Origin of the sequence: Bradyrhizobium oligotrophicum S58 (genome assembly GCF_000344805.1) — a bacterium.
In the GTDB taxonomy this organism is placed as follows: domain Bacteria; phylum Pseudomonadota; class Alphaproteobacteria; order Rhizobiales; family Xanthobacteraceae; genus Bradyrhizobium; species Bradyrhizobium oligotrophicum.
Genome location: NC_020453.1, coordinates 1,660,387 through 1,775,729 on the forward strand (window position 1 = coordinate 1,660,387; position 115,343 = coordinate 1,775,729).

At 65.7% G+C, this 115,343-nt stretch carries 87 protein-coding genes and 1 pseudogene (1 of these 88 running past the window's edge); 55 read left to right on the forward strand and 33 right to left on the reverse strand.

Annotated elements, in window-relative coordinates; translation table 11 throughout:
* Positions 1 to 675, reverse strand: the start of a protein-coding gene (locus S58_RS36205) for an HlyD family type I secretion periplasmic adaptor subunit (protein ID WP_160167586.1). It extends 903 nt beyond the left edge of the window; only the first 675 of its 1,578 coding nucleotides appear in the window; it begins with the start codon at positions 673 to 675; its stop codon lies off the left edge, out of view.
* A gap of 24 nt (positions 676 to 699) precedes the next feature.
* Between S58_RS36205 and S58_RS07100 the strand changes: the two genes are divergently transcribed.
* Positions 700 to 2,826, forward strand: coding sequence for an ATP-binding cassette domain-containing protein (locus tag S58_RS07100; protein ID WP_160167587.1), 2,127 nt, complete (start codon positions 700 to 702; stop codon positions 2,824 to 2,826).
* Positions 2,827 to 3,076: 250 nt separating this feature from the next.
* On the opposite strand, the gene S58_RS07105 is transcribed toward S58_RS07100, so the two are convergent.
* From S58_RS07105 to S58_RS07120, 4 genes are read right to left on the reverse strand one after another with little or no spacing between them, the layout of a single operon-like run.
* Positions 3,077 to 3,928, reverse strand: a complete 852-nt coding sequence (locus S58_RS07105) for an FAD binding domain-containing protein (RefSeq protein ID WP_015664585.1) — start codon at positions 3,926 to 3,928, stop codon at positions 3,077 to 3,079.
* On the reverse strand, positions 3,925 to 6,297 hold the full coding sequence (locus S58_RS07110) for a xanthine dehydrogenase family protein molybdopterin-binding subunit (RefSeq protein ID WP_144058263.1): 2,373 nt from the start codon (positions 6,295 to 6,297) through the stop codon (positions 3,925 to 3,927). The genes S58_RS07105 and S58_RS07110 overlap by 4 nt, the downstream gene beginning before the upstream one ends.
* A complete protein-coding gene (locus tag S58_RS07115) occupies positions 6,294 to 6,785 on the reverse strand; it encodes a (2Fe-2S)-binding protein (RefSeq protein ID WP_015664587.1) in 492 nt (163 codons plus the stop codon). The genes S58_RS07110 and S58_RS07115 overlap by 4 nt, the downstream gene beginning before the upstream one ends.
* Positions 6,786 to 6,795: 10 nt before the next feature.
* Positions 6,796 to 7,512: a hypothetical protein gene (locus S58_RS07120; RefSeq protein ID WP_015664588.1), complete on the reverse strand. Its 717-nt coding sequence runs from the start codon at positions 7,510 to 7,512 to the stop codon at positions 6,796 to 6,798.
* A 127-nt stretch (positions 7,513 to 7,639) separates the two neighbouring features.
* On the opposite strand from S58_RS07120, the gene S58_RS07125 reads away from it, so the two are divergent.
* The gene (locus S58_RS07125) at positions 7,640 to 8,131 is read left to right on the forward strand and encodes a winged helix-turn-helix transcriptional regulator (protein WP_015664589.1); all 492 of its coding nucleotides are present in this window, start codon (positions 7,640 to 7,642) and stop codon (positions 8,129 to 8,131) included.
* Positions 8,132 to 8,223: 92 nt separating this feature from the next.
* Here the strand turns inward: S58_RS07125 and S58_RS07130 are convergent, their stop codons facing one another.
* The 3 genes from S58_RS07130 to S58_RS07140 all read right to left on the reverse strand — a co-directional run bounded on the left by S58_RS07130 (position 8,224) and on the right by S58_RS07140 (position 11,809).
* Positions 8,224 to 9,417 (reverse strand): acetyl-CoA C-acyltransferase, encoded by a 1,194-nt coding sequence (locus tag S58_RS07130; protein WP_015664590.1) that lies wholly within the window; start codon positions 9,415 to 9,417, stop codon positions 8,224 to 8,226.
* Between the two features lie 329 nt (positions 9,418 to 9,746).
* Positions 9,747 to 10,415 (reverse strand): response regulator, encoded by a 669-nt coding sequence (locus tag S58_RS07135; protein WP_015664591.1) that lies wholly within the window; start codon positions 10,413 to 10,415, stop codon positions 9,747 to 9,749.
* Positions 10,412 to 11,809, reverse strand: a complete 1,398-nt coding sequence (locus S58_RS07140) for a HAMP domain-containing sensor histidine kinase (RefSeq protein WP_015664592.1) — start codon at positions 11,807 to 11,809, stop codon at positions 10,412 to 10,414. Before S58_RS07140 ends, S58_RS07135 begins: the two co-directional genes overlap by 4 nt.
* Positions 11,810 to 12,096: 287 nt before the next feature.
* On the opposite strand from S58_RS07140, the gene S58_RS07145 reads away from it, so the two are divergent.
* Complete coding sequence (locus S58_RS07145; RefSeq protein WP_015664593.1) at positions 12,097 to 13,317, forward strand: DUF3047 domain-containing protein; 1,221 nt, start codon at positions 12,097 to 12,099, stop codon at positions 13,315 to 13,317.
* 1,046 nt (positions 13,318 to 14,363) lie between these two features.
* Here S58_RS07145 and S58_RS07150 read toward each other — a convergent pair.
* Positions 14,364 to 14,555: a hypothetical protein gene (locus tag S58_RS07150; RefSeq protein ID WP_015664594.1), complete on the reverse strand. Its 192-nt coding sequence runs from the start codon at positions 14,553 to 14,555 to the stop codon at positions 14,364 to 14,366.
* A gap of 138 nt (positions 14,556 to 14,693) precedes the next feature.
* On the opposite strand from S58_RS07150, the gene S58_RS38935 reads away from it, so the two are divergent.
* From S58_RS38935 to S58_RS07170, 4 genes are all read left to right on the forward strand, one after another.
* Positions 14,694 to 15,260, forward strand: coding sequence for an HPF/RaiA family ribosome-associated protein (locus S58_RS38935; protein ID WP_244440718.1), 567 nt, complete (start codon positions 14,694 to 14,696; stop codon positions 15,258 to 15,260).
* A gap of 50 nt (positions 15,261 to 15,310) precedes the next feature.
* Positions 15,311 to 15,790, forward strand: coding sequence for a cupin domain-containing protein (locus S58_RS07160; protein WP_015664596.1), 480 nt, complete (start codon positions 15,311 to 15,313; stop codon positions 15,788 to 15,790).
* A gap of 294 nt (positions 15,791 to 16,084) precedes the next feature.
* Positions 16,085 to 16,771 (forward strand): Crp/Fnr family transcriptional regulator, encoded by a 687-nt coding sequence (locus tag S58_RS07165; protein ID WP_015664597.1) that lies wholly within the window; start codon positions 16,085 to 16,087, stop codon positions 16,769 to 16,771.
* A 167-nt stretch (positions 16,772 to 16,938) separates the two neighbouring features.
* Complete coding sequence (locus S58_RS07170) at positions 16,939 to 18,045, forward strand: sensor histidine kinase (protein WP_015664598.1); 1,107 nt, start codon at positions 16,939 to 16,941, stop codon at positions 18,043 to 18,045.
* Between the two features lie 126 nt (positions 18,046 to 18,171).
* Here the strand turns inward: S58_RS07170 and S58_RS37340 are convergent.
* From S58_RS37340 to S58_RS07180, 3 genes and pseudogenes are all read right to left on the reverse strand, one after another.
* Positions 18,172 to 18,297 (reverse strand): annotated as a pseudogene (locus tag S58_RS37340) (cytochrome P450); the annotation flags it as partial.
* A gap of 10 nt (positions 18,298 to 18,307) precedes the next feature.
* Positions 18,308 to 18,736, reverse strand: a complete 429-nt coding sequence (locus tag S58_RS07175; RefSeq protein WP_015664600.1) for an SseB family protein — start codon at positions 18,734 to 18,736, stop codon at positions 18,308 to 18,310.
* Positions 18,737 to 18,791: 55 nt separating this feature from the next.
* Positions 18,792 to 20,672, reverse strand: coding sequence for a sigma-54-dependent Fis family transcriptional regulator (locus tag S58_RS07180; protein ID WP_015664601.1), 1,881 nt, complete (start codon positions 20,670 to 20,672; stop codon positions 18,792 to 18,794).
* A gap of 331 nt (positions 20,673 to 21,003) precedes the next feature.
* Here S58_RS07180 and S58_RS07185 point away from each other — a divergent pair, with 331 nt between their 5' ends.
* The 10 genes from S58_RS07185 (at position 21,004) to groEL (ending at position 30,909) form a co-directional block, all read left to right on the forward strand.
* Positions 21,004 to 22,047, forward strand: a complete 1,044-nt coding sequence (locus tag S58_RS07185) for an NAD(P)-dependent alcohol dehydrogenase (RefSeq protein ID WP_015664602.1) — start codon at positions 21,004 to 21,006, stop codon at positions 22,045 to 22,047.
* 15 nt (positions 22,048 to 22,062) lie between these two features.
* A complete protein-coding gene (locus S58_RS07190; RefSeq protein WP_244440719.1) occupies positions 22,063 to 22,476 on the forward strand; it encodes a hypothetical protein in 414 nt (137 codons plus the stop codon).
* A complete protein-coding gene (locus S58_RS07195; protein WP_244440720.1) occupies positions 22,476 to 22,748 on the forward strand; it encodes a hypothetical protein in 273 nt (90 codons plus the stop codon). The genes S58_RS07190 and S58_RS07195 overlap by 1 nt, the downstream gene beginning before the upstream one ends.
* A 168-nt stretch (positions 22,749 to 22,916) precedes the next feature.
* Positions 22,917 to 24,587 carry an aromatic/alkene/methane monooxygenase hydroxylase/oxygenase subunit alpha gene (locus tag S58_RS07200; protein ID WP_015664605.1) on the forward strand — a complete coding sequence of 557 codons (1,671 nt, stop codon included), beginning with the start codon at positions 22,917 to 22,919 and terminating at the stop codon, positions 24,585 to 24,587.
* A 71-nt stretch (positions 24,588 to 24,658) separates the two neighbouring features.
* Complete coding sequence (locus S58_RS07205) at positions 24,659 to 25,723, forward strand: 2Fe-2S iron-sulfur cluster-binding protein (protein ID WP_015664606.1); 1,065 nt, start codon at positions 24,659 to 24,661, stop codon at positions 25,721 to 25,723.
* A gap of 48 nt (positions 25,724 to 25,771) precedes the next feature.
* Entirely contained in the window at positions 25,772 to 26,869 is a 1,098-nt protein-coding gene (locus S58_RS07210; RefSeq protein ID WP_015664607.1) for an aromatic/alkene monooxygenase hydroxylase subunit beta, read from the forward strand.
* Between the two features lie 42 nt (positions 26,870 to 26,911).
* Positions 26,912 to 27,268 carry an MmoB/DmpM family protein gene (locus S58_RS07215; protein ID WP_015664608.1) on the forward strand — a complete coding sequence of 119 codons (357 nt, stop codon included), beginning with the start codon at positions 26,912 to 26,914 and terminating at the stop codon, positions 27,266 to 27,268.
* 104 nt (positions 27,269 to 27,372) lie between these two features.
* Complete coding sequence (locus S58_RS07220; protein WP_015664609.1) at positions 27,373 to 28,410, forward strand: amidohydrolase family protein; 1,038 nt, start codon at positions 27,373 to 27,375, stop codon at positions 28,408 to 28,410.
* A gap of 17 nt (positions 28,411 to 28,427) precedes the next feature.
* The gene (locus tag S58_RS07225) at positions 28,428 to 29,204 is read left to right on the forward strand and encodes a metal-sulfur cluster assembly factor (RefSeq protein ID WP_244440721.1); all 777 of its coding nucleotides are present in this window, start codon (positions 28,428 to 28,430) and stop codon (positions 29,202 to 29,204) included.
* A gap of 76 nt (positions 29,205 to 29,280) precedes the next feature.
* Positions 29,281 to 30,909, forward strand: coding sequence for a molecular chaperone GroEL (gene groEL / locus S58_RS07230; protein ID WP_015664611.1), 1,629 nt, complete (start codon positions 29,281 to 29,283; stop codon positions 30,907 to 30,909).
* A gap of 131 nt (positions 30,910 to 31,040) precedes the next feature.
* Here the strand turns inward: groEL and S58_RS07235 are convergent, their stop codons facing one another.
* The 3 genes from S58_RS07235 to S58_RS07240 all read right to left on the reverse strand — a co-directional run bounded on the left by S58_RS07235 (position 31,041) and on the right by S58_RS07240 (position 36,955).
* A complete protein-coding gene (locus tag S58_RS07235; RefSeq protein WP_015664612.1) occupies positions 31,041 to 32,972 on the reverse strand; it encodes a sigma-54-dependent Fis family transcriptional regulator in 1,932 nt (643 codons plus the stop codon).
* 792 nt (positions 32,973 to 33,764) lie between these two features.
* Complete coding sequence (locus tag S58_RS37345; protein WP_144058264.1) at positions 33,765 to 34,352, reverse strand: hypothetical protein; 588 nt, start codon at positions 34,350 to 34,352, stop codon at positions 33,765 to 33,767.
* Positions 34,353 to 35,212: 860 nt separating this feature from the next.
* Positions 35,213 to 36,955: a winged helix-turn-helix domain-containing protein gene (locus S58_RS07240; protein WP_015664613.1), complete on the reverse strand. Its 1,743-nt coding sequence runs from the start codon at positions 36,953 to 36,955 to the stop codon at positions 35,213 to 35,215.
* Positions 36,956 to 37,831: 876 nt separating this feature from the next.
* On the opposite strand from S58_RS07240, the gene S58_RS07245 reads away from it, so the two are divergent.
* Together S58_RS07245 and S58_RS07250 are read left to right on the forward strand one after the other, a co-directional pair.
* Positions 37,832 to 55,849: a VCBS domain-containing protein gene (locus S58_RS07245; protein WP_015664615.1), complete on the forward strand. Its 18,018-nt coding sequence runs from the start codon at positions 37,832 to 37,834 to the stop codon at positions 55,847 to 55,849.
* A 29-nt stretch (positions 55,850 to 55,878) separates the two neighbouring features.
* The gene (locus S58_RS07250; protein ID WP_015664616.1) at positions 55,879 to 56,694 is read left to right on the forward strand and encodes a sulfotransferase; all 816 of its coding nucleotides are present in this window, start codon (positions 55,879 to 55,881) and stop codon (positions 56,692 to 56,694) included.
* A 1,036-nt stretch (positions 56,695 to 57,730) separates the two neighbouring features.
* Here S58_RS07250 and S58_RS07255 read toward each other — a convergent pair.
* On the reverse strand, positions 57,731 to 57,997 hold the full coding sequence (locus S58_RS07255) for a hypothetical protein (RefSeq protein WP_015664617.1): 267 nt from the start codon (positions 57,995 to 57,997) through the stop codon (positions 57,731 to 57,733).
* A gap of 507 nt (positions 57,998 to 58,504) precedes the next feature.
* Between S58_RS07255 and S58_RS07260 the strand changes: the two genes are divergently transcribed.
* Genes S58_RS07260 through S58_RS07275 form a run of 4 tightly spaced genes read left to right on the forward strand, consistent with a single transcriptional unit; the run spans position 58,505 to position 63,005 of the window.
* Positions 58,505 to 59,836 carry a glycosyl transferase family protein gene (locus tag S58_RS07260; RefSeq protein ID WP_015664618.1) on the forward strand — a complete coding sequence of 444 codons (1,332 nt, stop codon included), beginning with the start codon at positions 58,505 to 58,507 and terminating at the stop codon, positions 59,834 to 59,836.
* 18 nt (positions 59,837 to 59,854) lie between these two features.
* Complete coding sequence (gene wecB / locus S58_RS07265; RefSeq protein WP_015664619.1) at positions 59,855 to 60,976, forward strand: non-hydrolyzing UDP-N-acetylglucosamine 2-epimerase; 1,122 nt, start codon at positions 59,855 to 59,857, stop codon at positions 60,974 to 60,976.
* Between the two features lie 4 nt (positions 60,977 to 60,980).
* Complete coding sequence (locus S58_RS07270; protein ID WP_015664620.1) at positions 60,981 to 62,060, forward strand: HlyD family secretion protein; 1,080 nt, start codon at positions 60,981 to 60,983, stop codon at positions 62,058 to 62,060.
* Positions 62,061 to 62,066: 6 nt separating this feature from the next.
* Positions 62,067 to 63,005, forward strand: a complete 939-nt coding sequence (locus S58_RS07275) for a hypothetical protein (protein ID WP_144058266.1) — start codon at positions 62,067 to 62,069, stop codon at positions 63,003 to 63,005.
* Between the two features lie 83 nt (positions 63,006 to 63,088).
* On the opposite strand, the gene S58_RS07280 is transcribed toward S58_RS07275, so the two are convergent.
* Both S58_RS07280 and S58_RS07285 read right to left on the reverse strand, forming a co-directional pair.
* Complete coding sequence (locus S58_RS07280) at positions 63,089 to 64,273, reverse strand: cytochrome P450 (RefSeq protein ID WP_015664622.1); 1,185 nt, start codon at positions 64,271 to 64,273, stop codon at positions 63,089 to 63,091.
* 376 nt (positions 64,274 to 64,649) lie between these two features.
* The gene (locus S58_RS07285) at positions 64,650 to 65,174 is read right to left on the reverse strand and encodes a ParB/RepB/Spo0J family partition protein (RefSeq protein WP_015664623.1); all 525 of its coding nucleotides are present in this window, start codon (positions 65,172 to 65,174) and stop codon (positions 64,650 to 64,652) included.
* A gap of 287 nt (positions 65,175 to 65,461) precedes the next feature.
* On the opposite strand from S58_RS07285, the gene S58_RS07290 reads away from it, so the two are divergent.
* Both S58_RS07290 and S58_RS07295 read left to right on the forward strand, forming a co-directional pair.
* A complete protein-coding gene (locus S58_RS07290; RefSeq protein WP_015664624.1) occupies positions 65,462 to 66,442 on the forward strand; it encodes a catalase family peroxidase in 981 nt (326 codons plus the stop codon).
* A 141-nt stretch (positions 66,443 to 66,583) separates the two neighbouring features.
* Entirely contained in the window at positions 66,584 to 67,249 is a 666-nt protein-coding gene (locus S58_RS07295) for a histidine phosphatase family protein (RefSeq protein ID WP_015664625.1), read from the forward strand.
* Between the two features lie 57 nt (positions 67,250 to 67,306).
* Here the strand turns inward: S58_RS07295 and S58_RS07300 are convergent, their stop codons facing one another.
* Positions 67,307 to 67,552 carry a hypothetical protein gene (locus S58_RS07300; RefSeq protein WP_042340609.1) on the reverse strand — a complete coding sequence of 82 codons (246 nt, stop codon included), beginning with the start codon at positions 67,550 to 67,552 and terminating at the stop codon, positions 67,307 to 67,309.
* Positions 67,553 to 67,750: 198 nt separating this feature from the next.
* On the opposite strand from S58_RS07300, the gene S58_RS07305 reads away from it, so the two are divergent.
* The 17 genes from S58_RS07305 (at position 67,751) to S58_RS07385 (ending at position 82,107) form a co-directional block, all read left to right on the forward strand.
* Positions 67,751 to 68,368, forward strand: coding sequence for a hypothetical protein (locus tag S58_RS07305; RefSeq protein ID WP_244440722.1), 618 nt, complete (start codon positions 67,751 to 67,753; stop codon positions 68,366 to 68,368).
* 316 nt (positions 68,369 to 68,684) lie between these two features.
* Positions 68,685 to 69,773 (forward strand): gas vesicle protein GvpN, encoded by a 1,089-nt coding sequence (gvpN, locus tag S58_RS07310; protein WP_244440723.1) that lies wholly within the window; start codon positions 68,685 to 68,687, stop codon positions 69,771 to 69,773.
* A gap of 56 nt (positions 69,774 to 69,829) precedes the next feature.
* Positions 69,830 to 70,066 (forward strand): hypothetical protein, encoded by a 237-nt coding sequence (locus S58_RS07315; RefSeq protein ID WP_244440724.1) that lies wholly within the window; start codon positions 69,830 to 69,832, stop codon positions 70,064 to 70,066.
* A 5-nt stretch (positions 70,067 to 70,071) separates the two neighbouring features.
* Complete coding sequence (gvpO, locus tag S58_RS07320; RefSeq protein ID WP_015664630.1) at positions 70,072 to 70,335, forward strand: gas vesicle protein GvpO; 264 nt, start codon at positions 70,072 to 70,074, stop codon at positions 70,333 to 70,335.
* Positions 70,336 to 70,353: 18 nt separating this feature from the next.
* Positions 70,354 to 70,713 (forward strand): gas vesicle protein, encoded by a 360-nt coding sequence (locus tag S58_RS07325; RefSeq protein WP_015664631.1) that lies wholly within the window; start codon positions 70,354 to 70,356, stop codon positions 70,711 to 70,713.
* Positions 70,703 to 71,230, forward strand: a complete 528-nt coding sequence (locus S58_RS07330) for a hypothetical protein (protein ID WP_015664632.1) — start codon at positions 70,703 to 70,705, stop codon at positions 71,228 to 71,230. The genes S58_RS07325 and S58_RS07330 overlap by 11 nt, the downstream gene beginning before the upstream one ends.
* 21 nt (positions 71,231 to 71,251) lie before the next feature.
* Entirely contained in the window at positions 71,252 to 72,028 is a 777-nt protein-coding gene (locus S58_RS07335) for a GvpL/GvpF family gas vesicle protein (RefSeq protein ID WP_015664633.1), read from the forward strand.
* A gap of 62 nt (positions 72,029 to 72,090) precedes the next feature.
* Entirely contained in the window at positions 72,091 to 72,339 is a 249-nt protein-coding gene (locus S58_RS07340; protein WP_015664634.1) for a gas vesicle protein GvpG, read from the forward strand.
* A gap of 19 nt (positions 72,340 to 72,358) precedes the next feature.
* The gene (locus tag S58_RS07345) at positions 72,359 to 74,488 is read left to right on the forward strand and encodes an AAA family ATPase (RefSeq protein ID WP_015664635.1); all 2,130 of its coding nucleotides are present in this window, start codon (positions 72,359 to 72,361) and stop codon (positions 74,486 to 74,488) included.
* Between the two features lie 2 nt (positions 74,489 to 74,490).
* Positions 74,491 to 75,489 carry a GvpL/GvpF family gas vesicle protein gene (locus S58_RS07350; RefSeq protein ID WP_042340611.1) on the forward strand — a complete coding sequence of 333 codons (999 nt, stop codon included), beginning with the start codon at positions 74,491 to 74,493 and terminating at the stop codon, positions 75,487 to 75,489.
* The gene (locus tag S58_RS07355) at positions 75,486 to 76,247 is read left to right on the forward strand and encodes a GvpL/GvpF family gas vesicle protein (protein WP_015664637.1); all 762 of its coding nucleotides are present in this window, start codon (positions 75,486 to 75,488) and stop codon (positions 76,245 to 76,247) included. Before S58_RS07350 ends, S58_RS07355 begins: the two co-directional genes overlap by 4 nt.
* Positions 76,244 to 76,489 (forward strand): gas vesicle protein GvpJ, encoded by a 246-nt coding sequence (gvpJ, locus tag S58_RS07360; RefSeq protein WP_015664638.1) that lies wholly within the window; start codon positions 76,244 to 76,246, stop codon positions 76,487 to 76,489. The genes S58_RS07355 and gvpJ overlap by 4 nt, the downstream gene beginning before the upstream one ends.
* Positions 76,486 to 77,130 carry a GvpL/GvpF family gas vesicle protein gene (locus S58_RS07365; RefSeq protein WP_015664639.1) on the forward strand — a complete coding sequence of 215 codons (645 nt, stop codon included), beginning with the start codon at positions 76,486 to 76,488 and terminating at the stop codon, positions 77,128 to 77,130. Before gvpJ ends, S58_RS07365 begins: the two co-directional genes overlap by 4 nt.
* Complete coding sequence (locus S58_RS07370) at positions 77,127 to 77,486, forward strand: gas vesicle protein K (protein ID WP_015664640.1); 360 nt, start codon at positions 77,127 to 77,129, stop codon at positions 77,484 to 77,486. Before S58_RS07365 ends, S58_RS07370 begins: the two co-directional genes overlap by 4 nt.
* A 498-nt stretch (positions 77,487 to 77,984) precedes the next feature.
* Positions 77,985 to 78,197 (forward strand): gas vesicle structural protein GvpA, encoded by a 213-nt coding sequence (gene gvpA / locus S58_RS07375; RefSeq protein ID WP_009029464.1) that lies wholly within the window; start codon positions 77,985 to 77,987, stop codon positions 78,195 to 78,197.
* Positions 78,198 to 78,372: 175 nt separating this feature from the next.
* On the forward strand, positions 78,373 to 79,728 hold the full coding sequence (locus tag S58_RS07380) for a M15 family metallopeptidase (protein ID WP_015664641.1): 1,356 nt from the start codon (positions 78,373 to 78,375) through the stop codon (positions 79,726 to 79,728).
* Positions 79,729 to 80,577: 849 nt separating this feature from the next.
* Positions 80,578 to 82,107 (forward strand): outer membrane protein, encoded by a 1,530-nt coding sequence (locus S58_RS07385; RefSeq protein WP_015664642.1) that lies wholly within the window; start codon positions 80,578 to 80,580, stop codon positions 82,105 to 82,107.
* A gap of 117 nt (positions 82,108 to 82,224) precedes the next feature.
* Here the strand turns inward: S58_RS07385 and S58_RS07390 are convergent, their stop codons facing one another.
* Positions 82,225 to 84,414 (reverse strand): methyl-accepting chemotaxis protein, encoded by a 2,190-nt coding sequence (locus tag S58_RS07390; RefSeq protein ID WP_015664643.1) that lies wholly within the window; start codon positions 84,412 to 84,414, stop codon positions 82,225 to 82,227.
* A gap of 325 nt (positions 84,415 to 84,739) precedes the next feature.
* Here S58_RS07390 and S58_RS07395 point away from each other — a divergent pair, with 325 nt between their 5' ends.
* The 4 genes from S58_RS07395 (at position 84,740) to S58_RS07410 (ending at position 89,814) form a co-directional block, all read left to right on the forward strand.
* Positions 84,740 to 85,759, forward strand: coding sequence for a helix-turn-helix domain-containing protein (locus S58_RS07395; protein ID WP_015664644.1), 1,020 nt, complete (start codon positions 84,740 to 84,742; stop codon positions 85,757 to 85,759).
* 147 nt (positions 85,760 to 85,906) lie between these two features.
* Positions 85,907 to 87,424: an aldehyde dehydrogenase gene (gene adh / locus S58_RS07400; RefSeq protein WP_015664645.1), complete on the forward strand. Its 1,518-nt coding sequence runs from the start codon at positions 85,907 to 85,909 to the stop codon at positions 87,422 to 87,424.
* Positions 87,425 to 88,004: 580 nt separating this feature from the next.
* Positions 88,005 to 88,526: a PAS domain-containing protein gene (locus S58_RS07405; protein WP_015664646.1), complete on the forward strand. Its 522-nt coding sequence runs from the start codon at positions 88,005 to 88,007 to the stop codon at positions 88,524 to 88,526.
* The gene (locus S58_RS07410; protein WP_015664647.1) at positions 88,501 to 89,814 is read left to right on the forward strand and encodes a methyl-accepting chemotaxis protein; all 1,314 of its coding nucleotides are present in this window, start codon (positions 88,501 to 88,503) and stop codon (positions 89,812 to 89,814) included. The genes S58_RS07405 and S58_RS07410 overlap by 26 nt, the downstream gene beginning before the upstream one ends.
* 66 nt (positions 89,815 to 89,880) lie before the next feature.
* Here S58_RS07410 and S58_RS07415 read toward each other — a convergent pair whose 3' ends face one another.
* The 7 genes from S58_RS07415 to S58_RS07440 all read right to left on the reverse strand — a co-directional run bounded on the left by S58_RS07415 (position 89,881) and on the right by S58_RS07440 (position 96,511).
* Positions 89,881 to 90,219: a Rieske 2Fe-2S domain-containing protein gene (locus tag S58_RS07415; protein ID WP_015664648.1), complete on the reverse strand. Its 339-nt coding sequence runs from the start codon at positions 90,217 to 90,219 to the stop codon at positions 89,881 to 89,883.
* A gap of 118 nt (positions 90,220 to 90,337) precedes the next feature.
* Positions 90,338 to 90,469 (reverse strand): hypothetical protein, encoded by a 132-nt coding sequence (locus S58_RS39295; protein ID WP_015664649.1) that lies wholly within the window; start codon positions 90,467 to 90,469, stop codon positions 90,338 to 90,340.
* Positions 90,470 to 90,630: 161 nt separating this feature from the next.
* On the reverse strand, positions 90,631 to 91,578 hold the full coding sequence (locus tag S58_RS07420) for an ABC transporter substrate-binding protein (RefSeq protein ID WP_015664650.1): 948 nt from the start codon (positions 91,576 to 91,578) through the stop codon (positions 90,631 to 90,633).
* 116 nt (positions 91,579 to 91,694) lie between these two features.
* Positions 91,695 to 92,735 carry an ABC transporter permease subunit gene (locus S58_RS07425; protein WP_015664651.1) on the reverse strand — a complete coding sequence of 347 codons (1,041 nt, stop codon included), beginning with the start codon at positions 92,733 to 92,735 and terminating at the stop codon, positions 91,695 to 91,697.
* Complete coding sequence (locus S58_RS07430; protein ID WP_015664652.1) at positions 92,728 to 94,251, reverse strand: sugar ABC transporter ATP-binding protein; 1,524 nt, start codon at positions 94,249 to 94,251, stop codon at positions 92,728 to 92,730. The genes S58_RS07425 and S58_RS07430 overlap by 8 nt, the downstream gene beginning before the upstream one ends.
* 155 nt (positions 94,252 to 94,406) lie before the next feature.
* A complete protein-coding gene (gene xylB / locus S58_RS07435) occupies positions 94,407 to 95,849 on the reverse strand; it encodes a xylulokinase (RefSeq protein WP_015664653.1) in 1,443 nt (480 codons plus the stop codon).
* Between the two features lie 212 nt (positions 95,850 to 96,061).
* Positions 96,062 to 96,511, reverse strand: a complete 450-nt coding sequence (locus S58_RS07440) for an RICIN domain-containing protein (protein ID WP_015664654.1) — start codon at positions 96,509 to 96,511, stop codon at positions 96,062 to 96,064.
* Positions 96,512 to 96,837: 326 nt separating this feature from the next.
* Between S58_RS07440 and S58_RS07445 the strand changes: the two genes are divergently transcribed.
* The 3 genes from S58_RS07445 (at position 96,838) to S58_RS07455 (ending at position 100,718) form a co-directional block, all read left to right on the forward strand.
* Positions 96,838 to 97,650 (forward strand): SDR family oxidoreductase, encoded by an 813-nt coding sequence (locus S58_RS07445; RefSeq protein ID WP_015664655.1) that lies wholly within the window; start codon positions 96,838 to 96,840, stop codon positions 97,648 to 97,650.
* Positions 97,651 to 97,755: 105 nt separating this feature from the next.
* A complete protein-coding gene (locus S58_RS07450) occupies positions 97,756 to 99,090 on the forward strand; it encodes an acyclic terpene utilization AtuA family protein (protein WP_015664656.1) in 1,335 nt (444 codons plus the stop codon).
* Between the two features lie 77 nt (positions 99,091 to 99,167).
* Positions 99,168 to 100,718 (forward strand): GMC family oxidoreductase, encoded by a 1,551-nt coding sequence (locus tag S58_RS07455; protein WP_015664657.1) that lies wholly within the window; start codon positions 99,168 to 99,170, stop codon positions 100,716 to 100,718.
* A 3-nt stretch (positions 100,719 to 100,721) separates the two neighbouring features.
* On the opposite strand, the gene ggt is transcribed toward S58_RS07455, so the two are convergent.
* Entirely contained in the window at positions 100,722 to 102,401 is a 1,680-nt protein-coding gene (gene ggt / locus S58_RS07460; RefSeq protein WP_015664658.1) for a gamma-glutamyltransferase, read from the reverse strand.
* Positions 102,402 to 102,622: 221 nt separating this feature from the next.
* Between ggt and S58_RS07465 the strand changes: the two genes are divergently transcribed.
* Together S58_RS07465 and S58_RS07470 are read left to right on the forward strand one after the other, a co-directional pair.
* Positions 102,623 to 104,116 carry an amidohydrolase family protein gene (locus S58_RS07465; protein WP_015664659.1) on the forward strand — a complete coding sequence of 498 codons (1,494 nt, stop codon included), beginning with the start codon at positions 102,623 to 102,625 and terminating at the stop codon, positions 104,114 to 104,116.
* Positions 104,113 to 105,042, forward strand: coding sequence for a CobW family GTP-binding protein (locus S58_RS07470; protein WP_015664660.1), 930 nt, complete (start codon positions 104,113 to 104,115; stop codon positions 105,040 to 105,042). The genes S58_RS07465 and S58_RS07470 overlap by 4 nt, the downstream gene beginning before the upstream one ends.
* A gap of 11 nt (positions 105,043 to 105,053) precedes the next feature.
* Here the strand turns inward: S58_RS07470 and S58_RS07475 are convergent, their stop codons facing one another.
* The 3 genes from S58_RS07475 to S58_RS37350 form a co-directional block, all read right to left on the reverse strand.
* Positions 105,054 to 106,208, reverse strand: coding sequence for a GGDEF domain-containing protein (locus S58_RS07475; protein WP_042340613.1), 1,155 nt, complete (start codon positions 106,206 to 106,208; stop codon positions 105,054 to 105,056).
* Positions 106,209 to 106,297: 89 nt separating this feature from the next.
* Complete coding sequence (locus S58_RS07480; RefSeq protein ID WP_015664662.1) at positions 106,298 to 107,416, reverse strand: J domain-containing protein; 1,119 nt, start codon at positions 107,414 to 107,416, stop codon at positions 106,298 to 106,300.
* Positions 107,413 to 107,670: a hypothetical protein gene (locus S58_RS37350; protein ID WP_144058270.1), complete on the reverse strand. Its 258-nt coding sequence runs from the start codon at positions 107,668 to 107,670 to the stop codon at positions 107,413 to 107,415. Before S58_RS37350 ends, S58_RS07480 begins: the two co-directional genes overlap by 4 nt.
* A gap of 247 nt (positions 107,671 to 107,917) precedes the next feature.
* Here S58_RS37350 and S58_RS07485 point away from each other — a divergent pair, with 247 nt between their 5' ends.
* On the forward strand, positions 107,918 to 108,793 hold the full coding sequence (locus S58_RS07485) for a dihydrodipicolinate synthase family protein (protein ID WP_042338927.1): 876 nt from the start codon (positions 107,918 to 107,920) through the stop codon (positions 108,791 to 108,793).
* A gap of 254 nt (positions 108,794 to 109,047) precedes the next feature.
* A complete protein-coding gene (locus S58_RS07490; protein WP_015664664.1) occupies positions 109,048 to 111,378 on the forward strand; it encodes a xanthine dehydrogenase family protein molybdopterin-binding subunit in 2,331 nt (776 codons plus the stop codon).
* Between the two features lie 139 nt (positions 111,379 to 111,517).
* Here S58_RS07490 and S58_RS07495 read toward each other — a convergent pair whose 3' ends face one another.
* On the reverse strand, positions 111,518 to 112,918 hold the full coding sequence (locus tag S58_RS07495; protein ID WP_015664665.1) for a sensor histidine kinase: 1,401 nt from the start codon (positions 112,916 to 112,918) through the stop codon (positions 111,518 to 111,520).
* Positions 112,893 to 113,558, reverse strand: a complete 666-nt coding sequence (locus S58_RS07500; RefSeq protein WP_015664666.1) for a response regulator transcription factor — start codon at positions 113,556 to 113,558, stop codon at positions 112,893 to 112,895. The genes S58_RS07495 and S58_RS07500 overlap by 26 nt, the downstream gene beginning before the upstream one ends.
* Before the next feature lie 118 nt (positions 113,559 to 113,676).
* On the opposite strand from S58_RS07500, the gene S58_RS07505 reads away from it, so the two are divergent.
* Complete coding sequence (locus S58_RS07505) at positions 113,677 to 114,456, forward strand: ABC transporter ATP-binding protein (protein ID WP_015664667.1); 780 nt, start codon at positions 113,677 to 113,679, stop codon at positions 114,454 to 114,456.
* Positions 114,457 to 114,472: 16 nt separating this feature from the next.
* Positions 114,473 to 115,339: an ABC transporter permease gene (locus S58_RS07510; protein ID WP_015664668.1), complete on the forward strand. Its 867-nt coding sequence runs from the start codon at positions 114,473 to 114,475 to the stop codon at positions 115,337 to 115,339.
* Positions 115,340 to 115,343: the final 4 nt, after the last annotated feature.

The window sequence follows — 115,343 nt, forward strand, 5'->3', positions numbered from 1 at the left end:
CGGCGGAAACGACACCTCGCTCGCTCCGGTGGTTTCGGCCTCGAGCCTTTTCAGGCGGATTCGCTTCGCGGCCTGCTCGATCGCAGCCTGCGCCAGCTCTGATTTGAAGAAGCTGTTCTCCACGCGCATCAGCGGCTGGCCCGTGACGACCCGATCGCCCGGCTTGACCATGATTTCGGCGATGATGCCGCCTTCGAGATGCTGCACCTCCTGCTTCATCTGCTGCGTGACGATGCGCCCCGAACCGCGCGTCACCTTGTCGATCTGGACGATCGCCGACCAGAGCAGCGCTGCAAGCGTGCACAACCCGACGATCACAACGAAGCGTCCCTGGGCCTCCGTGGCGATGCGATCGATGCGGCGAGGAAATGCTGCTGGTTGCTCCGTGGCAGAAGTACTCGCATCGATGGCAGGTGAACGCGGCGCCGCCGTTTCAACACCTGCAGGGATCTTATGGGCGCGGAGGGGATGCAATGCCGTCTCGGTCCGGATGAGCTGATTCACATAAACCGAAAGCGGTGCACGAACAATTAAGGCTAATGAATTAGTACGAGAGTCCTTCCGCCTTGCGGGTGCATTGCAGATCCCATGTTCCAGAGCAGCATCAAGTCTGAGCGTCACGCTGCGGTCGTCGACGCGGCGGTCGGGCGCCTTGCAACAATCGGCCTTGCGCAACGACCTGATCCGGAGCGGCTCGACGTGTCGCAGCTTCCGCCGCCGGACCACCTTGCCAGGCTGCTGGCGGAGATCGCCTCGATCTGGGATCGCCAGCGCGGCGATCCGGTACGTGCCGGCGCGAGCGCAACTGATGACATCGACAGTCCTGAGACGCTGATTTCCTTCGCCGCAACCAACGGCATCGACGTCGTGTTCGAAAACCGCCTGGTGGCCTCGCTTTCGGCGGAAGACTTTCCGGCGGTCATGCTGACCAACGAGGGCTTGGGGCGCATGCTGCTCACGCGCCGCGGACGCAAATTCATCGCCCAGCACGGCAGCCGGAACTATTCGATCGACAAGGATGCGCTCGCGGCCGAAGAGGCCGGCACGCTGTTTCTGGTACGGCCGCGCGGCATCGTGCCGCCGGACAATCCGGCAGAGACCGTCGCCGAGCCGGCGTCCTCGGAGACAAGCGATCCGGTTCGCGGAATCCTCGCGTTCATGACCGGCCGGCATCGCAAGATGCTGATCGAGCTTCTGGTCGCGGCGGCATTTTCGAACCTGATGCTGCTGGCGCTGCCGGTCTATTCCGGCTTGGTATTCGATCGGGTGATCCCGCACTCCGCGTTCGACACGCTGTGGGCGATTTCGATCGGCGTCACCTTGGCGTTACTGGCGGACCTCGCCGTTCGCTGGGTTCGCATGAAGATCCAGGACTCGCTGGCGAGTTCGGCCAGTGCCGCCATCCAGGGCTCGGTCATCAGGCGGCTGCTGCAGGCAAAAATGGTCGAGGCGCCGCGCTCGTCCGGTGCGATCACGCTCCGCCTGCGCCATCTCGATGCGATGACGCAGCTGATCCCCCAGCTCGTCACCGGCGTGCTGATCGACGTTCCCTTCCTGCTGATCGTGTTCACGCTGCTCTGGCTGAATGGCGGTGCGGTCGTGCTGGCGCCGTTGCTGGGCATCGGCGCGCTGGCGGCGCTGCATCACTGGACGAGCCTCGGTTCCGAAGCCGAGCAGAAGCGTTCGACCACATTGCTGCAGCTTCAGACCAATCGCCTGAACGAGGCGGTCGAGGTGCTCGAGACGATCAAGTCGACCCGCACCGAGCTCCGCGTCCTGAACCGCTTCGAGCGGATCTTCGACGAATACGCCTATTCGACCCATCTGTCGCGGCTGTATCAGGGGTTCGCGGCCTATGCGAACGTCACGGTCGGGCAGATGATGGTCGCGGTCGTGCTCGTGATCGGCGTCTATCAAGTGTCCGCCGGGGACATGACGATCGGCGGTCTCTCCACCTGCTCGCTCTTGATCGGCCGCGTGATCAGCCCGATCGGACAGCTGATTGCCGTCCTGCATCGCACCTTGCAGAGTCGCGCGCTGCTGAGGTCGCTTGCGAGCGAAACCCGACATCAGAGCGAGACCGCGGGCGATGAAAGCGGTGCGCTGCATAAGCCCGGACAATGCGCGTTGCGGCTGCAGAGCGTTGCCTTCTCCTATCCAGCCCAGAGCACGCGGCAGATCGACAATCTGACCACGACCATTCAGCCCGGCGAGCGCGTGGCCATCGTCGGCCGGTCCGGGTCAGGAAAGTCGACGCTGCTGCGGCTGATCGCCAGGTTTGCCGAGCCCGATCGCGGCTCGATCCTGCTCGACGGGTTCGATGTGCGTCAGTATGAGCCGTCGGAGCTCCGCAAGGCGCTGGGCTATATGGGCCAGGGCCCGGGGATCGTCGAGGACACCCTGATGAGAAACCTGATGCTCGGGCAGCAGGAGATCGATCCGGAACATTTCCATGACGTCATGAAGCTGACCGGCATCTCCGATTTCGCCGCAACGCATCCGCAGGGCTTCGGGATGAATGTCGGCCCGCGCGGCGAGCGGCTGTCCGGCGGCGAGCGCCAGTCGGTGGCGCTGGCCCGGATCCTGCTCTCTGATCCCAAGGTGCTGCTGCTCGACGAGCCGACGGCGTCGATGGACACGATGCTCGAGGCGCGGCTGGTCAGGAACATCGGAAAATTCATCGGCGACCGGACGCTGATCGTCGCCACCCACCGCGCGCCGGTGCTGCAGTTGGTCGATCGCCTGATCTGGCTCGAGGGCGGCAAGGTCATGGCCGACGGGCCGAAGGCCGAGGTGTTGAAGCGCATGTCCGGCGCAGCCGCCTGACGCGCCTCGGTAGAGCGGGGTGGTCCGACGGCGCAACAGCTTGTCAACCCCTTCGCGTCAATCCCGGGCTGCGTCGTCCGGTCGTAAGTACCCCGCGCGAACAACGAGGCGGTTCGTATCGATTCAACGGAGCCCGGCCTGCGCTCACCGGTCGAGGGTCGACCTCCCGCTCAGTTGCCTCCGCCATGCCGAAGTTGCAGACATCGGGCCGTTCGGTATCCTCGCCGATCCCGTTCCCGATGCGCCGACTTCAAGACGCAAGCCCGAGCAGGGCCCGCCCCACCTCGATCCTGATCAGGTTGGCCCGGTAGTCCGCCGAGGCGTATCGGTCCGAAAGGCACTGAGTGGACTCGCTGGCCAATCTGGCGGCTTGCTCGATAGTCTCGCGCGAGAGTGCTTTGCCGATCAGAAAATCGACCGCATCATGACTGGCGAAAGCGCGGTTTGCGGCACCCGTGATGCCCACGGTCGCCGCAGTCACAACCCCCTTCGTCAGGCATATGCCGGCCGCAACACCGACCACGGCAAAGCCGCTCGCTGGATGGCGGATCTTTCGGTAGGCGAAGCGCATGCCTGAGGCCGGCTTGCGGATATGAAGCGCGGTGAGAACTTCGTCCTGCTCGAGGACCGTCGAGAAAATGTCGACGAAGAAGTCCGTCGCCGCCACGCGTCTGGCGTTTGAGCCGGCAATCTCGATCTCCGCCTGCAACGCCACGGCGATCGCCGGCCAGTCCGCCGCGGGATCGGCATTCGCGAGCGAGCCGCCGATCGTACCCCGGTTTCTGACCTGAGGGTCGGCGATCAAACGGGCTGTCTCCCGGAAGATCGGCAGCTCAGCATTCAGCGGCTCGGACGCAAGCAACTCGGCATGCGTCGTCAGTGCGCCGATCCTGATCGTGTCGCCGCTTATCTCGATTCCCCTCAATTCAGCAATGCTGCCGATATCGACCAGGCGGTTTGGTGAGGCCAAGCGGAGCTTGAGCGCTGGAAGAAGCGTGTGGCCGCCGGCGACCAGTTTTGTTCCGTCAGGATCATCCTGCAAGAACCCGATTGCCTCGGTGAGCGAAGCAGCACGAACGTAGTCGAAGGCTGCGGGGATCATCGGGTTGCTCCGTTGCGCGCGTCCCTGACCGCCGCCCAGACGCGAGGAGGCGTCAACGGCATGTCGAGGTGCTTGATGCCAAAGGGGGACAAGGCGTCGAGAACGGCGTGGACCATACAGGGCGGCGCTGCGATTGAGCCGCTTTCGCCGATACCTTTGACGCCGATTGGATTGGTCGGTGACGGCGTCACCTGGAACACAGATCGGATATTCGGCACGTGCTCGGCGCGCGGGACGGCATAGTCGAGCAGTGAGCCGGTCAGGAGCTGTCCGTTGTCGGGATCGTAGCTCACCTCCTCGTAGATCGCCTGCGCGATACCCTGCACGACGCCGCCATGGATCTGACCGGCGGCGAGCAGCGGATTGACCAGGGTGCCGACATCATCGACGGCGACGTAGTCGAGGATATCGACAATTCCGGTTTCCGGATCGACTTCGACGTAAGCGAGGTGAACGCCGGATGGCGACCCCATCCCTGTCGGATCGTAAAACACGGTCTCGTCGAGGCCAGGAGCGACATTGTGCGGAAGCTTGTGACCGAGATATGCCATGCGGGCGACCGCCGCGAAGGTCACGGGCTTGATGTCGGTACCTGGCACGCTGAACACGCCCGCCAAATAAGCAACGTCCTTTTCGTCGACTTCCAGCAGGCCCGCTGCGATTTTTTTCGCCTTGTCCACGACACGCAGGGAAGACACGTGAACGCTGGAGCCGCCGACGGCCATGGACCGCGAATTGAAGGTGCCGTGGCCCGCCTGCACCTGGCGGGTATCACCCTGGACGACGTCGATGTTCTCGATCGGAATCTGCAGCACATCTGCGGCGATCTGGGACAATGATGTGAGGTGCCCGTGTCCCTGGCTCATGGAGCCAGAAAAGATCGTGACGCGGCCGCTGGAGTCGACACTCACACGCGCACTTTCCCAGCCGCCGCGATCGAACCCCATAAGGGACAGGCGCCGCGACGGCGCCATGCCGCACATATGCGTGTAGGCGGCCACGCCTATGCCCCGGTAGGCGCCCTTGGCGCGCAATTCATTCTGCTCCTTGCGTCGGCCCTCATAGTCGAAAGCGGCGAGCGCCTTTTCGAGCAGGCCCTGGTAGTTCCCGCTGTCATACATCACGGCGTGGCTGCCGTAGGGCCGATAGGGGAACTCGGCCTGCTGGATGAAATTCCTGCGCCTCACTTCAACCTGATCGAGATCCAGATGCCGGGCCACCGCGTCTATCGCGCGCTCCGCGATGTATGCGCCCTCCGGGCGGCCGTAACCCCGGTAGGCATCCACCGGGACGGTATTGGTAACAACGACGCGGGAGATCGCTTCGTAATTTTCGATCCTGTAGGTCCCGGTGCCGAAATGGATCGTGTTCGCGGTCGGACCGCCGCTTGCCATGTTGGAAAGATATGCACCGACGTTGCCCAGCGTCTCGACTCTCAGGCCCAGCACGACGCCATCGTTCTTAAACGCGATCTCGAGGTTTTCGGTATGAGCGCGTCCATGGCTGGTTGATTGATGGCTCTCGGAGCGGGTTTCCCACCATTTGACCGGCGCGCCGAGCTCGCGCGCGAGATGGGGGCAGAGCAGATCCTCCGGGTAGAGGTGCATCTTCGCGCCGAAGCCGCCTCCGATGTCCGGCGCGACGATCCGCAGCTGATGTTCAGGGAAGCCGATGGTCTCCGCGATCCAACGTCGGTGCATGTGCGGGACTTGGCTGCCGATATACACGGTCAGCGTGTCATCCGGCTCGGGAGTGGCGACGATCGAGCGGGTCTCCATGCACGTCGGGATCAGACGGTTGTTGATCACGCGCAAGCTGATGACATGATCGGCTTCGCGAGCGGCCTTCTCATAATCGCCGCCGCGGACCTTGTAGATCGTGGTGACGTTGTTGGGGACGTTGTCGTGGAGCTGCGGCGCGTGCTCCTGGATGGCGGCCTCCTCATCGGTGACCGACGGCAGCGCCTCGTACGCGACCTCGATCAGGTCCAGCGCGTCGTAGGCCTCGGCAAGCGTTTCCGCCACGACCACGGCGACACATTCGCCGACAAAGCGCACTCGGTCGGTGGCAACCACCGGCCGGAACGGCACCTTGGTTCCAGGAATGATCCAGTTGGGGACGATCGGCCCCAGTTTGCCAACGAGCTCCCTGCCGGAAACCGCGAGGCGAACGCCGGCTGCGGATCTGGCGGGCTCGAGATTGACGTGCTTGATGTCTGCGTGCGCATGCGGAGATCGCAGCACCGCCATGTACAGCAGGCCCGGCAGCCTCACATCATCGACGTAGCGGCCCTTGCCGGTGAGAAGCTTGAAATCTTCGCGGCGCTTGAGCGGCTGGCCGACGTATCGGTTGAGAGGCATGTCATTCATGCTTTCTGTTCCCTCGAGGCAACCGACCCAACAGCGCGGACGATGTTGTTGTAGCCGGTACAACGGCAAATATTGCCACCCAGTCCCTGCCGGATCTCCGTTTCGCTCGGCTTCACGTGATCTCGGAGGATCTGCCGGGCGCTCATCACCATGCCTGGCGTGCAGAAGCCGCATTGCAGCGCATGATGTTCGTGGAAGGCGGCCTGCATCGGATCGAGGGGGACGGCAGGCGTCGATAGGCCTTCGATCGTGTTGATGGACCGTCCATCGGCCATCACCGCCAGAATGGTGCAGGACTTTACAGCCTGTCCGTCCAGCTCGACGGTGCAGGCACCACATTGCGACGTGTCGCAGCCAACATGCGTGCCCGTCAGGGACAGATCCTCCCTTATGAGGTGGACCAGCAATCTCCGCGCTTCGACGGCGACAGTCTTGCGGGCGCCGTTGATTTCCAAGGTCACAACATGACGTTTTTCAGAACCGGGCATGACACCCTCCTCAGGAAAACCTGATATTGCCGATGTCGATGGCCACAGCGATCATGTCCCGGATCGGAGTGCCGTCGGCGTGTCGGAGATAGGCGCGGCGTCGGGTGGCAATCTTGATACCTTCGAAGTCGCGATAGTCGGACGTGTAGTGCGCGCTTGGAACGCCGCCGCTGACGTCGGCAAAATAATCGAGCCTTGCGATCAGACCGTTGTCGTCGACATGGAACACCTTCTCGCGCGAGTGTGTGGCGATTGACTCCGGAAAAGTGACTTTCAGGCGGCGCCACGTCTGATGGTCTTCAATCCAGGGTTCGATCTCTTCGGCCGTAAAGCCCTGCATCGCGAGTAAAAAGGGGGCATTGAGGTAGTTCCACATCGCATAGCCGCTGAAATAAGCGAGATGGAGATCGTCCCAGGGTGTTGCCGGCGTATGGCCCGCAAATGCATCGCGCGGATTGGCGCGCTGCTTAATGCGCTTGCCATCGTCGGTGTCGATTGCGACCAGGTCAGGACGATACGAGCTGCGCAGGCCCTCGGCCGTGAAGGGCTCGTAGCTGAGCTCTTGTTGGGCGAGATCGGCGGTAACGCGAACCTTCCTCAGCGCGTTCGGCCAGCCCTTGCGGGCCCAGAGGGCGCCGACGATCGACATGTCGCCTTCAATTGTCCGGAAGCGCTTCCAGTGCGCGGCGCCGTGGGCCTTCAGAACCAGATCGAGCAGGTCAGACATGGCGGCATCTCCCGTGACATTTTATAACTCTAATAATAAGAGTTATAAAAACGCAAGCCCTTGGCGGGGAATTGCGCCGGCCATCTAATTACTCTAATAATAATAGTGACTTATGAGGGTGGGCGCGATGCGGTCGAATAGCTTTGAGGGAATGGCGTGCTCGATTGCCGGTGTGCTCGATGCTGTTGGCGACCGCTGGGCCATGTTGATCCTGCGCGATCTCTCGCTGGGGCTGAGCAGATATGAGGAATTGCGGAAGTCGACCGGGATCACGCATGCGACACTGTCGGACCGTCTCCGGCATTTGGAAGAACACGAGTTGATCGAGCGGCGGCAGTATCAGACGGGCCCGGATCGCTACGAATACATTCTCACGCGAAGGGGGTGGGACGTTGTGCTGGTGATTCAGGCGCTTGCCCAGGTCGGCGACAAGTGGGCCGTTGCTGGCGATGCTGGGCCGCCGCTCAGATTCGTCAACAGGAACAGCGGGCGTCCGGTGAAGGTCGCGCTGGTCGACGAAAAGTCAGGGGAGGTGGTGCGGCTCAGAGACGTCCGGCCGCAGGCCGGGCCGGGGGCCGACGATCTGGTGCGTTGGCGATTGAGCAAGTTCACGGCCTGACCGTTCAAAAATGCCGGAGGGGCCGATAGTAAGCTGCTCGGAGGAGGGCTGGCGAGCGGTCTCAGGTGCCGCTCGCCCATCACCCATTCCGGTCAACTGACGTTACGCTCGATGGCGATGGCAGTAGCCTCGCCGCCTCCGATGCAGAGCGAGGCTATCCCCCGTTTGAGATTGTTCGCTTCCATCGCGTGCAGCAACGTCACGATCAGGCGTGCGCCGGTGGCGCCGATCGGGTGCCCCAACGCACAGGCGCCGCCGTTGATGTTGAGCTTCTCGCGCGGGATGCCAAGATCCTTCTGGGCGGCCATGGCGACGACCGCGAACGCTTCGTTGATTTCAAACAGATCGACGTCGCCGACACTCCAGCCCACCTTGTCGAGCAGCTTTCTGATCGCGGGAATCGGGGCGGTGGTGAACCACTGCGGCTCCTGGCTATGCGTGGCGTGGCCCCTGATCACTGCCTTCACCGGCAGGCCGTCGCGATCGGCGAGCGATCGCTTCGTCAGGATCAGCGCGGCAGCGCCGTCCGCATTCGCGGAGGAGGCCGCAGGTGTAATGGTGCCGTTGGCGCGGAACGCAGGTTTGAGGCCGGGAATCTTTCCTGGATCCACCTTGAGCGGATGCTCATCATTGGAGATCACGCGGGAGCCGGCCTTCTCGACGAGCGTGATCGGTGCGATCTCGGCCTTGAAGGCACCGCTCTCGACGGCCTTGCGGGCACGGCTCAGTGTCTCCATCGCATAAGTATCCTGGTCCTTGCGGCTGAATTGGTAGGCCTCCGCGGTCGCCTCGCCGAAATCTCCCATCGAGCGACCGGTTTCATAGGCGTCCTCGAGACCGTCCATCATCATGTGGTCGATGATGCGGTCATGGCCGGCGCGATAGCCGCTGCGCGCCTTCTGAAGGAGATACGGGGCGTTGCTCATGCTCTCCATGCCGCCGGACAGCACGACCTCGGCTGAGCCGGCGGTGATGATGTCATGAGCGAGCATTGTTGCCTTCATGCCTGAGCCGCAGACCTTGTTGACGGTCGTTGCCCCGGTCGCATCCGGCAACTTGGCGCCACGCGCGGCTTGGCGGGCGGGAGCCTGGCCTTGGCCAGCCGGCAGCACATTGCCCATGAAGACCTCGTCGATGCGCTCTGGCGCAAGCTTGGCGCGCTCCAGCGCGGCGCCGATGACATGCGACCCGAGCTTGTGCGCCGAAAAGGGTGAAAGCTCGCCGAGGAAACGTCCGAGAGGGGTGCGGGCGGCGGAAAGGATAACGACAGGATCGGGCACTGCCATAGATAAGTCTCCTCGAATGGCGGTTTATATGACGATGGTCATACAAATTTCACCAGATTGCAATGCCACATGGGAGGCCTTCCAGGCGTTCGAGGAACGCGGGAAGCCGGACTTCTCGAAGGTCAGGGGCTAGCTCGCCTCGGGTCTTCCTGCGGCGCTTCGTCGGTGTTCCGGCGATAGGGGCAGCGTCTGGGGGGATGTTGGTGCCTCGACGTCGCGATCGTCGGACCTGGAGCGTAGGGAGCGCCAACCCCTTGTCCTTCCGTCTCTGAGCTGACGGCGCGGCTACGCAGCCGCTCTCGCCCAGTGTCGTCTCCGGCTGCCGCGCGCTACGCATGATCGACATCGAACCGGGCGTCGGCCATGCTGACGAGGCCCGCGCTGACGGCGAGCCAGACGAGATGGGCGTCGTTGTTGGCGCCGATCTTGCTCTTGATGGCGTAGTGATGATTGCGGATCGTCTTCTGGCTGAGATTGAGCAGGTCGGCGATCGCCTCGCTCGTCATGCCCGAGGCCAGCAGGCGCAGGATCTCGGTTTCGCGCGCGCCGAGGTGCTCGACCACGCTGCGCGATCCGGCCAGCCGATCGGCGGCGACGGCGCGGGCGATGTCATCGCTCAGATAGCGCCCGCCGCTTGCGACGGTCCGCACCGCGCGCAGCAGATCCTCCGGCTTGGTGCTCTTCGTCACGTAGCCCGAGGCGCCGGCCTCGAACGCCTTGAGCGCGAAGGCAGGACCCGCATGCATGCTGAAAACCAGTACCCTTGCGTTGCTGTCCCACTGCCGGATGTGACGCACCGCCTCGAGGCCGCTGGCGCCGGGCAGCGCGATGTCCATGATCGCAATGTCGGGACGGTGATCCTTGTAGGCGCAATAGGCCTGCATCGCGTCGTCGGCCTCGGCGCAGACCTGAAATCCGGCCTGGCGTTCGAGCAGCCGGCGATAGCCTTCGCGGACGACGGGGTGATCGTCGACCAGCAGGATGCGAACCGCCGTCATGGTCCGGCTCCGTAGAGCGCTTGCGCCGGCGCAGGTGTCATCAGCGGCATGACCGCCGACAGGCGAAGGCCGCGGGCGGCCTTGCCGATCGACACGCTGCCACCGCGGGCCGCGACCCGTTCGCGGATGCCGAGGATGCCATGGCCGTGACGCGGATCGACGCTCACCGTGTCGCCCCCGCCGTCGTCCTCCACCGTCAGCGCGATCGTGCCATCGCCGCCACCGTCGCACGCGACGCTCAACGCCACCTCCGTCGGCGAGCCGTGGCGCACCGCATTGGTCAGCCCTTCCTGCGCGATGCGATAGACGTCGATCGCCAGCTGCTTCGGCAAGGCGGCCAGCTCGCCGATCACGTTGAGGCGAAACACGGCGCCGGCCGCGCGCATGTTGTGGTCGCCGACGAGCTGCCGCAGGCTGGCTTCCAGTCCGATTTCCTCGACGTCCTGCGAGCGCAGCCGCACCAGCGCGCTGCGCAGGTTCTCCATCATCTGGTGCTGGATGCGCGCGATGGCGCGGGCATCGTCGGCAAGGTCGGCCCGTCCCGGCGATGCGCCGGCCTCGATGCTCGCCGCCAGGGCAGCGGTGGCCGTCAGGCATTGCCCGAACTCGTCGTGCAGATCGCGCGCCAGCGATCGGCGCTCCTCCTCCTGCACCTGGAACAGACGGGCGGTGAGCGCCGTGCGCGCGGCATTGGTGCGCGCGAGCGCCGCCGAGAGCTCGTTGACGGCGCGCGCGATCAGGTTGAACTCGGCGGTGCGGAAGCCGGGCAGGCGGCAGCCGAGATCGCCCTGCTGCAGCCGGCGCAGTCCATCGATGATGGCGCGCGCCGGGATCAGCGCATGTCCGATCATCATCGCAGCAAACACCGCGATGGCCGCGGCCATCGCCGCCGCGACGCCGGTGACGACCGACACCTGCCGCCATGCCAGCCGTAGCGCAGCCTCCGGTGCGGCCGCGGCGACGATGAAGCCGGCATTCCAGTCGCGCACGGTGAGGTGCCGTCGCACGGGTGTCGGTGGGCCGAACAGGACGTCGAACGCGGCGGCGAACAGCTTCGGCGCCGGCGGTCCCAGCGCCTCGATCTGACTGCACAGCTGTCGCGGCGCCTCGCCGGGCGAATCGAACGTGACGCAATTCCCCGGCGAAACGACGCTCGCGATGGTCAGCGTCTGCCAGTCGGAAATCGGCAGCAGCATCTCGCGGCTCATGCCGTCGCGCCACAGCAGCTTCTGCCAGTAGAGGCTCTCGAGGCGCTGGCCGACCCGCTCCGCGGTCGCCGCAGCGTCGGCGTCGATCGCGTGGTGCGCATCGATCATCACCCACGCCACCGCGGTGCTGAGGCAGACCGCGACCACGGCAAACAGCCGTCCGATGAGGTGCAACAGGAGGTGCATGGCTGCGCTCCATATCCTCTGGTGACGCTCGGTATTGGACGCCTCGATTTGGCGCCGATCTCGGCCACGTTGGCAAGGGCGGCGGTCGCGATCGGGCAAAATGCCCGGTTCCGCTCCGTCGCCCGGCGAGGCATCAGATCACGTCTGCTGGAACGACGGCCAATGGCGACCTCGCTGCCTCGCCCAGGGCACCATGCCCGGCGATGGCGGGCAACGGTCTCAAGCCTTGCCGCGTCCGCCGCGCTAGCCATGCGCAACGGCGCGAAGGAACAGCCTGGGAGGATGATATGTGCGGACTGCTCGACCATGCCGGCTGCGCTCATGGTGCAGACGGATTCAATCGGCGTTACCTGCTGAAGCGGCTGATGGCGCTCGGCCTGACGGCGCCGCTCGCCACGCTCGTGCTCGATCGCAGGGCGATGGCCGCGATCGGCTTTCTCGACCGCGCGGAGCTCGTCGACGGCGTGACGGCGCTCGTCGCCAAGGCCAAGTCGCCCGAGCTTCGGGAGACCCGTGTGTTCGATCTCGTCGGCAGCGAGCTGCCGTGGAAGGACCTCGGCATCACGCTGGCCAAGGGGCAGGAGGTGACGTTCCTGATCGGCGGCCGCGTCTGGCTCGCGCGTGAGCAGGATCTGTGGGTCGAGCCCGGTGTCGCATTTCACGTCCGCACCCGCGGCAGCCGCCCGATGTTCAATCCGATGAGCAACACCGGCACGATGATCGCGGCCGCCGACGGCCCGCTCGAAATGGCGCGCTCGCTGGTCGAGTTCAAGGATGCGAGCGGCGAGCTGGCGGTGCCGAAGGACGACTACGCCAAGGCCGACGCGCACATCTACGGCGTGGCGCTGGTCTGGCGCGGCAGCGCGATCGCCGGCCTGACCAGCCTGCTCGGCCATGGCGACGTCGACGGCATAATCGGCGCCGAGCTGGCGCGGATCAACTCGCCGCGCAAGCTGCCCGCAGGCTGGCACAATTTCTTCATGCTGGGCGGCGGTCCCGTCATCTTCAACGACATCGGCAACGGCGCCATCTCCGTCGAGCCGCTGAAGAACGCCGGCATCCTGCAGCGCCCCGTCGGCATCGAGCTGAAGCCGCAGACGAAGTTGAGTTGGCGCTGGATCGTCGAGGAGCTGCCGTCGCTTCTGCCGGAGAACCAGCTCACCTCGCACGACTATCTGTCGATCGCCGCCGAGTTCGACGACGGCCAGGACCTCACCTATTTCTGGAGTTCGAGCCTGCCGGTCGGCACCGCGTTCCGCTGCCCGATCCCGCGCTGGACACCGCTGGAATCGCACATGGCGGTGCGCAGCGGCCGCGCCGATCTCGGCAAGTGGGTCAGCGACGAGCGCGACATCCACGCCGACTACAAGGAGCATATCGGCGGCAGTGCCAAGTCCGTCGTCAACGTATGGCTGCTCGGCGTCTCGCTGTTCCAGCGCCGCAGCGGCTCGTGCCGCTTCGCCGACATGCAGATCACCCAGCCCGGCGCCGAGCCGCTGAAGCTGTGAGACGTCGTCCGTGTGAAGCACGCTGCGAGGTTGATGTGATCGACGACGGCCGTCGCCGCGCTCTGCACTTGTGCAGGCAAGGCGAGCGGCGGCACGGCCGCCGCGGCAGGCTCGGCTGTGCCGAAGCTTGTCGTCGGCTGTCTCCACGTTGTCATGGCCGGGCTCCGTCGCGCCTGCGCGGCCGAAGCCGCCGCTCTGGCGCGGCGAAGGCCCGGCTATCCACGTCGTTCGAAGTTCCTGGAAAGACGTGGAGGCCCGGGCCTTCGCCGTGCCGACGCTTCTTCGGCCGCACAGGCGCGACGGAGCTCGGGCTTGACGCATAACTAATTGAGAGCCGTCATCGTTGCGGAAGGCCATGATCGTCATGTGCGATTGCCCTGGTATCCCCACGGGGAGCGCCAGATCCGGCGCCTGCGCAGGTCAAGTCCGAGCCGACGGCGCGGCTTCTCAGCCTCGCGGCGCGCTGTCGCGTCCGAGCTTTGCTATCTGGACGCCCTCTTGAAGAGGAGGGCGCAGGGAAGGCTGGGTGCAGGCCGCACCCATGGCCCGCCTGCGAAAAAAATGCAGGCGGCAGGAACCACAGGATTGGCCGAACAACCGGCCTTCCCTGCGCGATGGGCTAACGGCTGCTCCGTGCTCTCCCAGGGGACCGGGCCACACGGCTTGACCGTCCGCCAGGGCTCGTTCGTCCGCACGCGAAACGCGCACTGCGACCCCAAGCGGCCACCGCATCCCACGCTCCACGGTCCATGACGATCGCGAAACGCCCCTCCAGTGAGCGCGGGACGGTCGGAAACATCGTTCTGATTTGCCCGACGACACAAGCGGAGATTTGCCCGACGGAATGCGACAAACTGGCACGACGGGCAGTTTGGGTATGGGTGGGATGCCGACCGGTTGCATCCGACCTGCTCGCCTTCATCTGATGACGTGTCGTCGCGCGCCAAACCGCTTGTCGCATCGTCCCTGTTATCGTCTCTCGTCCGACGAATATCGGCGTTTGGCGGATGTCGCCGAACGAAACGCATTCTCTTTAGGGACTGCCGCTACGGCGTCCAGTTTGCCGGACCCAGCAGGGTTGGAGGAATGAGCGCGCCCGTCATGGTGTGGATGAAGTGAAGTCTCGTGCAGGCCGGGCAGGTCACGGTCTCGAACCGACAGTCTTCCTTCGGCTGTCGCAGGATGGCATCGACCTCGGACCCGGTCTGCGGGCAGCGAAATGTGATCGGACAATCCATCGTCCCATCTCCGGTGCAGACTCGAAAGTTGGGTAGCCGCAAGTTGCGCCTGATTCTCCGGGGTTGACTGAGCAATATTGATCAGCCGCGCGCGTTCGCCTCTGACAGTCTGGTCGCGGGAGACATTGGGAGACGCGCTTGAACGGCCGCTTCGCCCTGCCCGAAAGACCCGAGGCGGATCAAGCGTCGCTTCAGACCGTCGGCTGTATCACGGGGCGTCCATTCGTGGCCGCCGCCCGCGAAGGACGCGTCATGGCGTCGCGTGCGGTGCGGCGACGTCGAAGCTTGGACGACGACCATGCCGGGGAGCTGATTATGACTGCGAATTCCATCTTGCGACCTTTGGCGCTGCACCTCAAGGAGACACGGATGCTGATCGATGTCAGGACCGACGGAAACGTTGAGGCCGGCGAGCAGTTGTCGCAGGACGTGAAGGCGTCGCTTCATGCGGTGCTCCATCGCTATGAGGATCAGGTCAGGCGGATCGACGTGCAGCTCAGCGACGCGGTGAGCCACAAGCCCAGTCACGACGACAAGAGCTGCAAGATCGAGGTGCATCGTGACGGCGGCGAGCCCATCGTCGCGGCGCATCAGGACAGCTTCATGGAGCAGGCCGTGCGTGGCGCGGTCCACAAGCTGAAGCGCGCGCTCGACCACGCCTTCGGCAAGGAGGCGGTGTCCGATCAGCTTCGAGATCATCGCTAGACGGGTGGCGGGACGGTTTGCCGGCAATGCCGCCGGTTGGGAGATCCGTAATGGACATCGGTGCTGATGAGATCAACGACATCGGGCCGCGGCCGCAGGCGTTCGACATCGAGCGGGCGACCCGGGACAATACCAATTATCGGTCGGTCGCCTGGAGCGGGCGCTATCTGCAGGTGACGCTGATGTCGATCCCGGTCGGCGGCGACATCGGGCTGGAGGCGCATCCGGAAACTGATCAGTTCCTGCGGCTCGATGCAGGCCGCGGCCGGGTGCAGATGGGGCCCGCGAAGGACAGGCTGACGTTCGACCAGACGGTGTCGAACGGCTGGTGCGTGCTCGTTCCGGCTGGGACCTGGCACAACATCACCAACATCGGCCCGACGCCGATGCAGGTCTATGCCATCTATGCGCCGGCCCATCACACGCCCGGCAAGGTGCAGGCGACGGCAGCTGCGGCCGCAGCCGACCGTGACGACGCGCCCGCGGCCTGGTCCGTGCAACCCAAACAGGTGGCCGATCACCACGGATGAATGACCGCGAGGATGCGATGAGGACTCATTCGCTCGGCGGGCTCGCGCTGAGGAGATGATCGAACGCGCGGGCTCTTATGCACGTCCGTCTCTCGTTCGAGGCGCTCCGCTGTGAGCCTCCTCTATCGTGTGAGTGGCTGCATCGAATGGAAGGCTTCGCATCGATTGCAGAATGGCGCTCGCGGCGGCCCTGTCCTCGTCGGCAACTCAATCCGAGGGCGATGCGCGGATTGATCTAGCGCAAGACGAGAGGCGATTTCCCACCATAAAATTTCTGTATGTCGATCCAGCGGGATGGGGGCTGTGCCGAGTTCGAACCTCGCCAGATTTGATCCGAAGGCCTTTCTCGACAAGGTTTGCTCGGGCCAGAAGGTCCTGAAGGTACCCAAGGGGCGAAGCGTGTTCTCCCAGGGTGATCCGGCCGACGCCCTGTTCTTTCTCCAACAGGGAAAGATCAAGCTGGCCGTCGTCAACGACGTCGGCAAGGAGGCGGTCATCGGCATCGTCGATGCCGGGCAGTTTTTTGGCGAGGGCTGTCTGACGCGGCAGGCGGTGCACACCGGCGCGGCATTCGCCCTGCAGGATTGCGTGGTCACCGCCATCCCCAAGAAGACGATGATCGCAGCGCTTCGCCTCCACCCTGAGCTTGCGGAGATGTTCATCGCGCTTCTGCTGGCCAGGATCGACCGGTTCGAAGCGGACCTGATCGACCAGCTCCTCCATAGCAGCGAAAAGCGGCTGGCGCGGCTGCTTCTGACGATGGCCAACTACGGCGGCGGCGAAACGCCGCTGCCGGTCATTCCAAGAATCAGCCAGGAAACGCTGGCCGAAATGATCGGCACGACGCGATCGCGCGTCAGTCATTTCATGAACAAGTTCAGAAAGGCGGGCCTGATCGAATATGACGGCGAGATCGTCGTCTATCCGGCGCTGCTGCAAGCCGCCCTGAACGACAACCTGCCGGCGGAGCAGCGGAACTAGCTGCGGGTGTGCAGCGTGCGGGTGGTCTGTTTTGCACAGACGGAACTCTGTCCGCATCGCTAGCTGCCAATAACTCACCGCCGGGCTCTGCGTTTCATTTCGCCGCTTAAAGGCGGGACGCGCGAAGCGTTCGTGACGGGGTGAGTGTTGCGGAGGGAGGGGACCACATGTTCAAGCAGCAGTTTTCCGACGCGTCTGACGCGTGCGCACTTGCCGAAGCCATTGTGGACACGGTCCGGGAGCCGCTGCTCGTCCTCGACCACGATCTCCGCGTGATTGCCGCCAGCCGTTCGTTCTATCTCACCTTCTCCACGACGCCCGAGGATGTGCTGGGACAACTATTCTATGAGGTGGATGACGGCGCCTGGAATATTCCGGCGCTGAAGTCGTGGCTGAGCCAGATCTTCTCCAATACCAGCGCGCTGCATGATTTCGAGGTGGAGCACGTTTTTCCCGCCCTCGGACGCCGGGCGATGCGGCTGAACGCCCGGCAGGTGTCCTACACGGTCGGGTCCCATACGACCATCCTGCTCGGCCTCGAGGACGTCACCAGCGAGCGCGAGATGGCGCGTCAGAACGAGGAGCTGCTGCGTCAGAAGGATATGCTGCTCGAGGAGTTTCAGCACCGTGTCGGCAACAGCCTGGCGATCATCGCCAGCATCATCTCGTTGAAGGCACGGTCCGTCGGCTCCGAGGAAGCGCGACGCCACCTGGACGACGCCCGCGACCGGGTCATCTCGTTCGCGAACATCCAGCAGAGTCTCCACACCTCCGCGCGCAGCGGCGTGATCGCGCTCGGACCGCATTTCGCGAGGCTCTGCCAGGCGATCTCGCAATCGATGATCGCCGACCAGCAGCGGACCAGGATCGAAACCCGCGGCGACGGCCAGGCGACGACGAGCGAAGCCGAAAGTCTCGGGCTGATCGTCACCGAGCTCGTCATCAACTCCCTCAAGCATGCCTTTCCCGAGGACACCGCGAATGGGCTGATCACCGTGACCTATGAGTCCTCCGGAGCCGGCTGGACCCTGTCCGTCTCGGACAATGGAACGGGGAAATTGCAGGGGAACGGCCGGCCAAAGGGGGGCCTGGGCACCGGCATCATCATGGCTCTGGCGAAGCAGCTTGGTGCGGAGGTCACGACGGTGGCCGGCCGGCCCGGCACGACCGTCTCGGTGCGTCACGCCGCTGTGGCGACACGCGACGACTTGACCGGAGCAAGCGTGCCGTCCGCTCCCGCGATCCGATCCAGGGCCGAATCCAAGGCCGGATAGCGGACCTTCAGCCGATCGTGACGTCGTCGCCGATCAGTACGACATAGAGACCATGGTCCTAGCCCACCCGCGACCAGATCAGGTGCACTGAGTCAGCGCGCAGTAGAACGATCCCTCGCGCCGACCCTACTGCAGCCGTACCGGCAGATTGAGCGGGCCACGAAAACCGAAACCGTGCCAGCGTACGCTGGCGGGATCGGGCAGCGTCATGTTGGGGAAACGCTCGAACAGCATCGGCAGCAGGAGCATGCCCCGGCACGCGTCATGTCCCGCCGCCCGCCGACTGCAGCTTCTCGAAAATCGTGCCCTGCATCAGCAGCGCGATCTCGCTGGCGGGCATCGGCTTCTGGCATTCGGACAGGGGATTGAGCCAGAAGTTGGCGTTGGGCAGCATGGCGAACAGATTGCGGGCTGATGCTCCGAGGCAGACCTCGGGCTCTTTCACATAGTCGGAGATGCGCTTCCTGGACGTGAACGCCGGGAGCCATGTCAGGCCCTGGAAGCCGACGGTGGCGACGTTGATCGCTTCGCGGTGGTCGAGCGAGCGCTGTGTCCCGGGTTCGACGGGCGCCTCGGGTGTCAGGACATAGATCTCGGCGTCCAGCAGGGCGCGATAGAATCTGGGCACGATGGCGGGATCCCGGCCGGCGGCCTGCATCAGGGCTTCGAGACTGTTTTCCGGTTCGAACATCGTCGTCCTCCGCTGTGATCGTTCGACTGTGATCGTTCGCGCCGTGTGGCTGATGTCAGCCCGGCTTGCCGCGTAGCGCGCGATAGACGGTGTTGCGCGAGATGCCGAGACGGCGCGCGGTCTTGCTGATGTTGTGGCCGGTTTCGCTGTAGGTGTTCAGCACATGCGCGCGCTGGATCTCATGCAGATCGGCCGGCGCGCGGTCGTCCGCCGTCGCCTTCGTCGGCGCGCGCTCAGGTCTGCCGGGGGCGATGAGGGACGAGACCGCGGCGGCGTCGATCACGGGGCCGGTCTCGTGGAGCGAGAGGCGCGCCAGGACATTGCGCAGCTCGCGGATGTTGCCGTCCCAGTCGCGCTGCGCGAGCCGCGCGATGGCGGCCTCGGACAGCCCGATCGACGGATCGATCTTCTGCATCAGATGGCGGGCGAGCTCGGCGAAGTCGGTGCGCTCGCGCAGCGGCAGCAAGGTCACTTCGAGCGTGTTGAGGCGAAACAAGAGATCGGACCTGAAGCGCCCCCTCGCGATGGCGTCGTCGAGATCGGCGTTGGTGGCCGAGACCAGCAGCACGTCGACCTCGCGCTTGCTGCCGCCGACCGGCCGCACCGTCCAGTCGTCGAGGAAGCGCAGCAGCACCGCCTGCAGCGTCACCGGCATGTCGCCGATCTCGTCGAGGAACAGCGTGCCGCCATCGGCCTCCTTGAACAGGCCCACCGAGCCGCCTTTCCTTGCGCCCGTGAAGGCGCCCTCGGTGTAGCCGAACAGCTCGGCCTCGATCAGGCTGTCGGGAAGGGCGGCGCAGTTGACCGCGACGAAGGATCCTGTGCGACGGCTCGCCGCGTGGGCGTGGCGCGCCATCTGCTCCTTGCCGGTGCCGGTCTCGCCGCGAATGAGAATCGGCATTTTCCGCGCGGCAGCGACCGCGACGCGCTGCACGATGGCCGCGATCCGCGAATCGGCGGAGACGAAGGTTGTCGCAGTCGGCTTCGGCGGCGCCGGCCGCGGTGCCGGCAGGCGATGCGTCATCGGGAATTGGCGGGTGTTCTCGATCGTCGCGACGAACTGGCTGCCGACGTCATCCTCGAGCCGCTGGCGCTCGTTGCGCCGGCCCTCGTCGACGAAGTCGCTGAAGCGCGCGCGGAACACGTCGCCGAAGCGGCGCCCCGCCGAGGCCGGCAGCCCGTGCAGCAGCACGCGCGCGGCGCGGTTGGCGGCGAGGATCTGGCCGTCATTGTCGACCGCGAGCAGCCCGGCGCTGAGCGTGTGCAGATATTCGCCGCGGTTGTGGAAGGCGATCAGGATGTTGCCGCGATGCTGCTCGCGGAACAGGCCGTTCTCGATCTGCGTCGCGGCCATCGCGACCAGCGCCTGGGTGTGGGCCTGGCGCGACATGCAGTCGGAGGATGCGTCGAGGATGCCGGCGACCTCGCCGTCCGGCGCGAAGATCGGCGCCGCCACGCAGGTCAGATTGTTGTAGCGGGCGAAGAAGTGCTCGCGGCCATGCACGACGATCGGCCGCTTGAGATAGGCCGCGGTGCCGAGCCCGTTGGTGCCGCAGATCGTCTCGGTCCAGATCGCGCCGGCGCGGATGCAGGCCGCATCCGATGCGCAGCTGAAGCTGGAGTCCGAGATGATGTCGAGCAGCAGTCCCTCTGCGGTGGCGAACGCGATCATGAAATTGGAGCCGGCGATCTGCTGGTGCAGCGTGTGCATTTCGGCGAGCGCCAGGCCGCGCACCAGCGAGCAGCGCTGCTGCTCCTGCCGCAGCACCGCCGCGTCGACGAATTCGGGCGAGGGCGGACGCAGCGCATCGAGGCCGAGGCCGATGCAGCGCATCCAGCTGTCGTAGATGTCGGCCGACAGCACATCGGCCGGCAGATGGCCGTGATCGTCGAGCTTCATCCACGCGCCGTCGACGCGCCGGCTGGCTGGCAGCATCGTCGTATCCTCCCGCTCTTGGCCGTTTCCCCGTCCATTGCAGCTGCTTGATTGTTAGTTATGTGCTGCTCGGCGGATCATAGAGCAATCGAGCGGAAATCCAAATTCGACCCGTGACGCCGGACGCCGTCTTCGCATCGCGAAAACTGTTCCGTCTCGGAACAGTTGTGCAATCAGCTTTGATCCGCAGCGGACCGAAGCACGGCGCGGGCGCGCGGAAGAACGTCCGGATTATCAGCTTGTTAGCTCGCTGGCATAGCTCTTGCTGAACTCTGGTCAATGGCACGCTGATCAAGTTGCCGTGCAAAACAAAAATATCCGGGGGAGTTCGATGAAGGCTGCTGTTCTCCATGCATTCGATGAAACGCTGACGGCCAAGGAATTCGTCAGATATGAGGAGGTCACCGATCCGAAGATCGCGCGTCCGATGGACGTGATCGTGCGGATCGGCGGCGCCGGCGTCTGCCGCACCGACCTGCACATCGTCGAAGGAATTTGGCGCAGCAAGGTCGACGTCAAGCTTCCCTACATCATGGGTCATGAGAACGCCGGCTGGGTCGAGGCCGTCGGTCCCGGTGTCGAAGGCGTCAAGGTCGGTGACAGCGTGATCTGCCATCCGCTGGTGACCAGCGGCCATTGCCTGGCGTGCCGGCGTGGCAATGACATGCACGCGCTCGACAGCTCCTTTCCCGGCATCAACGCCAATGGCGGCTACGCGCAATATCTGCTCACCGGCCAGCGCGCCCTGATCAAGCTGCCGAAGTCGCTGACGCCAAAGGACGTCGCTCCGTACACAGATGCCGGCCTGACCGCCTATCGTGCGGCCAAGAAGGCGTCGCGTCATCTGCTGCCGGGCGAGTATGCGGTGGTGATCGGGGCCGGCGGCCTCGGCCATATCGGCATCCAGGTTCTCGCAGCACTGTGCGCGGCGGAGATCATCGTCGTCGACCGCTCCGCCGACTCGCTCGAGCTCGCCAGGACATGCGGCGCCCATCATCTGGTGAAAGCCGGCGAGAGCGCGGTCGAAGCCGTGCTGGCCCTGACCGGCGGCCGTGGCGCGGAGGCCGTCATCGACTTCGTCGGCGAGGGCGACGCGATCGCCAAGGGCCTCGCGATGACGGCGAATGCCGGCTCCTATTACATCGTCGGCTATGGCGGCAAGATCGACATCCCGACCATCGACATGATCACGACGGAAAAGACCATCGTCGGCAATCTCGTCGGCACCTATGCCGAGCTGGTCGAGCTGATGGCGCTGGCCGATCGTGGCCTCGTGAACCTGCATACCAGGGAATACAGGCTCAGCGAGGCAAACGAGGCGCTGCATGACCTGCATCATGGCCGCATTCACGGGCGCGCGGTGCTGATTCCGTAGCGCGAGCGCAGCGAGATGCTCGGCGTCGATCCTCATCATCGAACGAGAGTGATCAGTGTGACGAAGTCCAGCGAAGGCGGGCCACAGATCACGGCGGAAGAAGCGGCCCGGCTGCAGCTCGCGCGCGAGCGGATGATTGCGCGGCACAGACTGATCGAGGGCATCATTCGCAACAACGAGCAGCAGCTCAGGAACGAGAGCGCCCGCGGCGGCGCGGAAATCGAGCTGGAATGCGCACGGCGCGACCTCGCGGGGGCGCAGGGCGGCAGCGCCGCCAGGGACGAGTTCGACAGGGTCGTCGATCGTCTCGGCAAGCTACGTGACGAGCACGCGCGGCTGGTCGCCGAGCGCGAGTGGCTCAACCACGCATTATTGGAATTCGACAGCACGCCCACGGATGACGACCACAAGCGGACGGGACACGCATGATGAGCAAGGTCGACATCAGCAGGCTAAACCTCAGGACATCAGGTGCGTCGGCCTCGGCCGTGCCGCCACCTCAGCAAGCTGAACAAGCAGAAGAAGACCGGTCGAAGGACGCGTTCTTCGCGCAGGTCGGCGAGATCGCCGAGGCGATGATCGCGCGGCACGGTCGTGAGTTTGCCACGGGCACGCTGGTGCTGGCGGCGAAGTTCGTCGCGGAAGGCCGGCCATTGGTCAGCCGCGGCACGGAGGCCGGCAGCACCGCCAAGCCGGTCTGAAATGCTGATTCGTTGCGGGAGTGAAAGTCAATTTTCGGAACTCAAAGTTGATGGGCAGACGTGAATTTGCAGGAGACGTCGCGGAAGCAGCCGTTGGTCGCCGCTGCTGCGATCGGATGATCAAGGCCTGAATGCAGAAAACTGGTGCAACGTTCAAAGGAGAAGGAAATGTCTGCAAGTCTGACGCTGAATAAGATTACGGCCCAGAAGGGCATCACGATCGCTGAGGCCGCAAACCGCGTCGCGGATCTCGGCTGGACGCCGAGCTACGTCCAGGAAGCGATGACCTTCCCGACCGACTACAAGATTTCGAAGACTCCGCGCGATCCGATGAAGCAGGTGCTGCGATCGTATTTCCCGATGCAGGAGGAGAAGGACAACCGGGTCTACGGCGCGCTCGACGCGGCGTTGCGCGGCGACATGTTCCGCAACGTTGAGCCGCGCTGGGTCGAGTGGATGAAGCTGTTCCTGGCGATCATCCCGTTCCCGGAGATTTCGGCTGCGCGGTCGATGGCGATGGTCGGCCGGCTCGCGCCGGGCGAGGAGCTGCGCACCGGCTTCACGATGCAGATGGTCGACGAGTTCCGGCACTCGACGATCCAGATGAACCTCAAGAAGTGGTACATGGAGAACTACATCGATCCGGCCGGGTTCGACATCACCGAGGCGGCGTTCGGCAAGTGCTACGCGACGACGATCGGCCGCCAGTTCGCCGAGGGCTTCCTGACCGGCGATGCGATCACCGCAGCCAACGTCTACCTCACGGTGGTCGCCGAGACCGCGTTCACGAACACCTTGTTCGTGGCGATGCCGTCGGAAGCCGCCCGCAATGGCGACTACGCGCTGCCGACCGTGTTCCTGTCGGTGCAGTCGGACGAATCGCGCCACATCGGCAACGGCCACTCGATGCTGATGGCGATGATCAACGATCCGTCGAACCACCAGCTGCTCGAGCGCGACCTGAAATATGCCTTCTGGCAGAACCATGCGATCGTCGACGCGGCGATCGGCACCTTCATCGAATACGGCACCACCAACCGCGACAAGAACAAGGAGTCCTATGCGGAGCTCTGGCACCGCTGGATCTATGAGGACTATTATCGCACCTACATGCTGCCGCTGGAGAAATACGGCATCAAGATCCATCACGACGACGTCGCCGCCGCCTGGGATCGCATCGTCAAGAAGAACTACGTCCACAAGACCGCGCAGTTCTTCGCGGTCGGCTGGTCGGCGAATTTCTGGCGGATCGAAGCCCAGACCGAAAAGGACTTCGAGTGGTTCGAGCACAAATATCCGGGCTGGTACGCCGAGTTCGGCGACTTCTGGAAGTGGTACGCGAAGCTGAGCGTGCCGGGCGAGACCAACATCATCTTCAACAGCGACGTCGGCTACGTCTACCCGCATCGCTGCTGGAGTTGCATGGTGCCTTGCCTGATCCGCGAAGACTTCGTCTGCGACGAGGTCGACGGCAAGATCTACACCTATTGCTCGGAAGGCTGCCGCTGGACCCACAAGGTGGCGTTCGCCGCCGAATATGAAGGCCGCGCGACGCCGGCGATGGGGCGCTTCAGCGGTCGCCGCGAATGGGAAGACTGCTATCACGGCTGGGACATCGCCGACGCGATCAAGGATCTCGGCTTCGTCCGTCCCGACGGCAAGACCCTGACGGCCCAGCCGCACCTGCGGTTCGATGCCAAGGACATGTGGACGCTCGATCACGTGCGCGGCCACCAGCTCGGCAGTCCGCTGCGCGGCTTCCGCGCGCTCTCGCCGATCGAACGCGAGGTCGCGGTCGCCGACTATCGCAAGGGCTTCACGATCAATCCTTGCCACTGACGATGTCGAGGCAGGGAGCCGGTCCGCCGGCTCCCTGCCGCCACCAGGCGCGCGTTTTCGGAGAAGTGTCGATGTCGGTTGATACGGGGGTGATGATGGCGGGTTTGCAGGTTCACAAGGTTCGGTTCGAGCCTGTCGGGATCGAGATGGAGGTCGAGGAAGGCGAGACCGTTCTCGATGCGGCATTCCGTCAGGGCATCTCGCTGATGCATGGCTGCAAGGAAGGCCAGTGCGGGAGCTGCAAGTCGAAGCTCGTCGATGGCGACATCGAGCTGATGAAATACTCGACCTTCGCCCTGCCGGACTACGAGAGCGAGAACGGCCACGTGCTGCTGTGCCGGACGCACGCCTACAGTGATGTCAGCTTCGAGCTGCTCAATTACGACGAGGACCTGCTCAGCCGGTCGATCGCAGTCAAGTCGTTTCGCGGACGCGTGGCCGGCATCACGGCGCTGACGTCGGACATCCGCCTGCTGGAGATCGAGATCGACAGACCGATGAAATTCTGGGCCGGCCAGTATGTCGATTTGACGATCGACGATGGCCGCATCACCCGTGCGTTCTCGATGGCGAACGCGCCGGGCGAGGGCACGCGGCTCAGCTTCATCATCAAGAAGTATCCGAATGGCGCCTTCTCGTCGCAGCTCGACGGCGGGCTCGGCGTCGGCAGCCTCGTGATGGCGAAGGGCCCGTATGGCACCTGCTTTCGGCGCGAACAGCGGCCCGGCCCGATGCTGCTGATCGGCGGCGGCTCCGGAATGTCGCCGCTGTGGTCGATTCTGGCCGATCACATCGCCAGCGGCGAACAGCGGCCGATCCGGTTCTTCTACGGCGCGAGGTCTCGTGCCGATCTGTTCTACCTCGACCAGGTGGCGGCGATCGGCGAGCAGCTTGCGGATTTCAAGTTCGTGCCGGCGCTGTCGCATGCGACGCCTGACGACCATTGGGACGGCGAGACCGGCTTCGTCCATGAGGTCGTCGCGCGCCATCTGCGCGAAGAACAGCTGGCGGGGGCGATCGACGCCTATGCCTGCGGTCCGACGCCGATGATCGATGCCGTGCTGCCGGTCCTGCAGGTCAATGGCGTCGAGCCGGATCACATCTATTTCGACAAGTTTACGCCGGCGGTGCGATGACGGCGTTCGGAAATCGTCGCAACACAAGAGCAAAAGAGGGAGGCCATCATGAATGTGCAAGCAGGCAGCGCCACGGCGGAGCCGTCGGTCGTCAAATCGGGAGCGGCGGGATCCGCAGTCTTTCCCGGCTCCGACAGCCGCAAATACAACTATTTCGAGCCGAAGGGCCGCAAGGCGACCCACTATGAGGACATGACCGTCGACGTCCAGCCCGATCCGGAGCGCTATCTGCTGCAGGACTGGATCATCTCGTTCCCCGACGGCACGCCGACGTACAGCAAGGACTGGACGGCGGCGAAGAGCTCCAACTGGCACAAGTTCCGCGCGGTCGACCAGGAATGGGAGCGCACGCACTATCAGCGGCAGTCGACGATCTGCGGCATGGTGCAGAACACCATCGAGAACGGCCGCAAGTCCGGCGCGCCGGCGCGCTTCGACCCGGCCTGGGTGAAGATCCTGCAGAACCATCTCGGCGCCTTCAAGCACGCCGAGTTCGGGCTGGGCACGTCGACCATGCAGGCGCAGCGCTATGGCTACACCCAGATGGTCAACAACGCGATCCTGACCAACTCGTCCTACAAACTGCGCTTTGCCCAGGACATCACGCTCTATCTGAGCGAGATCGCGCTCGACCTGCCAGGCTTCGACGTCAACGCCGGCAAGACGCATTGGCTCGAGGATCCGATCTGGCAGGGCGTGCGCAAGTCGATCGAGTCGGTGATGGGGTCGAACGACTATCTCGAGCAGTACTTCGCGACCAACGTCGTGTTCGAACCGCTGGTCGGCGAGCTGTTCCGGTCCGGGTTCCTGATGCAGGCCGCGTCGGCGCAGAACGACTTCATCACGCCGGCGGTGGTGTCGGCTGCGGAGGCCGATTACGAGCGCAATCTCGCCAACACGGTCGAGCTGTTCCACATCCTCGGCACCGACCCCACGCATGCGGCGCACAACATCGCGCTGTTCAACAAATGGCTGACCAAGCACGCCGAGCTTGCGCTCGACGCCGCCAACCGGTTGCAGCCGATCTGGTCGCAGCCGCGCGTCAAGGTCGTGACCTTCGGCGACGCGCTCGCGCAGGCCAAGAACCGGATCAGGGGCATTGCCGCGGAGCTTGGCCTGACGGTTCCGGCCGGTCTCACCTCGTAGCCGAACCCCACGCCGATCGATCAAACCGTCAGGAGAGCGACCATGATGCACGAAGCCGACAACATCTTCAAATCGATGAAGGACATCAAGTTCGAGGACACGGTGTCCCATCAATGCGGGGTCACCATGAACGACAGTGTCGAGGCGCGCGCCATCGCCGACGTGATGAGCCGTCACGACCACATCACGGTGACTTACATGCCGGCGATGATCCGGATCGACGGTATCGGCAAGATGGAATTCAAAATGGACGAGATCTCGGAGGAGCTCGGTCGTGAGATGACGCCGCATCTGTTCGAGATCGCGACCTCGACCCACTACGGCCGGATGGTCATGATCGACGACAACACCGTGATGCTGTTCGGCGACATGAACGAAATGATGAAATACATCGTGTGATCAGGCGGCGCAGAACGCCCGGCCGGCTTCTGGCCGGCCGGGCCAATCGGGCGATGCCGTCATGGCGCGCCTCACAACATCCATTTGGGAGCGGGAGACGCGCAATGTACAGGACGGCGACGGGTGAAGAGATATTCGTGATCGACGGCCATACCCATTTCTGGGACGGCAGTCCGGCGAACCAGAAGAACATTCACGGCAAGCAGTTCATCGACTGCTTCTATGCCTATCATTCCAATCTCAGTCCGCCCTCGGAGAAGTGGGAGAAGGAGAAGTTCGAGAAGTACGACGCGAAAACGATGTTCGAGGACCTGTTCGTCTCCGGCTATGACGACATGGCGATCCTGCAGCCGACCTACCTGACCGATTTCTACAAGAACGGCTTCAATACGACCGAACGCAATGCCGCGATGAAGAAGAGCCACCCGGACCGCTTCATTCTCAACGGCGCGTTCGACCCGCGGGACGGCAGCAAGGGCCTGGAGGATCTCCACGCGTTGGCGGAGAAGCACAAGCTCAAGGGCGTCAAGCTGTACACGGCGGAATGGCGCGGCGAATCCAAGGGCTACAAGCTGTCCGACAAGGAATCCTACAAGTATCTAGAAGCGGCGCAGAAGCTCGGCATCAAGAACGTTCACGTCCACAAGGGCCCGACCATCATCCCCTTGAATCGTGACGCGTTCGACGTCGCCGACATCGACGACGTCGCGACGTCGTTCCAGGATCTGAATTTCATCGTCGAGCATTGCGGGCTGCCGCGGCTGGACGACTTCTGCTGGATCGCGACCCAGGAGACCAACGTCTACGCAGGTATCGCCGTGGCGCTGCCGTTCATCCATTCGCGTCCCGGCTATTTCGCTCACGTGATGTCGGAGCTGCTGTTCTGGCTCGGGCCGGACAAGATCCTCTATGGCAGCGACTACGGCATCTGGACGCCGAAATGGCTGATCGACAAGTTCATGGCGTTCGAGATTCCGGAGGACATCACCAAGGAGACCGGCTCGGTGCTGACCTTGGAGAACAAGACCAAGATCCTCGGTCTCAACGCAGCCCGGCTCTACGGCATCGATGTCGAAGCCCAGAAGCAGAAGATCCGGGCCGGTGGCGGATACGCGCATCTCGCCGAACCCGTACCGGCGTAAGCGCCATGAGCGGGCGCGTGGCAAGGTGCCTGCCGGAACGGGACCGGCAGGCCGATGAGAGGCAGATCGAGACCAGGCAGGCCGAGCTGTGGGCCTGCCTGCATGCTGTGACGGATCCGGAGCTCGATGAATCCGTGGTCGATCTCAACTTCGTCACCAGGGCGGATGTCGACGCGGCCAACCATGTCGACATCGAATTCCGGCTGCCGACCTATTGGTGTGCCGCCAACTTCTCGTTCCTGATGGCGGACGACATGCGCCGTGCCGTCAGCGCGCTCGACTGGGTGGAAAGCGTCAGTGTGGTCCTCGGCGAGCACATGTATGCCGACAAGATCAATGCCGGCCTGGCGCAGGGCCTGTCGTTTCAGGAGACGTTCGGCGTCGAGGCCGACGGCGAGCTGGATGATCTGCGCCGGACGTTTCTCCTCAAGGCGTTCCAGCGCCGCCAGGTCGCCCTGCTCAATCATCTCACGGAGCTCGGACACGTGCCGGATACGATCACCGCGCTCAACCTAGCGGAGCTTCGTTGCCTTCCCGTCGACGACGAGGGTGACAGGCTGCGGCGGCGTTATCTCGAGCGGCGGGATGTGGTGGCGGCCGCCCGCGACGAGACGCCGGCTTTTGTCAATGCCGCGGGAGTGCCGCTGCGCGCCGATGGATTTGCCGCCTACGTCTCAGGGCTGAGACGGGTCGGTATCAACGCGGAATTCAACAGTGCGCTGTGCCGCGGTCTGCTGTCGGTGCGTTTCGATCTCGAGACGCCGTTCGTTCCAAGAGCACGCGCCTCGGCCTGACCGGCCGGGGAACAACAACAACAGTCGCGCCGGCCATCACGGCGGCGAACGACCAGTCCAATGGGAGGTTAGGACCATGCCGAAGATCATGCTGCATGATGAAGCCGCGCGGGCCGCATTGGGACGCGGTGTTGCCAAGCTTGCCAAGGCGGTGCGCGGAACCTTGGGGCCGAAGGGGATGAACGCGATCATGGACCGTCCGATCGGAACGCCGATCGTGTCGCGCGATGGCGTCAGCATCGCCAGCGAGATCGAGCTCGAATGTCCGTTCGAGAACATGGGCGCACAGGTGCTGCGCGAGGTGTCGAAGCAGACCAACGATATCGCGGGCGACGGCACCACGACGGCGACGGTGCTCGCCGACGTGCTGGTGCAGGACGGCCTGAAGAGCCTCGCCGCCGGCGCCAATCCGGTGGAATTGGTGGCGGGCCTCGAACTGGCGGTGGCGGAGACGATCAAGAACCTGAAGCGGTCCGCAATGGCGCTGCAGGGATCGGCAGGCCTGCGGGCGGTCGCAAGCATCGCAGCCAACGACATTGCGCTCGGCGACATGGTCGCAGAAGCCTTCGAGCGTGCCGGAACGCACGGGATCGTCGCGGTCGAATATGGCAGCACCGTCCAGACGGTTCTGGAAGTCGTCGAAGGCATGGCGTTCGAGCGCGGCTATCTCTCGCATCACATGGTGACGGATGTGGAGCGCATGCAGGTCGTTCTCGACAATCCGTTTATTCTCATGACCGACCACAAGATCCAGAGCGGCGAGCAGCTCGCCGGCGTGATCTCGCTGGTGGAAAGGAGCGGCCGTCCCTTGCTGATCATCGCGGAGGAAGTCGCGCCCGTCGTGATCATGCAGCTGCTGGCGCGCCGCGAGAAGAGCAACTTCAAGGTCGCTGCGATCCATCCGCCGGAGTTCGGCCATTGGCGCAAGGCCATGCTGGAGGATATCGCCATCACCACCGGCGGCCGTGTGATCTCGGTCGATCTGGGCGGCCGGCTGGAAAAGGCCGAGCTGCAGGATCTCGGTGCCGCCCGTCAGGTCCGGATCTCCGCGTCCAAGACCTTGATCACGGCAGGGGCCGGCGACCCGGCCAAGATTGCTGCGCGTCGCGAGCAGGTGATGCGGCAATATGAGGCGGCGCCTGAGAATATCGAGCGCGACAAGTTTCAGGAGCGCATCGCCAAGCTCTCCGGCGGCACGGCGATGATCCTGGCGGGAGGAGCGACGCCCGTCGAACAGAAGCGTCGAACCCAGCTGATCGAGGACGCGATCAATGCGACGCGGGCCGCGATCGAGGAGGGCATCGTCCCAGGCGGCGGCTTTGCGCTGGTGAAGGCGGCGCCGAAGCTCGACGACCTGATCAGCGGCCTGGACGGCAGCGTGAGGCAGGGCGCCGAACTGCTGCAGCGCGCGCTCAGCCGTCCGCTGTTTCATATCGCCGCGAATGCCGGCCTCGATGCCGAGGCGGAGGTCAAGAAGGTCGCCAAGGGCGCCAACGGTCACGGTCTCGACGCGCGCAACGGCGCGTCGGTCGATCTCGTCAAGGCCGGCATCGTCGATCCGGTCAAGGTCTGCTACAGCGCGGTTCGCAATGCCGCCTCCGTCGCCGGGCTGATCCTCACGACGCAGACGCTCATTGCGAAGAAGCCGGACGATTATGATCCCACCGCTGGTCCGGCGCTGGGCGGGGGCGCCGAGCGGCTTTGAGCCGCGCGGCCTTGCGCTGCAGGTGAGCAACCGTGAAGCCGGGTGTCGACACTCGGATTCACGGCGATGCGTCGCGCCCGGGGAGACGATCTTGGTGTAGACCCGCGACGCGTCGCGAACTACGCCTCGGACTATGGCCGTGGCTGTCCGAGCGCGCGGTAGATCGTATTTCTGGACACGCCGAGACGCCGCGCGGTCTCGCTGACATTGCCCGACGTTTCCGCGTAGACCATCAGGATGCGGGCGCGCTGGACGTCCTGGAGCGATCCTGCAGCCGGCGGTGCAGCAGCTGGACCGAGCATGGTGTCGACGCAGGCCAGGTCGATCATCCCGCTGGACACGCCGAGCGTGAGGCGGGCCAGCATGTTGCCGAGCTCGCGGATGTTGCCGTGCCAATGGTTCGGCGCAAGTCGCGCCAGCGCCTCGGGCGTGATGTCGCATGCGGGATCGATCTTGCGCAACAATTGGCGCGCGATGGCGTCGAAGTCGCAGCGGTCGCGCAGGCGCGGCAGCCGGACCTCGAGCGTGTTGAGGCGGTAGAGCAGGTCGGAGCGGAAGCGCCCCTCGGCGATGGCCCGGTCGAGCGCGGCATTGGTCGCAGACACCAGGAAGACATCGACCTTGTAGGCGGAGCCGCCGACCGGCCGCACCGTCCAGTCATCGAGAAGCCGCAGCAGCACGCCCTGGAGCGCGACCGGCATGTCGCCGATCTCGTCGAGAAACAGCGTGCCGCCGTTCGCCTCCTTGACCAGCCCGCCTGCGCCGCCCTGTCGCGCGCCGGTGAACGCGCCGTCGGCATAGCCGAACAGCTCGGCCTCGACCAGGCTGTCGGGCAGGGCGGCGCAATTGATTGCGACGAACGCGCCGGCGCGTCCGCTGGCGGCATGCGCATGGCGCGCCAGCTGTTCCTTGCCGGTCCCGGTCTCACCGCGGATCAGGATCGGCATCTTGCGTATCGCCGCGCTTTCGACGCGCCGGACGATCGCGAGCACGTTCGGGTCCTGGGCGACGAAGCCGGGGCTCTTGTTGCTCGTCGGCTTTGCTGGAGGGGACGATGTCTGCGCGTTTCGCGACGGAGCCGACAGCGGGATGTCGCCGCGCTGACGAGGCTCTTTCGCGGTGGAGCTGCTGCGATCCATCGCTGCGCGCCGCCGGGCATGCATGACGACGATCGCGCCCACACCGGTGCTGCCGTGCTTGACCAGTTCGAAGCTCGCATGCGGCAGGATCTCCCTGAGCTTGGCCGGCCAGTCCTCGAACTGGACCGTCTTCAGGAAGCGCGTCGGCGCGTCGCCGTCGGTGTTGAGGCCGTTGTCCCTCATGGCGCGCAGCCCGCGCTCGGTCGCATGCAGGATGGCGCCGCGCCGGTCGAGCAGGATGCATTCCTCCGTGGCCCATGACGCGCGCTTGGCGATGAAATCGCACAGCAGCTGCTCCTTGTCCTGCCGGTCCTGCTGCGCAAGCACGCTCTCGACGTGATGGCCGACCGCAACCGCCAGCGCCAGGCTCTGCGGATTGAACGTGCTCGCCGGACCCGAGATGTCGACGACGCCGAGCAGCTCGCCGTCGCTCGGGTCGTGAACCGGAACGGCGGCGCAGGTCCAGCGCTGGACCTCGGTGCAGAAATGCTCGGCGCCGTGGATCTGGACGGGTCGCGATTCAGCCAGCGCCGCGCCGATGGCGTTGGTGCCGATGTCCGCCTCGCTCCAGCGTCCGCCGTGCTCCAGATGCACGGTGCGGCCGGCGTCGATGACCCTGGCATCGCCCTGGGTATCGACGATCAGGCCGGTCGGATCGGTGAGGATCATGATCGAGCCGGCTTCGCTCAGGAACGTCTTCGAGTTCTGCAGCGCGCAGCGGGCGGCATGGCGGAGCGATGCATTCTTGGAGCGCTGGCGAAACAGTTCGGCCTCCGCGACCAGCGGCGCCTTGGCGCGATCGACGGTGATGCGGTGCTGCCTGGAGCGCTGCCACGACGCGGCCACCGTCGATCTCAGTTCGCCCGAGAGCGTGCCGCGCTCGACGAATTTCTGCCATGCGGCCCGTACGTCTCGTTGGTCCATTCGGCTCCTCCAACGTGTCGATTCCGCCGCCCACGACCGAGACGCCTCGCGATCGATCCCGAAAGCGAATTTTCGGTGGGGCGAACAGCGCCATCGATCACGCCGCGACGGTCGACTCTTTCGAGTCGTTCGAACCTGAGACTTCCAAATTGTCGGAAAATCGGCGCGCGCATGCGCAGCATCAGGGCGGACGGAGCCGGCCCATCAACCACCTCGCGTTTCACTTCCCCGACGTTCCCGCGCCTTGTCGACGCTGGTAACGACCGACCTTATACGCGTTGGTCGATTGCGCAAAGCGGAACTCACCATGTGGTGGATCAATTCATGCGACAACCAGAAGTGTATATCGATGAACGCTGTCCAGCCACGTTGACACGGGACATCGAGCGGCGCCCCTCATCGTGCGATGCGACATGGATTGAGCACGTCTCATGGCTGCGATGTATTAGCCGGCTACTACAATCGTGTTCTTCTACCGTTGCAGGGATGCCGGCAACTGCACGCTTTGTGCAGAAGAAACCACGATGTGTAGTCCGAGTTTGTTGCGGCCATAGCGCCGTTTCACCCTGGGACTGTTGATTTAGAATGGTTCTTACCGGTCCCCGGTTAGGAACCGCCAATTGTGGCACCCTTTTCCCATCTGGTCGCAAGCGAAATTCGTGCGGTAAACTGCTCGACGGGCAGCGCGGGAGCTGTATAGCGAGACAAGTTCGACGAAGGATGCCGCGCTTCGAGGTCAAGTTTCTCACCGGAGGTGGAGGTGACCGATATCCGATCGCTTGGTGAGGATGCTCATTCATCGAGCAACAAGCGTGTCGGGCAGTCGATGTTGAACTTATAAGTACGATTTGCAGGCTCTATCCTGCACTGGTTCAGTGGCGCAGCGTCTCTAATCCAGAAGTGGTAGAGGTACATAGTGCACTCAGACTCGCCCACCGCAGGATGATTGCACTGAAGTGGAATTTCAATCGTTTGTCTCGCGAATACCTCGTCATCCGGCCATACATCGCTCTCATATTGCAATAGAGGAAGATCTGTTCCGAAGGACACAGTCCACCTTCCCCACGCTATCGCGCGATCCGCATCCATCGTCGAGTTGCGGCTCGGGAAATGAATTGCTCTGATGCGTACAGGGAAATCGCCTCGACCCAACTTGGTCCAGTCTTTCCAATTTGTTTCTGCCGTGATTGCTGGAGTAGCAAGAACGGTCAGCCAGATAGCTGCAGTGTAGCAAAAGAGTATTTGACGAATCGTGCTTGCGTGCGAGGTGCGCATTGTTGAGCTTTCTTTTCGGAAGTCGCACGAACTACCTGCAACTTGCTGCACATGACCGATTGTCTGATAGGCACGTATCGTAGCCAGACGCGTGAGTTGCTTCACATGCAGTCCGGGCGTCCCTTTTGCAGGGTTCGATCTGCGATGCCACGGGCCGGTAATCGCACAGTCGTACGAAGGGCTCAGCACATTCGTTGATTTCTTGATCGATACGTGTCTTGTAGCTTCGGAGCTCTTCGCCGCATTTCCGAACGCACGCTGGGCTGGGTTGCGCAGCGGCGAAAGAGATCATGAAATTGGCGGCAATCGCTATAGCGAAGATAATCAATATTGCGCTGAAGCACGGGGATTTCATCGATTTTTCCTCGCCAGCAATGTCGTTTATGTTCTTTACTAAATTGATAGAAGAGGCGAATCATTGATTTGCATCAATCATAAATTGTGGAGAGTTTGATTGCTGTGACCGTGCTGGACCTCAACGGCCGAGCTGATTGGTGAAGGGAGGCGCTTTCGATTGTTGTCGGCATCGACGCGATCGAGAACGTCAATCGCAGGACGCTCGATCTTGTCGTCGCCGACCGTGGCGTCGGCAAACGGTTTTCAGAATCAGCTCGTATTCATGAGCTCCCGGCCGAACATGCATCACCAATTGGCACTCGCGTCTTGGCGCGCACCGAATTCGTCGAGCACGGTCATCTATGTCGACACGCCTTGTATGTTCCTCGGTCGCATGGCGAGCAGCCCCTGCGCGAGACGGAGGATGCCTTCCGAAGAGTTCCCAGCTTTATGTTGGTGTCTTACTGGGAACGTTCGATGTCGCAACGGCTGGAAACGGACGAGGCGGTTAGCCGCCGCAGGTGAAAGGCTGCCGCAAACCGCCGGCCTGGTGGCTGTGGGCTTGAGAAAAATGGAAGGGCCGCTCGGTGTGAGATCATCACCGAGGGGGCCACGGAGCAGCGCCGCCATCACTGCGCCGGCAAGCCTGCGTCGACCATGAGCTGAACGATGCGGCCGGCGGCCTCGCGATACACCGGGCTGGTGTTCTTCATCGGCGGCGCCACGTTGAGCGCCGTCGTGCCGGGCCGCAGCTTCAGTCCCTTCTGGATCGCCGCTTTGGCCTCCTCGGTCTGACCGGCCCTCTGGTAGGTGGCGGCCAGGAGCAAATACGGACGTCCGGACGCGGCCGTGATGGCGATCGAGCGCTGCAGCCACGGCAGGGCGTCGTCGGCGCGATCCATCATCATGTAGGCCCACCCGACACCGAGCAGCCACGTCCAGCGTGAGACCGCCGGCGTGTCGTAGCGATCGGCCTGCTGGAAGGTCGCAAGCGCATCCTCGAAGCGGCCAAGGTGCAGCTGCCCCAGACCGACGAGATACAACGCGAGCCCGTCCCACGGATCGAGGCTCAGGGTTCTGGCGCAGATGACGAGGCTTTCGACGAAACGATTGGTCGCACTGAGGAAGCGGCAATAGGTCTCGAGCACCGCAATCGAGTTCGGCTTCGCGCGCAGGGCGCGCTCCAGGTTCGCGGCCGCCTGGGCCTCGGCCGCGGCGGCGGCATCGGGATTGTACCAGACCATCTGGATGCCGCGCATCTGCAGCGCGGCAAGCGCGACCGCCGCGTCGACATTGTCGGGCTGCTCGGCGAGCGCATTCTGCAGCATGGTCTGCGCCATGCCGAAGCGCTCCTGCGTCACGCTGTTGATCGATGCGGTCGCCTGCTCGATGGCGACCTTGGCGCCGCCGGCCCTGGCACTGAGATCGGCGGGCGATGTTCCGGCCTCCGTCAGCTCGTTGAGACGGCGCGCCAGCACGTCGCCCACGCCTGCGGCGAGCCGTGTCTGCTGCAGCCGCGGGTCGCGCTCGTCGGCGTCGACGGAGATGACCGCGACCGCTTCGACCTTGCCGGTGGCGGTCTGGATCAGGCGCGTTCGCAACGTCCATGATGGTCCGCTGCGCTGCAGCTCACCGCGGATCTCGAAATCCGGCGACGCCGCGGGCGCGGCGGCCTGCTCCGGCTGCGCTGCCGCCGGTCGCGGCGCGATCACGCTGATGGTGTTGATCCTGGCGAAGCCGTCGGTCAGGCGGCCGGCGATCTCCGTTGCCATCATCGGCCCGATCGGGTCATCGCTTGCGTCGGTCAGCGCCATCACTGCGACCACCGGCGGCGTGCGCTTGAAGATGAGGTCCGATCTCAACAGCGGCGCGGCGGCCGCAAGCCCGACGATGGCGCAAAGTCCCGCGACGGCGATGACCGCCATCCGTCCGCCGAGCGCCGGCAGCCATGATGATCTCGCCGGCACTGTGGCCGGCTGCGCGGGCGAGGGGGAGCCGAGGTCGAGCCCGGCGGCCGTGGCGGTCTCGGACGGGTCGACATCGGGCGAAGGGGCCGGGACGTCGGCCGCCGCCGCGACGTCGGCCGTGAAGATGTATCCTCCTCCGGATGCCAATTTGATCGTCTGCCGCCGGTCGTCGCCGAGCGCGCTGCGGATCTCCCGGATGCATTGAAACAGGCTGTCCTCGCCGACATGGATGTCCGGCCAGACCGCCTCCATCAGCTCCTGCTTGCTGAGCACGCGCCCGGGGTTGGCGACCAGCAGCCGCAGCATCTCGAACGTCTTCGGGCGCAGCTTGACCGGCGCGCCATCAGGTCCGCGCAGCTCGGCGTGTTGCTGGTCGAGCTCGAACCCGGCAAAGCGAAGTATCATTCAGCAGACTCTCGGAACGCCGGGCTGTCCGGGCGATAGCGTGCCCATAAGTCGCAAAACCATAGACCGAAATCGGGTCGAAGCGAAAATTTCAGAAAACATCAGAAATGCCGTCTCTATCATAATACCGTTTAGCTCGATGATTTGACGTTGGCCCACGTCTTTCCCCGCCTCCGCTTCAGCGAGCAAAGGAGCCCGCCGTCAGCCGTTCGCAAGAGGCGCGCGGCAGCCGCCGATGGCAATTTACGGGGTCGCTTCGGGGACATTCCGGCCCTGGCTGTAATGGCAGGTGTAATCCGGTCACAAGTGGATCGGGCAGCTTTGCGCGCCCTTACATCAATATTTCAGAAAATTTCAGAATCCAGCCCGGGCTTCCTCAGGACATCCCATCGTGCAGATGAGACACGAATGCTCGAAGGAATGACCGTCCGACAATGACCTGAACAGGTCTTGCAGGAGGTCTTCGCCGCGACCCAACGACGGCAGGGGCATGACGCTGAGCACGGACGAGATTCTGGATCATCCGGCCGACGAGCTGAGCGTTCGCGGTCGGCCGCAATCGCTGCCCGCGATGCGCGAGGCCGCTGCTCTGGCCGATCTTCGCGACCCGGCCGTGATGGTTAACAGCACAGGCCGCGCTCGCGCAACGTCTTCCCAGTCCGGTCGGGGCCCGGAATGCGGGACCATCCTCGGTGCAGCTTCCCGCGCCTGTGCAGGGCGCGATCGCCGGTCAGTCGTGGGGGCGGCGCTTGCATGAGGCCGGATTCAGCCGCGGACCATTTTTTGAGGGGCGGGGCGAGCGACCTGCCCAGCGCCGCCGGCGCTCTCTGACGCTTGCATACGAGTTGGACGCATTTGTCGAACGAGGATATTTGGATGTCGGAAACGACGATCAGGACGGCTGGTAGTTTTTCGTCGGATACGTCGCACGCCTCATCGATTGCGGATTCGAAAGCCGTCGAGGCAGGCACGCTGGCGGATGCCCACGCCATGTTCGATGCCGGCCAGGCGGGCACAGGCCAGCGTCAGGCCAATTCGGTCGGAAGAGCCGACGCCACCAGCCGGCAGCTGTCGCAAGACGATCCGCCGGCGCGACCGGCCGGCGACGCTTCGCGCAGCGACGATCGGTTCGTTCTGCTGGCTGCCGGCAAGGATGCGGTTGTACAGGCCGCAACGACTGCCTCGCAGCAGGCCGCGCAAGTCATTGGACGCGTCGTCGACACCAAGGGCCACGTGGTCGTCATCCGCAACGGCGTCGCCATCGCGCTCAATGATGGCGACGTGCTGCGGAAGGGCGACGTCGTTCAGACCGATCGCGACGGCGGGGCCAGCCTTGTCTTCAAGGACGGCAGCGTTTTTCAGCTCGGGCACGACTCGCGCCTGGCGCTGACCGAGTTCAGTTACGGCCAGCCTGGGACGGCCAATCAGGAGCTCTTCAGCCTGCTCCAGGGGGCATTCACCTTCGCGTCCGGCGCGATCGCGCGCACCGGCGACATGCGCGTCGGCGTGGCGTCCGCTTCGGTCAAGATCCTGGGCGGCATTGGCGGCGCTGATATTGCCGATCTCGACGGTGCCGTCACGCTGTCCATCTTCCATCAGGACCGGGGGCTGAGCCGCGCAACGATCTACGACCAGAACGGCGATCCCGTCGCGGCGATCAGCGGCGACGGCGGCAAGCTGACCCTGACATCCACGAACTCCTCACATCTCGACACCGAGATTCAGGCCAAGTCGGATGCCGACAGGGTGTTCGAGTCCGATACGCTCAATCGACTCCTGCAGATCAAGACGCGCGCGGGAGAGTTCGTCGACTCCGGGGCCATCGGTACGCACGGCTCGTCATCTGCATTGACCGGCGACGACGATGGCGGCCAGGGCGAGTCTCCTCACACGTCTGTCGACTATGCTCCGGCTGCAAATTTTCCAGGTGCTGACAATTTCTTCGCGCGAGACGGCTTCTCTGGAAATCGCCCCGCAAACCCGCCTGTCACGTTCGGGCCGGTCAACCACGCGCCGGTGCTCGACCTCCATGCCCATGCGGCCGGAGTGTCTGCTCTCGAGCAGACGCCGATTGTGGTCGTGCCGCAACTGACTCTGACCGATGACGACAGCACGACGCTGCTGCAGGCGACGGTCAAGATCACCGGCCATTTCGAGCCCGGCAAAGATGTCCTGTCCTTTGCCGGCACGTCCGCGATCGAAGGCAGTTTCGACGCCGGCACCGGGACTTTGACGCTGCGCGCCGTGCCCGGCCACGCCACAAGCCTGGCCGACTTTCAGGTGGCACTTCGCACAGTCAGCTACACCTATGCCGGCGACGCGCCTTCGACATCGTCGCGCACGCTCACCGTCACCGTGCAGGACGTCGACGGCACTGCGCATGGCGGACACGATCTCGCGTCCGCTTCGATCACGCTGACCATCACGGGCATCAACGACGCGCCGGCGCTCGCGCCGGGCGAAGTCTCATTTGTTGCCGCCGAGCAGGTCGCGACGGTCGTCGCGCCACACTTGTTGCTGTCGGATGTCGACAGCACGACGCTCGATCATGCCGCAATCCAGATCACCGGCAACTATCTGCATGGCGAGGACGTGCTGTCGTTTACCGACACGGCGCAGATCCACGGGTCCTTCGACGCTGCGACTGGCACGCTGACCTTGACCGCGCGCGCCGGCCAGTCACCGACGGTTGCCGATTTCGAAGCCGCGCTGCGGTCGGTCACCTATACCGACACCAGCGACAATCCGTCATCGCTGACCCGTACGCTGACCATCACCGTGCAGGATGCCGATGGCACCGCCCATGGCGGGCACGACACGACGGTGCGCACCGTCACCCTGACGGTGACCCCCGTCAACGATCCGCCAGCCATCACCGGCGAAACCGATCCGGCCGTCGTCGCCGAACTCGCGGACGCGCATGCGCAATCCGTCGGTCCGATCACGGGCACGCTGTCGGCTGATGACCGCGATATCGGCGACGTCCTGACCGGGCACGTGGCGGCGTCCGCGATCGTCAGCTACAGCGGCGGAGCGCTGCCATCCGGAGTCGACATCGACGCGTTGCGCGATGCGGCCGCGATCTCGTTCGACAGCGCCACGACCACGATCAGTGGCGGCGCCAACACGCTGGCATGGACCTATCATCCCGCCCAAGCCAATCTGGACTGGCTGGCCGCCGGCGAGACGCTGACCATCACCTATCTGGCGGATGTCACCGACGGCACGGCTCACGTCGGCAGTCAGCCGCTGACGATCACCGTTACCGGCAGCAACGACGCGCCCGCCATCGTCGCCGCGCAGACTGCGGCCATGGTGACCGAGGGTGTCGGGACGGATGCGCAAGGACAACTGCACGCCGGCGGCAGCTTCGATTTCTCCGACCTCGATCTCTCCGACACCCACTCCGCATCAGTCACGTTGCTGAGCACGACCGCTCCCGGCGGCGCCGCGCTCGGGACCATGGATGCGCAGATCGACACCGATACGGTCAATGGCGCCGGCGGTCAGGCGGGCTGGAGCTACCACGTCGACAACAGCGCGGTGCAGTTCCTCGCGGCCGGCGAGAGCGTGGTCGAGACCTACCGGGTCACGGTTCGCGACGGCCACGGCGGAACGGTGAGCCGCGACGTCAGCGTCACCATAAGCGGTGCCAACGACGCACCCGTGATCACCACGGCTCAAGCCACGGGCGCAGTGACCGAGGACGTTGCCGCCGATGCGCTCGGACAGCTGCACGCCACCGGCGCCGTCAATTTCGGCGATGTCGATCTGACTGATAATCACACCGTCTCGGTCGCGCTCGTCAGCTCCACCAATGCTGGCGGCGTCGCGCTGGGCACGATGAGCCCGCAGCTGACCGCTGACACCAGCCATGGTGCCGGTGGCGAGGTCACCTGGACCTATCAGGTCGACAATAGCAGCGTTCAATTCCTGCGTGACGGCCAGACCGTCACCGAGATCTATGCGGTCACGGTCAGCGATGGCCATGGCGGACTGACGACGCAGAACGTGACCGTCACGGTCACCGGCACCGAGGACGCACCGCTGCTGACCGCCGGCGGCACGGGCGCGGTGACCGAAGCTGCCGATGCCTCCGCACAGGACATCGCGCCGATCACCGGCGCGCTTGCGGTGACCGATCTGGATATCGGCGACACGCTCTCGGCCTCGATCGTCGGATCGCCCGCCGTCACCCTCGACGGCCACGCCTTCTCGCTGCCGGCGGGGGCTGCCGCACTGATCGACCACGCGCTGTCGTTCCAGACTGGCGTCACATCGAATGGCGGCGCAGCAGGCATCGGCTGGAGCTACGATCCCGCGGCGGCCAATCTCGATTTCCTGCGCGCGGGACAGCAGCTCGTTCTGACCTACACCGTCGCCGTCAATGACGGGCTTCGCGACAGCGGCACGCAGACGGTGGCGATCACCATCACCGGCACCAATGATTTGCCGACCATCAGCAGCAGCGCGGTTGCGGTTGATGAGGCCGGCGACGCCCACGCCCAGGCGATCTCGCTGGGTGGCACCATCGCGGTCACCGATCTCGACGTCGGCGATACGCTGACGGCTTCGGTCACCGGCACGCCGGTCGTCATGCTGGATGGCCACGCCTTCACGCTGCCGACCGGGGCGGCTGCGCTGATTGACAGCGTGGCCTTGTCGTTCGACAACGCCGGACACCTGTCGAACGGCGGCACTACCGGCATCGGCTGGACCTACCAGCCGGGCGCTGCGGATCTGGACTTTCTGAAGCAAGGCCAGACGCTGACGCTCACCTACGCCGTCGAGGTCAGCGACGGCACGGGGACCAGCGCGCCGCAGACCGTGACCATCACCATCGACGGCACCAACGACGCGCCGGTGGCGGTCGCCGACAGCTACACGACAGCCGAAGACGCGCCGCTGACGATCGCGAGCGCAGGCGTGCTCGCCAACGACCACGATGCCGAGGGCGATGCGCTCAGCGCCATCCTGGTCAATGGTCCCACTCACGGCACGCTCACGCTGAATCACGACGGCTCGTTCACCTACACGCCATCAGCCGACTACAACGGCGTCGACAGCTTCACCTACAAGGCCAATGACGGCCTCACCGATTCCGGGACCGCGACCGTCAACATCACGGTCACGCCGGTGAACGACCCGGCTATCATCTCGGGCGTCAGCAGCGGCCCGGTGATCGAGGCCGGTGGCGTGAACAACGCGACGCAGGGAATAGCGACCGCGACCGGCGTGCTCACCGATACCGACGTCGACAATCCCGCCAACACCTTCACCGCTGTCGCGACGCCGACGGTGAGCGCCGGCGGCTACGGCACCTACACCATGACCTCGGGCGGGTCGTGGACCTACCATCTCGATGACGGCAACAGCGCGGTGCAGGCGCTCAATGCGGGCGCCACGCTCACCGACACGTTCACGGTCACGACCGTTGATGGCACGGCGCAGGTGGTGACCATCACCATCAACGGCGCCAATGACGCGGCTGTCGTGTCGGGCACGACGAGCGGCACGGTGACCGAGGCGGGCGGTCTCAACAACGGCACGCCGGGAATACCGACCGCGACGGGCACGTTGACCGACAGCGACGTCGACAATCCGGCCAACACTTTTACCGTGGTCGCGACGCCGACGGCGAGCACGGGCGGCTACGGTACCTACACCATGACCTCCGGCGGGGCATGGACCTACCATCTCGATGACGGCAATAGCGCGGTGCAGGCGCTCAATGCCGGCGCCACCCTGACCGACACGTTCACGGTGACGACCATCGATGGCACCGCGCAGGTGGTGACGGTCACCATCAACGGCGCCAATGATGCGGCGGTGGTGTCGGGGACTGCCAGCGGTTCAGTGACTGAGGCGGGCGGCATCAACAACGGCACGCCGGGAACGCCGACCGCGACGGGCACGCTAACCGATATCGACGTCGACAATCCGGCCAATACGTTCACGGCGGTTGGAACGCCAACCGCGAGCGCGGGCGGCTACGGCGCCTACACGATGACCTCGGGCGGCGTGTGGACGTACACGCTCGACAACAACAATCCCACGGTGCAGGCGCTCGACGTCGGCGGGACGCTGACCGACACGTTCACGGTGACCACGATCGACGGCACGGCGCAGGTGGTCACGATCACCATCACCGGCACCCACGATGTCGCCGGGGTGACGGGCACGATCAGCGGCGCGGTGACCGAGGCGGGCGGCGTCAACAACGGCACGCCGGGAACACCGGTCGCCACCGGCACGCTGACGGTCGCCACGGGCGCGTTCGTCGCTGTGGCTGCTGCCACGGCCAGCGCCGGCGGCTACGGCACCTATGTCCTGACGTCATCCGGGGTGTGGACGTATACGCTCAATAACAGCAATGCCACGGTCCAGGCGCTCAATGCGGGCGCTGTTCTCACCGACACCTTCACGGTCGCCACGACGGGCGGCAGCACGCAGGTCGTCACCATCACGATTGCCGGCACCGATGATGCGCCGGTGCTTTCCGGCGATGCGTCGGCCTCGCTGCTGCAGGGAACGTCGACGGTGATCGCCACCGCCGACCTCAGCGCCGCCGATATCGACAATACGGCGAGCCAGCTCACCTTCAACGTCAGCAGCACCGTGCACGGCTACGTTGCGCTGTCGGGGGCGCCCGGCGTGGCGATCGCGAGCTTCACGCAGACCCAGCTCGCCGCGGGGCAGGTGATCTTCGTTCACGACGCGACGCAAAACCCGGCCGCGAGCTTTACGGTCACCGCGACCGACGGCAGCCTCACCACGGCTGGGATGGCCGTGAACGTCGCCGTCAACAGCGACTTCGTCATCACCAGCAATCTCGATCTCGGCGCCGTCTCCGAGACCATCCACAGCCTGAGCCAGTCCGGCGGCACGCTGTCCGGCACGGGAACGTTGACCGACGCCAACGGCGCGACGTTCACCGGCGGCGCCGAGAGCGGCAGCGGCGCCACGGTCGTCAATGGCCTGGCGTCGTTCTTCGATGCCGGCAACGAGACCTTCACGCTCGACGGCCGGACGCTCCAACTGCATGGCTCCGCGCAGACCGGAGCGTTTTCCGGCGACGCGCTGCATCTCAACAACGGCGCGGTGCTCAAGATCGACGCCGGCGTCACCTTCACCGATGCGTCCACGAGCGGCACCGCCTTCAACATCTCCGCCAGCGCCGGCAATGGCACGGTCAATGTCGCCGGTAGCTATGAGAAGACCGGCGGCGGCACCACGGCGATCTCGACCGCGCTGACCAACACCGGAATGATCGATGCCAAGGCCGGCACGCTCGATCTCGCCGGCAGCGTCACCAATTCCGGCACGCTGAAGGCGGAGAGCGGCGGCACGCTTCTGGTCGCCGGCAACGTCACCGGCTCCGGCGCGGTGATCGTCGACGCCAACAGCACGGTCGAGTTCGGCGGCACTGTCGGGGCCGGGCAGACGATCACGTTCAGCGGTTCGTCGGCGACGCTGAAGATCGATCATCCCGCCAGCTTCGCCGGCACCATCACCGGCTTCAGCGGTGCGACCGACACGATCGATCTGGCCGGAATCAACCACAACTCCGCGCAGTTCTCGCAATCGTTCAATGCGACCACCGGCATCCTGACGGTGACCGATGGCGTCACCACCGCGACGCTGCATTTCAGTGGTGCCACCTATGGCTTCGCGGCCACGAGCGACGGCGCCGGCGGCACCCTGATCAAGCCGGCCAACGTCTACATCGTCCACAACGCGGCCGAGCTCAACACGGCGCTGATCGCCATCAGCCAGGGTGGCTCGGCGGCCGCTGCCAACACCAGCTATTCGATCGAGCTCGCGGCCGATATTTCGGTCACCTCGCTCGGCGCCAATCTGACGGCGATCAATCTCGCCAGCGGCAGCTCGCTCGTCATCCATGGCGGCGGACATGCGCTGGATGGCGGCAACGCCTATCGCGGCCTGTTCGTGTACGATGGCAATGTCACCATCGACAATCTCGCTATCAATCACACCCTTGCGCAGGGCGGCGCCGGAGGCACACAGGGCGGCGGCGGCGGTGCTGGATTGGGTGGCGGCCTGTTCGTTGCCGCCGGCGCCACGGTGTCGATCAGCGACGTCAGCTTCAGCGGCGACAGGGCGGTCGGCGGCAACGGCGGTGGCCTCGATGGTGGCGCTAACTGGGGGGCCGGCGGCGGCGGCATGGGATCGGCCGCCGGTGCCAACACCGGACAATATCGGCACGACTACTCGGCCCCGAACGGCCATGGCTATGTCGCAACAGCGGTGAACGGCACCTCCGGGGGCGGTATCGGGCTCAACGTTCCCGGCCAGCCCGGCCTAGCGCATGGCGGTGCCGGCGGTGCGTGGACCGGCGGAAGCCTCCGCAGCTACACGGCGGCTGCCACCGGCGGGTTCGGCGGCGGCGGCGGCGGCGGCTTCTATGCCTATGGAAACAGCCCGGAGAGCACCCCCCAAGGTTTGGTCGATCATATCTCGAGGGTAGGCTCCAACGGCGGCAACGGCGGCTTCGGCGGCGGCGGCGGTGGCGGGGCGAGCGGCTCGGCCCAATTGCACAGCACCGGCGGCACCGGTGGGTTCGGCGGCGGTGGCGGCGGCGGATACTCTGGCGGTGCCGGCGGCTACGGCGGCGGCGCTGGTGGCGGCAAGGTCAACTACGTCCTGCTCGGCTCCGGCGGCGGTGGCCTCGGCGCCGGCGGCGACATCTTCGTCCAGGAAGGCGGACATCTGATCGTCGGCGGTGGCTCGCTGTCGGGAGGGACTGTCGCCGGCGGCGCCCCAGGTGCGATCAGCACATCAGCGCAAGGCGGCCAGGCGCTCGGCTCCGGCATCTTCATCCAGGGCAACCAGACGGTCACCTTCGCGCCGGCCTCCGGCGACGATCTCACCATCTCCGACGTCATCGCCGATCAGCACGGCAATGGCGGCACCGGCAATGTCGAGATTTCCGGTGCCGGCATCGTGCATTTCGCCGCGGCCAACAGCTATGTCGGCACGACCACCGTCGACGCCGGCGCGACGCTCGACATTGAGGCGGCCGGCGGGCTGGGAACGGGCGCGGTTACCGACAACGGCATCCTCAACATCAACGCCGCGACGACGTTTGCGAGCACGGTCAGCGACGGCGGCGTCCTCAACGTCAACGCGGCAACGACCTTTGCCGCCGCAGTCACCGACAGCGGCATTCTCAACGTCAATGCGGTCACGACCTTCGCGAGCACGGTCACCGACAACGCCACGCTGAACGTCAATGCGGCGACCACGTTCGCGAACACCGTCACCGACAACGGCGCGCTGAACATCAACGCGTCGGCGATCTTCCAGGGCACGGTCGTCAACAACGGCACCGTCACCATCAATGCCGCCAACGCCGATTTCGCCGGATCCATCACCGGCACCGGCACGATCAACTTCGGGACGTCGGGCGGGACGGCCGTGTTCGAGCACGGCGTGCCGACCCAGACCATCTCGGGATTTGCCAATGGCGACGTCATCGACCTCCGGTCGGTGGTGGCGACCACGGTCGTCGTTGGTGCCAACAATGTCGTGACGCTGAAGGATTCCGGCGGCATTGCGGTCGCGACCCTGCATTTCGATCCGGCGCAGACGCTTGGGCCGTTCGGCGTGACCAGCGACGGCCAGGGCGGCACCAAGGTCGTTGCCATCCAGACCAGCTTCAACGTCAGCTCGGCTGCCGATCTGACCGCTGCGCTGACCGCGATCAGCCAGGGCGGCACGTCCTATGCGAAGAACGTCGCCTACACGATCCACTTCGCCAGCGACATTTCGCTGGCTTCGCTCGCGCCCACCGCGCAGCTCGCGGCGATCAACCTCGACCGCGGCAGTTCGCTGCTGATCGACGGCGTAGGCTTCACGCTCGACGGCGCCAATGCCCATCGCGGCTTCCTCGAATATGCCGGCAATGTAAGACTCCAGAATCTCACGATCGCGCACACGCTGGCGCAGGGTGGCGATGGCGGCCTTGGCGGTGGCGGTGGCGGCGCCGGGCTCGGTGGCGGCCTGTTTGTCGCGGCCGGCGCATCGGCGACGATCGCCAACGTGACCTTCCTCGACAACGCGGCCCATGGCGGCGACGGCGGTGGCGTGAACCCGGCCGGCCGGATTTTTCAAGGCGGCGCCGGTGGCGGCGGCATGGGCATCGATGGAGCCGCCGGCTCCACGACTGGGGTGTACCATCTCAACCACTACCAGAACTTGACCGGCTGGGGCTATGCGGGCGGCGCCGGCGGCGGACTCGGCCTGTCGAATCTTGCGGACGGAGGCGGCGCAGGAGGGACGTCGTATCGCGGATCGTCCCCAACCTCCGGCGCCTTTGGCGGTGGCGGCGGCGGCGGCAGCGCCTTTCTCGCTTACCTAAGAGCCGGAAGCCCCGGTGCACAGGGCGGCTTCGGCGGCGGCGGCGGTGCCGGTGGCGGCTACAACAGCAGCAGTCTCTACGGTAACGGCGCCGACAGTGCCGGCGGCAATGGCGGCTTTGGCGGTGGTGGCGGCGGCGGGGGGTTTCGCGGCCACGATGGCCTCGGCGGATTTGGCGCCGGCAATGGCGGCGTCGCGCTCGCCTATCTTGCCAACGGATTTTTCCAGGCGAGGATCGGCAATGTTGGCGGCGGCGGGCTCGGTGCCGGCGGCGGCGTCTTCGTCCAGGAAGGCGGCACGCTGATCCTCGAGAGCGGCTCGCTGTCCGGCGGCTCCGTGGCCGGCGGCGCCGCGGGTGCCATCCAGGCGGCTCATCAGTTGTACGATATGCCGGGCGCCGGCCAGGGGCTCGGCAGCGGCATCTTCTTCCAGGGCAATCAGTCGATCGTCCTCGCGCCGACGGCGGGGAATGCGATCACGATTGCCGATGGGATCGCCGACCAGGGCGGCAATGGCGGCAGCGTTTCGTTCGAGATCAAGGGGCCCGGCACCGTCGAGTTCGACGGCGCCAATTCCTATGTTGGCGGCACCACGATCGATGCCGGCGCCAAGCTCACGCTCGGCGGCCAGGGGACGCTCGGCAGCGGCGCCGTCGTCGACAATGGCGACCTCATCATTTCGCATTCCGGCACGTTCGGCAATGCGTTCAACGGCAGCGGTGATCTCGGGCTCGGCGCCCAGGTCATCAATGTCACCTTCACCGCTTCCGTTTCGCTTGGTGGCTTACTCGACCTCGGCAATGGCGACAATGTCGCCGCCTTCAACGGCGGGCTGTCGGGTGTTCAATCGATCAATTTCGGCACGGGGATTCAGACGCTGTCCGTCGCGGGCGCGATGCCGGGCGCGGTGGTACACGGCTTTGGCGCCGGCGATACGATCGACCTGACCACGGTCAACGCAACCGGCATCGGCAGCTTCGTCAACAACGTGCTGACGCTGACCGGGCCCGGCGGCACGCCGGTCGCAACCATTCATTTCGATCCGGCCCAGCAGAATCTCGCGCCGCACGGCTTCCTGCTGGTGTCCGATGGCGCCGGAGGAACCGACGTCATCCTCAACGAGGTGCCGGTCTACCGCGTATCGACTGCGGCGCAGCTCGCCCGCGCGATCAATGAGATCAGCGTCGGCGGCGCGTTCTCCGCCGCCAACCAGAACTACGAGATCGACATCGTCGGCAGCTTCACGCTGGACCGCGCGCTGCCCGACATCAATCTCGCCAGCGGCGACACGCTGACGATCCATGGCATCGGCCATGAGATCGACGGCGCCGCCACCTATGCCGGCTTCGTCCTGCGATCCGGCGATGTGACGATTGATCACCTGACCGTCGCCGACTTCATCCGGTACGGCGGTGACGGGTCGTCTCCGGGAAGTGAGTCGAAGTTTGGCGGCGGCGGTGGTGGGCTCGGCGCCGGCGGCGCGTTGTTCGTGGGTGCCGGCAGCTCGGCGAGCCTGACCGATGTCGCTTTCACCGACAATCATGTCGTCGGCGGACATGGCGGTCAGGGCGGCTACTACGCACCGAGGGTGCCGAATGGCGATCAGGGAATCTCGACGGGAGGCGCATCGAGCCCGGGGCAGGTGGGATTCGGCTATGGCGGGGCGGGTGGTCATTTCACCGCCAATGGAGGCGGCGGCAGTTTCGGCGGTGGCGGTGGCGGCGGCGGCGGCGGACGCAGTCCGGTCGCATACTTTCCGCCCGGCGGCGGCGGTGGCGGTGGTTATGGCGCCGGCATGGGCGGCGTTGGAACCTCGGGGGGCGGAGGTGGCGGCGGTGGCGGTGGCGGCGGCGCGGGCCTCGGCGGCGCGGTCTTCGTCGCTTCCGGCGGTGCGCTGAACATCACCGACTGGACCTTCTCCAACAATGCTGCAACCGGCGGCGCCGGCGGCGGCAGCCTATGGGGTACCAGCGGGACGGCGGGCCAGGGCATCGGCAACGATCTCTTCAACTACGGCGGCACCATCGGCCTGAACTCCAGCGCCGGACAAACGCTCACGATCGATCAGTACGTCGCCGGCACGCAAGGCACCTTCAACATCTACGCGTCCGGAATCGTCGTGCTGTCTCAGGGCATCGGCACCGGCGTGCTCAACATTTCCGGCGCCGGCAATGTCACGGTGCTCAACGACATCACGGCCACCGCCATCAACGTGACGGGGGCGGGCAATGTGCTGCTGCAGGGCGAATTCCATGGCCAGCAGTCCATCACCCACACCGGCACCGGCACGCTGACGATCAAGCCGGTCTACAACGTCTCGACGGCGGCCGAACTCGTCACCGCCATTCAGACCATCGACGGCAATCCGATCTCGGGCTTGCCCGTCAACTACGTCATCAATGTCACCGCGGACCTGAACCTGAGCGCGGTGCTGCCATTCCTGACGATCGCGGCCGGAGACACGCTGACATTCGAAGGCAACGGCCACATCATCGACGGCGGCAACCTCTATGGCGGCTTCACGGTCCAGTCCGGCGTCGTCACCTTTGATAACGTCACCATGCAGCACATGGTCGAGCGCGGTCAGGACGGCTTTGCCGGCATCACCAATCTCGGCCAGGCGGCGGCCGCGGGCGGCGGCGGCGGCGGTGGTCTCGGCGCGGGCGGCGCCTTTTACATCGGCAGTGGTGGCTCGGCGACGCTGACCAACGTCAATGTGCTGAGCAACCAAGCCGTCGGTGGCAATGGCGGCGCTGGCATCGGGACCTACTCGAGTCCCAATGGCGGATCCCGGGGCGGCGGTGGCGGCGCCACCAATAGTGGGCTGACCGGAGTCAAGTCGGGCGGCGACGGCGGCAACTGGAACACGTCCGGCGGCGGCTTTGGCGGCGGCGGCGGCCTGGGGGGTGGTGGCGGCGGCGGATATGGTCCCTGGCACGCGGCCGGCATTCCCTGGGCTTTTCAATATCCGGGCGGCGCCGGTGGTTATGGCGCTGGCGCCGGCGGCAGGGCCGCTTTCGACGGCAACAACCATGAGCACGGCGGCGGCGGTGGCGGCGGCGCCGGACTTGGCGGCGGCATCTTCGTTGCGTCCGGTGGCTCGCTGATCATTGGTGGCAGCACATCCGTTGCCGGCAACGCGGTGCAGGGCGGCCTCGGCGGCGCGGGTGCGAACTCCGGCGCCAATGGCGGCGGCATCGGCGCGGGCCTCTTCACCGCGTCGAGCAATGTCACGCTGGCGCCTTCGCTCGGGCAGACGGTCCATATTTCCGATGCGATCGCCGGCAACATGACCGGGACGCTCCATATCGACGGCGCCGGCATCGTCGTGTTGGACGCGATCGCGGCAACGGTCATTGACATCACCGGCAGCAGCGCGCTGACGCTGCCTGCCTCGCTCGTCAACGACTCCCTGACCGTGTCGGGTTCGGCCACCTACACGGTCACTTCGAGTGGCTTCAGCGGCGCCGGCTACTTCGGCGCCTCCGGTTATGGCGTGCTCACGATCGCCGTTACGGAGACGGTGACCGGCGGTGTTCGGCTCGCCGACCACGGCACGGTCGAGCTTGCCGCCGCCAATGCCGCCGGCAGCGGCGCGATCACCTTCCAGTCGGGTGCGCAGGCGACCCTGATCATCGATCAGGGCGACACGCCGACCAACGAGATCGACGGCTTCCTTCCCGGCGATACCATCAAGCTGGCCGGCTTTGCCGCCGGCGCGACCGCTGTGCTCGGTGCCGCCAATGTGCTCACGGTCAGCGACGGCACGCACAGCGCCCAGCTTCATCTCAACCCGAGCTTCGATTACTCGACCGCTCAGTTCAGCGTGACCGCCTACAACGGCGGCATCGCGCTGACCGAGATCATCGCGCCGAAGATCACGCTCGTCGGCCAGCCGCTGAACGGCAACCAGGTCGTGCTCAGCGGCAACGGGGCGCCGGGCAGCACCGTCCAGATCTTCATCGACGGCAATCAGGTCGGCACCGCCACGCCGGATGGCGCCGGACGTTTCACGTTCTCGACCTCGGCGCTTGCCGATGGCGAGTATCATGTCACGGCAACGCAGACGGCCTCCGGCCAAGCGCCGATCACGACCTCGCTCGTCGTCGACGTGCTGCCGAGCGCACCGTCGATCGCGCTGGCGCCCGGACAGACGCTGCTGGCCACCAATGTCGGCGTGGATCTGCAGGGCAGCGGCGAACCGAACCAGACCGTCACGCTGCATCTCAGCGGTCCCGGCGGCAGCTCCCTGACATACACCACGGCAACCGACGGCAGCGGCAATTACGACTTCGTCACGCCGAACCTGCCTGACGGCCACTACACACTCAATGTGACCGAGACCAACGCGGCTGGCCTCGTCAGCCCGTCGTCGGGCGTGCTCGGCTTCGACGTCCATCCGAAAGCCCCTGTCATCGCCGTGGTCGGGCAGCCGCTCGACGGTGGCAGGATCGAGGTGGCCGGCAGCGCCGATCCGAACATCACGGTCAACATCTGGGTCCGCAATCAGTCCGGCGACCAGTTCATCGGCTCCGGCAGGGCCGATGCCACGGGCCATTTCGATTTCACCGCGAGCCAGCCGATCGGCCACGGCAACTACACGCTGCTCGCACTGGCGCAGGATGCTGCAAACCTGATCAGCGACCAGGCGATCCCGTTCACGTTCCACGTCGATCCGCAGGCGCCCGTGATCACCTCGATCGTCGGGCAGAGCGTCAACGGCGGCACCGTCGAGATCAAGGGCACTGCGCTGGCGGGCAGCACCGTCACGCTCTATGAGGGGAGCACTGTGGTCGGATCGGGCGTCGCCAATGGCGCCGGCGTGTTCGATATCGTCACCACCGCCACGTTCGCCGAGGGCGTGCATCCGTTGCGGGCGACCGCAGCGGATGCCGACAGCCTGACCAGCCCGCTCTCCACCGCGATCAACGTCACCGTCCTGCCGACCGCGCCGATGATCTCTGCCGTCATCGCGACGGCGCCGCAGACGATCGAAATTCAAGGCACCGGCGAGGCGGGAGAGACCGTCAAGGTCTATGCCGACGGCACGACCTTGTTGGGCTCGGGTGTGGTCGATCAGAGCGGGCGTTTCGATTTCAGCGTCGATGCGCCCGGCGGCCACCACGTCATCACCACGACCGAGACCAACAGCGACAATCTGACGAGCCCCGTCTCCGCGGGCGTTGCGATCGACGTGACGCCGAAGGCGCCCGTCATCACGTCGGTGGCTCCGTTGGTCGCGACACAGATCGATGCCAGCCACGACTTCATCGTCAAGGGCACCGGCCAGCATGTCGGCGAGACCATCACGCTCTACGCCGATGGTGGCTCTATTCCGATCGGCACGGGCGTCGTCGCAGCCGATGGCACCTTCACCATCACGACCACGGTGGCGCTCGCGAACGGCAATCATACGCTGACCGCCACCGATGCGGCGGGTGCCGACGTCAGCGCGCCATCGACCGGCTTTGCGATGTATGTCGATCCGGCTCCGGTCACCAATATCAGCCAGGCCGGGGTCGCCGCGGATCACGGCGTCATCGAGCTGCAGGGCACGGGGCAGCCGGGCGACACCATCACGCTGATGCTCGGCAACACCGTAATCGGGACCGGCGCTGTCGACGCATCCGGTCATTTCGATGTGACGACCGATCCGGCGGCGGGGGCGCTGCTCGGCCCCGGCCACCAGCACATCACCGTCGTCCAGACCGACAGCCTCGGTCACGCCAGCCCTGGGGCCACGTTCGATGCCAGCGTCGCGCCCGCCGCGCCGGTCGTTGCGTCGGTGGTCTCGGTGCCGGACTCGGTCGGGCGCGTCGAGGTGAAGGGCAGCGGCGAGGCCGGCACCATCATCAAGCTCTATGCCGACAACGGCACCACGGTGGTCGGTACCGGCACGGTCGATGTATCCGGTCATTTTGATATCACCAGCGACTTCCAGTCGGTCAACGGCGGAGCGCACAGCATCACGGTGACCGCGACCACCATCGACGGCATCACGGGGCCGGCCTCGGCGGATGCGAACGTGACGGTCACGCCGGTGGCGAATACCTGGACCATCACCTCCGCGGCCGATCTCGCCAAGGCGATCGCGGCGATCGACGTCTCCGGCGCGAGCGCGCAGAACGGCGCGCACTACACGTTCGACATCGTCGGTGATCTGCAACTCAGCGATCAGTTGCCGGCCTTCAATCTTCCGCCGGGCGCCTCGCTCACGATCGCCGGCCACGGCCATGTGCTCGACGCCCACGGCCTTCCGGGCCTGTTCGTCTACGCCGGCAGCGTCGAGATCGACGATCTCGGAATCATCAATGCCGTGGCGAAGGGCGGCGACAGCAATTTCGGTGGCGGCGGCGGCGCAGGTCTCGGCGGCGGATTGTTCATCGCATCGGCTGGCGCGGTGACGCTGTCCAACGTCAATTTCGCCAACGACAAGGCGGTCGGCGGCAACAGCAACGGTGGTACGTTCGGCTATTTGGGGATGGCGCTGTATGGCGGCGGCGGCGGCCTCGGCGGCGCCGGTGGTTTCCAGGGCGGCGGCGGAATTGGCATTCATGCCGCCGGTGCCAGTCATCCGCGGCCCTACGACACAGGGACAGGCGCTGGTGCCGGTATCGCACTGGGCGCGGCCACAGGTGGCGGACAGGTGATCGGTACGAACCCGGTCTATCTCGGCGGAGCCAATGGCGGCGGCGGTGGCCAGGGTGCCAGCTTCTACACCAGCGCGGCCTATTTCGGCTTTCCCGGATACGGCAGGCCCGGCGGCGGCGGCGGCATCGGGGGCGGTGTCGGCACAGTCGATGGCAGCGGCATGATCGACACGGGCGGTGCTGGCGGCTTCGGCGGCGGCGGTGGCGGCGGCGGGTGGGCCCCGTGGCTTTCGGCCGGTGGATATGGCGGCACCGGCGGCTTCGGTGGGGGCGGCGGCGCCGGCCGGCATGGCGGCGGCAGCGGTGGTTTCGGCGGCGGCGGCGGTGCTGGCGGCTATGGCACGGTTGGTGCGGGCGGCTTTGGCGGCGGCGCCGGAGGCACAGGCAGCTACGGCGGCGGCGGTCTCGGCGCCGGCGGCGCGATCTTCGTGCAGCAGGGCGGCACGCTGATCTTCGCCGGCTCCGGCAGCGAGCAGAACGGCGACGTGACGGGCGGCACCGCTGTGACCGGGGCCGGCGCCCATGCGGGCTCGGCGCTCGGCAGCGGCATCTTCCTGCAAGGCAACCAGACCATCACCTTCGCGCCCGACGCGGCGCATGTCATCACGATCAGCGACGTGATCGCCGACATGACCGGCTCGCATGATGCCAGCGGCCAGACCGGCGCGGGACATCTGCTGCTCGATGGCGGCGGCACGCTGGCGCTCGCCGGCGTCAACACCTTCACCGGCGGCATCACCATCGAGAACGGGACGCTCGATCTCACCGCCCACGGCGCGGCCGGCTCCGGCGCGATCAGCTTCTCTCCGGCCGATCATGCCACGCTGGAATTCAGCGCGGTGAATGCGCCTGTCAACGCGATCGAGAATTTCGGCACCCGTGACCAGATCATCGTCGACAACTTCCATGTGACCGGCGAGAGCTATGGCAACGGCGTGCTGGTGCTGAACAGCGCGACCGGCTCGGTCAGCCTCACCGTTGGCGGTGCGGACCTGCACGGGCTGTCGGACTTCCAGTTCGCCTTCGACGCCGCCACAGGCAACACGATCATCACCGGCGGACCCGACCGGTCCGGCGCCGATGTCATCCATGGCGGCCCCGGCGCGCATGTCCTGACCGGCGGCACCGGCGAGGACGTGTTCTTCTTCCGCGCCACCGATCTCGCCGCTGATGTCACCGACAAGATCACCGATCTGTCGTGGGCAAACGGCAGCGGCGAGCACGACCGCATCCATCTCGAAGGCGTCGACCCCAACGCGGTCACGGTGACCAGCATCAATGGTGGCCATGACACCGACATCGCGATCGGCGTCAACGGCGGCACCGCGCACATCCTGGTCCAGGGCAGCGGCGCGTCTCCGCTGGAGATCGAATTCCAGAACACGATTCCGACCAGCGATGCGGATCTGAACACGCTGCTGACGCCATCGACCATCAACGAAACCGTCGGCCAGTTCACGACCGGCGCCAACCAGCCCTACATCAAATCCCTGGTCAGCTACGGCGCCGACGGCACCGTGGCCGCGCAGGACGTCACCAACAATGATGGCTCGCACACCATCACGGTGCAGGCGCCGAATGCGGTGCTGACGGCCTCGGCTGCCAACGACACCTTCGTGTTCCAGTTCGCCGCGCAGCCGGCGGGCAACGCGACGATCGGCAGCTTCGACGTCGCGCACGATATCCTGCAGCTCAGCCACAGCGTCTATACGGATGCCGCGGCGGCGCTGGCGGCGATCGCCAATGATCCACACAACGCCGGCAGTCCGGCCGACACCACCATCGCGATCGACGCCAATCATACCATCACGCTGGCGGGGGTGAACCCGAGCCAGCTTACACAGCACGATATTCTGCTAGTGTAAGACCTCGTAATGACAGGCTTTTGAGGATCATGCAGGGCGACATTCACTTCATCTCCGGGCTGCCGCGCGCCGGCTCGACCTTGCTGTCGGCCATCCTGCGGCAGAACCCGCGCTTCCGCGCCGGCATGACCGGCCCGATGGGCTCGCTTGTCGACGCCATGTTGCGCAGCATGAGCATGAGCAACGAGACCTCGATCTTCATCACCGATGCGCAGCGCAAGGCGCTGCTGCAAGGCGTCTTCTCGTCCTATTATTCCGACGTTCCCAAAGGCGACGTGGTGTTCGACACCAACCGCAACTGGTGCACGCGGCTGCCGCTGCTGACCGAGCTGTTTCCCCGCGCCAAGGTGATCTGCTGCGTGCGCGACGTGCCCTGGATCCTGGACTCGATCGAGCGGCTGATCCGCAAGAACAAGTTTCAGCCCTCGGGCATCTTCAACTTCGAGCCGGGCGGCACGGTGTATTCGCGGGTCGACGGACTGGCGGCACCGAACGGCATGGTCGGCTTTGCCTGGAACGCGCTGCGCGAGGCGTTCTGCGGCGAGGAAACCAGCTGCCTGATGGCGCTGACCTACGAGACCCTGACCAGCCGCCCGCAGCAGGCGATCGCGGCGGTCTACGACTTCATCGGCGAGACGCCGTTCGCGCATGATTTCGACAACATCGAATTCGACGCCGAGGAGTTCGACCGCAGGCTCGGCACGCCAGGTTTGCACAAGGTCGGCCGCCGCGTCGAAGCCCAGGGCCGCAAGTCCGTGCTGCCCGGCGATCTCTGGCGCAAATACGAGAACGACGCGTTCTGGCGCGACCCCGCGCGCAATCCGAACAAGGTGCGGGTGGTCTAGCGTCAGCGGCCGCCGCGCGCCCGCCCGGCGGGGTGCGGTCCGAAAAAGACGTGGATCGTGGAGACGAAGCGCACGCCCGGCGCGCGCTGATGGCTGCGTCGCGCGCGAGATGCCGGGTTCGGAGCGCCTGATCTGCCGGGGCGCAGCCGACACGCTTCGAACGTCGAACTTGTTTGTGCGCTTCAACACGATCGTGCTCACTTGAGAGGGCCGAGCCCGGCCGCTCGAATGGCCTCGGGGACACTCACTAGTCCCGAGGGAGCGCCATCATCGGCCGCGTCATCCATCCGGCAGACGCGGCTTCGCCGCCTCGCGGCGCGCTGTCGCGTCCGAGCTTTGCTATCTGGACGCCCTCTTCGAGAGGAGGGCGCAGGGAAGGCCGGGTGCAGGCCGCACCCATGGCCCGCCTGCGAAAAAAATGCAGGCGGCAGGAACCACAGGATTGGCCGAACAACCGGCCTTCCCTGCGCGATGGGCTAACGGCTGCTCCGTGCTCTCCCAGGGGACCGGGCTTGCTTGCCCCCGTCATCGGGATGTCGCCGATCAAGACACCAGCGTCGGGGTGTCGGGACCACACGGCTTGACCGTCCGCACAGGATCGTTCGTCCGCACGCGAAACGCGCACTGCGACCCCAAGCGGCCACCGCATCCCACGCTCCACGGTCCATGACGATCGCGAAACGCCCCTCCACCGAGCGCGGGACGGCGAGGTCTATAGCATGTGTTCTGGAAAAAAGAAATAGAAAATTTGCTAGGGGATGCACGGGATGACCGAGCGGCAAATTGGACGCACGCCGAAAGGATGAACGCGCGACGGTCTGGCCCTCGCGACATTCGACTTGTCGGTCACCGCGGGAAGAAGCGCTTCCCTGAGTTCAACGGAGAGCCTCGGGCGTCGTCAAGACCTTGCCCGGTTGATCGAGGAGGTGCGTGTCGGCAATAAAAAGCGGGCCGCGTCGTCCAATGATTTGTGTTGGTCTCGCTGGATCGCGAAATCGGACCCTTTCAACCGCAGCCGCGCGCCATCGATCAGCACCTAATGGGCTGGATCGATTGCGGGCAAATCGTTCTGAGCGAACGTGGTTGGCGACAACTGATCAGCCGCCATGCGCAGGAGTAACCCGGGGGCAACTGTGAGATGCAGCGTCAGCGCGCTTGCGACGTTCCAAGGATTCATGAGGTTCACGAAGGCCCAGAAGCCATCCATGTGCAGAACGACGAGGTGGCTGAAGACGATGAGCAAACCCGCCGCCGACAGCCAAATTGCCCCCACGAGCCGCAACGCATTTGTCAGCATCGACATGGATTGCCTCAATCTCCTCGACGCCTCGAGTCTTAAGGGCAAGGAATGAGAACCCGCGGAAAGAAATCATCGGCATTTTAGGCATTGCATTGTCGCGGCTCGCACGGCATCGGGCGCGGCGCGTTGCAAGCGCGCAGCGTCCATCGGTCGGTCGCCAGATCGCGCAAGGGAGCGACCGCTGACATCCTCGCGTTCTTGCTCACCACGAGGATGCAACTGAAATGCAAAACGGAAGAGGGATTGCGGGTCGTAGCTACAGCTACGTTAGATAGTAAATGACAAGGATTTGCCGTAATTGACCGGGGTGGATGCCCGCAGCAAGTTGGTCTACGGACCATGAATAGTTAATGCAGTCTTAGGCAGTCGCTGAAGTTCCATCAGATCGACCGTCGACGAGAACAGGCGAGTAGGGGCGGCCTCCGCTAATCCTGCTTCCGCTGCATAGGAACCAAGCCTCATCAAAGGTTGTCGCGCGGGCTTCCGCCGATGCGAGCCCGTGGGAAGATCATGAACGAAATATTGGTCTCGCTGTTTGTGCTCACCAGCCTGATGATAAACCTGTCGTCGCTGGATGACATTTTCATTGATCTGCTCTCCTTCGGCATCGCGCATCTCCCGCTTCGGCGCGTCACCGCCGAAAGCGGCCCGCTCCCGAGCATCGCCGTCTTTGTCGCCAATTGGTGCGAGGAGGACGTCATCGGCAAGATGGTGGAGGGCAATCTCGCCCGGATCGGCAATCCGCAGGTCTCGCTTTTTCTCGGTGTCTATCCAAACGACACCGGCACGCGGCGCGTTGCGGAGGCACTTGCCGCGGCCCATCCCGATCGCGTGCGGGTGATCGTCAACAGCTTGCCCGGTCCCACGTCGAAGGGACAGATGCTCAACGAGATGTTCGCCCAGAGCTTCGCCGGGGAGAAGGCTCCGGATCTCGTCGTTCTGCACGACAGCGAGGATGTCATCGATGCACGCAGCTTCGATATCTATGCGACGTATGCGGGCGAGTTCGATTTCATCCAGGTCCCTGTCTTCTCGCTGAGCCGCCGCCGCGGAGCCTATGTCGCTTCAACCTACATGGAGGAGTTTGCCGAGCGCCACACGCGCGAGCTGATCGTGCGCAACGCGCTCGGAGCTGCCATTCCTTCCGCCGGGGTCGGCACCTGCTTGACCCAGGCGCTCGTGAGACACTTCCTCGAAACCCGCGGGCAGGTCCTGATGTCCGGCACTGTGACGGAGGACTACATCCTCGGCGTCGAAGCCAAGCGCGCGGGCTTCAGGTCGATGTTCGCGGCGACGTCGGCCCGGGCCGAGCAGGGCGTCGACTATGTCGCAACCCGAGAGTTCTTCCCGCAGCATCTGGAAGCCTCGATCAAGCAGAAGACCCGCTGGGTATACGGCATCGCGTTCGAGGCGATGCACAAGCTCGGCTGGCAAGGCCAGCCCTGGGACATCTATTTCTTCCTGCGCGACCGCAAGGGGATGGTGACCAACTTCCTGGCACCCGGATCCATCATCCTGATGATCCTGGCGCTCGCGGGTTTCATCGATGCCGAGACCCTGCCGCGCGGCGTGTACCTGCTATTCCAGTGGTCGATTTCCTTCAATCTTCTCGCGGCGGCGTGCCGCTATGTCGCGCGGCTCACCTCGAGCTACCGGGTCTACGGGACCATCGACTGGACGGGCGTCGCGATACGATGGCCGGTCGCGTTGTACATCAACATGGTCGCCGCCTTCCGCGCGTGGAAGATCTATCTGGGTGAATCGCATTTTGCGACCTCGCCCATCGTGTGGTCGAAGACGACGCACGACGTCCCGGACGATTTCCTGGCGGCCACCCGCTGATCTCACGGAGAATAGACTGTGCGCATTTTTGTCGCCTTCGGCACGCGTCCGGAAATCATCAAGCTCGGTCCTGTCTGTCGCGCCTTGCGTCATGCCGGCGCGCATGTCGATGTCTTCTGGTCGGGACAACACACGGATCTGGCAGACGGGCTGATGGATCTGTTCGGGATCGATCTGAGCCATGGCGGCACCGGCGTCGTGCAGGAGACCAGCCTCGCTGGCAAGTTCGCGCTGATCACGCAGCAGATGCAATCCGTGCTCGGCTCCCGGCAGCATGATTGGGTCGTGGTCCAAGGCGATACGACGACCGCTGCAGCCGGCGCGCTGACCGCGTTTCTGAACGGTGTTCCCCTTGCACATGTCGAGGCCGGATTGCGGACCGGAACGTTGGATTCACCATTTCCGGAGGAGTTCAACCGGCGGCTCGTCACGATCGCCTCGACATTGCACTTCGCGCCGACCGCGCGGTCGCGCGACAACCTGCTGCGTGAAGGCGTGTCACGGGATCGCGTTGCCGTGGTCGGCAATACTGCGGTGGACGCGCTGCTCCACGCACGCTCGAGGATTGCCGTCGGCTACGAGCCGATCGACCCCGAGATCGCGAATTTGCCGCGCGACAGGAAGCTTGTGTTGGCGACATTGCACCGGCGCGAGAACATCGGAAAGCCGCTGGAGGACATTCTCGGAGCCCTGCGCGAGCTTGCAAATGACGGCGACAAGCTGATCCTTCTCCCCGTCCATCCCAATCCGGACATTCGTGCGCAGGTCGTGCGGGCGCTTGGCCGACAGCCGAATGTTCGCCTGCTGAAGCCTCTCCAGTACACCGACTTCGTCTTCCTGCTCAGCCGGTCATGGACCATCGTCACCGATTCGGGCGGAGTCCAGGAAGAAGCGCCGTCCTTCGGTCTTCCCATCCTCATTGCGCGCGAGAGCACGGAGCGGCCCGAGGTGGTCGAGGCCGGATTTGGAAAGCTGGTGGGATCCGACCGCCATGCAATTGTCACCGAGGTTAGACGTCTCACCAACTCCGACGCACCGCAACTGCTGCCTGCGCGCAATCCGTTCGGGGACGGCGAAGCATCGCGCCGCATAGTGGAGCGGATTTTCAACGCCAGTCAGGTACAGCATGCTGCCGAGTAGGAAGATGACGGTGCTGGAACCAGCGAGCGCGGCGCTCAACGTCAGCCAGCTGCATTGGAGCCGGTTGAGGAACCTCATCCTCATCTCGATCGGTCTCGCCATCGCTCTCGCGACCCTGGTCTACCTGATCTCCGGCGGCGTCGTGTTGATGAAAGCCGCCGGAATGGTCACGCGCGAGCGCATCGCCATCGGAGCGCCCTATCTGGAAACTCGGGTGCGCGAGGTTTTCGTTCGCCCCGGGGACAGGGTCGAGGCCGGGCAGAAGATCGCGCTCGTCGAATCCACGTCCGTCTCCCGCACGCTCGCGGAGCTCGCCGTGGAGAAGGCCAGGCTCAGCACCCGGATCGCAGCGATCGAGGCGAGGCAGGCCGCCATCGGCATATTGCTGCCGGCGGCCGAGGCCAATGCCAGGCAGACGCAAGACTATCTCGACAAGGTGTCCGGCGCGAGCAGGAGCGGGCTTGTGGTCGACAAGTTCCTGACGGACACCAGCAGCGCGGCATTTGCGGCGGCCGAGAAGCTCCAGTCCTTGAACGCGGAGCGGGCCTCGCTTGCAGGAGAGTTGGCCACCAATCAGGGCGCACTGAAGGAAATCACCGACACGTACCAGTCATTGCAGAGCGCCTATGCCGGCGGAGCCCTGTATGCGCCCGTCGCTGGATATGTCGGCAACAAGGTCATGAGCGCTGGGGCCGTGCTTGGATCGGGCGGCAGTGACATCGCGACCATCTACACGGGCCCGAGCTTCATCCTCGCCTATCTGCCGGACAACTATCTGCTCGATCTCAAGGCCGGTGAGCGCGTCCACGTGCGTTCCTACGCGCAGTCCATCGTGGGCGTGGTCGAGGATCTGCTGCCCCTGACCGACGCGATGCCGCCGGAATTCCAGATTCCGGGCGATGTCCGGCAGCGGGGACAGGTCTTCAAGATCTCGATCCCGGAAGGAGTTTCCCTTCCCGTCGACCAGAAGGTAAAGATCTCCACCTGCTACTTTCACATGTGCGATGCGGGTTCCGGAACGATTCAGGAGATCGTCCATCGCATCATGAACTACGTCGAGCGTATCGAAGGATATACGCGCTAAGGGAACGTGCCGTGGACGGGCGATCCGGCCCGCTCGGATCTAAAAGGCGCCGAACCCCGCCCGACCAGCTCGAAGTCGAACATCCCGACTGCCCGCCTGCTGTCATCTCTCCTGCGTCGACAGATGATGGTGCGATCTGTAGGTGCCGGCCAGGAGCTTGCGATCGTATCCTTCAAAGCCACCTGTTGCCTTAGGCTTTTCCCGATTGCGAAGCTCACTCTCTTAGCTCGAACGACGGCTCCTGATCGCGAGGAACCAATGGCGCGACCCGGAGATTGTATCATACCGGACTGGCCCCACTCCGGCGATGCCGCACAGGAAGGCCTTTCAATGAACAAGCGAAAATCGAATGGCTCCCACAAGGGGAACAGCGCGAAGCCGGTCGTGGTGAAGCCGGTATCGGTGCCCAAGCACGCTGCCGCGGCAGCGATGCAGAGGCGCGCTCGCCTGCTTGCCGAGTCCGCAAGCCCGGAGGGCGACGAGCTGCAGGCAGTTCCGGAGACCGAAACGAGGCTGCCGGGACGGCCAGGCCAGGAGACGGAAACGATTTTGCCGCCGCTCCCGCCTCTCGAACCCGAACCCGAACCCGGGCCGGCGCTCTCGCCGCCTCTCGGCGAGCTGACGCCCGATGCCGTCCAGCCCGTCGACGCTGGGACGGACTCGCATGAATCCCAGCCACCCCCGATCGCTGAAGGCAGGGCGGCCGATCTCTCGCCCGTTGTGGGCGGACCGCCGCCGGCGCTCGCCGGCATGGAGGCCTGCCAGACTTTGCTTATGGAGATGACGCGAGACAATCTCGATCTGGCGGCCAGCCTCGCCACGATACGCTCGCCTCTCGGCATGTTCGGCGTCGCGACCAATTTTGCCGGCAGACAGATCGACATCTACCGCAGGTTCACGAAGGCCGTCGTCGAGATCGCCGCCGGGCCTGCCAAAGCGCGATAATTCGAACGTGGTGATCTCAACCAACCCGGGGCCGGATCAGGTGCATTGGGACAACGCAGAGAACAACGCCCTTCGTGCCGATCCTATTGTAGCCGTACCGGCAGATTGAGCGGCCCGCGGAAGCCGAAGCCGTGCCAGCGCACGCCCGCAGGCTCCGGCAGCTCCATCCTTGGAAACCGTTCGAACAGCATCGGCAGCAGGATGGCGCCGACGGTGCGGCGGGAAAGGTGGGCGCCGGCGCAGTGGTGCGGGCCGTTGCCGAAGGCCTGGTGGGGGTTGGGATCGCGCAGCGCGTTGTAGCTCTCGCCGTCGGTGAACAGCTCCTCGTCGCGGTTGGCGGAGGCCTGGATCGTCATCACGGTGTCGCCCTTCGGAATGAGGCAGCCGCGGATTTCCGTGTCCTCCATCACAAGGCGTGAGCTTGCCTGGATCGGGGCGACCCAGCGCACGCCTTCCTCGAAGGCGGAGCGCCATTTGTCCTGCGCGCGCACGGCTTCGAGCTGCTCCGGGTTGGTCAGCAGGCCGTAGAGGATCGTCAGCAGGGCGTCGCGCGGCTCGTTGATGCCGCCGCCGATCGCGATCTTGATGTTGGCGATGATCTGGCTTTCCGGAATCGGGTTCTTCGCATTGACCATGAAGGAGAGCGCGGACGAATCCGGCATCGCGCGGACACGCGCCATGTTGGCGCGGATGCAGCGGTCCATCTCCGCGTTCGCAACGTCGCTCGCGTCGAACGGCCCCGGCGTCCAGCCGAAATTGCCGGCGCCGTCGATCAGGGTCTGCGACCAGCGCTGCATGTCGGCATCGCTGGCGTCCGGCACGCCCATCACATGTGCGAGGATGCGCGCGGCCAGCGGGCCGGCCAGCGCGGGGAACAGATCGACGACCTCGCCGCGCGGCAGCCGGTCGAGATAGTCAGTGGCGAATTGTCTGTAGAGCGGCTCCCAGGCGGCTTCGATCGTCTTCGGCATCAAGGCCGGCATCATCGCCATGCGCTCGGCGCGGTGCTCGTCGTGGTCCTTGCGCATCAAGGTGTGCGCGAGGAAGGCGCGCTTCATCGGCGTGTTCGGATCGTCGGACGAGAACAGCGCCGCATTGTCCTTCACATATTTGGTGTCGGCCGCCTTGGTGAGGAACGTCCGGCCCACCGACTTGACCCGCAGCACCGGCGCTTCGCGTCGCAGGCGCTGATAGATCGGATAGGGATCGCGCGTCAGATCCGCGATTGTGATGGTCTCGTCCAGGGGAGCCAGGCTTGCGGTCAGCATGGGGCGCTCCTGTTGGATGCGGGCCAGTGCGTGTCTGATCTCAAGGATAGTGGCAGGGACGGAACGGCGCAATGCTGGCCGGATGTCCCGGGCCGGAGCGACCGTGTGTTCTGAACGACGTCTGACCTCGCCAGTTCCGCAATGTGCACGATTGCCGGAGCGTGCTGCGCCGCACCTGCGGAGATGATGATGAGGATGGACTTCGGCGCGTGGCGGCGGATCACGCTGCGCTGATCCGCCCTACGGACTGTCGCCGGTCGGCTCTCGCAGATCCGACGTGGATGGCTGGAACGAGCCCGGCCATGACCGCCTGGAGACGGACGCACGCAAAACTCCGATCGTCATAGGCGGCTGCGCCGGGCGGCGTGGGGGACGCTCAGTATCGCCCGCCGCTGCGCTCTTGTTGCTTGATCCAATCCGAAAGCGTCCGGGTCGTCGATCCCTGCTCCTGACGCGATCGTTTCGACGCTGCGGTGCCGTTGCTCCGGCTCGTCTTGCCCGCGTGCTCGCGCTGACGCATCGCAGCGTCCGACGCGGAGGCTCTCGATGGAGCGGCGAGTTTGTCTGCGGCCTCTTTTTCGAGACGGAGTTTTTTCAGCCGCTCCATCTTCTCGCGCTCCGGATCGGGCGGCGGCGGCGGCAGCTCGCGCTGGCGGGCGTCCTCGGCCGAGATCAGGAGGGCCTTGATGGCGGGTTCGCCGAGGGCCTTGCAGGCTTCGAGGCGATGCAGGCCTTCGACCAGCACGAAATGGTCCTTCTCGCGGCGGACGAGAATGGCCTCGCGCTGGCCGGACTCCAGAATGCTCTCGGCCACCTCGTCGACGAGCTCGGGCCTGAGCGCTTTGCGCTTCTTGTCGGGAACGTGGATCTTGTCGATGGGGAGGCTTTCCGGTGCGGTCACAGTCGAGGCTCCCTTGGGTTTGCTCCGTCGTGTCGATGCTCCCTGCTGATGGAGCCCGATCCAACGGTCCAGTCGAAATCTGGGACCGATCCCAGGCCCGGAACGAGGCGGCGCTGGGAGATGGAGACACGAGGCATGCGCTTCCACAATAGTGACATTCCGCTGCGGTCCGCAAGCGTGGTGACCAGGCGACGGTGGCGGTGCATGCGACGGCCGCGTTTCGACAGTCGCTCATGTCGCGGATTTGTGGTGTTATGGTGAGATAATCGCGACAATAGGAGCCGCTCATGATGAACCGCAAACTCGTTGCCGCGCTGATCGGCGTTGGCCTGTCGCTGCCTGCCGTGGCCCGCGCGCAGGACGCGCCGGTCGAGGAGCAGGTCGTCAATGCGATGAACAAGGTGTTCGGCGTCCACGCCGGCTTCCGCGCCAATCATGCCAAGGGCGTCGTGGTCGAGGGCAAGTTCAAGCCGTCGGCCGAGGCCGCGGGCCTGAGCCGGGCGTCGCTGTTCAGCGGCGGCGAAATTCCGGTGACGGTGCGGTTCTCGGACTCCACGGGCGTGCCGAATTTGCCGGACGGCTCCGGCGATGCCAATCCGCACGGCATGGCGGTGAAGTTTCATCTCGCCGACGGCAGCGACATGGACATCGTGATCAACTCGCTGAAATTCTTCCCCGTCTCGACGGCTGCGGAGCTGCGCGACCTGTTCCTCGCGATCGCCGACAGCGGACCTGATGCGGCCAAGCCGACCAAGCTCGAGCAGTTCATCGGCAGCCATCCGTCGGTGCCGGCGGCGCTCGGCACCATCGCGACGCCCGACAGCTTTGCCGACGAGGCCTATTTCGGCGTCAACGCGTTCGTGCTCGTCAACAAGGCCGGCGAGAAGCAGGCCATCCGCTGGCAGATGCTGCCGGAGAAGGTCGTGCATCTCGACAAGGCGGACGCCGACAAACGCGCGCCCGATTTCCTGATGGCCGAGCTGCCGGCGCGGCTGAAGCAGGGGCCGGTCACGTTCCGCTTCAAGGCGCAGCTCGCAGCCGCCGGCGACAGCACCAGCGATCCGGCCAAGCCGTGGCCCGACGATCGCAAGCTGGTCGAGCTCGGCGTGCTGACGATCGACAAGGCGGTCGCCGACAGCGACGCGGTGCAGAAGACGCTGTTGTTCCTGCCGGGCCAGCTCACCGACGGCGTCGAGCAATCGGACGATCCGATGATCGACATCCGCAACGGCGCCTACGCCATCTCGTTCTCGCGGCGCAATCCCTGATCATCGGGTCGTCCTGCGATCGGGGGACGCTCAGGGGACGGGGCGCGTGATAGATGATTGGCGTGACCGTGCCGGTCGAGAACGGCTCACGCTCGTGGACGAAGGGGAAGGGATCTCGCCGGCGGCTCGAGGAGACGTGTCATGGCTCACATGCGATCGTTTCGATTGTCCCACTTGCTTCGATTGGCCCCGGCGCTCGGCGCCATGTTGTGTGCTGCTTTCACGCTGCTGCCGGTGGTCGCCCGCGGCGAGCCGTTGCCGGCCGATCTGATCGGCCGTCTGCGCTCCGGCGGATATGTCATCGTGTTTCGCCATGGCGCGACCGTTTCGGTCCAGGCCAAGACGGATTCGATGAGCCGGCCGAACGTCCCGGCGCAGCGTCAACTCAACGAGGAGGGCCGCGCGCAGGCGAGAGCGGTCGGCGAGGCGATGCACACGTTGAAGATCCCGGTGGCGCAGGTGGTGACCAGCACGGTGCAGCGCGCCGTCGATACCGGCAAGCTGCTCGGCTTCGGCGAGGTCAGCGCCACCGGCGACCTCGCCGAGAGCGGGACTGAGAGCGCGGCGGAGGACAATGATCGGCGCGCGCAGGCGCTGCGCAAGCTCGTCGCCGCCCGCCCGCCGGCTAACAGCAATGTGGTGCTGGTGTCGCACAAGCCGAACATCGTCGACGCGTTCGGCACCGGCTGGTCCGACGTGCACGAGGGCGAGGCCTCGGTGTTCGAACCCGACGGCAGTGGCGGCACCAAGCTCGTCGCGCGCATCCAGGCGACCACATGGACCGAGCTGGCCCGCGACGCGCATTGAGCGCGTGCGCCGGCGCCCGCTCGGACCAGCGCCTGCAGCGATCCGAAAGCCCACGCGCTAGCGCACCGGCGGCTGCGGCCTCGCCAGTCCATCCAGGCCGTCGCGCAGGATGTTGACGATCAGCTTGATCACCTGCAGCGCGGCGATGGTGGCCGTTGTGTAGGTCGGATTGATCCAGGACGTCGTACAGTCGAACAGGCCGTCCGCGCCCTGTCTGCAGCCTGAGGCCAGCAGCATGGCCGTCACGCCGGCGAGCGTGAGGCTGGCGACATTGGCGATGTTGTGGAAGAGGTTGGTGTTCACGGGGCTCTCCATTCGTTGCAAGCGCTGCCGCGGCTGTGCGCAGCCGTAGCGCGGGCGCCAGAACTCGAAGCGATCCGTCGCGTTCCAGCAGCCTTGCAAAAATCAGCTGCTCTCAGCAGTCACGGCTTCCGGATTTCATCATCGCAGCAGCGGCTGAGCGAACGCGCACAAGCGCGCGCCGCCGGGGCGGGTCACCAGATGGTGATGAACGCCGCCGGGAACGTGCATCCGGGCACCAAGTTGCCGGGCCCGCCGCGATGGTCGCGTGAAACGCGTTCAGGCGTGCCGTCAGCAACTTCCTTGGAGAGAGCAATGAACGAATGGATGAACATGTCGGCGCTCGGGACGATGGTCCTGCAGGAGGGCGTGAAGTTTCTGTACGAGCAGGCGACGGCTGCCCTGAAGCGAAAGCTTGCGCCCCACGCGGATGCGCCGCACGCGCCGCCGCGCCTGCCGCCGATCTTCGATCAGGCTTCCGGGCCGCTGTCGTATCACGTCGACAAGATCGAGGCCGTCGAAGATCCGCTGCGTACATTGAGCCAGATGGTTTCGAAATGGGCCAGCGGCGCCGAGCCGATCAATCCGGCCGATCCCGAGTTCATGCGCGTCGTCTCGGCATTGCGGCTGGTGATGGAGCACGTCTTCCAGCAACAATTGACGTTCAAGGGCGAGCAGCGGTCGGCTGACGATCTGCTCGGCCACTCCCTGGCATTAGGCACGTTGCTCGGCGAGATTCTCCCGCTCGGCCGCTTGGGGGCCGGCCTGCGCGCCGGCGCGAGCGCTCCTCTTCTCAACATCAAGATCCTCAGTTTGTAGACCTGCCCGCCAAACCCGCCCTCGCGCGCTCGCCGGTGACGAACCGGCGTGCGTCGGCGTGCGGCCGCATGTCGCACGAGCGAGCCAGCAGCGATGAGAGCCGAGCTAACAACGACCACGTCGGCGATGCCGGTTCGCTGCGCCCTGTCGCAGGCTGCCGACTACTCAGTACGGCTCGCGCGAAAAAAAATGCCGAGTTCGCCAGGAACTCCGCATGGGGGACCGGATTATGTCGGCCGCGCTCGGGAACCTCCGAGTGTCTGCCCCGCGCGTCCCGCTCATTGCTGCAAGGCTTTCGGATCAGAGAACGGACATCATGACGATCAACCAGGATAGCGGAAGGAGGCCGGTGCTGCGCTCCGACCGGGCGGCGATTGCCGGCGGTCAACGTGGCAGCCGCGCACAGGGCGATGCCGTTGCCCGGAACGATGCGGCCGCGGGATCGCGCGCCGCGATCGCTCAAATCTCGCCGCGGCCGGACGCGGACAACGCCGCCTTGTCGCCGGCGCCGCGGACCGACCTGTTCGAAAACCCGCAACTGGCATCGATGGCCGCGCGCGCCTTGACCTATTTGAATGCCGGCATTCCCGTCCATCTGCGCGGTCCGGCCGGCACGGGCAAGACGACGATGGCGATGCAGCTGGCCGCCAGGCTGGGGCGGCCCGTGGTGCTGCTGACCGGCGACGACGGCCTCACGGCGGCGCATCTGGTCGGCCGCGAGATCGGTACGAAGTCGAGACAGGTGGTCGACCGCTATGTCCACTCGGTGCGCCGGGTCGAAACCGAGACCTCGTCGATGTGGTGTGACGCGGTGCTGGCGCAGGCGGTGGTCGAAGGCCTGACCTTCGTCTACGACGAGTTCACCCGATCGCCGCCGCAGGCCAACAATCCGCTGCTGTCCGTGGTCGAGGAGCGCATCCTGATATTCCCCGCCGGCTCCCGCAAGGAGCGCCTGGTGCACGCCCATCCGGAATTCCGCGCGATCCTCACCTCGAACCCGGAAGAGTACGCCGGCGTCTCACGGCCGCAGGATGCGCTGCTCGATCGGCTGATCACCTTCGACCTCGACGACTACGATCGCGAAACCGAGATCGGCATCGTCAGCAATCGAACGGGGCTCGCCTATGCCGAGGCCGGCGTGATCGTCGATCTCGTGCGCGGCGTGCGCCGTTGGCCCAAGGCGCATCATCCGCCGTCGATGCGCAGCGCCATCATGATCGCCCGGATCGTCGCGCGCGAATTGATCACGCCCTCGGTCGATGATCCGCGCTTCGTCCGACTGTGTCTCGACGTGCTCGCCGCAAAGGCCAAGCCGACCGATCGCGACGATCGCGACCGCTTCGCTGCAACGCTGCTGCGGCTCATGAACAATCATTGTCCCGCTGGCGCCATCGATGGAGGTTGAAGGTGAGACCCGCCCCGCTCCGCAGCATCCGACAACGTCCGCCGCCGGCGCGGCGGGTGGTGCGCTCGCGCACCGAAGCCGCGGCCGAGCTGATCCGGCTCGAACATGAGAGGGATCGCCTCACGCAGGCCCTGGCGTCGCTCGAACCGCGTCGCGAACAGGCGCGCGAGCGGCTGAAGCGCATCGACGAAAGGGCGCGCCAGCTTCTCGCCATGCTCGAGGTCACCAAGGCCGATGACGACGCCTTCGACGGCGTCGTCCGTTCTCCCCTTAGCCGCTTTCCGAAGGAATGAGAGACATGAACGCGCTCAAGATATCCGCGGTCGCCCGCGAAGGCGTCGCCGCGATCACCGGTCATCAACCGGAGCTGGTCTCGCGCTGCGAGCCGAGCGATCGAGGCTGGCAGGTCCAGGTCGAGCTCGTCGACACCAAGGCGCGCATCACCGAGAACGACGTGATGGCGACCTATCAGCTCAATTACGACGCGCGCGGCAGACTGCTCAGCTACGAACGGACGCGGCGTTACCCGCGGGGCAAGAACGGGGGGACGTTCGCGGCCTGAGCGCGAGCGGAGCACGCCATGACCTTTACGGTTCACCAACCGACTGGGGGCGACCGCCTCGCCGACATTCTCGAGCGGGTGCTCGACAAGGGAATCGTCGTCGCCGGCGACGTCACGATTTCACTCGTCGGAATCGAGCTCCTCAACATCAAGATCCGGCTCATCGTCGCGACCGTCGATCGCGCGCTGGAGCTCGGCATCAACTGGTGGGAGGCCGATCCGAGGCTCACGACCCGCGCGTCCGAGCTTTCGGTGGAGAACGAGGAATTGAAGAAGCGTCTGGCGCTGCTGGAGGCAGACGCCGGACGCAACCAACGGCCACGCAAGCGTCGCGTACGAAGCATCGCAGCCACATCTGGAGCTTCACATGAACGATGAAGAGCAGGACAGACCTGGGCCGACCGGCCTCAACGCCTTGAACGAGATGGGCCGTCGCCTGCTCGACGTCCTCGGTTCGGTCGAACGGCGGTTCACGCACGACCAGACCTCCCGGTCAGGAGACGTCACGATCAGGACGCCGCGCGGTCGCGTCGCCGGCAGCGTCGGCTTCACCATCCGGCACGGCCTCGCCTCGGAGCCGTCCGACGAGCCGCTCCCGGTCCGACGTGATCCGCCGGTGCCGCAGCCGAAGATCGACGTTCCGGAAGGGCAGTTGATCGACGTGTTCGACGAGCCCGCCGAGATCCTCGTCACGCTCGCGCCCTGCGTCGCGAGTGCGCACGAGCTCGTCGTCCGCATCGAGGGCGCCGAGCTGCACATTGAGACCACCGGCGGACGGCGGTTTCGCAAGCGCATACGCCTGCCGCTCGATCTCGGCGAAGCCGTTCCCGTAATTAGTCTCTCGAACGGCATTCTCGGCATCCGCATTCCCAAGCCCGCCGCCCCGACCGCCTGAACCCACGCAAGGAGCCTCCTGATGTCAAATCAACCGATCTACGTGTACGGACTGATCCGCGCCGAGGACCATCAACCTCTCGCCGTGCGCGCCGTCGGCGATTCCGAGCAGCCGGTAAACATCATCGGCAGCGGCAATGTCGCGGCGCTGGTCAGCACCATCGATCTCCCGGAAATCATGCCGACGCGGCGCCATATGCTGGCGCACACCAAGGTGCTGGAGGCCGCCATGGCGAATGGGCCGGTGCTGCCGATGCGCTTCGGGATCATCGTGCCGAACCCGGCGACGTTGTTGCGCGTGATCGGCTTCCGTCACCAGGAGCTGCGGGCGCGGCTCGACGAGATCGACGGCCGCATCGAGGTGGCGCTCAAGGCGAGCTGGGACGAGCAGTTCATGTGGCGCCAGCTGGCGTCCGAGCATCCGGATCTCGCCGTCAGCGGCCGCACGATGATGGGCCGCGGCGAGCAGCAGAGCTACTACGACCGCATCGAGCTCGGTCGCGCGATTGGCGCGGCGCTCGAAGAACGGCGGACGGCAGCACGCCTGCAATTGCTGCAGACGGTCACGCCGTTTGCGGTTCAGGTGAAGGAGCTGACGCCGGTCGATGACGCGATGTTCGCCCATCTCGCGCTGCTGGTCGAGAAGGGGGCGGAGCCGTCGTTGTACCAGACCGTCGAGGCGCTCGAGCGCTCGAACGATTCGGGGCTGAAGTTCAGATATGTGGCGCCGATCCCGCCTTACAATTTCGTCGCCGTGACGCTCGACTGGGAGCAGCACGAGCAGGCGCCTCGTCGGTGATCGGACGATAGGCCATCCACGGCGGCCGGCGGTGTCCACAACGTTGAATGCAGGAGATCACGATGCTCTTTCAGATCCTCACTTCTCCCGTCAGCGGGCCGTTCAGGATGGTGTCATGGATCGGCGGCGCGATCCGGGACGCAGTCGATACCAAGATGAATGATCCGGCCGAGATCAAGCGGGCTCTGGCGGCGCTCGAGCAGCAGCTCGAGGCCGGCAGCCTCTCCGAGCAGGATTACGAACGGATGGAGATGGAGCTGATAGAGCGGCTCCAGAGCTCGCTCCGGCACGGCAGCGGAAATGGCGGCTGAGATGGATGCTCCATCAACCATGCAGCGGACCGTCGCAGAAGCGCGCGCGGGAGATGCCGGACGCGGGATCATCAGGCTCGATCCCAGTGATCTCGCGCTGCTCGGGCTTTCCATCGGCGACGTCGTCGAGATACGCGGTCGCCATTGCGCCTATGGCCGCGCGCTTCCCACCCATCCCGACCAGCGAGGTCTGGGCAGGGTCCTGATCGACGGCACCGGACGCACGAATGCCGGCGCCGGCCTTGGCGATCTCGTGTCGCTGGTTGCCGCCCACACCCGTCCGGCCGATGAGGTCACGATTGCGTTCGACGGCTTCCGGCCGCCCCGTCCCGGCCTGTTCGCCCGTCGGGTGTCGGACGCCTTCCGCGACATGACCGTCGCGGCCGGCCATGTCGTCCGGCTGCGCCTGATCGGAGGTCGCGATCTCTCCGGCCGGATCTGCGCCACCAGCCCGGAGGGCGCGGTCGTCATCAGTCGCGACACGCGCATCACGTTTGCGGCGGCTTCCGGCGAGGCCCCGCCGCGCACCATCTGCTATGAAGACCTCGGCGGGCTGTCGCGCGAGCTTGCGCGCGTGCGCGAGATGATCGAGCTGCCGATCCGCCGGCCGGATCTGTTCGCCCGGCTGGGCATCGAGGCGCCCAAGGGGGTGCTGCTGTCCGGGCCGCCTGGCACCGGCAAGACGCTGCTGGCGCGCGCGGTCGCCCAGGAATGCGAAGCTGCCTTCTTCCAGATCGATGGTCCCGAAATCGTCTCCAAGCACTATGGGGACTCCGAAGCGAAGTTGCGCAGCATCTTCCAGAAGGCGCAGGCGAGGGCGCCGGCGATCATCTTCATCGACGAGATCGATGCCATCGCGCCCCAGCGCGCCCGGCTTGGTGGCGACCGCCAGCTCGAAGGGCGGCTGGTGGCCCAATTGCTCACCTTGCTCGACGGCGTTTCCTCCCGCGGCTTGGTGATCGTGATGGCCGCCACCAACCTGCCTGACAATCTCGACCCGGCGCTGCGCCGTCCCGGCAGGCTCGACCGCGAGATTGCGATCGGCGTACCGGACCGCGGCGGGCGCCTCGAAATCCTCGCCATCCATACCCGCGGTGTGCCGCTCGGCCCGGATGTCGATCTCGAGCAGATTGCCGGCGCGACCCACGGCTTCGTCGGCGCCGACCTCGCAGCACTGGTGCGCGAGGCCGGAATGGCCGCCCTGCGGCGCGCGGCTGCGTTCGACTCGAGTGCGCTCGACGGCATCTCGCTCGAAGATCTCTGCATCGGGCGTGCTGATTTCGACACGGCGCTGTCCGAGGTCCGCCCCTCTGCGATCCGGGAAGTGTACACGGATGTGCCGCGGGTGCGCTGGAGCGAAATCGGCGGAATGGCCGAGATCAAGCAGGAGCTGATCGAAGCGGTGATCTGGCCGATCACGAAATCCTCGCTGTTTGCGGATCTCGGCGTCCGGCCCGCCAAGGGCGTGCTGCTCACCGGTCCGCCCGGCACCGGCAAGACGCTGTTGGCGCGCGCACTCGCCAGTGAAGCGCAGGTCAATTTCATCGCGGTGAGAGGCCCCGAACTGCTCGATCGCTTCGTCGGCGAGAGCGAGCGCGCGGTGCGCGACGTGTTCGTGAAGGCGCGGGCGACCTCGCCGACCATCATCTTTTTCGATGAGATCGACTCGCTCGCGCCGGTGCGCGGCCTGAGCGGGGCGGTGAGCGATCGCGTGGTGGCACAGCTGCTGACCGAGATCGATGGCATCGAGGAGCTGAAGGGTGTTTTCCTGCTGGCCGCCACCAACCGGATCGATCAGGTCGATCCGGCGCTGCTCAGGCCCGGGCGCTTCGATCGCGTGTTCGAGGTGCCGTCGCCTGACTGCGCAACGCGGGCGCAGATCCTGGACGTGCAATCCGCGAGGCTCCCGCTCGGCCCCGATGTCGACCTCGGCGGCATCGCCGCGAGCACCGAAGGCTTCGTTGGCGCCGAGCTCGCCGCGATCTGTCAGGAAGCCGGGCGCATGGCGTTGCGGCGCGCAGTGGCGCGGAGCAGCGATGCTCCGATCGTGATCGAACAGGCGGATCTTCTGGCCGCGTCGAACCTGGTCGGATGCGGCCGAAGCATTCGCACATCGCGGCAGGCAACACCAAGGAGGCGGTTCTGGTGACGATGAATCTCGTCGGTATCACCACGCCGGATGTTGCCGGCGCCATCGCGGCGGCGGGAGGCCGGCTGGCCGATGTCGAGACGCGCGCGGTAGAGGCGGGCGGCCTCGTCGCACTGCTGGCCTTGTCCAAAGCACCGTTCTGGCACGTCCTGCGGCGGTCCCGGACCGCGCTCAGGTCGATGCTGACGGCTCAGCGCATCCTGGAAGCCGCTGCCGTCTACGGGCCGCTGCTGCCCGCACGTCCGGGCACGCTCATCAGGAATGATGCAGAAGCCTGCATGCTGCTGCGCAGCCAGTGCCGACATCTCGCGGAGGGCCTTCGCCTCCACGGCACTTCCCGGCAATATCAGATCACCATCAGCTGGGATCCTGTCGCCGCGCTGGCGGCGCGCCGTGATCATCAGGATCTCGTCGAAGCCGCCGCTGCGAGCGCCGACGGCGCGGCCGACAAGGCGGCATCGATGATCCAGCGGTTCATGTCGGATCAACAAGCCAGGTTCGAGGCCGAGGCCATGCGCGCGCTTGCCGCGGTCGCCGAGGACGTGATCACCCTGCCGGTGAATCAGCCGGACATGCTGATGAATGCCGTCGTGCTGCTCGCGCCCGGCGCAGAGCCGGAGCTCGAGCGTGTCCTGGAAGCGCTCGACCGCGGCCTGCGGGGGAAGAACCTCATCCGGCTGATCGGCCCGCTTCCTCCCGTCTCGTTTGCGGCGGTGTCGATCGAACGTCCGGGACGTCAGCGTATTGCCGCGGCCCGCCGCCTGCTCGGGATCGGCGAGGCGACCAGGACATGCGATCTGCGCCGGGCCTATCTCGATAAGGCTCACGCGCATCACCCGGACACGGGCGGGCATGCCGCCGACGCGTCGATCGTCGGAGCCGCGGCCGAGGCGTTTAGGCTGCTCGCACGCGTCGCGGAGGCGCGCGCGTCGGCCGGACAAGACGATGTGATTCTGGTGGACATTCGTCGGCAGGACCAGCAGCGGAGCTTATCGACATGAGCAAGGCAAACCTCGGCATCGGCCTCGTGCATGGCGTCGTCACGGCGCAATCGGCCGCGCTGCTTCCGCAGATCGTCGATGCCTTCGATGCGACCGAGATCATCGTCGTGAACACGGAGCAGCAAGCGCTGCTGATCTCAGATATTCCGCAATATCTGCGCGGTCACGTCGAGGCGGATACGCTGTTCTCTGACCCCGCGCGCATCTCGACCCTGGCCATGAAGCATCACCGCATATTGCAGGCTGCCGCAGTGGTCACGGATGTCGTTCCAGTCCGACTTGGAACGCTGGTCAGAGGGCCGAGCGGGGCGCGTGATCTCCTGAACCGCGAAGCCGTGCGCTTCGCCGGTCATCTCGTCACGATCCACAATGCGCTCGAGTTCTCCGTGCGCATTCTCCCGACCGAGCAGCCTTCGCGTCGGGTTGCCCGTCCCGTTCCCAGTAGCGGCAGGGACTATCTGCGCATCCGGAGAGATGAACGATGCGGTCAGCGGCCGGCCGTCGTCGACATCACGCTGCAAGAACTTGCATCGCGGGCGGTGGCGATCCGTGAGCGGCAATCGGCATCGCGTTCGGGCGGCAGGACACCGGCGCTGGCCGAAGCCGCTTTCCTGGTCGATCGCCATGCGCTTGCGGCGTTCGACGACTGTGCCGGACGGATCGAACGGCAGATCGCCGAGAATGGCCTCGCGCTCGATATATTCGGACCTTGGCCGGCCTACAGTTTCGTGGATGGCGCGCGGGAGAACCTGGGATGACGTACCGCGCCGATCTCGACTATCTCGAACCCGCGGCGTCGAGCGAGGGCTCCCTGCTCGAGTTGCTCGATCACCTGCTCGACCGCGGTGTTTTGCTGTGGGGCGAATTGCGAATCTCCGTCGCCGATGTCGAACTCATCGAGGTCGGCCTCAAGCTGATGCTGGCTTCGGCGCGGACCGCGGACCGCTGGCGGCAGACGACGACCCAGCGCGCCTCGATCGCCCCGGGAGATTGTCCATGAGCAGTCCGCGTCTGATAGGCCTCCTCGCGGCCGATGACGTCCCGGCCGATCTCGCCGATCAAATCATGTCTTGCGGGCCGGTTGCCGCAGCAATCCGCTTTGCACCGGCTGCTGCCTCGAGCAGCGAGAGCCTCGACCATCACGCAGCCGTCGTCGCCTGGTGCCGCCGCGCGGCGTTCCTGCCATCGCGGGCCGGCATCCCGATCTCGCCGGAGCTCCTGCAATCCATCGCGCGATCCGCTTGGTATCACCGTTCGACCATCGAACACATCGAGGGGCGCGTCGAGATCTCGGTCGAGCTCGAGCGCCGTGACGGCGTGCGGGATGGTGGGATTGACGGCGGCGGCCGGGCCTATCTCCGCGCGACGGCGCACGATCTCCGGGCATGCGAGGTCGGCGTCGCGACGGCGGCGAACCTGCTGGCGATGTACAGCGAGCGGGCCGACGCCGACCTGATCGCGCGCACCGCGCCGCTTCCGGCCATCAGGCTGCGCGCGTCGGTGCTGGTCAGGAGAGCGGTCGCGCCGCGGCTGGCACGACAATTCGACAGCATGCTGAGCGCGATCAGCGACCGCCTGGTGTGCCGGGTGACCGGCCCCTGGCCGCCTTACAGCTTTTCGACGATCCGGGAGCCCTCATGAGCGCGAGCAGCCACAGCGAGGCGCCCGGCCTTCGTCTGCAACTCGGCGACCTCGATACCGCGCTGGCTGCGGTCTTTACCGATGCGGCTCCGAACGGATCGATCAACCTCGACCCCGACAAGATCGAGCATGACCTCGCGCGCCTCGTGCTCACCTTGATCGAATTCCTGCGACGGCTGCTCGAGCTGCAGGCGATCCGGCGCATGGAGGCGAATGAGCTTTCGGAGGATGAGGAGGAGCGCGTCGGTCTCGCGCTGATGCGGGCCGCCGCCCAGGTGAGCAGACTCGCGCGCGAGCTGGGGGTGGATCCGCGCGAGCTGAACCTGCAGCTCGGACCGCTCGGACGGCTGCTGTGAGTTGATTCAGACCCGTGTGACCGCTCCCCCTATCATATTGCACAGAGCGGAAGAGGCGGGGATGTGAGCGTCGGCTTGGAAGTTGCGCTGCACGGGAGCTGAAGCCTGCGCAACAGGCTCAGGCTGCCCATGTAGCACCGAAGTCGTGCCGAGTCCGAATGCCGCCGTTCGCCTCCGGCTCGTTCACGAGAGCCATCTCAGCGGCTCTCGACACATCCGGAGTCCTCACGACGCGACCGCTCACCCCGAAGATTGGGCCTCGCCGCGGCCGGATTCTGTCGCCGTGCCTGGTGAGAGTCTCACGAATCCGCGTACCAAAAATTGTGCTGATCGCAAGGAACTCGTTCCTACAAACTCTGTTTGAGAGCGCTACAAAAACACGAAACACAACCTCAAAGAGAATTGATGAGTTGATAGTCGGCCGTACCAATTTTCCGGAACGCGTACTTTCCGGGGTCTGTGCCGTGCCGTCACTCTCGCAACATTGGGAAACAGAACATGGCCATCGAGAAAGCAACAGCGTCTTCAAGCCTCGCCGAAGTGATCGATCGCATCCTCGACAAGGGCGTCGTCATCGACGCCTTCGTGCGAGTCTCCCTCGTCGGCATCGAGCTGCTGTCGATCGAGCTTCGCGCCGTCGTCGCCTCGGTCGAGACGTGGCTCAAATACGCCGAAGCCATCGGCCTCGTGGCTCAGCCGATGCCGGCCTGAGCCCGACACATCCGACTCCGGCCGGGCCGATCACGCGATCTGTCGTCGTGCGCCATCGGCCCGACCGGAAGTCCCAAGCCAACGATGCAAGACCATGCATCAACTCGCCGAGCCGGCTTCGTGTGACCACTCCTGACCAGCTCTCGGGTCCTCGCCACCAAGGGATTCACCGCACATGACACCATCCGAGCAACGTCGGCAGATGGCTGCCGAGATCGTCGACTTCGAAGCCCGCCGGGACGCGGCGGGTCACCTGACCGTCTACTATCCGCCGACCGGGGACGGCGGCGGTGCCTATGAGGTCGCCGGCATCAATGCGCGCTATAACAGATTGACGGCCAAGAGGCTGGCCGGCTTGATCGCAAGACAGCGCTACGATGACGCGGAGCGCGTCGCGACCGACTTCATCGCCCGAAACACCGACTGTGCGGCGGCGTGGACCGATGTGCCGGCTGTCGAGTTCTACCTGCGCGACTGCGTGTTCAGCCGTGGGGCGAGGGGAGCTGCGCTGATCCTGCAGCGCGCGCTCGGCGTGGTGGCGGACGGCAAGGTTGGACCGGTCACGCGCGCGGCGGCGGCCGTCATCGATCCCTTGGAATTGCTGACGCAGCTGCGCCGGGCGCGCGAGCAATACGAGCGCGAGGTCGTACACCGCGACGAGCGCAGCAAATTCTGGGCGGGATTGTCGTCCCGCTGGGACAAGGCGGTCACGACCGCCAAGCAATTCTCCATCATCCCGGCGCCGGCCCCGGTGCCCGGGACCCCGACGACACCGCCGATCGTGGCGATCGACCCGAGCTCGCTGATAGGACCTGACGCGACCGCCCCGGCGGCCGCTCCCGTCAGGAGCAGCGGCTTCCCGCCGCGGCCGGCGTTTCCTCCTCTCGTCACCAACCGGCAGCGGGAGGCACTGTTCGGCCGCTATGACTATGTGCGCGCACCGCAGCCGGGAAATCCCGAGGCAATCCGGATCCTTGGCAGCTGGGAGCGCGACAACATCGTCGAGGTGCCGATTCCGCAGCTGGCCAAGGCGCTTGGCGCCAAGGCGCCGGCCGCCATCAGATTCCACCGGCTCGCGGCTCGCCAGCTGCAGACATTGTGGGAGGAGTGGGAGGCCGCCGGCCTTCTTAGCCGCATTTATTCTTTTGACGGCGGGTTCGTGGCCCGGCTCGTGCGCGGCAGCCGCAGCGTCCTGAGCAACCACGCCTTTGGCAGCGCCTTCGATGTCAACCAGGCCTTCAATCCCTTCGGGCAGCGGCCGGCATCGAACGGTCGCAGAGGGTCGGTCCGCGACCTCGTGCCGATCGCGAACCGCAACGGGTTCTACTGGGGAGGCCACTATCAAAGCCGGAAGGACGGCATGCATTTCGAAATCGCGGTCCTGCAGCGAACGGTCGCGACGCAAATATCGCTGGCGTCAGCGCTCGCGAGCTCCGCCGCGGGCAGCATGGCGACAGACCAGATCGCGGCTCCTGCCGTCGAGTCGCCGTCATTGCCAGCCGCGACATTGCCTCCCGCGGCGTCGGTGTGAGCTGTTCGTCAGCAAGGAGCGTCCGAGGCCGGACCAGCCGACATGTTTTGACTGATCACATTCATTAGCTGATTGCCGACGCACTGCCGCCTCCTTGCTGATCGGATTGCCGTGAAGCCGACCGCTCGTCGCCTCATTTGGCGCGATTGCGGCGATATGTGCCGAATTTCCTCCCGATCCGTGGCGCCACGATGTCTGCGCAACGAGGACCGCGCGCGACGCATTCGAGGCGTTCGCTCGTCCGCTGACCGTGCTCGCACCCATGCCGCTCTTGATGGTGCCGCCGACGTGGCGATGCAGGTCGGCGCGAGGTGTGCAATCAGTGCGAGCGAATGGTGATCGTGCAATCGATGCCGTCTTGCGGTTGCCAATGATGGAGATGAGGCGCCGACCCCTGCCAGCAGGGCAGCGGGAGGGCTGACGTTCGTCTGCTAACGGTCGTCAGGAGCTTGCAGGCAAGCCTTTGCGTGCATCGCGCGCGAGCGCGTTGGAAGCGCTGGCGCTTTGCGCGCTACTTCTTTTCGCCAGAATCCTGCATCTTGCGTGCAACACTCAACATCCAATTTCAATCGCCTCGACGCCGCGATCAGCATTCCTTTCGTTTGACATTTTTCAATTCAGTTCGCGACACATTCTGACCCTCCTGATGCGGCCGTCGTTTGTTGCGGCACGTGTTCAGGAGTTGTGAGTTCGATGCGTCGCGTATTTGGCGTATGCCTTTGCCTATCTACTTTCGCAGGAAGTACGACATCGGTCTGGGCGACTGATCTCGCCCTGCCTCCCCCGCTCCCTCCGCCCGACGTTTTCGCCTACAGGTGGAGTGGCTGTCATGCCGGCGCGAACGCCGGCATGGCGTGGTCACGCCAGCAGCAGAATTGGAGCCAGGTCGCCAATGCAGGCGCAGCGCCCGTTCAGCCTGTCCAGCAGCCGGTCGGCAACGCAAACAACCCGCCTGTGGTCAAGCCGCCTGTGGTTGCAAACCCCCCGCCGAACCCGCCGCCGCCGAACAACCCGGGCGGGAACAACGGCGGATGGAAGCCGCCGCACAAGCCGCCGCAGAAGCCCCCGATCTGTGAGCGCACCGACAAGGGCTGGTGGCAGCCCGGCAAGCCGTATCACGGCGACAAGGATCACGATTGGCCGAACGACAAACCTTCCTACAATCATGATCACGACGGCGGCCATCATTGGCCACAGGTCGGATCGAAAGGTGGCGACAACAAGTCTTCCTGGCCGTCGTACAAGAACGACAAGGATAAGGACGACAACTACAAGGACGTCAAATATGGCGGCTTGTTCGACAAGCACCATGACGACGATCATGACAAGTCGGGCGGCTGGTCACAGCTGCATTCGAACGGCTACTCCGACAGGAGTGCCTGGCTGCACCATGGCCAGCAGGACGATCATGACAAGCCGGCCACCGGCTGGGGCGCGAAGAAGGATGACGGCTATGACAAGCCGTCGGGCTTCGGCTGGTCGAAGCAGCCGATGAAGAGTGAGCGCGACAGCTATGCCTGGCTGAAGCCGGATGACCGCAACGACGACAAGCATGGCGGTTATGGTTGGGGCGGCAAGCCGCACGACAATGACGACGGCAAGGGCGGTTATGGCGACAAGCAGCCCGACAAGGATCACTGGCAGCAGCAGGGCGGCAACTACCATCATGGCGGATGGCCGCATCATCCGGACAAGCCCTGGCCGCCGAAGAACCCGCCGCCGAACAACGGTGGCGGCCAGCCGAATCCGCCGCCGCAGGGCAACAATGGCAACCCGCCCCCGCAGAATCAGCCGCCGGCTGGCGGCAACGTGGCGCCGCTGCCCGTCGCGGCCGTGCAGATTCCGACCGCCATCTCCAGCAATGGCAGCGACGTGATGGGCGGCCTGCAGCTCGGTTGCGACTATCAGATGGACCGCTTCGTCGTCGGCATCCAGGCCATGGCCGATCTCGGCATCATCAACACGTCGAGCCCGCTCGGGCCGGCGCTGACGATGAACACGCGGACCAGCAACCTCTACACCGCCACGGTGCGTGCAGGTTATCTCGTGACGCCTGAGATCCTGGCCTATGTGCGCGGTGGTGCGGCATGGACGCGAACCAATGTTTCGGTCGTCAACACCACCACCGGGCAGTCCGCCAGCGTGGCGTTCAACCGCAGCGGCTGGACGGTCGGCGCCGGCGTCGAGTGGATGTTCGCTCGCAACTGGTCGGCCTTCGCCGAATATGACTACGCCGATTTCGGCACCGCGACCGGCACGCTGCCGGGCGCCGCCGCGATCACCGGAGGGCCGAACGTCGTCAGCCAGAAGACCCAGCTCCACACCGCTCTGCTGGGCATCAACTACCGGTTCGACCTGCTCTCGCGCGCCGGCCGATAAGGGCTGCGGCGCCCGCCGCTTCTCTCTGCAGAGGACAAAGGCCGCCCGGTTCGCCCGGGCGGCCTTTTTCGTCTGACCGGCGGTCGCCGGCCGATGACCCGAATATGTGGTTGGCCGTCAGCTCGCACGGACCGAGGTCAGGAACTTGCCGACTTCGTCCCTCAGGCGACCACTGTCGCGCGACAGCAGCTTCGCCGCCGACAGCACCTCGGAGGACGCGGTGCCCGTATTGCTGGCGCCGCGCTGCACATCGGTGATGTTCGACGACACCTGCTGCGTGCCCTGGGCCGCCTGCTGGACATTGCGCGAGATCTCCTGCGTCGCCGCGCCCTGCTGCTCGACCGCAGCCGCGATCGTGGCCGAGATCTCCGACAGGCGTTCGATGGTTTCGCTGATCTCGCGGATCGCGCCGACGGACTCCTGGGTGGCGGTCTGAATACCGGCGATCTGCTGGCCGATGTCCCCGGTCGCCTTCGCGGTCTGCTCGGCGAGCGCCTTGACCTCGGTGGCGACCACGGCGAAGCCGCGTCCGGCATCGCCCGCCCGTGCTGCCTCGATGGTGGCGTTGAGGGCGAGCAGGTTGGTCTGGCCGGCGATGGTGTTGATCAGCTCGACAACGTCACCGATGCGCGCCGCCGCCTTCGAGAGTTCGCCGACCCGCCCCGTGGTGGAGCGTGCCTGCGTCACGGCCTCGTTGGCCATGCGCGCGGACTGCTGGACCTGGCGGCTGATCTCGGTCACCGAGGAGGCCATCTCCTCGGTCGCGGATGCCACCGACTGCACGTTGGTCGACGCCTGCTCCGAGGCCACCGCGACAGTGGTCGCAAGCGTCTGCGCCTGCTCCGCGGTGGCGGTCAACGATCCGGCCGAGGTCTCCAGCGTGCTCGAGGCCGCCGACACGGTTTCGACGATGCCGCCAACGGACGCCTCGAACTGATCCGCCATCTCGTTCATCGCGTGCCGCCGCTGGGCATCGGCGGCCGCCTGATCCTCGGCGCGCTGTGCGATGCTCTGCTTCAGGTCGCCCTGCATGGCTTTCAGGGAAGTGGCGAGGGCTCCGACCTCATCTTCCTGCTCGATGGTGAGGGTCTGGTTGAAGTCGCCTTTGGCGATGCCATTGGCGAACACGGCGCAATCCCGGATCGGACGGGCAATCCCCCGTGCAGCCACCCAGATGAGGAAGATCGCAAGCGCGGTGATCAGCGTTCCGACCCCGAGCTGCCACAGCGTGTTGTTGGTCGAGCGGCCGCTGAGCGAGGCGTCGAGCTGCCGCGCCGAGGCGAGAACCACGTCGCGCGGGATCGAGATCACGACCGACCAGGGCGTGTCGGTGAGGCCGAACGTGATCGGGGCGTAGATGTCGACGTTGGGATTGTTGGGCTCGTCGAGGACGGTGCCCTTGCCGGTGCGGACGATGGCCGCACTGTCGGTCCAGCGCGAATCAGCCTCGGCGGCCGACTTGCCGATGACGTTCTGATTGGCGCTGTCGGCGACGACGAGGCCGGTGTCGTTGAGGATCACGACCTTGCCCTTGCCGTCGAACAGCGAGGTGTTGATCTTGACCGCGAGCTTCTGCACGAAGTCGAGATTGTAGTCGGCGCCGGCGAGGCCGCGGAATTTTCCGTCGATCATGACGGGCACCGACATCGTGGCCAGGAACACCGGCTTGCCCTGGACAATGTAGGGCAGCGGTCCGAGGATGTTCTCCTTACCGGTGGTGCTCGGATTGATGTACCAGGCGCCCTTCACGAGGCCATTCTGATGGCGCTCGCTGCTGTCGTACTCGACCAGCGGCTGCACGGCGATCGCGCCGCCGGCGCTTCGCGTCCAATAAGGGAGGAAGCGGCCGGTGTTGTCGGAGCCCATCTCCTTGTTGGCCTTGAAGGCTGTGTCGTTGCCGTCGAGCCCATCGGGCTCCCAGGCCGAGTAGGTGCCGTTGAAGGCGGGATTGAGCTCCAGCACATGCCGCAGCACGGCGTTGAGCTGCGCCCGGCGGGCGCTCGTGACGGTCCCGTTCTTGGCGTCGGCCAGGACCGCAAAGGACTGCGCCAGCGTGCGCGCCGCGTCGAACCCGACCTCCAGCTCGGCCTTGATGACGTTGGCCTCGGTGGAAGCCCGATTCATCAGGCTCTCCTTGGTCTGGCGATCGACGAGCTGCATCACCTCGTGGTTGACGTACTGGTTCATGCTCTGGGTCGAGAACAGACCGTAGCCGATCAGGATGACGCAGGTGAGCGCGAGGCAGAAGCCCGCAATCAAGGCGATCTTGGTTTGGATGGAGCGTATTGCCGCAAAGGATAGGCGCATGTTGTCCTCTCATGGTCGCCGTCGCGGGACCGCCGATGAAGCTCGTCCGTGCGAAGCGCATGCGGGAACCATCCGGAATTGGGATTAACGCGTTTTGAGGAATTGCCTTCGTTCGGGGGCCCTCGGTCCCGTTCGGGCGGGAGAGTGTCGCAGTCTTGCGACATCCCCGTAGTCATCCGGGCATCGGTATCGGTGCAATCGCCCTCACCGAGGGGAGGGCGCTTCCGATCCGCGTTCCTTGACGCCGGTCAAACTGCGGTGCTGTAGTTGCGCTAGTCTGGTCATAAGCCGCGCCAACCGCGGCAGGAAAGCCGGGAGGAGGGAGATGGGGCGTTCGCCCGGGAATGCGCATTCGGATCGCGTCCTCGACGCCCTCACCAAGGGCGATGCAAAGTCCGATGACCGGCCTGCGAGCAGCGCTGACGGCAAATCAGACAAGGGCACGCCGGCGATCTCGGCGCTGGCGGCATCATGGCGCCGCTCCGGCCATCTCCATGCGCTCGATCCCGCCACGCCGAAGCTTCCGGCCCGCCTGACGGCGGCCGAAATCGCGGACGCGCGCGTCCGGCTCGGGCGGCTGCTCGCGATCGCGCAGGCGAGCCTCGACCGGCTGTTCCTGGCGGTTGGCGGCGTCGGCTGTTCGGTGCTGCTCGCGGACGCCAGTGGCACCGTGGTCGAACGCCGCGGCGCCCGCGGCGACGATGCCACGTTCGAATCCTGGGGGCTGTGGACCGGCGCGGTGTGGAGCGAGCGGCACGAGGGCACCAACGCCATCGGCACCTGCCTGGTCGAGAAGCGGCCGCTGACGATCGACCGCGATCAGCATTATCTCGCCCGGAACGCCCGGCTGTTCTGCACGACGGCGCCGATCTTCGACGAGCACGGCCAGCTCAGGGCTGCGCTCGACGTCTCCTCCTGCCGGACCGATCTCACCGAAGGCTTCGGCCGTCTGATCGCGACCACGGTAGCGGACGCCGCGCGGCTGATCGAGGCCGAGAATTTCCGTCAGGCTTTTTCACATGCCCGCATCGTGCTGACGCCGGACAGCGAGCGCGAGGTCAACTCGCTGATCGCGGTCGACCGCAACGACCTCGTCATCGGCGCCACACGCGCGGCGCGCCGCGTGCTCAACCTGTCTCCGTCCGCGCTGGCGCGCCCGGTTCCGGCCGGCGACCTCATCAGGGATGCGAGCACCGAAGGCGACGACATCGACGCGGCCGAACGCGCCGTGCTGAAGCGCGCGCTCGCGCGCGCCGACGGCAACGTGTCCAAGGCCGCCAAGGAGCTCGACATGTCGCGCGCCACCTTGCATCGAAAGATGAAGCGGCTCGGGTTCGAGCGGTGAGCGCAGGCCGATCACCAATCCGCAGCCAATCTGTCGCAGAACTGCGACACTTCCGCAGACAGGGTGATCTGGGCCTCTGGTCTCCAGAGCAGGTTTGACCGAGCCTCTCCTCAACGCCGTGTGCATCGGCGTGAATGGGAGAGACAGATGACCAAGGTTGACGTCAATGCGGCGCTCAAGCCGCCGTTCGCTGCGCGTTACGACAACTTCATCGGCGGCGCCTGGAAGGCCCCCAACGCCGGCAAGTATTTCGACAACATCTCGCCGATCACCGGGCAGCCGGTGTGTCAGATCGCGCGCTCCGATGCGTCCGACATCGAGGGCGCGCTCGACGCCGCGCATGCCGCCAAGGACGGCTGGGCCCGCACCAGCGTGACCGAGCGCGCGATGGTTCTCAACCGGATCGCCGACCGCATGGAGGCCAATCTCGACAAGCTCGCGCTCGCCGAGACCTGGGACAATGGCAAGCCGATCCGCGAGACCACCGCGGCCGACATCCCGCTCGCCATTGATCACTTCCGTTATTTTGCCGGCGTGATCCGCGCCCAGGAAGGCTCGATCGCGGAGATCGACCACGACACCATCGCCTATCACTTCCACGAGCCGCTCGGCGTCGTCGGCCAGATCATTCCCTGGAATTTCCCGATCCTGATGGCGGCCTGGAAGCTCGCGCCCGCGCTCGCCGCCGGCAATTGCGTCGTGCTCAAGCCGGCCGAGCAGACGCCGGCCTCGATCCTGGTGCTGATGGAGATCGTCGGCGACCTGCTGCCGCCGGGCGTGCTCAACGTCGTCAACGGCTTCGGGCTCGAGGCCGGCAAGCCGCTGGCATCGTCCAACCGCATCGCCAAGATCGCCTTCACCGGTGAGACTTCGACCGGCCGGCTGATCATGCAATATGCCTCGCAGAACCTGATCCCGGTGACCCTCGAGCTCGGCGGCAAGTCGCCGAACATCTTCTTCAAGGACGTCTGCGCCGAGGACGACGACTTCCTCGACAAGGCGATCGAAGGCTTCGTGATGTTCGCGCTCAACCAGGGCGAGGTCTGCACCTGCCCGAGCCGCGCGCTCATTCACGAATCGATCTATGAGCAGTTCATGGAGCGCGCCCTCCAGCGCGTCGGCGCGATCGTGCAGGGCAGCCCGCTCGATCCGGCAACGATGATCGGCGCGCAGGCGTCCTCGGAGCAGATGTCCAAGATCCTGTCCTACATCGACATCGGCAAGAACGAGGGCGCGCAACTCCTGATCGGCGGTGAGCGCAACGTGCTCGGCGGCGACCTCGCCGGCGGCTACTACGTCAAGCCGACGGTGTTCAAGGGACACAACAAGATGCGCGTGTTCCAGGAGGAGATCTTCGGGCCTGTCGTGTCGGTCACGACCTTCAAGACCGAGGACGAGGCGCTGGCGATCGCCAACGACACGCTCTACGGCCTCGGCGCCGGCGTGTGGAGCCGCGACGCCAACACCTGCTACCGCTTCGGCCGCCATATCCAGGCCGGGCGCGTCTGGACCAACTGCTATCACGCGTATCCGGCGCATGCGGCGTTCGGCGGCTACAAGCAGTCCGGAGTCGGTCGTGAGACCCACAAGGTGATGCTCGACCACTACCAGCAGACCAAGAACATGCTGGTCAGCTACAGCCCGAAGAAGCTCGGCTTCTTCTGAGGCAGGGGCGCCGGGCCGGTCGGGCATGAGCGCCCCGACCGGCCCGTGCGTCGGCCAGACGCTGCGCGTCATCACGCGCGTACCTTTGGCCCTTGCGCCACGTGTTCCGACAATACCACGGCCGTCCGACGTCCGGTCACGCTGCCGGCGCCGTTGGCGAACATTCGGCCCGCATCCCCTCACGTCGCCCGGGCCGCGAGCGTCGTTGACCTCCGTTGACGATGGGGAAGGCGGCTTCCGGGCCGAAACGGTCCGGCTTGGCTGAGGCCGCCGCACCGGGTGCCCCAAGCCGCTCCGGCTTCATCGCCGGCCGTCGAGCGTCCCGCCCTGCCGCGGACGATCTCTGTAGTTTGGCGGACCTCCCGGTTAACGCGATGTTTGAGAGTTAACGTCAGATTGAGGCGGGGGAGGCGGAGAGCCTTTTCCTGGCCGACGAAAGCCGGCCGATGGGGACCCGGCGATACCCGGCCGCATGCCGGGGCGGCGCCGGTTGTGCCAGCGCGTCGACCGGACCGGCCGTACAGGGCGGGCCATCCGGTCTGTCCGTCCTGCATTGGGATGACCGCAAGGAGGACCAGCCATGGCCCATGTTGTGAAACCGACCGGCATCGAGCACATGCTCGGCGAGGAAGACCTGATCGTCTCGAAGACCGACCGCAAGGGACGCATCACCTATGCCAACGACGTCTTCATCCGCATGGCCAGGTATAGCTATGACGAGCTCCTGGGAGCGCCCCACAGCCTGATCCGCCATCCCGAGATGCCGCGCTGCGTCTTCAAGCTGCTGTGGGACACGCTGGAGGCCAGGCGCGAGATCTTCGCCTATGTCGTCAACCTGGCCAAGGACGGTAGCCATTATTGGGTGCTTGCCCATGTGACGCCGACGCTGGACGACCAAGGCAATATCATCGGCTACCACTCCAACCGCCGCAGGCCCGAGCGTGCTCCGATCGAGCGCCTCAAGCCGATCTACAAGACGCTGTGCGCCGAAGAGGCGTGCCACGCCAATGCCAAGGACGGCCTGCGGGCAAGTTTTGACTTGATGGTCGGGGTGATCAAACAACAAGGCGTTGAATATGATGAGTTCGTCCTCTCTCTCTAAGACGCAGATCGCGATCGCGGCCGCTGCGCTGCTGGCGCTCGGCGAGCTTGCCTGGCTCGTCGTCGCCGGCGCAACCCCACTCGCCGGAGGCGTGGCGCTGCTCATCGCGGTCGCGCTGCTGCTCGGTTTTTCCCTGTGGCAGTTGCGGGTGGCGGCTGCCGTGATCGCGGAGGCGGCCAAGGTCTGTCACAGTGCGGCCAAAGGCAATCTCGAGCCGCGGGTGCTGAGCCGGCGCCAGCACGGCGACATCGGCCTGTTGCAGAAATCGATCAACGACATGCTCGACATCACCGACGCCTTCGTGCGCGAGGCGTCGGCGTCGATGGACTATGCCAGCCGAGGCAAGCATTTCCGCAAGATCATGGCGCGAGGCCTGCCTGGCGCATTCCGCCGTTCGGCGGCGATCATCAACCAGGGCACCGACAGCCTCGGCCGCCGGGTGGTCGAGATTGCGGGTCTGGCACGGCAGTTCGGCTCGCAGCTCGATCAGATCGTCGTCAGCCTCGTCGGTGCAGCGGGGGATCTCGAGTCCGATGCCGGCCACGTCGCCACGGCCGCGACGGAAACCAGCCGCCAGACCGAGGATGTGATCGCCGCCTCTGGGCGCGCGTCGTCCAATGTTCAGACGGCGGCGGGCGCAGCTGATCAGCTCGCGTCCTCGATCGCCGAAATCGGCCGGCAGGTCTCACGCTCCACCGAAAGCGCCGGGCGTGCGGTCAGTGAGGCCAATCGTGCCGGCGGCGAGATCCGCGAACTCGCCGATGCCGCGGTCCGGATCGGCGACGTGATCAAGCTGATCAGCGAGATCGCCGAACAGACCAATCTGCTGGCGCTGAATGCGTCGATCGAGGCGGCGCGGGCCGGCGATGCCGGGCGCGGTTTTTCCGTCGTCGCGGCCGAGGTCAAGAGTCTTGCCGATCAGACCGCAAAGGCGACCGAAGAGATCAGCGCCAAGGTCAGCGAGATGCAGCACTCGACCTCCACGTCGGTTGCGGCGGTCGAGGCGATCGCGCGAACGATTGCCGAGATCGACGAGATCGCTTCCACCATCTCGGCCGCGGTCGAGCAGCAGGGGGCGGCGACGAAAAACATCGCGCACAACGTTCAGGAAGCCTCGTCCGGCACGGCGCGGGTCGCGTCCAACGTCGCCGCGATCAGCAGCGCTGCCGCCGACACCGGCCGGATCGCGTCGCGGGTCAACAATGCCTCCGAGCGGGTCCATGGCCAGGTCGAGACGCTGCGTCGCGAGGTCGACCAGTTCATGAACCGGCTGATGGCGACGGGATAGCCGGCGCAGCATGCGGCCAGGTGCCTGCTGTGCGACCGTCGGGCACCCACGGCTGGTCTGGCGCGATCAACTGGCGGCGCGCGCCGGCTTCACCGGCCCGACATCGACCTGGATCTCGCCGCTTTCGATCTGCAGCGGGTAGGCGTGCAGCGCGTTGCGGACGAGATGGGTGACGCACTTGCCGTTCACGCCGTCGAAGCCCCATTGATGGTGCGGGCAGGTGATCGTCTTGCCGTCGAACACAGCCTCGGTCAGCGGCACGTCGGCATGCGGGCAGCGGCCACGCCAGGCTGTCAGTTCGCCGCCTCGGGGCCAGAGCAGGAGAACGCTCTTCTTGCCGACCTGGTACAGGCCCATGCCGCCTTCGGTCATGGCGCTTGTCGGACAGACTGCGGTGAAAGCCATCGGATCGCCTGCTGATTGATGTCGTCAGGCAGGCTCACGCAAGTTCCGGACCAGCGGAAAGCAGCAACAAGCAGCGGGTCGTTGTCGCAAACGCGACATGGCGGTGGGTGGCGTGGTCCTAGTTGCGGCCGAGCGCGGCGACGAATTCCGCCTGGGGAATGAACAGGCCCTGGGCGCGCACCAGTGCCTCGAACTCCTTGTCGTCGCGATTGGCCAGGATCAGTTCGAAGAACTCGTCGAAGATCAGCACCAGGGCAGGTTCGTCTTTCCGGCCTCGATGTCGTCGGCGAAATTGATGACGCTTGCGCCGTTCAGAACCGGATAGCCGCGTCCGGCGTTTCGGTCCAAGAAGAACGCCGCCCGTGAGGGCGGCGTTGCCGGGAAGATTTGGGAGAAGCGAAGCGGCCGCGCCTATTCCTTCCGCTCGGAGGTCCAGCCCTTGTACTCGCCGACATTGTCGCGCGTGATCAGCTTGGAGGGCAGCAGCTCGACGGTGGAGGCCGGCTTCTGGCCGTTGAGGATGTTGACGCCGATCTGCACGGCGCGGCGCGCCATGAAGAACGGATCCTGCGAGGCCGAGGCTTGGATCTGCTGCGAGGCCGGATCCTTCAACGCGGCTTCGATATCGGGCGCGCCGTCGACCGCGGTGATGACGATGCCGGTGCGCTGCTGCTGGCGTGCGGCGAGATCAGTGCCGATCGCCTGGGGATCGTTGATCGCGAAGATCGCGTCGATCTTGGGGAAGCGCGTCAGATAGCCCTGGGTCACCGTGAGGCCGCCCTCGCGCGAGCCCTTGGCGTCCTGATCGCTCGACAGCACCTTGATGCCGGGAGCCTTGGCGAACACGCTCTTGCAGCCGTTGACGCGGTCGATCACCGCAGACACCTGCGGCCCGTTCTCGATGATGACGTCGCCTTTGCCGCCGAGCTTGTCGACGATGTACTGGCAGGAAATCTCGCCCGCCTGCACGTTGTTGGTCGTCACCGTGGCGTCGGCGCCTTCGGCTGCGGTATCGACCGCGACGACGAGGATGCCGGCTGCCTGGGCCTTCTTGATCGCCGGGCCGATAGCCTTCGGGTCACCCGGGTTGAGCAGGATCATGTCGACGCCCGCGGCGATGAAGTTGTCGATCTGCGTCACCTGCTTGCCGAGGTCGTATTCGAAGCCGACCGCGGTGATCTTGACGTTCGGGTTGGTCTTCTTGGCTTCGAACTCCGCGCCCTTCGACAATGCGACGAAGAACGGGTTGCCGAGCGAGCCGAGCGACACGCCGATCGATTTCAGCTCCTTGGCCGATGACGGCGCAGAGCTCATGACAAGCGCCAGCGCGGCACCGGCAAACAAAACCGACTTCAACATTGGTTTCCTCCCTGGTCCTTCCTGTTCGTACTTCTTCATCGTCTCGGCACGGCGGACCAGCGGCCGTGGAAGAATGCGTTGCGGCGAAGCGCCGATGGCGCCCGCCGATGGATTTGTCAGGTGCGGGCCGAGCCCTGCAGCCGGTAGCGGTCGAGCGCGACGGCGCCGATGATGACGAGGCCCTTGATGACGTATTGCCAGATGTCGGACACGCCCACCAATATGAGCCCGTTCGACAACACCGCGATGATGAGCGCGCCGACCAAGGTGCCCCAGATCGAGCCGATGCCGCCGACGAACGAGGTGCCGCCGAGAATGACGGCGGTGATCGCGTCGAGCTCGTAGGACTGGCCAAGCTGGAGGCCGTTGGCGGCATAGAGCCGCGCCGCCTGCATGCCGCCGCCGAGGCCGGCGAGCAGGCCGGACATGCCGTAGACGAAGATCAGCACCGCCCAGACCTTGATGCCGGCGAGCCGCGCCGCGCTCTCATTGCCGCCGACCGCGTAGATGTGCACGCCGAGCACCGTGCGGCGCAGGATCAGCCAGGAGCCGAGGATCACGAGCAGCGCGATCACCGACAGCCAGGGGATCGAGACGACACCCGGAATGATCGTCAGCGAGGCATTGCCGATGAACGCATAAGGGATCGACGGATTGAACACGGTGGTGTCGCCGCCCATCAGCCGGGCGAGGCCGCGCACGGCGGTGAGCGAGCCCAAGGTGACGATGAAGGGCGGCAGGCGTAGCAACGCGATCAGCGCGCCGTTGACGACGCCGAAGACGAGGCCCGTGAGCACCGCGGCGGGCAGCCACAGCGCGCCGAGCTCAGGCATCTTCGACAGCGTCAGGCCGGCCATCGCAGCCGCAGCGAGGATCGAGCCGACCGAGAGGTCGATGCCGCCGGTCAGGATGACGAAGGTCATGCCGGCGGCGAGCACGGTGTTGACCGCGGCCTGCTGCAGCACGATGCCGAGATTCTGTCCGGTGAAGAAGCGGCCGTCGGCCAGAAAGTGAAAGCCGAGGCACAGGATCAGCAGCACCGGCAGCATCCCCGCGGCCCGGATCATCGTCCGGACGCGCTGCGGCTTGTTGCCGGAGGCGGCCGGCACGCCGGGCGCGGTGGCGACCTTGGCTTGAGCTTGGCTGTTGTCAGGCATCGACGTGCTCCATCCCGGTGGCCAGCGCCATGATGTCTTCCTGGGTGATCGGTGATGCCGCGCTCTGCTGCAGCTCGCCTGCGAGATGGCCGGAGCGCATCACCAGCACGCGGTCGCAGATGCCGAGGATCTCCGGCAGGTCCGAGGAGATCACGAGGATCGCGGTGCCGGATTTGGCGAGATTGTCGATGATCGAATAGATCTCCGACTTGGCGCCGACATCGACGCCGCGGGTCGGCTCGTCCAGGATCAGGACCTTCGGCGCGATCGCGAGCAGGCGCGACAGCAACACCTTCTGCTGGTTGCCGCCCGACAGCCCGCCGACGGTGACGCCCGGATTGGGCGCGCGGATGCCGAGCGCGGCGAACGCCTCGTCGGCCCGCGTCCGTCCCTTGTCGCGGTCGAGGATGCCGCCGAGCCGCGCGTCGCGTCCGATCACCGCAAGGTTGATGTTGTCGGCGCAGGACATGTCGAGGAACAGGCCGAGCGCCTTGCGGTCTTCGGTCAGATAGGCGATGCCGGCATCGAGCGCATCGCGCGGGGTTTCGATGCTGACGCGTTTGCCGTCGAGCTCGATGTGTCCCGTCGTCTTTGCCGTCGCCCCGATGATCAGATGTGCGAGCTCGGTACGCCCTGCGCCGATCAGCCCGGCGAGACCGACCACCTCGCCGGCGTGAACGGTGAGCGAACAGTTCTTGACGCGGTGGCCGTCGCCGAGATCGACGGCTGACAGCACGGCGCGGTCGCGCTTGGCATGCGGGTCGTGGTCCTTCTTGTAGAACGACGACACGTCGCGGCCGACCATCATGCGCACGATGCTGTCGGCGCGGATCTCCGGCTTGTCGAGCGCGCCGACCAGCCTTCCGTCGCGCAGCACGGTGACGCGGTCGCCGAGTGCATAGACCTCGTCCATCCGGTGCGAGATGTAGATGATGGCGAGCCCTTCGGCGCGCAGCTGGCGGATCAGCGCGAACAGCTTCTCGCTCTCGCCGGCGGAGAGCGAGGTGGTCGGCTCGTCCATGATCAGGATCTTGGAGCGCGCATGCAGCGCGCGGGCGATCTCGACCAGCTGGCGCTGGCCCATCGATAGTTCCGCGACCAGGGTCGACGGCGTGAAGTCCGCGCCGAGCCGGTCCAGGATCGGCCCCACGCCCTCGCGCATCGTGCCGCGTGCCAGCAGCCCCGATTGCGACAGCTCACGCCCGAGATAGATGTTTTCGGCAACCGTCAGGTTCGGCGCCAGCGACAACTCCTGGTAGATGATCGAGATGCCGGCGTTTCGGCCGCCCATCGGTCCTTCGATGCGGGCCACCTTGCCCTCGATGCGGATCTCACCGCCGGGATCGAACCGATAGGCGCCGGAGAGGATCTTCATCAGAGTAGACTTGCCGGCACCGTTTTCGCCCATCAACGCATGGACTTCGCCGGCATGAACGGTCAGGTCGACCTTCTGCAGGGCCTTGATGCCGAAGAAGGACTTCGACACCCCGCGCATCTCGAGGATCGGACCGCTCATCGTGCCTCCCAATGCACGTCCTCTTGTCACCCGCAGCTCGTTGATGTCAGGCGCGGGGTACTCATTAAACTAGAGGCTGTCGCCGAATACAATATGGAAGAGACGCAGCCGCAACACGTCGACGCGACCGTCGGCCGCAAAGACAGCAGATCCGATTATCGCGGACGATAGAGCTGACGCCAGCGTGGCTGCCGCTCGGCATAGGCGGCCGCGAGCGCCGCGTCCGGAAGGAACGTCGCCGTGCGTGCCGGCGCCGTGCAGACGCTGGCAACCGCCTCGCCGGTGACGGCGAGCCGCGCCAGCCGCGCTGCGCCGAACGCGGCGCCGGTCTCTCCCTCCGCCAGCCGATGGATTGGAATGTTCAGCACATTGGCCAGGATCGCGAGCCAGAGATCGGAGCGCGATCCTCCGCCGATCGCATCCGCTGCCGAGATCACGAGGCCCGTGTCCGTCAGTGCATCGCGGCAATCAGCCAGCGCAAACGCAACGCCTTCGAGCACGGCCTGAACAACGGCGTTGCGATCGGTCGCGTGGCTCAGCCCGTCGAGCAGCCCGCGGGCGTTCGGATCGTCATGCGGGGTGCGTTCGCCGGCCAGATAGGGCAGGAAGCTGACCTGTGACGGCGCCGCCGGCCGCGCGCCGAGCGGCGCCAGCAGCTCGGCCTCGCTCGCCCCGAGCAGCCGGGCGATCCAGGCGAGGCACGACGCTGCCGACAGCATCGCGCCGGCCTGCAGCCACATCGCGGGGATCGCATGACAGAAAGTGTGAACGACGCGGCCCGGATTGGCGGTCACCGCCTCCGTCGGCGTGATCACCGCGCCAGATGTGCCGAGCGTGATGAACGTCGCGCCCGGTTGGATGGCGCCGATGCCGACGGCGCCCGCCGGATTGTCGCCGGCGCCGCCGGCGATGAGCGGCCGCCTGGTCATGCCCCAGCGTTCCGCCAGGTCGTTGCGCAAGCGGCCGGCGGGCGCGCAGCCTTCGACGAGCCGCGGCATCTGCACGCGCGAGAGCCCGGTGGCGGCGAGACCGTCATCCGACCAGTCCCGCCTGGCGACGTCGAGCCACAGCGAGCCGGAAGCGTCGGAGACGTCCTCGATCGCCTCGCCCGAGAGCACGAGCCTGACATACGCCTTCGGCAGCAGAACGAGGCGCGTGGCCGCGAAGATCTCAGGCTCGTGCTCGTTGATCCACACCAGCTTCGGTGCGGCGAAGCCCGGCATGGCCTTGTTGCCGGTGATCCGCCGCAGGGCAGGCCAGCGCTGTTCCAGGACAGCGCATTCGGCCGCCGAGCGGCCGTCGTTCCAGAGAATGCATGGCCGCAGCGGCGTCATGTCGGCGCCGAGCAGCACCGGGCCATGCATCTGGCCGGACAGGCCGATGCCGTCGACCGCGGCCAACGCGCCGGCATGATCGATCTTCAGCGCATCGAGCGTCGCGAACACGGCAGCGATCCATGCGGCGGGGTCCTGCTCCGCCCAGCCCGGCTGCGGCACGTCGATGGTCAAGGCGTGGCTGCGGCTCGCAACGACGCGCTGCGCATCGTCGACGAGAACGGTCTTGACCGCCGAGGTGCCGAGATCGATGCCAAGATACATGAGGGCTTGCTCGACGGTTCGCTGTTTCGCCTGCCGTCATCACTCTATCGTCTCGCGTGCAAAGGATTTCATCGGCGGTGAAAGCGACGGTCGGCGAAGTCCACGGTAACCGGTCGCCGCGTGAAGTCCAGATCTCACGTTGGGTGACGCATGCAGGTGCGGAGGCTGCCGCCTCGTGGCGGAAGCCTCCGATCACCCGTCGAACGATTCGATTACTGGGTTTGCCAGCGTTGCCGGCCGGAACCGTCGTCTTCCTTGATCAGATCGACCTTCGTGCCGTCCGGTGTGCAGCTCAGATAGATGCGGCCATTGTTGACCCCGCCGACCACCAGCACGTTGTGATAGTTGCAGATCGGGGATCCGCTCACGGCAACGAACCGCCAGCGCTGCCGGCCGCTGCCGTCGTCATGCGAGAACAAATCGACCTTCTCGCCGTCAGCCGTGCAGCTCAGGAATGTCTTGCCCGGATCCGTGCCGCCCTGCACCTTGATGTTGTACACCTCGGGAAAGCCGGAGACCGGCACGATGTACCAGCGCTGGCGGCCACTCCCGTCGTCGGTGCTGAACAGGTCGACCTTGCCACCGGATGTGCAGCTCAGCAGCGAGCGGTTCGAGGAAAGACCGCGAAGAACCTGAAAATTGTGAAAACTCTCTTCGGCCATGATGTGCTCCTTCAAATGAACGATTGAAACGCGACGAAGTTAGCGCCCGCAGGCGCTATGATCCGTGAAGCACTTCACAATTATACAATCCAAGGTAGTAAACTGGATTTGAAGCCGACCGCAACTTTTCGTTAACGCATTCTCTGGAGAGCGAACCGGCAATCCGCAAACTTTCCGTGTCGATTTCACTGATCGGGAGCGGTGGAGAGAGGCCGTTCCAGTCTTGCGATCACGGCTTCGTCTCTTCCGCCGTGCTGTTGCCGGCGCGTGCCCGCGTGATAACAGATGTGAACCGTCGCTGAGCGAATTGATCACGGGAGGAACTCATGCAACAGCCATCGCGGCTCGTCGAACACTACGCGCTGGTGACCGGCGCCGCGCAAGGCATCGGCAGGGCCATTGCGGTCCGTTTCGCCGAGGAAGGCGCGCATGTCGCGATCAATTTCGGCGGACCATCTCCGTCGGGGGACGAGACCTTGGCGCTGGTGCAGGCGGCGTCCGCCGCGCATGGCCATGAGCGGCGAGATCACTTCACGGTGAAGGCCGATATCGGCGTCGAGGCCGACATCGCCGACATGTTCAAAACGGTGCTGAAGCGCTGGCCGCGGCTCGACTGCCTCGTCAACAATGCCGGCTTCCAGCGGGAATCGCCGAGCGAGGCGCTCGACGTCGCGGCCTATCGCAGCATCCTCGAGGTCAACCTCAACGGAGCCGTGCTCTGCGCCCAGCATGCGCTCGCGCATTTCGTTGCGCGCGGCGGCGGCAACATCATCAATACGTCGAGCGTGCACCAGATCATCCCGAAGCCGGGCTATCTCGCTTACTCCATCAGCAAGAGCGCAATGGCGGGCCTCACCCGCACATTGGCGCTGGAGTTCGCCGGCCGCGGCATTCGCGTCAACTCGGTCGGCCCCGGCGCGGTCGATACGCCGATCAACGCGGCCTGGACCGACGATCCGGCCAAGCGCGCGGTGGTCGAATCTCACATTCCGATGGGGCGGGTTGCGAGCCCTGACGAGATCGCGGGCGTGTTCGCGTTTCTCGCATCATCCGAGGCGAGCTACATCACCGGGCAGACGATCTATGCGTGCGGCGGCATCACGCTGTTCGGCGAATTCCGTGACAGCTGGGCGAGCTAGCTGCACGATCGGGCTGCTGAAGAACCGGGGCCTTGCATCTTCATTGGCAAGCGAGCGATCGGCCCGCTATCCTCCGCCTCAATCATAGCGAAGGAGGAGCGGCCCATGCGGAGCATCAGGATCGGCGCCGGCGCCGGCTATTCCGGCGATCGGATCGAGCCCGCGATCGAGCTCGCCGAGAAGGGGAGCCTGAACTATCTCGTGTTCGAGTGCCTCGCCGAGCGCACCATCGCGCTGGCGCAGCAGGCCCGCATCAGGGATCCGCATTCCGGCTACGACCCGCTGCTGGCCGCGCGCATGCAGGCGGTGCTGCCGATCTGCCGCGCCAACAAGGTTCGCATCGTCACCAACATGGGCGCCGCCAATCCCGTGGCCGCGGCCGAAGCCACTGGTAGCATCGCGCGCAAGCTTGGACTGAATGGATTGAAGATCGCGGCGGTCACCGGCGACGACGTCTTGGAGCAGCTCAAGTCGGCGGACGCCGCGCTCGATACCGGCGCGACCGTCAAAGGCCTCGGCAACCGCATCGTCTCGGCCAATGCCTATGTCGGCGCGCGCGCGATCGCCGAGGCGCTGGCGGCGGGTGCCGATGTCGTGATCACGGGACGCGCCGCCGATCCGGCGCTGTTCCTTGGACCGCTGATCCATGAATTCGGCTGGGCGATGGATGATTGGGACCTCCTCGGGCAGGGCACCGCGGTCGGTCATCTCCTCGAATGCGCCGGCCAGATCACCGGCGGCTACTTTGCCGATCCCGGAGTCAAGGACGTGCCCGGTCTCGCCCGGCTCGGCTTCCCGATCGGCGAGGTGCGCGAGGATGGTCAGCTGATCGTCACCAAGGTCGCGGGCTCCGGCGGCTATGTCACGCCGGCGACCGTGAAGGAGCAGCTGCTCTACGAGATCCACGATCCCGCACAATATTTTCAGCCGGACGTGGTGGCGGATTTCTCGCAAATCACCGTCGAGGAGCTTGGCCCTGATCGGGTCAGAGTGGCCGGTGGTCGCGGCAAACCCAAGACGGGATTGTTGAAGACCTCGGTCGGCTATCTCGATTCCTATGTCGGCGAAGGCCAGATCTCCTATGCCGGTCCTGGCGCGGTTGCGCGCGGACGCCTGGCGCTCGATATCGTGCGCGAGCGGCTCGCCTCGACGGGCGTCGCGGCCACCGAGCTGCGCTGCGACCTGATCGGGCTCAACGCATTGCATGGCGACGCGCTGGCGCAAGGCGCCGAGCCTTATGAGGTGCGTGTTCGTGTCGCGGGACGGACCGAGACGATGATCGAGGCAATCAGGATCGGAAACGAGGTCGAAACGCTCTACACCAACGGACCGGCGGGCGGCGGTGGCGCGTGGAAGTCGGCGCGCGAGGTGATCGCCGTCGCCTCATGCCTCGTTCCGGAAGACGCGGCGCAGTCCTGCGTTGGCATGCTGGTGGCCTGACGTTTCCAGGGCTTCACGGATCGCATCGGCTGACGCAAGGTGGCGGTCCATGATTGCCTGGGACCAGCGAGAAACTCATGTATGACGTCATCGTGGTTGGCGGCGGCTCGGCCGGAGCGGCCGTTGCTGCGCGCTTGTCCGAACAGCCCGAGAAGCGGGTCTTGCTGCTGGAGGCCGGGGCGGACTGGCGGGCCAACGATGTGCCTTGGGAGATCGCGACGCCCAATCCGATTCCGATCATCCATGATCGCGGGTTCCAGGAAAAATGGCAGTGGCCGCAACTGATGTCGCGCCGGGTGGCGGGACAGGAAATGCGCTTCTACTGGCGCGGCAAGGGGCTCGGCGGCAGCTCGATGATGAACGGCCAGATCGCGATTCGCGGCGTCGCTGATGCGTTCGACGAATGGGCGTCCAACGGCTGCACGGGCTGGTCGGCGCGGGAGATCATGCCGCTATTCTCCGAGATCGAGGACGACATGGCTTTCGGTGATCGGGAGGGACACGGAAGCGGCGGGCCGCTGCCGGTCTATCGCGCGCCGCCCGACACATGGGGCCCGATCGATCGGGCCTTGCGCGATGCGGCGCTGGCGAGCGGCTATCCCTGGTGCGACGATCTCAACGGGGCCGATGGCGAAGGCGTTGCCTGCTATCCCATCAACAGCCGTGATGGCCGCCGCGTCTCCACGAACGAAGGCTATCTGGAGCCCGCGCGCGGACGATCGAACCTGGAGATCCGCGGCCGTGCGCTGGTGGATCGGCTGCTGATCAGCGACGCCAGGGCCACCGGTGTACGCGTCCACTTCGAAGGCGAGGGCGTGGCAGAGATCGCGGCGCGCGAGGTCGTGCTGTGCGCCGGCGCGATTCATAGTCCGGCGATCCTGCTGCGCTCGGGGATCGGTCCTGCAGCGGACTTACAGGCGATGGGACTCGCTGTCGCGCGTGATCTTCCGGTGGGGCGGCACTTCTTCGATCATCCGCTGTTCCGCGCCACGATCCAGCTCCGTGAGGAGCTGCGGCCGACCGATCGCGACACGCGCCATACCAATTGCTGCGTGACCTACACGTCGGGCCTCGCCGATGGCGGCAGGCGCGACATGATCCTGATCGCGTTCAATCACCGCGGCATCGGCGTGCCCGGCGCGATCGGCGCCGGCCTGTTCAACGCCTTCTCGCGCGGCGCGCTCAAACTCGCCTCGCCCGATCCGACCGTGGACCCCATCGTCGAGGAGAACATGCTGGCCGATCCGCGCGACATCGCGCGGATGCGGGACGCGGTGAAGCGGCTGGCGCTGATCACGCTGCAGCCGGCGCTGCGCGACATCGCCGACTGGATACGTCTCGGCGACACGGAATTCACGCTGTCGCAAGCGGCCGCGCTGCCGGATGCGGAGCTCGATGCGCTGCTGCGCCAGGTGACTGGTGACATCCAGCACGCCGCGGGAAGCTGTCGCATGAGCGGCTTCAATGATACTGACGGCGTGGTCAATCCGGACGGCACCGTCAAGGGCATCGCTGGCCTGCGCGTGGCGGACGCCTCGATCATGCCGTCCGATTGCCGCGCCAACACGCACTTCACGACGGTGGTGATCGGCGAGGCGATCGCACGGATGATGCGAACGGTCTCCTGAGTCTCACGCGATCGCGAAGCGCAGGCCGGCACGGGCGCGCCCGCCGGAGATCGCGATCGGCGTGCCGTCGGCGCGCCAGCAGGCCGCGCCGGTCATCGTGCCATCATCACCGAACGCGATCGCGTTCATGCCGCCGGCGACGACCGGCTCGCGTTTGATCATATGGCCGCGCGCGGCGAGCTCGTTCGCAACGCTGTCGGGAAAGGCCGGCTCGAGCTCGAGCACGCCGCCCTGCGTCCACAGCCGCGGCGCTTCGACGGCCTCCTGCAGCGACATGCCGTGGTCGATCAGGTTGACCAGCGCCTGGAACGCCGACGGGAAGATGCGCAGGCCGCCGGGCAGGCCGAGCGCGTAGCGCAAGCGGCCGTCGCGCGTCGCCATCATCGGCGCCATCGAGGTGAACACGCGCTTGCCCGGCTGGATCGACAGCGCGCGGCCGGGGCGCGGATCGAAATTGTACATGTAGTTGTTGGCTGTGATGCCGGTGCCTGGGATCTGCACGCAGGCACCGAACAGGCCGTTGATGGTCTGGGTGGACGCGACGACGTTGCCTTCGGCGTCGGCCACGGTGACATGCGTGGTGTTGGCGGATTCGGTCGCGGACAGTCCTGGAGCAAAGCTCTGTGCCCGGCCCATGTCGATCTGCGCCCGCCGCTCGGCAGCGTAGGCCTTGGATGTCAGCCGCTCGACCGGTACGTCGACGAACGCCGGATCTGCCGTCGCGACGGCGCGATCGGCAAACGCGATCTTCAACGCTTCGGCGAGCAGGTGCGCGCCGTCGGCCGAGCCGAAGCCGAGTGCACCGACATCGAAGCCTTCGAGGATGTTGAGCATCTGCACGATGTGCACGCCGCCGGAGGAGGGCGGCGGCGGGCCGATGATCTCATGGCCGCGATAGAGCCCGCGAATCGGCGCGCGCTCGATCACCTCATAGGCTGCGAGGTCGGCGGCGTCGATCAGGCCGCCATTGTCGGCCATGTAGGCGGCCAGCGCCGCACCAAGCGGCCCGCCATAGAGCGCGCCGGGTCCGTGTTCGGCGATCAGTCGCAGCGATGCCGCGTAGTCGGTCTGCAACACGCGTGTGCCGGCCTTGATCGGCTCGCCGCTGGGCAGGAACATCGCGGCAAGCTGCCGGTCACGCGCCAGGTCGGCAGCGACCAGCCGCACGCAGTCGTTGAGATAGGGGCTCGCGATGAAGCCGTGCTCGGCAAGCCGGATCGCCGGCGCCATCACCTCTGCCAGCGGCAGCCGGCCGTAGCGGGCCAGCGCCTCGCACCACCCCTTGAGCGCGCCCGGCACGGCAACCGCGAGCGCGCCTGCGGCATTGCGACGGCCGCGGGTTTCGCGCGCCAGTGCGATCTCGTCCGAGACCGGGTCGTACATTTCAGGCGTTGCGCGCAGCGGCGCGGTGCTCAGCCCGTCGAGCACGATATGACGGCCGTCGGCAAGGCGGATATGCGACAGGCCGCCGCCGAGAATGCCGACCATCATCGGCTCGACCACGGTCAGTGCGAACAGCGCCGCGATGGCGGCGTCGATCGCATTGCCGTCGCGCATCAGCATCTCGGCGCCGGCGCTCGAAGCAAGCGGATGGTTGGTCACTACCATGCCGCGGGAGCCTGACGCCGGCTGCTTCTCGCAGGTGAAGTCGGCGATGCGCCGGGAGCCGATCGATGACGTCATGGAGAACTCCGGGCTTGCGCGCTGGCGAGCGGTCGATGCCGCACGGCAGCTTCGATCCTGACCGATCCGATGCGCTGAGGAAAGAGGTCGCGGCCCGAACGAACTGATAAGTGTGCGCGCCATGCGTGGCGCGGAGGGCATCGATCTCCGCCGCCTCGTTTTCATCGCCGGCCATCTGTGTTAGGCCTGCGTCAGTTCCAATTTGCGAGCTTGCTGACTGTATGACCCACTACGACCTGATCATTCGCGGCGGCCGCGTGCTCGACCCCGAAACGCAACTCGACGCCGTCGCGGATGTCGCCATCAAGGACGGCGCGATCGCCGCCGTCGGCGATGTCGCAGGCGCTGCGGACAAGATCATCGACGCCAGCGGACTTGCCGTGACGCCTGGCTTCATCGATCTTCACAGCCACGGCCAGTCGCTGCCGGCCGATCGCATGCAGGCCTTCGACGGCGTCACCACGACGCTCGAGCTCGAGGTCGGCGTGCTGCCGGTGGCGCGCTGGTACGATGAGCAGGCGGCGATCGGCCGTGTGCTGAACTACGGCGCCGCCTCGGGCTGGGCCTTCGCCCGCATCGCGACCATGACCACGCAGCAGACCGCCTCCAATATCGGCGGCATGGGCGAGGCCATGCGCGACAAGCGCTGGGTCGAGGAGGTTGCGACGGCCGCAGAGTCAGCCGAGATCGTGGAGCGGGTCCGACAGGGGCTGGACCAGGGCGGCCTCGGCATCGCCTTTCCCAACGCCTATGCGCCCGGCACCGGCGTCAAGGAGCTCTCGGAGCTGTGCAGCCTCGCCGCCCAATACGGCGCGCCGACCTACACGCACATCGCCTACATGTCGAACGTCGATCCGCGCAGTTCGGTCGACGCCTATACGCGGCTGATCGGGCTCGCCGGCTCGACCGGCGCCCACATGCACATCTGCCATTTCAACAGCACCAGCCTGCAGGACGTCGAGCGCTGCGCCGAGCTGGTGCAGACCGCGCAGGCGCAGGGCCTGAAGGTCACCACGGAAGCCTATCCCTACGGCACCGGCTCCACCGTGGTCGGCGCCGACTTCTTCGCCGATCCCGCGTTCTGCCAACGCATGGGCACGGGCTACGACGCGATCGAGATGGTGGCCGAGCGCCATCGTCTCGGCAGCCGCGACGAGCTGCTCGCGCGGCAGCAGGAAGATCCGGGCGCGCTGGTGCTGATTCATTTTCTCGATGTCGCCGTCAACCAGCGCCATCGCGATCTGCTCGATGTCTCCGTGATGTTTCCGGGCGGCGCCATCGCGTCGGACGCGATGCCGTGGATCCTGTCCAACGGCACGGGCTACACCGGCGATGCTTGGCCGCTTCCGGACGATGCGGTGTCGCATCCGCGCTCGTCCGCGACCTTCACGAAGTTTCTGCGTGAATGGGTGATCGAACGCAAGGCGGTCCCGCTGATGGAAGGTCTCGCCAAATGCACCTTGATCCCGGCCCGGATTCTGGAACCATCAACGCCGGCGATGCGACGCAAGGGGCGGCTGCAGGCGGGCTGTGACGCCGACATCGCCGTGCTCGACCTGGCGACACTGCGCAACCGCGCCGACTTCCTCAACATGAACCGGGCGTCCGAAGGCGTCAGGCATCTCCTGGTCAACGGGGATGCCGTGATATCGGACGGTGCGCTGATCCGCGACGTCAGGCCGGGACGGCCGGTGCGCCGGCCCGTGCTGTCATGATCGTTCCCGTCCTGCTCGTCGCCGGCGCGCTCGGTGCCGGCAAGACGACCTTGCTCAATCATCTGCTCGCCCATCCGGACGGGCGTCGCATCGCCGCCGTCGTCAATGATTTCGGCGCCGTCGACATCGATGCGCAGTTGCTCGGCACCGTCACGGAGGAGGTGATCAGCCTGAAGAACGGCTGCATCTGCTGCTCGCTGCAGGGTGACCTCCTGCGCACGCTATCGTCGGTCATCAAGCGCGATCCGGCGCCGGATGCGATTGCGATCGAGACGTCGGGCATCTCGGACCCGGCCGAGATCATCCGCAACCTGATGGACCCCGTCATCTTCAAGGTGGCGCCGCTGGAGACGGTGGTGACGCTGGTCGATCCGCAGCGTCTGCGTGACGACCCGGAGATCGCGCAGGATGCGCTGTGGCGGTCGCAATTGCGCGCCGCCGATTTCGTCCTGCTGACCAAGTCCGATCTGCTCGATCGCGCTACGCTCGATCAGGTCCGCGCCGTCGTCGGCCGCTTCAAGCCGCAATCGGCAATCTTCGAGATTGCGAACGGCATCGTCGCGCCTGACCTGCTGTTCAGCCGCGACATGCCCGTCGCGCGAACGCCGCCGCGCCAGATCCCCGTCACGTCAGAGCCGTTCGCCACCGTCACCTGGACGTCGCAGGCGCCGCTGTCGCTGCCGCGTTTCCAGCAGGTGATCGGCCAGCTCGCGCCGCGCACCCTGCGCATCAAGGGCATCCTGTCGTTCACCGAGCATCCGGGACAGCCGATCCTGTTCCAGTCGGTGGCGACGCGCGGCACCTTGGCGCCTTCGCCCGTGCCGCTGGCCGAGGGCCTCACGGCGCAGCTGGTGCTGATTGGACGCGAGGGAGAGCTCGACGCGGCGGAGGTCGACAAGCTGCTTCGGGGAATCGAAGCGGCGTAGGGCTGCGGCGTTCAGCTCGCCTGGCGCAACGCGGTCGAACCAGCTTCGGCCCAGCTGCAGCGGCCGCCTCCGGCGCGCTTGGCGGCATAGAGCGCATCGTCGACCCGGCGCAGCAACGCATCGATCGTGCTGTCGGTCAGCGGCTGATCGTTGACGAGCAGGCCGGCGCTGGCCCCGATCATCACCGGAATGTCGGACAGCAGAAATGGCGCCGACAAGGCTCGAACCGCTTCCTGCGCGAGGGCGAGGGCCTCGTCGCGCCCTTGCGTGCCGCTCTTCAACGGCTTCAGCAGCATGAACTCGTCGCCGCCGAAACGCGCCGCCAATCCGGTTGGGCCGACGCAGCTCGAGAGGCGGGCTGCGACCTGGCGCAGCAGCTCGTCGCCGGCGTGGTGGCCGTGCCGGTCATTGACCGGCTTGAAGCCGTCGAGATCGATGGCGACGATCGCGACATGGCCGGGAGCGGTCTCCAGCGCGTGGAGAAAGGCGGCGCGGTTGGGCAGGTCGGTCAGGAAATCGTGGCTGGCCCGGCGCGCCAGCGCGTGCTTGGCCTCGAGCCGCTCGATGAAGGCGGTGCTGAGATGACGCGACGCTTCGCGGATCGAGAGCCAGAACAGCACCAGCATGGCGGCGCCGAGCTGATAGGGCAGTTCGGGACGCATCAGGCCACCGATCAATGTCGGCGTGAACAGCAGGGCCGTCGTGGTGAGGACGACCCAGGGGCGGATTGCCGCGCGCGACACCATGCCGACGCAATAGGACATCGACAGGCCAAAGGCGATCCAGGCCCCCGGCGCGTCATCGAGCTGAAACGCGCGGAACGACAGGGCACCCAGCGCGAGCCCGAAGGCCGATGCGCCGGCGGCGTAGACGTTTTCCCAGAGGATCACGTCTCTGTCCGACAGGCGTGCCGAATGTTGCTTGTAGCGCAGCAGACTCACGACGCGGCCGATCGCGTTGACGAAGATCGCGAAGGCGATCGCGATGTAGCCGGCATCGCGATGCAGGACCGCGAGCGCGACCGAGCCGGTGATCGCGGCCGCGTTGATCGACATCACCTGCGGCAGGGACGTGTAGAGGAGATCGACGAGCTCGCGCCGGATCGCCGGGTTGGGGTGGGTAAATCTTGACAGCAGCCCGTGTTCCATGGCGCCAACATGGAACATCATTCCTAACAGTTGATGGCGGAGGTATTTCGCGTGATGAGAGACTCGCGATTACCTTAAATCTTCGTCAACGCGCGAGTGTCGAAGGTCTATGGAGCGCGGCTCGGATCGCTGACTGCATAGATTGGGGTCGCGGTCGACATACGCGCGGGGATCCCCGTCGCCGCGGCGACTTTCGGCGGATCAGCCTTGGGCAGCTCAGCCCTGGCTTCAGTCCTTATTTCAGCCTTGGCCTCGGCCCGAGCGTCGGCCTTGGGGGGCTCGAGCTTCAGCGGCTTGAGCGGCTGGCGTTTTGCCATCGCGTCCAGCACGGCGCGGTTGGCCTTATCCAGCCGCTTGGCGGCGGCGACATCGGCAAAGGCACGATCGAACTTGCGCATCCGATAGAATACGATGCCGCGATCGATATAGGCCTCCTGATAGCGCGGATCGAGCTGGATCGCCGCGTCGAGATCAGTCAGCGCAGCGGCAAGATCGCCATTCTGAAACGAAGCCATGCCGCGATCATGATAGGCCCGGGCCTCGTTCGACGTCGTGCCGCCGGGCAGCACTGCGTCAGAGCCGCACGAACCGGTCGCGCCCTGCGGACACGGCGCATGCTCCTGCTCGGCCGAATAGATCGCGTCGACCTTGCTGACGCGCAGCGGCAGCGGCTCGGCTGACGCCGACGCGTTGGCGCCCGGGGTGCTGCCGGCGGGAGCAGCATTGGCGGTCGCCTCGCTGCCGGCGTTGGATGCCGCCTCGCCGCTTGCCGCCGTGTCCGTCGCAACCAGCGCGCTTTCGATCGGCTTGGCGGGGACCTCGTTCGGCTTGACCTTGTTGGTCGCGACCACGATCGGCTTGAGCGGCGCGACCGAGGCCGACGACATGTGCGTGAAGAGCAGGTAGCCCGTCAGTGCCACGGCGGACGCACCGGCCAGCGCCATCACACCCGATGCGACCTTGTGAACCTTGGCGACGACGGCGAGCTTGGACTCCTGCCGATGCTCGTCCTGCGCGGCGCCGAGCAGCCGGTCATAGGCCGTGCGCTGCTCCTTCTCGCCGAGAATGTCGTTGGCTCGGATGATTTGTCGAAACCGCAACGCGGCGTCTGGATCACCGGGATTGACGTCAGGATGGCTCTCCTTGACCGCTTTGCGGAAGGCGGCGCGGATTTCCTCAGCGTCATCGTCCGGAAGAGCTCCGAGCAAATCGTAAAGCGTCTTCATCGTCGCTCTCGCTGCAGGCTTCCCTCGTCTCCGATCGAAATTCCTACGGCGAATTTACGCTGGAGCACTCGTACTAACTGTTTCCACTTGGCATGATGATCGGTCAATCCGGCGGAAAAGTGACTGAAAATGGCGAAGTTAGCAGCCATTTCTGCCGAGTTCCGAACCATCACGCGCGTCCCTGCCTGTGGTTGTGCTTGCAATTCTTGATTGAATTGCGGCTGTGCGTCGCCTTCGGCAATGACCCGCGCCATGTTGAAGGTAAAGTTTGAAGCCTCGTTTAACGCCGCGCCTCATTCTCATCAGTTCAGGTGATATCCTCTGTCTGGTCGCCATGGTCCGCGCGGCGGTCGCGATTCCGGCAACAGGATGGCGGCCTGGATCTGGTCCGGCCACAATCCGGCCGGCATGCCGGCGCCACCGCCCTGACCGCCGCTCCCCCGGGCCGTGATGGAGGGGGTCTGCTTGCGGAAAAGGCGGTGCGGCCGCTATACCGGCCGCATGACAGATTTTCATGGTGTGTTTCCCTACCTCGCCTCGCCGATCGGCCCGGATGGCACCATCCGGAGTGCCGTGCTGGGACGGCTCTGCGACGACCTGATCCATGCCGGCGTGCACGGCCTGACGCCGCTCGGCTCGACCGGCGAGTTCGCCTATCTCGATCGCGTCCAGCGCATGACGGTGGTGGAAGCGACGATCGACGCCGCCCAGGGCCGCGTTCCCGTGATCGCCGGCGTCGCCTCGACCACCATCGCCGACGCCGTGGCGCAGGCGAAGGCCTATCAGGCGCGCGGCGCCGACGGCATCCTTGCGGTGCTCGAAGCCTACTTCCCGGTCAGCGACGCCGGTGTCGAAGCGTATTTCCGAGCCATTGCCGATGCGGTCGACGTGCCCGTGGTGATCTACACCAATCCGCAGTTTCAGCGTTCTGATTTGTCGCTCGACGTCATCGCACGCCTCGCCGAGCATCCGCGGATCAACTACATCAAGGATGCCTCCACCAACACCGGCCGGCTGCTGTCGATCATCAATCGCTGCGGTGACGCCATCAAGGTGTTCGCGGCGTCCTCGCACATTCCGGCCGCGGTGATGCTGATCGGCGGTCATGGCTGGATGGCCGGGCCCGCCTGCATCATCCCGCGCCAGAGCGTGGAGCTCTACAATCTCTGCCAGGCCGCGTGCTGGGACGATGCGATGCGGCTGCAGACCAGGCTGTGGCGCGTCAACGAAGCCTTCGCGCGTTTCAACCTCGCCGCCTGCATCAAGGCCGGGCTGTCGATCCAAGGCTACGACGTCGGCGACCCCGTGCCGCCGCAGGCCGCGCTGACATCAGAGCAGCGCAAGGTCGTCGAGGACGTGCTGCACAGCCTGGGGTGACCCTCAGACGGCTGCTTTGGCCCCGCTCTCTCCGTCGTCATTCCGGGGCAGCCCGAAGGGCTGAGCCCGGAATCCATACGCCGTGACGCCTCTGTCCGGCAGGTCCGGAGAGATCGAGCTTCCAAACCTCCGTTCGCGGCCATGGATTCCGGGCTCGCGCTTGTGCGCGCCCGGGAATGACGGCAGCGGTTGTCTCGCGCGGCAAATCCGCTAAAACCTCATGCAATTACATTGAACTGATCAAGGATTCTCGAATGAACATTCTTCCCAACAACATGCGGTTCGGTGCGGGCCAGCCCGTCAAGCGGCTGGAGGATCAGCGCCTGCTGACCGGGAAGGGGCAGTTCATCGACGACAAGCCGGAGGACGGCGCGCTGTGGCTCTACGTGCTGCGCTCGCCGCACGCCCATGCGAGGATCGTGTCCATCGATAGCGCTGCCGCGCGCGAGATCGCAGGCGTGCAGGCGATCTATACCGGTGCGGATCTCGTCGCCGACGATGTCGGCACCATCCCGACGTTGGCGATCTTCAAGCGGCCGGACGGCAAGCCGATGACGGTGCCGCCGCGCCGGTTGCTCGCGCATGAGGTCGTCCGCTTCACCGGCGAGGCCATCGCGGCCGTGGTCGCGATCTCCCGCACGATCGCGCAGGAAGCCGCCGAAGCCATCGTCGTCGATTACGAGGTGATGCCGGCCGTCGTCGATCCTGTCGAGGCGATCAAGCCCGGCGCGCCCGTGGTCTGGGCCGAGGCGCCCGACAACATCGTGGCCGCGATGAGCTACGGCGATGCCGCCAAGGTCGAAGACGCGTTCGCCAATGCGGCGCACAAGGTGTCGCTCGATATCGCGAGCCAGCGCCTGGTGCCCTCGGCGATGGAGCCGCGCTCGACCATTGCCGAGATCGAGAAGACGACCGGCCGGCTGCTGCTTTATGTACAGTCGCAGACTCCGGCCTCGACCCGCGACGTGCTGGCGGACGTGCTGAAGCGGTCGAAAGAGAGCGTGCGCGTGCTGGTCGGCGACATCGGCGGTGGCTTCGGCCAGAAGACCAACCTCTATCCGGAGGACGGCATCGTCGCCTATGCCGCGACCAAGCTCGGCAAGAAAATCCGCTGGCGCGCCGAGCGAACCGACGAGTTCGTCGGCGGTACCCATGGCCGCGACCTCACCTCGACCGCCGAGTTCGCGCTCGATGCCAAGGGCAAGGTGCTGGCCTATCGCGTGCGTTCGATCGGCGCCACCGGCGCCTACTCGTCGGGTGCGGCCAACATCATTCCGCTGGTGCTCGGGCCGTTCGTGCAGACCGGCGTCTATGACCTGCCGCTGGTGCATTTCGAGGTGAAGACCGTGATGACGCACACCGCGCCGGTCGGCGCCTATCGCGGCGCCGGCCGTCCCGAGGCGGTGTTCATCGTCGAGCGCCTGTTCGACACGGCGGCGCGCCAGATCGGCATCGATCCGCGCACCATCCGGAAGGCGAACTACATCAAGCCGGCGCAGCTGCCCTACACCAACGCGGTCGGTCAGGTGTATGATTCCGGTGCCTTCGCGCACATGCTGGAGCGCGCCTCCAAGCTCGCCGACTGGGACGGCTTCAATGCGCGCAAGCGCGAGGCCAAGAAGCGCGGCATGCTCTATGGCCGCGGCCTGACCAGCTACATCGAATGGACCGGCGGCCGCGCCCACACCGAGAAGGTGTCGCTGCATGCGACCTCCGAGGGCCGCGTGATCCTGCATTCCGGCACCATGGCGATGGGGCAGGGCCTGCAGACCACCTACACCCAGATGATCTCCGATTCGCTCGGCATCCCGCTCGACAAGATCGACGTCGTGCAGGGCGATACGGATCTGGCCACCGGCTTCGGCAGCGTCGGCTCGCGCTCGCTGTTCGTCGGCGGCACCGCCGTGGCGGTGTCGTCGAACGATCTGATCACGAAGGCGCGCGAGAAGGCGTCGAACCTGCTGGAGACCGCGGTCGAGGACATCGAGTATCGCGATGGTGTCCTGACCGTCGTCGGCACCGACCGCCGCATCAGCCTGTTCGAGATCGCCGGCAAGGAGCAGGGCACCAAGCTGTCGGTCGACAGCGAGGGCGAGGTCGATGGTCCGAGCTGGCCGAACGGCACCCATGTCTGCGAGGTCGAGATCGATCCGGAGACCGGCATCAGCCGCGTCGTGCGCTACACCACCGTCGACGACGTCGGCGTCGCGGTCAATCCGATGCTGGTGGCCGGCCAGATTCATGGCGGCGTCGCGCAGGGCATCGGCCAGGCCCTGTACGAGAACGTGTCCTATGATTCCGACGGCCAGCTCCTGACCGCGACCTATCAGGACTACTGCATCCCGCGCGCCGACGACGTGCCGCCGATCACGGTCACGCTCGACGATTCCGCGCCCTGCAAGACCAACCCGCTCGGCGCAAAAGGCTGCGGCGAATCCGGCGCCATCGGCGGCCCGCCCTGCGTCACCAACGGCGTGATGGACGCGCTGTTCGAACTGGGGATCACCAACCTGCAGACGCCCCTGACGCCGGAAAAGGTGTGGACCGCGATCCGGGATGCCAAGGCGAAGAAGGCGGCGGCGTAGGTCCGGATTACAGAGGCTCCTATCAGCGTCCTTTGGGTCCAAGCCCTTACCACAAGCACGCTGCGCTCCCCTCCCCGCAAGGGGCAGGGGAGCGCACCGGCATCGCGGCGGCAGCCCGGGTCCAACTCCTACGGGTTGCTCACCAGAGATGAGACAGCGATGCAGTTTGATCGCTGATCGGCAGCTCGAGCCTCACGCTGAAATCATCTGCATTGCCGACGAAGCGTAAGCGGCCGCCATGGGCCTGTGCGACCTCGTTGGCGATCGCAAGTCCGAGCCCGGAGCCGTGCGAGCCAGCGCCCTTCTGGAACGGCACCAGCAGTCCCGCCTGCGCCTCTGCCGCGATTCCCGGCCCATCATCCCAGACGACGATCGCGACACTCTCCGCTGTCCGCTCCACACTCACCATCAGCCGCGTCCGCGCCCCGTGCGCCAGCGCATTGTGGATCAGGTTGGCGAGCGCCTCGCGCAGGCTGATGGCGTCGGCGGCGATCACGACCTCGTCCTCTGACGGCACGAAGCTGATCGAAACCTCGCGGTCCAGCGTCAGCGGCACGCTCTGTGACAGCACCGACTTCGCCAGCGCATTGATGTCAGTCGCGACAAACCTTGGCGCCTGGGCGCGGTGCTGGATCATGGCGTGATCGAGCAGCTGGCTGGTGAGGCGGGCGAGGTCGGAGAGGCGGTTGCGCAGCTGGTCGAGCGCCTTGGGGTCTTTGGTCTGGTCGGTCAGCAACTCGACCTCCGCATCGATCGCCGCCAGCGGCGTACGCAACTGATGGGTGGCGTCGGCGATGAAGCGCTGCATCAGCGTGATGCGCTCGGACAGGCGCTGCATGAAGCCGTCGATGGCGCCGACCAGCGCGCGCACCTCGCGCGGCGGCGTCATCGCGATCGGGCTGAGATCGTCCGGCCGGCGCTGGACGATCTCGGCCTCGATCCGCGTCAGCGGTGCAAACACCAGCCTCAGGCACAGCGCAGTCGCGACCAGCGCCAGCACGCTCATCGCCGCGATCAGGCCGATCGCCTTTGAGGCCAGGTCCCAGGTCAGCGCATCTCGCGCACGCAGCGTCTGCGCCAGCACGATCTCGCTCCAGCCGTCGCCCGGCGCGCCGTCGAGCCTGCGCGCGACGGCCGCGATGCGCACGGCCTGATCGCGATAGATGCCGTCGCGCAGCACCACGCCCTCGCGCAGGGCACTCACCGGGGCGGTGACGGCGAGATCGTCATAGCCGGCAACGACGACGCCGCGCGGATCGGTGACGCGATAGAATACGAGATCGTAGGCCGACAAGGTCGCGAACGCCGCGGCCGGCGGATCGAGCGTCACAACGCCGCCCTGCATGTAGATGTTCTCCGCGATCTGCACCGCGCCGCCGGCGAGCAGCTTGTCATAGGCATCGCGCGCGGCGGTGGCGGCGTATTGCCAGGCGGCGACGCTGAGCACGACGGCACCCACGGCCAGGATCGCGCCGATCGCGATCAGCAGCCGCGCGCGCAGCGACGCCCTGAGGTCACGAAGCGTGGAGCTGATAGCCAAGGCCGCGCTCTGTCTTGATTTCCACTGACGTCGCCGCCAGCTTGCGCCGCAGCCGCGTGATGAACTGCTCGACCGCGTTGGGGCTCGGGTCCTGGTCGAAGCTGAACAGCTGCTCGACCAGCTCCTCCTTGGCGACGTAGCGTCCGGGACGCGCGGCCAAGATCTCCAGCACGGTCAGCTCGCGGCGTGTCAGGTCCAGCGGCTGGCCGGCGACGCTCGCGGTGCGCCCGGCGCGGTCGATCACCAGCGGCCCCAGGGTCAGCAGATTGTCGGACTGGCCCGCGGCGCGGCGCAGCAGCGCGCGGGCGCGCGCCTCGAGCTCGCGATAGTCGAACGGCTTGACCAGGTAGTCGTCAGCGCCGAGGTCGAGCGCGCCGATGCGATCGTCGATCGCCGAGCGCGCGGTCAGCACCAGCACCGGCGTGCGCAGGCCGCGCTTGCGCAAGTGCTTGAGCACGGCGAAACCGTCCATGTTGGGCAGCATCACGTCGAGCACGATGAGGTCGTAGGCCTGCACCTCGATCAGCTCGCTCGCGACACGGCCGTCCTTTTCCCAGTCGACGGCGTAACCAATCCGTTCGAATCGGCTGGTCACGGCGGCGCCGATCTCGGGCGTGTCTTCCACCAGCAGGATGCGCACGGCGCTTCGAGGACTCCGAGTCAGGTTCGCGTCAGTCTCCTCCTCTATCACTTCGAATAAGGGCGCCGAAGTGCACCGGGCGAAATTTCGCACTGCAATATAAAGGAGGGGAGGACGCATGACCGTCCATCAATCGCAATCCCAGTTCGAGCCGCTGCTCTCGGTCGAAGGCGTGACGCTCCAGTACAAGACGCCGGACACCCTGGTCACGGCGACCTATCGCGTGGATTTCAAGGTCTTCGATGCCGACCGTTTCGTGCTGCTCGGGCCCTCCGGCTGCGGCAAGTCGACGCTGCTGAAGGCGATCGGCGGCTATTTGAAGCCGACCGAGGGCCGCATCCGCCTCAAGGGCCACGACGTCACCGAGCCCGGTCTGGACCGCATGATGGTGTTCCAGGAGTTCGACCAGCTGCTGCCGTGGAAGACGGTGCGCGAGAACGTCGTGTTCGCGCTGACCGCCAGCGGCCGGCTGAGCACGGCCGAGGCGCAGGAGCGCGCCAAGTCCTACATCGACAAGGTCGGCCTCACCAAGTTCATCGACTCCTATCCGCACATGCTCTCGGGCGGCATGAAGCAGCGCGTCGCGATCGCCAGGGGCATGGCGATGGAGCCGGACGTGCTGCTGATGGATGAGCCGTTCGCCGCCCTCGACGCGCTGACCCGCCGCAAGATGCAGGACGAGCTGTTGCAGCTCTGGCAGGACACCCGCTTCACCGTGCTGTTCGTGACGCATTCGATCGAGGAGGCGATCAAGATCGGCTCGCGCATCCTGCTGCTGTCGCCGCATCCGGGGCGCGTCCGCGCCGAGCTCAACAGCGTGCCGCCGGGCACGATGGGCTCGCCCGAGCAGGTCGCGCTCGAAGGGCGCATCAACGACATGCTGTTCGGTCATCACTGAGGAAGGGAGAGCAATCATGAGCGAAACGCTGGCGCTGCGCCCGGAAGTCGTCAATGCAGACACGCCCCTCGGTGACATCAAGGTCGAGGCGAGCCTGTCCGTCATCGAACGCATCTATCACATCGGTGCGGTCCGCAAGGTCATCATCCTGGCCGTGCTGGCCGGGCTGTGGCAGGCCTATGGCCTGTGGCTCGGCAATCCCCTGCTGTTTCCGACCTTCACCGACACGCTCGCAGCGTTCTTCGAGAACATCGGCAATGGCGTCATTCCGGCGCGGACGCTGGTGTCGCTGGAGACGCTCTTGATCGGCTACGGCGTCGGCATCGCGCTCGCCGCCGTGCTGACCACGATCGCGATCGGATCGCGGATCGGCGCCGACATGCTGGAGGCGCTGACCTCGATGTTCAACCCGCTGCCGGCGATCGCGCTGCTGCCGCTGGCGCTGATCTGGTTCGGGCTCGGCAAGGGCAGCATCATTTTCGTGCTGGTGCACTCGGTGCTGTGGGCGATCGCGCTCAACACCCATTCCGGCTTCCGCTCGGTGTCGAACACCTTGCGCATGGTCGGCCTGAATTACGGCCTGCGCGGGCTGAAGCTGGTGCGCTTCATCCTGATCCCCGCCGCATTCCCGGCGATCCTGACCGGCCTCAAGGTCGGCTGGGCCTTCGCCTGGCGCACCCTGATCGCGGCCGAGCTGGTGTTCGGCGTCTCCTCCGGCTCGGGCGGCCTCGGCTGGTTCATCTTCGAGAACCGCAACCAGCTGGAGACGGCGAACGTGTTCGCCGGCCTGTTCACGGTCATCATCATCGGTCTCGTGGTCGAGAACGTGGTGTTCGCCACGATCGAGCGCAAGACGGTGCGGCGCTGGGGCATGCAGCACTGAATTT

Excerpts from the sequence above, each read along its gene's own strand:
- S58_RS07105 (WP_015664585.1), bottom strand. The coding sequence starts at position 3,928 with ATGATCCCCGCAGCCTTCGACTACGTTCGTGCTGCTTCGCTCACCGAG.
- S58_RS07110 (WP_144058263.1), bottom strand. The coding sequence starts at position 6,297 with ATGAATGACATGCCTCTCAACCGATACGTCGGCCAGCCGCTCAAGCGC.
- S58_RS07115 (WP_015664587.1), bottom strand. The coding sequence starts at position 6,785 with ATGCCCGGTTCTGAAAAACGTCATGTTGTGACCTTGGAAATCAACGGC.
- S58_RS07120 (WP_015664588.1), bottom strand. The coding sequence starts at position 7,512 with ATGTCTGACCTGCTCGATCTGGTTCTGAAGGCCCACGGCGCCGCGCAC.
- S58_RS07125 (WP_015664589.1), top strand. The coding sequence starts at position 7,640 with ATGCGGTCGAATAGCTTTGAGGGAATGGCGTGCTCGATTGCCGGTGTG.
- S58_RS07130 (WP_015664590.1), bottom strand. The coding sequence starts at position 9,417 with ATGGCAGTGCCCGATCCTGTCGTTATCCTTTCCGCCGCCCGCACCCCT.
- S58_RS07135 (WP_015664591.1), bottom strand. The coding sequence starts at position 10,415 with ATGACGGCGGTTCGCATCCTGCTGGTCGACGATCACCCCGTCGTCCGC.
- S58_RS07140 (WP_015664592.1), bottom strand. The coding sequence starts at position 11,809 with ATGCACCTCCTGTTGCACCTCATCGGACGGCTGTTTGCCGTGGTCGCG.
- S58_RS07145 (WP_015664593.1), top strand. The coding sequence starts at position 12,097 with ATGTGCGGACTGCTCGACCATGCCGGCTGCGCTCATGGTGCAGACGGA.
- S58_RS07150 (WP_015664594.1), bottom strand. The coding sequence starts at position 14,555 with ATGGATTGTCCGATCACATTTCGCTGCCCGCAGACCGGGTCCGAGGTC.
- S58_RS07160 (WP_015664596.1), top strand. The coding sequence starts at position 15,311 with ATGGACATCGGTGCTGATGAGATCAACGACATCGGGCCGCGGCCGCAG.
- S58_RS07165 (WP_015664597.1), top strand. The coding sequence starts at position 16,085 with ATGGGGGCTGTGCCGAGTTCGAACCTCGCCAGATTTGATCCGAAGGCC.
- S58_RS07170 (WP_015664598.1), top strand. The coding sequence starts at position 16,939 with ATGTTCAAGCAGCAGTTTTCCGACGCGTCTGACGCGTGCGCACTTGCC.
- S58_RS07175 (WP_015664600.1), bottom strand. The coding sequence starts at position 18,736 with ATGTTCGAACCGGAAAACAGTCTCGAAGCCCTGATGCAGGCCGCCGGC.
- S58_RS07180 (WP_015664601.1), bottom strand. The coding sequence starts at position 20,672 with ATGCTGCCAGCCAGCCGGCGCGTCGACGGCGCGTGGATGAAGCTCGAC.
- S58_RS07185 (WP_015664602.1), top strand. The coding sequence starts at position 21,004 with ATGAAGGCTGCTGTTCTCCATGCATTCGATGAAACGCTGACGGCCAAG.
- S58_RS07190 (WP_244440719.1), top strand. The coding sequence starts at position 22,063 with ATGCTCGGCGTCGATCCTCATCATCGAACGAGAGTGATCAGTGTGACG.
- S58_RS07195 (WP_244440720.1), top strand. The coding sequence starts at position 22,476 with ATGAGCAAGGTCGACATCAGCAGGCTAAACCTCAGGACATCAGGTGCG.
- S58_RS07200 (WP_015664605.1), top strand. The coding sequence starts at position 22,917 with ATGTCTGCAAGTCTGACGCTGAATAAGATTACGGCCCAGAAGGGCATC.
- S58_RS07205 (WP_015664606.1), top strand. The coding sequence starts at position 24,659 with ATGTCGGTTGATACGGGGGTGATGATGGCGGGTTTGCAGGTTCACAAG.
- S58_RS07210 (WP_015664607.1), top strand. The coding sequence starts at position 25,772 with ATGAATGTGCAAGCAGGCAGCGCCACGGCGGAGCCGTCGGTCGTCAAA.
- S58_RS07215 (WP_015664608.1), top strand. The coding sequence starts at position 26,912 with ATGATGCACGAAGCCGACAACATCTTCAAATCGATGAAGGACATCAAG.
- S58_RS07220 (WP_015664609.1), top strand. The coding sequence starts at position 27,373 with ATGTACAGGACGGCGACGGGTGAAGAGATATTCGTGATCGACGGCCAT.
- groEL (WP_015664611.1), top strand. The coding sequence starts at position 29,281 with ATGCCGAAGATCATGCTGCATGATGAAGCCGCGCGGGCCGCATTGGGA.
- S58_RS07235 (WP_015664612.1), bottom strand. The coding sequence starts at position 32,972 with ATGGACCAACGAGACGTACGGGCCGCATGGCAGAAATTCGTCGAGCGC.
- S58_RS07240 (WP_015664613.1), bottom strand. The coding sequence starts at position 36,955 with ATGATACTTCGCTTTGCCGGGTTCGAGCTCGACCAGCAACACGCCGAG.
- S58_RS07245 (WP_015664615.1), top strand. The coding sequence starts at position 37,832 with ATGTCGGAAACGACGATCAGGACGGCTGGTAGTTTTTCGTCGGATACG.
- S58_RS07250 (WP_015664616.1), top strand. The coding sequence starts at position 55,879 with ATGCAGGGCGACATTCACTTCATCTCCGGGCTGCCGCGCGCCGGCTCG.
- S58_RS07255 (WP_015664617.1), bottom strand. The coding sequence starts at position 57,997 with ATGTCGATGCTGACAAATGCGTTGCGGCTCGTGGGGGCAATTTGGCTG.
- S58_RS07260 (WP_015664618.1), top strand. The coding sequence starts at position 58,505 with ATGAACGAAATATTGGTCTCGCTGTTTGTGCTCACCAGCCTGATGATA.
- S58_RS07270 (WP_015664620.1), top strand. The coding sequence starts at position 60,981 with ATGACGGTGCTGGAACCAGCGAGCGCGGCGCTCAACGTCAGCCAGCTG.
- S58_RS07280 (WP_015664622.1), bottom strand. The coding sequence starts at position 64,273 with ATGCTGACCGCAAGCCTGGCTCCCCTGGACGAGACCATCACAATCGCG.
- S58_RS07290 (WP_015664624.1), top strand. The coding sequence starts at position 65,462 with ATGATGAACCGCAAACTCGTTGCCGCGCTGATCGGCGTTGGCCTGTCG.
- S58_RS07295 (WP_015664625.1), top strand. The coding sequence starts at position 66,584 with ATGGCTCACATGCGATCGTTTCGATTGTCCCACTTGCTTCGATTGGCC.
- S58_RS07305 (WP_244440722.1), top strand. The coding sequence starts at position 67,751 with ATGGTGATGAACGCCGCCGGGAACGTGCATCCGGGCACCAAGTTGCCG.
- gvpN (WP_244440723.1), top strand. The coding sequence starts at position 68,685 with ATGACGATCAACCAGGATAGCGGAAGGAGGCCGGTGCTGCGCTCCGAC.
- gvpO (WP_015664630.1), top strand. The coding sequence starts at position 70,072 with ATGAACGCGCTCAAGATATCCGCGGTCGCCCGCGAAGGCGTCGCCGCG.
- S58_RS07325 (WP_015664631.1), top strand. The coding sequence starts at position 70,354 with ATGACCTTTACGGTTCACCAACCGACTGGGGGCGACCGCCTCGCCGAC.
- S58_RS07330 (WP_015664632.1), top strand. The coding sequence starts at position 70,703 with ATGAACGATGAAGAGCAGGACAGACCTGGGCCGACCGGCCTCAACGCC.
- S58_RS07335 (WP_015664633.1), top strand. The coding sequence starts at position 71,252 with ATGTCAAATCAACCGATCTACGTGTACGGACTGATCCGCGCCGAGGAC.
- S58_RS07340 (WP_015664634.1), top strand. The coding sequence starts at position 72,091 with ATGCTCTTTCAGATCCTCACTTCTCCCGTCAGCGGGCCGTTCAGGATG.
- S58_RS07345 (WP_015664635.1), top strand. The coding sequence starts at position 72,359 with ATGCAGCGGACCGTCGCAGAAGCGCGCGCGGGAGATGCCGGACGCGGG.
- S58_RS07350 (WP_042340611.1), top strand. The coding sequence starts at position 74,491 with ATGAATCTCGTCGGTATCACCACGCCGGATGTTGCCGGCGCCATCGCG.
- S58_RS07355 (WP_015664637.1), top strand. The coding sequence starts at position 75,486 with ATGAGCAAGGCAAACCTCGGCATCGGCCTCGTGCATGGCGTCGTCACG.
- gvpJ (WP_015664638.1), top strand. The coding sequence starts at position 76,244 with ATGACGTACCGCGCCGATCTCGACTATCTCGAACCCGCGGCGTCGAGC.
- S58_RS07365 (WP_015664639.1), top strand. The coding sequence starts at position 76,486 with ATGAGCAGTCCGCGTCTGATAGGCCTCCTCGCGGCCGATGACGTCCCG.
- S58_RS07370 (WP_015664640.1), top strand. The coding sequence starts at position 77,127 with ATGAGCGCGAGCAGCCACAGCGAGGCGCCCGGCCTTCGTCTGCAACTC.
- gvpA (WP_009029464.1), top strand. The coding sequence starts at position 77,985 with ATGGCCATCGAGAAAGCAACAGCGTCTTCAAGCCTCGCCGAAGTGATC.
- S58_RS07380 (WP_015664641.1), top strand. The coding sequence starts at position 78,373 with ATGACACCATCCGAGCAACGTCGGCAGATGGCTGCCGAGATCGTCGAC.
- S58_RS07385 (WP_015664642.1), top strand. The coding sequence starts at position 80,578 with ATGGCGTGGTCACGCCAGCAGCAGAATTGGAGCCAGGTCGCCAATGCA.
- S58_RS07390 (WP_015664643.1), bottom strand. The coding sequence starts at position 84,414 with ATGCGCCTATCCTTTGCGGCAATACGCTCCATCCAAACCAAGATCGCC.
- S58_RS07395 (WP_015664644.1), top strand. The coding sequence starts at position 84,740 with ATGGGGCGTTCGCCCGGGAATGCGCATTCGGATCGCGTCCTCGACGCC.
- adh (WP_015664645.1), top strand. The coding sequence starts at position 85,907 with ATGACCAAGGTTGACGTCAATGCGGCGCTCAAGCCGCCGTTCGCTGCG.
- S58_RS07405 (WP_015664646.1), top strand. The coding sequence starts at position 88,005 with ATGGCCCATGTTGTGAAACCGACCGGCATCGAGCACATGCTCGGCGAG.
- S58_RS07410 (WP_015664647.1), top strand. The coding sequence starts at position 88,501 with ATGATGAGTTCGTCCTCTCTCTCTAAGACGCAGATCGCGATCGCGGCC.
- S58_RS07415 (WP_015664648.1), bottom strand. The coding sequence starts at position 90,219 with ATGGCTTTCACCGCAGTCTGTCCGACAAGCGCCATGACCGAAGGCGGC.
- S58_RS07420 (WP_015664650.1), bottom strand. The coding sequence starts at position 91,578 with ATGTTGAAGTCGGTTTTGTTTGCCGGTGCCGCGCTGGCGCTTGTCATG.
- S58_RS07425 (WP_015664651.1), bottom strand. The coding sequence starts at position 92,735 with ATGCCTGACAACAGCCAAGCTCAAGCCAAGGTCGCCACCGCGCCCGGC.
- S58_RS07430 (WP_015664652.1), bottom strand. The coding sequence starts at position 94,251 with ATGAGCGGTCCGATCCTCGAGATGCGCGGGGTGTCGAAGTCCTTCTTC.
- xylB (WP_015664653.1), bottom strand. The coding sequence starts at position 95,849 with ATGTATCTTGGCATCGATCTCGGCACCTCGGCGGTCAAGACCGTTCTC.
- S58_RS07440 (WP_015664654.1), bottom strand. The coding sequence starts at position 96,511 with ATGGCCGAAGAGAGTTTTCACAATTTTCAGGTTCTTCGCGGTCTTTCC.
- S58_RS07445 (WP_015664655.1), top strand. The coding sequence starts at position 96,838 with ATGCAACAGCCATCGCGGCTCGTCGAACACTACGCGCTGGTGACCGGC.
- S58_RS07450 (WP_015664656.1), top strand. The coding sequence starts at position 97,756 with ATGCGGAGCATCAGGATCGGCGCCGGCGCCGGCTATTCCGGCGATCGG.
- S58_RS07455 (WP_015664657.1), top strand. The coding sequence starts at position 99,168 with ATGTATGACGTCATCGTGGTTGGCGGCGGCTCGGCCGGAGCGGCCGTT.
- ggt (WP_015664658.1), bottom strand. The coding sequence starts at position 102,401 with ATGACGTCATCGATCGGCTCCCGGCGCATCGCCGACTTCACCTGCGAG.
- S58_RS07465 (WP_015664659.1), top strand. The coding sequence starts at position 102,623 with ATGACCCACTACGACCTGATCATTCGCGGCGGCCGCGTGCTCGACCCC.
- S58_RS07470 (WP_015664660.1), top strand. The coding sequence starts at position 104,113 with ATGATCGTTCCCGTCCTGCTCGTCGCCGGCGCGCTCGGTGCCGGCAAG.
- S58_RS07475 (WP_042340613.1), bottom strand. The coding sequence starts at position 106,208 with ATGTTCCATGTTGGCGCCATGGAACACGGGCTGCTGTCAAGATTTACC.
- S58_RS07480 (WP_015664662.1), bottom strand. The coding sequence starts at position 107,416 with ATGAAGACGCTTTACGATTTGCTCGGAGCTCTTCCGGACGATGACGCT.
- S58_RS37350 (WP_144058270.1), bottom strand. The coding sequence starts at position 107,670 with ATGGCGCGGGTCATTGCCGAAGGCGACGCACAGCCGCAATTCAATCAA.
- S58_RS07485 (WP_042338927.1), top strand. The coding sequence starts at position 107,918 with ATGACAGATTTTCATGGTGTGTTTCCCTACCTCGCCTCGCCGATCGGC.
- S58_RS07490 (WP_015664664.1), top strand. The coding sequence starts at position 109,048 with ATGAACATTCTTCCCAACAACATGCGGTTCGGTGCGGGCCAGCCCGTC.
- S58_RS07505 (WP_015664667.1), top strand. The coding sequence starts at position 113,677 with ATGACCGTCCATCAATCGCAATCCCAGTTCGAGCCGCTGCTCTCGGTC.
- S58_RS07510 (WP_015664668.1), top strand. The coding sequence starts at position 114,473 with ATGAGCGAAACGCTGGCGCTGCGCCCGGAAGTCGTCAATGCAGACACG.